Origin of the sequence: Lacrimispora sp. (genome assembly GCF_031982545.1) — a bacterium.
Taxonomy (GTDB): Bacteria; Bacillota; Clostridia; order Lachnospirales; family Lachnospiraceae; genus Lacrimispora.
Window position 1 is genome coordinate 1 of record NZ_DALYXB010000012.1, and the last position, 115,343, is coordinate 115,343.

A 115,343-nucleotide genomic window follows, 5' to 3' on the forward strand; every position below is an offset into this window, starting at 1 on the left:
CAGTAGGTCCAGTATCGCCGGTCGGTCCGATATCGCCAGTAGGTCCAGTATCGCCCGTCGGCCCGGTATCGCCAGTGGATCCGGTCGCGCCAGTAGGTCCAGTTGTGCCAGTAGGTCCAGTATCGCCGGTCGGACCGATATCGCCAGTAGGTCCAGTATCGCCCGTCGGACCGGTATCGCCAGTGGGCCCGGTCGCGCCAGTAGGTCCAGTATCGCCAGTAGGTCCAGTTGTGCCAGTAGGTCCAGTATCGCCGGTCGGTCCAGTGTCGCCAGTAGGCCCGGTTGCACCCGCCGGACCGGTATCGCCAGTCGGTCCGGTATTGCCAGTCGGTCCAGTATCGCCAGTAGGTCCAGTATCGCCGGTCGGACCGATATCGCCAGTAGGTCCAGTATCGCCCGTCGGACCGGTATCGCCAGTGGGCCCGGTCGCGCCAGTAGGTCCAGTATCGCCAGTAGGTCCAGTTGTGCCAGTAGGTCCAGTATCGCCGGTCGGTCCGATATCGCCAGTAGGTCCAGTATCGCCAGTAGGCCCGGTTGCACCCGCCGGACCGGTATCGCCAGTGGGTCCAGTATCACCAGTAGGTCCAGTATCACCAGTCGGTCCGGTATCGCCAGTCGGTCCGGTATTGCCAGTCGGTCCAGTATCGCCAGTAGGTCCCGTCACACCAGTCGGTCCAGTAGCCCCAGTAGGTCCAGTATCACCAGTAGGTCCAATCGCACCCGTTGGTCCTGTTACGCCAATAGGCCCAGTATCGCCAGTAGGTCCGATATTGCCAGTAGGTCCAGTAGCGCCAGTCGGTCCGATATCGCCAGTAGGCCCGGTCGTGCCAGTCGTTCCAGTAGCCCCAGTGGGTCCAGTATCACCAGTCGGTCCAGTAGCGCCAGTAGGTCCGGTATCACCAGTGGATCCAGCTGCGCCGGTCGGCCCAGCATCACCAGTGGGTCCAGTAGCGCCCGTCGGTCCAGTAACCCCTGTCTGCCCAGTGGCGCCAGTAGGTCCAATAGCTCCGGTAGGTCCAGTATCGCCGGTAGGTCCAGTCGCCCCAGTCGGCCCAGTCGCCCCGGTCGGTCCAGTAGCGCCCGTCGGTCCAGTAGCGCCCGTCGGTCCAGTAGCCCCAGTCGGTCCAGTAGCGCCCGTCGGTCCAGTAGCCCCAGTCGGCCCAGTAGCGCCCGTCGGTCCAGTAGCACCGGTCGGTCCAGTAGCACCGGTCGGTCCAATAGCGCCCGTCGGTCCAGTAGCGCCCGCCGGTCCAGTCGGCCCAGTAGCGCCCGTCGGCCCAGTAGCGCCCGTTGGTCCAGCCGCCCCCGTCGGTCCGGTCGCCCCAGTAGGTCCAATAGGTCCAGTAGCTCCCGTGGGCCCTGTAGGCCCGGTCGGTCCTGTAGATCCATCCCCTGTAACATTTTCCTGTACTATAACGATAGAACCTTTTAAAGGAACCTGTGGAGAGAAATACACAATTCCTGTGCTAAGGTTTTCTAACGATAAAGTAACAGGAGCACTAACGACATCAATTATTCCAGCTCCATATACTTCACCAGTTTTTAACGGAGAATTTCCTCTTAGAAAATCACCTTGTGAGGTAACAAGTGCAAATGTAGTTCCATTTGTAGATTGAGAAGATTGTGTTGCCAGCCACCAGTCAATAGAAAATCTCCCTGTTGCCAGGAAAGTGATGACACCTGTGGCAGCATCGTAAACTATATTTCCTGAAGTGAAGACAATGCTGTCAAAAAGAACATTATTTCCAGCCTCTATGCTAACGGAATTATTTAATTCCAATTGGAGAGCAATATCAGCCATAGTTATCCCCCTTGTTTAAATTGAGTTAAATAATGATACTGATTATTCTTAATCAGAAGTATCTATATATAGTATGTTAGCAGACGGATTTTGGGACATACGGCATAAGGATCTGGAAACTGCAAATCATTTTATGAAACCGGATGAAATGAACACAAAAAAAGCTCCTCACAGCGTGAGGAGCTTTTTCTTCCAACAGAATAATATGATCAGTCTTTTTTAGAGTTGTCCTGTTTCAATTTAGATGTATTTGTAATCTTAGAGAGCAGGACTACAATTGCTGTTAAGATTCCAATCACTATAAATATGGAAGCCATACCTTTTCCCATAATCTCCAAAGCGTATATTATATTTTGTGTATTCATAATAGAGCTCCTTTCACCTAAGCCATATTCTTAAGAATCTGACTAACCAGATTGATAACCACGCCTCCTGCAACAACAGAACCAATCTGGCCTGCTACATTTGCGCTGATCGCATGCATCAGGAGATGATTGGTCGGATCTTCCTTAAGTCCCATTTTTTGAATGACCCGGGCTGACATAGGAAAAGCAGATATTCCGGCAGCGCCAACCATCGGATTGATTTTGTTCTTTAAAAACAGATTCAGGAACTTGGCAAATAGGACGCCGCCGATAGAGTCAAAAACAAATGCAACTAATCCAAGCAGCATAATGAGTAATGTATTAACATTTACAAATGCTTCCGCCTGCATACTAAAGGAAATTGTGATGCCAAGAAGCAAAGTGATTAGGTTCGCAAGCGTTGTCTGTGCCGTTTCAGATAAACTTCCCAGGCAGCCGCATTCTCTGATTAAATTTCCAAACATAAGAAAGCCTACCAATGCAACCGACTGGGGTGCGATGAGTCCGGCAACTATGGTAACTATAATTGGAAACAGAATTCGGGTTAATTTCGTTACTGATGCCGGATTATATTCCATCCGGATCATTCGTTCCTTTTTGGTAGTAACCAGTCTGATTGCAAAAGGTTGTACAATTGGTACCAGTGCCATATAAGAGTATGCAGCAACTGCGATTGCTCCCATATAGTTTGAGTGCATGATCTGGGAAACCAGAATAGAGGTTGGACCATCTGCAGCACCGATAATACCAATGGCAGCCGCATCATTTAGATCGAAGTTAAAGATTACTGCCAGCAATATTGTAAAAAAGATACCAAACTGCGCAGCACCGCCGAATAAGAACATTTTTGGATTGGAGAGCAGTGGTCCGAAATCGATCATAGCTCCAATTCCAATAAACAAAAGAATTGGCAAAGCTTCAGAAGATTCAATGGTAGTCTCAAATAACCACTGGATTATTCCGTTTACATTCCCCACTCCTTCAATCGTCTGGTTTAATACTCCTGACAAGGGAAGGTTAACGAGAATAGCTCCGAAACCCATAGGCAGCAGTAGTGAAGGTTCAAATCCTTTGACTATGGCCAGATAGATCAATAACCCACCAATTCCATACATAACCAACTGCTGCCAAGTAATTGCTGTGACACCTGACAATAAAAATTCCATAATGAAAATCCTCCTTAGCTAGGTTTCCTTTTTGTATAAACTGCAACTATATTTAATAAATATAATATAAAATTTATGAAATAACAATAAAAATAAACATTTTCATTTTAAACTATGATCATTATCTGTGTCAATGCGTACTTGAATTTTTATCTGTTAATTATTCGTTAATATTGCAGATAACTTATATAATTCAAACGATTGGTTATATCTAATTATTGTCATAAACTATACTGTTATAAACAGTATTTAATAACAAAAACACAATATAATATACAGAATATACAAATAAATGGCTTGAAAATGGTTTAGAAACCTAAGACCTATGTGCATTATATTCAATTATAAGACAGCATTTATTTGATACTTGAACTTATTACACTATAATGCTAGTATTGGAAGCAAAGCGAATTTTGCTTAATAAATGAAAGGGAGATGAGCTCTTTGGTACTTAATTTACAGTTTTTTCAGATCTTATCTATTATTATTTCAATGCTTGCTTTTGGCGTAGCATTCTGGCTTTACCGATGGGTTGAAGCACAGCCTTCCTCCAATCAAAGGATAGCGGAAATAAGTAAATTGATTCGCAATGGCGCAAACACATTTCTCACAAAAGAATACAAGACGTTATCACGCTTTTGTCTTGTAGCAGCAGTTGTTATTTTAATATTTCTTCCTTCACCCATATGGAAGGGAAATATTATTGGCAACATCATTATGGCAGCTTCGTATTTGTTCGGCACTGTTTTTTCCGCAATTGCGGGTAAAATTGGTATCAGTATTGCAACAATCGCCAATGTGAAAGCGGCGGAGGCTTCCACTAAGGGGATTAAACAGTCATTTATGTCTGGATTTCGAGGCGGAGCGGTTATGGGAATGGCAGTTGTGGGATCCAGTCTTCTGGGCGTGACTCTGGTTTTACTTGTGACAAATAATACCACAGCACTCCTGGGATTCAGCTTCGGTGCAAGCTCCATGGCCCTTTTTGCAAAGGCAGGCGGCGGTATCTTTACAAAGACAGCAGATATCAGTGCGGATCTGGTTGGTAAGGTTGAACTTGGAATTCCTGAGGATGATCCCAGAAATCCTGCGGTTATTGCTGATAATGTAGGGGATAACGTAGGAGATGTGGCTGGAATGGGAGCGGATTTATTTGATTCCAATGTGGCTTCCATGGCAGCTGCGCTGGTTATGGCAGTTTCTCTTGATGGTGCCAGTAAGGCAGCTGGTCAGACTGCCAACAACGCAGCCATGGTTTTTTGTTATGCAGCAGTTGGTCTTCTGGCTTCCATGGTGGGTGTAATGACTGCAAGAATGAAAGAGGGCGGAGATCCTACTTTGGCATTAAATACAAATACATACGTAACAACGGGACTATACGGCGTGCTGACTGCAGCAGCAACCTGGGCTTTCGGTTTTTCCTGGCGGATCTGGGGGGCAAGCGTGATTGGTCTTTTGGTAGGTGTTGTGATTGGTCTTGCCAGTGATTACTTTACGGATGACAAAAGACCTCCGGTTCGTGCAGTTGCAAAGGCCTGTGAGTCCGGCCCTGCATTTACTATCTTATCCGGAATCAGCTATGGTTTAATGAGTACTCTTCCGTCTATGATTGGTATTGGCGTGTCAGCACTTGCTGCCTACAGACTTTGCTATCCAATGGGCGGAGGAAGCGTGGAATATGCCATGTTTGGAATATCCATGGCTGCAGTTGGAATGCTATCAATTGTAGGTATGATTATATCCAACGATGCGTATGGGCCAATCGTTGATAATGCAAGAGGTCTGGTTGAGATGGGAGATCTAGGCGACAAGGCGCTTGAAATAACTGATTCCCTGGACAGCGCAGGAAATACAGTAAAGGCTGTAACAAAAGGATTTGCCATCGGGGCTGCCGGACTTACTGTAATTGCCTTGCTGGGAGCATTTATGAGTGAGGTAAACGTTGCAATTGATGAACTCAATGCTGCTTCGGCAGGTGCTATTATGGATAAGATCACAGGCTTTGATGTGATTAATCCCAATGTCTTTTTTGGATTATTAATCGGTGCAGCAATTCCTGCATTGTTTTCAGCCATGCTGATGCTTGGAGTTGACCGGAATGCACAGCGTATGGTTTCTGAAATTCACCGCCAGTTCAGAGAGATTGCCGGATTAAAGGAGGGAAAAGAAGGCGTTGTTCCGGAATACGACAAGTGTATCGAAATTGCCACTGACGGCGCAATTAAGGAGCTGGTTCCAGCCGGACTTATGACTATCATCGCCACGTTGTTAGTTGGATTTATCGGAGGAGTACAGTCCATCGGCGGTTTCATTACTGGAAATATTGTCAGTGGATTATTATTTGCATTATTCATGTCCAATTCAGGGGGACTGTGGGATAATACAAAGAAATATATTGAGGCAGGGAATAATGGAGGTAAGAATTCGCCGGCTCATAAGGCAGGTGTGGTGGGAGATACAGTAGGAGATCCATTTAAAGATACAGCAGGTCCGTCAATTAACACTCAGATAACGGTTGTATCCCTGGTGGCTTCTCTGACAGCTACTATTTTCCTTACCTTTAATCTGTTTGGATGATAATCAAAAAATCAGGGCAGAAATCCTTTTGTATGGATTTCTGCCCTATTCTCAATTAAGACTATTCTATGGTTAATATTAAATCGTTTAAATCCATTGACACCAGAACCCGGTAAATATCATGTTTCCAGGTTGTTTTTAGACGGTCATCTGTTATGGGCAGGCATTCCTTTTTCATAGAAGAGCTTCCGGCTACAGTTACTGTTCCAAGATCTCCGATTTTTATCTGGTTCCCATCTAATGTTGGTTCCTCATAAAACATAAGGGATAATACCGGTTGTAAATTCTCTCCCTCGTAATGATCTGTTATAACAATCTGTTTGCCCTTTTTCATGACGGCACTTCGCTGATAAGAATGAATCCGGTTGTCCGGGTAAGCACCGGCAATGTCCATTGTAATGCTGCACACAGTAGAACCAAGCTCATAAGAGACATTTTTTGCAGCAAAAGAAGCTCCGTCTTTCTGTATAATTTCAATATCTCCATCCAGGAAAGAGGGGAGATTGTGGTAACGGGACTGCATGGTCCATATATCATACCTTTCCGGAGAAAATGTCTTTTTGGTATAGGTTTCCACGCCTATATCGATCACAAGCGGCTTGCCATCTTTATAAATGGTAAAGCTGCCGGTATCGTTGTGATTGTGGCTGTCATTGTTATCGCCTGCCTTGACGGCTAAGTACCGATGGTCATCCCTTGCAATGAAGATTCCAACACTTTCATACCAGTAATCCTTATGTTTAATAGAAGGAGCTTTGTCGAAGGTAAGCATTTCCGCATATGTGAAAACGGTCTGGAGCCGGTAAAATAAATTGTGCTCACTGACATCCAGTGGATCTTCCCCGTTTTGATAATCTGAAGCAGCAAATGCCATCAGTTCCTGGTTCCCTGTCCGCTTGCCGAATAAGAATTCTCTGGCGCCGCAGCGTCCGGCGACAGGAGAGCAGTCTGCAAAATTAACATAATAGATCCCGTCGATGTGAACATTTAAAATATATGCTGCAATGTTCTTAACTTTTTTATTTGAATATATGGTTTGAAAAGAATTATCTGTGATACCGTTCAGTACTTCCAGACAATTAAACAGACATAATCCTGCATGACGATAATACTGCGCTCCCTCGTCACAGCACCCGTCGTCTCCGTATTCATCAAGAAAGTAATCGATGCTTTGGCATGCTTTCTCGAGAATCTGTCGTTTCCTCACTTCATCAAGATCTCTTGTAAATGCAGAGAGAAGTACATTCTGTGTACACCATACCGTCCAGTTGTTCATGGGACTTTTGCCATCCCCCATCCACCAGAAATGTTCATTCAGATAAGGCCGAAAGATCCGTTCTTCCAGATTTTTATTGATCATTGCCGACAGGAAGGGACTTACTAAAAGAAGCTCCTGCCTCAGAAGATACTCTGCCATAGACAGAACCGCTCCGGTTTCAGCAGCGAATAAATCAATGACAGGCCGGGTTACGTCAGGAAGGATGAATTGGGGTGTATCCCGGATATAAGAATTATGGGCGGGGAGCTGCCACGCATTTTCTTCGCAGATTAAATAAAGGCCGTTGATGATATCGTCCAGAAATCGTCCTTTATATTCTGCACATTCGGCCAGAACCAGAGAATTTAAGACAGTCCTCCTTAAGAACATTTTATCCTGAAAATGACTCCGGTTTCCTGTTCTGGAGAATTCCATAAATTCAGTTGCAGGAAGGGTGGGATATGGAAAGCCAAGATATTGCTCCCCGTCCTGAATCAGACTTGATCGTAAGTCTTCCGGCAGACCTTCCCAGGAATCCCGGTTGGAAGCAGGAAATAACGGATTAAAGCTGGTAATTGGTTTCGTTAAATGCTGAGAAATTTCTGTAATCATGATGTATTCTCCTTATTCTTCTTCCGGATCCTTAGTGTTTTGCTGAATAAAGTCCCTGGGAGAGTATCCGGTGACTTTTTTAAATACCTTGCTGAAATAAAAAGCGCTTTCAAAGCCCAGCTGGTCGGCTACCTCATAAATCTTCATATCCTGTTCCAGGAGAAGAGTCTTTGCTTTATTGATCTTAGCCTGGGCGATGTATTCGGAAAATCCCAGATGGCAGTTCTTTTTAAACAGAATGCTTAAATAATTAGGGCTCAGTCCGAAAACTCCGGCAACCTCATTTAAAGTGAGCTTTTCGGCGACGTGATTGTGAATATACTTTTGTACGTTTGTAATGACATGAGCCTTATAGGTCTTTCGTTTGGATTTTAAAATATCGCACAAACCATCCCGGAGTACGGTCATCCACTCAACAATCTGCTCCACATTGCTAAACCGGTAAATCGAACGGTAACCATCACTGTAAGAAGAGAAAATCTCCGCCATATTTGCCTCTCCATCGGGAAGAAGAGACAATGCCAGATAAAGAATGTTACAGGCACCGTCTGCCGCCTGGGAAAAACGCAGCGGGTGAGCTTCAAACAGTTCTATGATTTCTGTTAAGGTGCGGGAGAGTACATCCGTATCAAATTCATTAAACGCCTTTGTAATTTCCCCTTTAAAGACTGAAATATTAAATGCATTCCGGATGGAATCCGTATCTCCGCTATTAAAAAAGGCGATGGACTGGGACCGGTTCATCCGTCCAAAGGCCTGACGTGCTTCCTGGTAGGATTCGCTGATTTTTAATGGCTGGGAGAAAGGGGAACCCACACCGGTTAACACCGTTACGTTAAAATAATTGTTCACCATTTCCGAAGCATTGAGAAAGGCATTTTTAATGGTATCTTCCTCAAATTCGTCTAAGGAATCAAGGTGAAACACAACTGCAAAATGCTTCATATCCAGAGACACCACATAGGCAGGAAGGTACCTGGTTATAATTTCTCTGTACATCTGAAGGGTACTGCTATATAGATTCATTAATTTACTGTATTCCATGCTGGCGTGGTTGTTTTCCTGTATTTCGCAAAATGCTGCAAAGTAGCAGTGCTCTGTAAAACTCAGCTTTAAATCCTTTGACTGCAGATCAAACTGTTCCTCACTGTCAAATAAATTGTGTAAAAGCCGCATAAAAAATTTTTCATAATAGCTTTGAAGCAGAGGACGGCCTGATTCCTTATACTCGATGGAAACCCGAAGACTTTCTAAACGGGAGAGCGCTTTTTGAACGGATTCCAGTAAGGACTGGGCATTTAACTCCAGCTTGATTAGATAATCCACTGCTTCATATGACATTGCTTCTTTGATCAGCTGAAATTCTTCATAACTTGTGAGAAATATAAACAGAGGGATTTTCCCGTATTTTTCCCGGCACGCCTTTGCAAGATCCAGACCATTCATGATAGGCATGCGAATATCCGTAATGATGATTTCCGGCGAATATTCCTCAATTAAGTCCAGTGCGTTCTGACCATTTACTGCAGTGCCGCAGATTTCAATCCCGTAGTCTGTCCAGTTTAACATGGACTTTATTCCGATCTGAACCAGTGGTTCGTCATCCACGATCAATAATTTTGTCATATTTATTACCTTTCTGCCAATTGTTTTTCTGTAAACAGTACGTAAGGCAGCCGAATGGTCATGGTAGTAAATTCACCTTGCCGGCTGGTGATTGTAATTCCGTATTCTGAACCGAAATCATACTGAATCCTCTTGTTTACATTACTAATGCCTACGTGCCGGAAAAACTCCGTTTTGTTATGAGAATCGGTATCTTCCCGAAGTACTTTCTCGATCATTTCCTCCGACATCCCGATTCCGTTATCGGTCACACGGATCATCAGTCCTTTTTCTCCAGCGATTTCTTCCGCTTCTGCTGAAACAATGATCCTGCCTGCCGCTCCTTTTGGTTCGATTCCATGAAACAGAGCGTTTTCAATAATGGGCTGAAGAGAGAACCGGTGAATCTGGCAGTTATAAAGTTCATCAGACTGAATCTGATATTCAATGGTCACACTGCCGCCGTAACGATACTGCTGTATTAAAAAATAGTCCTTTATAAGGTCCAGTTCTTCTCTCAGTGGAATCATGGAAGCAGTTCCTTTGGATACATTTTTTAAAAGCCGGGCCAGGGCAGTTGTCATGTCTGCGATGCCTCCCGCATTCTGAATGGTGGCCATCCACTTGATGGAATTCAGCGTGTTGTAGAGAAAATGAGGATTGATCTGGCTTTGAAGAATCTGATATTCCAGATCCTTTTTCTGCTTTTCATCGGATACACGTTTTTCCATCAGCGTGATAATATTGCCGGACATGTTATTAATTCCTCTACCGATCTGACCCAGCTCATGATTCCACTCGATGGTATTGTCTCTGGAAAAATCTCCGGTTGAAATACTGTCTATCTTATTGCTCAGTTTATGGATTGGCTCCATAATAAAGCGGTTTAAAAAGAATGCTAGCAGGATGCCCATAGAAACAATAAAAAAACAGATGCCGATAATCAGCAGTGTATATAAATTTTTTTGCTGTTTGAACTGCTGTTCTGACAAAATCTGGGATATACTCCAATCGTTGACACCATCGATGGGACGTTCTATCAGAATTCGTTTTTCTCCACCACTCATGGTTACAGTATGAACCAGGGTGCCTGCTAAGAAAGATTCTTTTCTGGCTGAATTTTCCGAAATTTCATAGGGCTTTTTTGTTTCTACCAGGGTATTGGACTGAAAACGATAGGTCTTATCTCCCATATTAATGAAAAAAAGACTGTCATCTGGAAGGGGATAGGTTGCCAGATAGTCCGTAAACAGTCTGGTTGAAATTTCAACATAAGTCCATCCGATGATTTCCGAATTAAATTTGTCATAAACGGGACGTACAATTGGAATGAATTCTCCCTGACTGATAGAAGATAATGGGTCATGAATCAACCCAATCCATAAAAAATCGTCAGCATGAAACAGAGGTTCAAAAAAATCGCTCTTCCTTATTAATTTGGCAGCATAGGAAGAAGAGGTGCTGACGGAAGAAGTCATATGGAGAAAGTTATTTTCATTATTTGTAGAAACAATTGCACGAATATATTTGTAGGAACGGGTTTTATAATATTCTTCTTTCAGACGGTTATGGGTGGAAAGAGCCATTGACCGTAAATTGCTGGAATCTTTGGAAGCTGTAGGAAGTTTGTTTAAATCTTTAAATGTTTCCAGATAGTCCTGTATAACTCCATTGGAACAGCACCATTTACTGAAATAAATGATATCCTTCATGTCTGTTGCTATGTTATTGCTCACAACCTGCAGGCTGAATTCTGCAGACTGAACCTGGTTTCTTCTGAGAAACAATTGAAAGACAGAGAAACAGACTGTGGTTGTAAGAACTGTGATAAGCAGCGTAACGGCCGCCGTCAAAATCATGATTTTGCCCCGTATAGTTTTTGGAATCAGTGTTTTCCACATGATATCAGACAAGTCCTTTCTATAATAGATGTATTGATACCCAACTCTGCCATTTTTTAAGTTAGCCTATTTCCTGTAAAATGTCAATGAAAAGAGCCGTGTTATTTTTATAAAAAAAGGTCAATATGTATACAAAAGATAAATTTTACTGTTTATCATAAAATAATACATGTTTTAGTAATACAGAATTAATTTGTGAATAAATAGTGAATATTTTCTTAGATAATTTCCATTCTTAAATCCATTGGAAGCGGGTTATAATAGAGCCATAGTAAATCACAAGGGTTTACTGAAAACAATTTCAAATCAGGAGGGTATACAATGAAAAAAAGAGCACTTAGCCTTGCACTTGCCTGTACCATGGCAGTCACTGCACTTGCAGGCTGCGGCAGCAGTTCCAAAGAAACCACAGCTGCATCAACGGAAGCAAGCAAAGCAGAGACAAAGGCAGCAGAGACCACTGCATCAGCAGGCGGACAGACAACACTGAAATGGTCTGTTTGGGATATCAGTTCCACTACCTATTATCAGCCTCTGATCGACGCGTTTGAAAAAGCACATCCGGATGTTAAAATCGAGATGGTGGATCTTGGTTCTACCGATTATCAGACAGTTCTTGCAACAGAATTAACTGGAAGCGGTTCTGATTTTGATGTGGTAACTGTTAAGGATGTTCCAGGTTACATGACACTGGTTAACAAAGGCGTTTTAGAGCCTCTGGACAGCTACATCGAATCTTCCAAAGTGGATTTAACTCAGTATAAAGGCCTTACCGATCAGATTAAGGTAGAAAATAAATTATATGAGCTTCCATTCCGTAACGATTTCTGGGTACTGTTCTATAATAAGGACATCTTTGATAAAGCAGGTGTTGCTTACCCAACCAATGATATGACATTTGAACAGTATGATAAGCTGGCAAGAAGCTTGACAGTAGACACACCAGGACAGGAAGTATACGGATCCCATTATCATACATGGAGATCTGCAGTGCAGTTATTTGGCGTACTTGACGGAAAAAATACCATTGTTGATGGAAAATATGATTTCTTAAAGCCTTACTATGATATGGTAATTAAAGAGCAGGAAGACGGCGTTTGCCAGGATTATGCTACGTTAAAGACCAGCGGACTTCATTACTCCGGCGCATTTGCTCAGGGCAACATCGCTATGATGAACATGGGTACCTGGTTTATCTCCACTTTAATGGATAAGATCCGTACAGGGGAATATACAGACTGCAAAAACTGGGGAATTGTGAAATATCCTCATGCAGAAGGCGTAGAGCCAGGATCTACACTTGCTACCATTACTTCTCTTGCAATTCCTTCCAATGCACCTCATAAAGATCTTGCATGGGAATTCATCAACTTTGTAAGCGGAAAAGACGGAGCAGAGATTCTTGCTTCTACCGGAACCATTCCAGCTGTTATGAACAGCACAGTAGCTGATCTTGTATCCAGTGCAGACGGATTCCCAAAAGCAGACGGAACCAGTGTTGAAGCTTTAAACACTTCCAAGCTGTACTTAGAGATGCCTGTAAATCCAAAGAGCTCTGAGATCGAAACTGTATTAAATGAAGCACATGATGCAATCATGACAGGAAGTATGTCAGTTGATGACGGCATTGCTCAGATGAATGAAAAAATCGGTGCAATTCTTGGCAAATAAAGCAGCGTGGTAACAAAAACAGGCGGGCAGCATATAACGGCCCGCCTTATTTAAAAACTTCTGATTTGATTTTGACGGATAAGAACTGGAAAAGGAGGATAAGCCGTTTTACCGGGCTTTAAGACAGACTATGGCTAAGACAATAACAGAAGCGCAAAAACAGGAAAAAATCGCGGCTTTACATGAGAAACGAGATGCGCTCAGTCTTTTGTTAAAAGACGCAAAACGTACTCATGAGCGTGACAGGCTGATTGCGAAAATCGAAACAATAGATGAGAAAATTAAGAAGGTGAGAACCGGAGAGATCCTTACCAGACAGGAAAAAAGAAATTTAGTAGCTTATTCTTTTATTGCTCCCAACTTTATCGGATTTGCCATATTTACGCTGGGACCGATTATCTTTGCGTTTGTGCTGGCATTTATGAGCTGGGATGGCAACAGTCCCATGAAATTTGCAGGACTTAAAAACTTTATTGACATGTTTGGCAATGCAAGGTTTCATTCTGCCTTTATCAATACCATCGTATACTGTATCGCCACCGTACCTTTGACCTTAGTCAGTGCGCTGGGACTGGCAATCGTTTTAAACCAGAAAATAAAGGGAAGGAATTTTTTCCGTACGGTAGGATTCTTTCCTTATGTAGCCTCTCTGGTTGCAGTTGCAGCCGTGTGGAACATGCTTTTCAGTCCTCAGAAAAGCGGACCGGTCAATATGATTTTATATTATCTGGGAGTTCATGCAAAAAGCCTGCCTAAATGGTCGGCAGATCCTCACTGGGTCATGTTTACAATCGTGCTCTTTAGTGTATGGAAGAACATGGGTTACTACATGGTGATTTATCTTGCAGGACTTCAGGGAATCAATGCAGAGCTCTATGAGGCAGCAGGTCTTGACGGGTGCAATTCCTGGCAGCGGTTCCGTTATATTACCTGGCCCCAGCTTCAGCCTACTACATTCTTCGTTACAATTATTCTGACCATTAACTGCTTTAAGGTTTACGATATTGTATATATGCTTGCAGGAGGTTCCAACGGCGTTGTAAGTTCCCAGGCAATGGTTTTGGTTTACCATATTTATGAAGAAGCATTCCGTAACTGGAATTTAGGTTATTCCAGTGCAGTTGCAATTGTGTTGTTCTTAATGGTTCTTGCCATCACCCTGGTCCAGTTCCGCGGTGAGAAAAAATATGCAAACTAGAAGAAGGAGGATATAACATGAAAGTAAAAAGCACAAATTCTAAAATCAGCAGATCCCTCCTGTACGTGGTTTTGCTCATTCTTACAGCGGCTATGCTGGTTCCCTTTGCATGGATGCTCTCAGCATCATTAAAACTTGATAAAGACGTATTTATCTTTCCCATTCAGTGGATTCCCAAAAATCCGCGGTGGATGAATTATGTTGATATCTGGACAAAAATCCCTCTTATGACCTTTGTGGGAAATACCATAAAGATCACATTGATCGTAACATTTCTCCAGCTTTTAACCAGCAGCTTTGCTGCCTATGCGTTTGCAAAGCTGAAATTTAAATACAAAGACACTCTTTTTATGGCCTATATTGCCACCATCGCTGTTCCGTGGCAGGTTTACATGGTTCCCCAGTTCATGATGATGAGAAATTTCGGACTGAATGATTCCCATCTTGCGATTATTTTCCTCCAGGCGTTTTCCGCCTTCGGAGTATTTATGATGAGACAGTTCTATCAGGGAATTCCGGATGAATTGTGTGAAGCGGCAAGAATTGATGGTATGTCAGAGTATCAGATTTACTCTAAAATCATGCTTCCTTTGTCAAAACCGGCGTTGTCTACGCTTACGATCTTTACTTTTGTTAATACCTGGAATGACTTCTTGGGACCTTTGATTTATTTAAAGACGGAATCCAAGAAGACACTTCAGTTAGGACTTAAAATGTTTATCAGCCAGTACAGCTCAGAATTTGGTCTGATTATGGCAGCATCAGTGCTTTCCTTAATACCCGTATTAATTGTATTTTTATCCCTTCAGAAATATTTTGTAGAAGGAATTGCAGCTACCGGCGTGAAAGGTTAAACAATGGAAATAATAAAAAATTTCGTAGACAATATCCATAACGGAGATTATAAAAGAAACTACAGAATCCCCGTTATACAAGAGGAGACTTTGATTTTCCCAGGAGGAAGAAGAACCCAGTCTTTAAACGGGGAATGGAACTTTTCTGTGGACCAGTACGATAACTGTTTAAGAGCAAAGTGGTTTTTAGAACAGGAGATAAATGACGAAGGGCGCAGCGTCCCTCTTGATTACGCCTTTGACGACTGGGAAAAAATCAAAGTACCGGGAGTATGGAATCTTGCAAAACCGGAATATTTTTATTACGAAGGACCGGCGGTATACAGCCGCCGGTTTTCTTTGGAAGAAGAAAACAAAGGGCGTGTGTTCTTACAGTTTGGTGCAGTTTCCTATGAAGCCAGAATCTTTTTAAATGGAACATTTCTTGGAATCCACAAAGGAGGTTCCACACCGTTTTCCTTAGAAATCACGCCTCATTTAAAGGCTGAAAACAGATTAATTGTGGTGGCGGATAATACGAGAAGAAAAGAGCAGATCCCCAGTGAAAATACGGACTGGTTCTTATATGGCGGTATTTACCGGGATGTTTTCCTTCTTTTTGTACCCAATGTCTACATTAAGAATATGAAAGTGGGTCTTGTTAACAGGAAAACCGGAGCGATTGAAGTTAAGGCTCTTATTGAGAGTGATAAGAAACTGTCAGATCATACATTGACTTTTTCTATTCCGGAACTTAACATAAAAGAAACCTTTCCTGTAAGCGAAGATGGTACCTTTACAAAGATTGTCCATGCACAGAATTTGTCCCTTTGGAGTCCTGAGAATCCCAAACGCTATGACGTGTTTCTGAAATTGAAGGAAAAGGGTGAAGTGAAGGATGAGGTGACTGATGTCATCGGCTTTCGTACCATAGAGACAAGAGACGGAAAGATACTGTTAAATGGCAGACCCTTATTCTTGCGGGGAGCCTGTCTCCATGAGGAAACCCAGGATCATGGGAAAGCGGTAACAAAAGAGGATATCCGGGAAGCCTTTCAAAGAGCGAAAAAGATGAACTGCAATTTCCTGCGCCTGGCCCATTATCCTCATACCCAGTGGGTTTCTGAGATTGCGGATGAGGAAGGAATTTTACTTTGGGAGGAGATTCCGGTTTACTGGTGGATCGACTTTTCAAACCCACAGACGCTCAGTGATGCAAGAAACCAGCTTTCAGAATTAATCTCCCGGGATTTTAACCGGGCCAGTGTTATCATCTGGTCAGTTGGAAATGAAAACCCGGATACAGACGACAGGTATCACTTTATGAAGTATCTGGCAGAGACTGCGAAAGAAAAGGACCCTTCCCGTCTGATTTCAGCTGCGTGTCTGGTAGATTCCGTAAATTTAAGAATTGCTGACCGACTGGAGAGTCATCTGGATGTCATTGGTTTTAATGAGTACTACGGCTGGTATGATCCTGATTATGAGAAGCTGACAGAAATTCTAAATGGATCTAAGCCGGAAAAACCAGTGATAATCAGTGAATTTGGTGCAGATGGATACCATACTGAAAATAAAACCGGGAAGAATGTCCGCGGATCTGAACAGGAACAGGAAGAAATCTATAAAAAACAGGTAGAGATGTTTGGTAAAACAGATTACATTCAGGGTACGGCGCCCTGGATCCTGTATGATTACCGGACACCCAAGCGGCTTGGCGCATATCAGAACGGATACAACATAAAAGGTCTGGTGACTGCGGACAGAAAGAGAGAAAAGCCTGCATTTGCAGTGATGAAGAAGTTTTATGAGGAGGTAAGGGAAAATGAAGGAAACGACGGAGAAATTGTTTGAAAACAGACCGGAGCTGTCGGCAGACCAGTGCCGCAACGCTTTGGACTTTGCTGTCAGACAACTGAAGGATAATTTAGGGGAATTTACCCACTCTTTTAAAAAAGCATATAGCGAAGATGGCTATTATAAGCCAACTCCCAATGTAAACTGGACCACCGGATTCTGGACCGGTCAGCTTTGGCTTGCCTTTGAGTGGAGCAGGGATGATGCTTTTGCCAAGGCTGGCAGCATTCAGGCAGAAAGCTTTTTAAAGAGAATTGAAGATAAGGTGGAAGTGGATCATCACGATATGGGATTTCTGTATTCCCCTTCCTGCGTGGCAGCCTATAAGCTGGTAGGAGATGAGACAGGAAAGAAGGCGGCTATCAAGGCAGCAGATCAGCTCATCAGCCGGTTTCAGCCAGTGGGGCAGTTTATTCAGGCATGGGGACCTATGAACCAGCCGGAGAATTACCGTTTTATCATTGACTGTCTTTTAAATCTGCCTCTTCTTTACTGGGCATCAGAAGAAACCAATGATACTAAGTATAGGGATATTGCTGAAAAGCACATTCATACTGCCATTGCCAATGTGATCAGAGAAGATTATTCCACCTGGCACACCTTCTTTATGAATATGGAGACTGGTGAACCGGATCATGGTGCAACCTGCCAGGGATACCGGGACGGGTCTGCCTGGGCAAGAGGTCAGGCGTGGGGAGTATACGGCTGTGCTTTAGCATACCGTTATACGAAACGAGAAGAGTATGTAGAAGACTTTAAGCATGTGACTGGTTACTTCTTAGACCATCTCCCTGATGATTTAGTACCTTACTGGGATTTGGAATTTACAGATGGATCTGGGGAGCCAAAAGATTCTTCCTCCGCTTCCATTGCCGCCTGCGGTATGCTTGAAATGGCTAATTATCTGCCGGAAGCGGAAGCGGCTTACTATCGATCCATTGCGAAGAAGATCATGGAATCGGTAGTGACTGGTTATGCGGTGAAAGAAGGAACCAAATCCAACGGACTGGTTCTTCACAGCACGTATTCCAAGAAATCTCCATACAATACCTGCACTCCGGAAGGTGTGGATGAATGCAATATCTGGGGAGATTATTTCTATTTAGAGGCGCTGATCCGTCTGTCCATAGACTGGAATCCATATTGGTAACAATCAATGATTGAAAAGAGGCGAATGTTCATGAAGCTTGAAACAAAAGAGGACTACAGGAAGCTGATGTTTCAGCTGTTAGATCCATTAAAACCATTATACAGTAACGGCTGTGCCAGACTGCATTTAGGAGACAGCGGTGTTACTTATCCTACAGTCAGCATGGAGATGGAGGCTTTCTCAAGACCCCTGTGGGCTTTGGTGCCCTTGTGGCTTGGGGGAGGAAAAGGCTTTGAAGATATTTATGTAAATGGTTTAAAAAATGGTACCGATCCACTCCATAGCGAATACTGGGGCGGTTTTAACGATTACGACCAGAGGTTTGTGGAGATGGCTGCCATTGCAAGCGGTCTGATCTTTACTCCGGAAAAACTTTGGGAACCCTTAGAAGATCGGGAAAAAGACAATCTGGCTAAATGGCTTTACGGAATCAATGAGCACATTATACCGGACTGCAACTGGCAGTTTTTTATGATTCTTGTAAATATTGCCCTGCAAAAGCTTGGCTATCCATACAGCAAAGAAAAGCTCCTGTCAGGTCTTGATAAAATTGAAAGCTATTATATCGGTGATGGCTGGTACCGGGATGGCGGCTCCAGTCAGAAGGACTACTACATTTCTTTTGCCATGCATTATTATGGGCTTTTATATTCCGTAGCAATGGAAGAGGAAGATCCCAAGCGATGCGGGGAATTTAAAGAGCGGGCTAAAATATTTGCCAGAGATTTTATTTACTGGTTTGATGAAAATGGTGCAGCATTGCCCTTTGGACGAAGTCTTTCTTATCGTTTCGGAGAAGCCGCATTCTGGTCTGCCTACTTATTTGCAGGGCTTGATGATATATCCGCAGGGGTTGTAAAGGGGATTTTATCCCGTCATTTAAACTGGTGGCTGGATCAGAAAATCTTTGACCGGGACGGTGTTCTGAACATTGGATATGCATATCCAAATCTGATTATGGCAGAGCGTTACAATGCTCCCGGGTCTCCTTATTGGGGAATGAAGACTCTTTTGTGCCTGGGACTGCCAGACAGCCATCCGTTCTGGTCTGCGAAAGCGGAACCATTGCCCAGTCTTGACAGTATAAAGCGGTTAAAGCAGGCGGATATGCTGATGCAGCGGATCGGATCTGATGTAATCGCCTATGCTGCAGGTGTTTGTGAAAAATACGGTCATGGTCACGTACCGGAGAAATACTCCAAATTTGCTTACTCCACCCGTTTTGGCTTCTCAGTCGCCAGGAGTCAGATTATACTTCATGAAAATGCACCGGATTCCTCCCTTGCATTCGTAATTGACGGTGATGACTATGTTTTTGTGAGAAAATACAGTGATCAGTACGAAGTATTAGAAGACCGTGTAATCAGCAGCTGGCATCCATTTCCCGGCATTGCGGTCACTACTACCATTGTGCCGCAGGAGTACGGTCATTTAAGAATCCATGAGATTGTAAGCCAGTACGACTGTACTGCCTACGACTGCGGATTTGCCGTAAAGAAGTTTACGGATGAATATGAACAGAAGGCAGCAGGGACTACTGCTCTTGTGTCAAACCAGGAGCAATGCTGTCAGGTAACAGGGGAAGGTCCTTGTGCAGCTGGTTTTGTCATTGAATCGGATCCTAACACTAATGTGCTATATCCCAATGCAGCGATTCCGTCAGTATCTTACCGGATTAATAAAGGAGAAACCATTCGGATTGAAACCCAGGTGAAAAGCTCCATCCGCTAGCAGAGCCGGTTTTTACCACAGAGATATTAAGGGCAAAGAAGATGTGGATCGATAACAGCTTCTTTGCCCTTATTTTTCATCCGGAAACCAAAAAATACAATGGATTCTTTTACCGTTGTCGATTATAATAAGTGTAATGTTTTTAAAAGAAGGAGGGGTTTTTAATGGAAGAAAAAACCGCAAAACTGGAATGGCTTAATGATCCTCAAGTATTTTCTGTAAACAGAATTTCTGCCCATTCCGATCATCAGTATTACGAGACAAAACAAGATGCAGAGGAAGGTGATATGAGACTGCGCCAGATGCTTAACGGAACCTGGCAGTTCTCTTTTGCAGAGAAACCGGAAGAACGGGTAAGGGAATTTTATGAAAAAGAATTCAATGCAGATAAATTTGATTCTATTATGGTGCCTGGACATATTGAATTACAGGGATTTGGCAGATGCCAGTATATCAATACCATGTATCCGTGGGACGGAATTTCTGATTTAAGACCTCCCTTTACGGATCCGGAAAACAATCCGGTAGGAAGCTATCTTCGGGAGTTTGAATTAGAAACTGAATTAAAGGATAAGCGTCTCTTTCTCTCGTTTCAGGGAGTGGAAACTGCTTTTTACGTATGGCTGAATGGAGTTTTTATCGGTTACTCCGAAGATTCCTTTACTCCTTCAGAATTTGAGATTACTCACGCAGTCTGTGACGGCGTTAACCGTCTTGCAGTGGAGGTTTATAAAAGAAGCAGCGCAAGCTGGATTGAGGATCAGGACTTTTTCCGGTTCTCCGGTATATTCCGTGATGTGTATTTATATGCAGTTCCTTCCTGCCATGTCAGGGACGTATTCGTGCATGCAGATGTTTCTGATGATTACAAGGATGGACTTTTACGTGCAGAGTTAAGTCTTATGGGAGAAATCAAAGGAAGTGTCAGCGCTGTTTTAAGAGACAGAGAGGGTAATGACGTTTTGTCTTTTGATGCTCAGACAGCCAAGTCGGATACCGTGTTTGCCGGTTGTGTACCGGGCGCCCGTTTATGGAATGGAGAGGATCCTTATCTTTATGAATTATGGATTTCCTTATTTGATGAGAACGGACAGTTAAAAGAGGTAATTCCCCAGAAGCTGGGATTTCGCCGCTTTGAAATGGTGAATAACATTATGTGTCTCAACGGGAAACGAATTGTATTCCGGGGAGTCAACCGCCATGAGTTTAACGTCAGAAGAGGCCGTGCCATTACAAAAGAGGATATGCTGTGGGATATCCGTTTCATGAAACAGCATAACATCAATGCTGTCCGTACCTGCCACTATCCGGACCAGAGTCTGTGGTACAGGCTTTGTGACGAATATGGTATTTACTTAATTGATGAGGCGAATTTAGAAAGCCACGGTTCCTGGCAGAAAATGGGAAATTGTGAACCTTCCTGGAATGTCCCCGGAAGCCTGCCTGAGTGGAAAGAATGTGTAGTAGACCGGGCAAAATCCATGCTGGAGAGAGATAAAAACCATCCCAGTATTCTGATCTGGTCCTGCGGGAATGAATCCTACGCAGGGGAGGATATACTCGCCATGTCAGAATTTTTCAAGGAACGAGATCCAGACAGACTGGTTCATTATGAAGGCGTCTGCTGGAACAGGGAGTTTGACCGGACCAGTGACATGGAAAGCCGGATGTACGCAAAACCGGATGAAGTGGAGCGTTATCTCAATGAGGACCCGAAAAAGCCATTTATTTTGTGTGAATATATGCATGCCATGGGTAATTCCCTTGGCGGTATGAATAAATATACGGATCTGGAAGACCGCTATGAGATGTATCAGGGTGGTTTTATCTGGGACTATATTGACCAGTCTCTGATGAAAAAAGATGCTTACGGAGAAGAGCATATGACATACGGCGGTGATTTTGAAGACCGTCCCACAGATTACAGCTTTTGCGGCGATGGAATTGTTTTCGCAGACCGCACGGCATCTCCCAAGGCCCAGGAAGTGAAGTACCTTTATCAGGATCTTCGCCTGGTTCCCGATGAAAAAGGAGTGAAAATTGAAAACCGCAGACTGTTTGAGAATACTTCAGACTGTGAATTCATTTATACCGTATTAAGAAATGGGGAACCTATATTCCAGAAGCAGTTTGATGCTGATGTGGAACCATTAAACAGCGCATATTTCACGGTTGAAATCCCGGAATGGAAAGAAGCGGGAGAATACGTTCATCAGGTGTCGGCGGTTTTAAAGGAGGACACGTTATGGTCAGATGCTGGTTTTGAAACTGCGTTTGGTGAGAGTGTCCGGGAGATTAAGGGCGAGCAGCAGCTTTGCGCTAAAAAGCCATTAAACATTGTTTATGGAGATGTCAATATTGGAGTATCAGGGGAAGGATTCCGCATTCTCTTTTCCAGACAGGAAGGAAGTATTGTTTCCATTGTTTATGATGGAAAAGAGTGGGTGGGGAGACCTCTCATGCCTGTATACTGGAGAGCGACTACCGATAATGATAAGGGAAACCGATTCTCCGTTAAAAGCTCGATGTGGTTCGGTGCAGGCAGATTTCCAGCTTATAAAAATGAAAACTGCAAAGTGGAAGAGGGAGATGGTTACATTACCGTTACCTATACCTATCAGCTTCCAACTGTACCCCAGACGGAAACTCAGGTTATCTATGAGGTAAGTTCAACAGGAGCCATCCATGTGAAAGCCGTATATCATGGGGAAGAGGGAATGCCAGAGCTTCCTGCTTTTGGTATGAGACTCATAACTCCGGCTGCGGCAAAACAGTTTACCTGGTATGGCAGAGGACCAGAGGAGAATTACTGTGACCGTAAGGAAGGCGCCAGACTTGGAATCTATAAAGACACTCCGGAAGGGAATGTATCGCCTTATCTGGTTCCCCAGGAATGCGGTAACAGGACTGGAGTACGATGGCTGAAGGTTTCAGACCGAAAGGGAAATTCCATCGGTTTTAGAGCTGTTAATGCGCCGTTTGAAGCATCCGTTCTCCCCTATACCGCTGAAGAACTGGAAGTTGCCACTCATAATGAAGAACTTCCTGCTCCGCGATATACAGTCATTAACATTTTTGGGGCAATGAGAGGAGTAGGCGGAGATGACAGCTGGGGAGCACCGGTTCATCCAGAATACTGCATTAGTGGGGAAGGGGAACTGGTAACGGAATTTACCATTGAACGAATGAGTATGGAAGAATACGATGAATATCATTTTTCATAAATATGACATACAGCTGTCATGTTATGGGTGATATAATCCTTTAAACAGGTGACAGAGCAATCAACGAAAGGAGTTACTCATGCTTGAAAAGATCCCGGACCGGGAAGAAATGATTAGTTTAATTGGAGAGGAGGCTTTTCTTGCATGGGAAGCTCTCTGCACGAAGATCGAAGAAACATATGACATGGACCGCCTTTGGAATAGCGGCGGTAAGGCATGGAAGTACGAATACAAATACCGCAGAGGGGGGAAGACCCTCTGCGCACTCTATGCAAGAGAAGGCTGCTGTGGTTTTATGGTGATTCTGGGCAAAGGAGAACGGGACAGGTTTGAACTGGAAAGACAAAACTTCTCACCCCGGATACTGGAATTGTATGATACTTCAACCACATACCATGATGGAAAATGGATCATGTTTCCTGCGGACGATCTGTCTTTGTTTGATGATTATATCAATCTTCTGCTGATAAAGAGACGTCCTAACAGAAAATAGAGGATTTTAGGAGGTACTATGAACTATCCGTGGATTGATAGCTTTTTAAAGGAAATGAATGGAGTTACCAGTGATTTTAAAGAGGAATGGAACTGGGACCGGTATATGATTGACGGTAAGATGTTTGCAGCTGTCTGCAGAAATGATCAGGGGAAGGAAAAGCTGATATCCATGAAGCTGGACCCTTTGGAAGGTGATTTTTTAAGGCAGCAGTACAAAGACATCGTACCGGGATATTATATGAATAAGGTTCATTGGAATTCAGTAATGGCAGACGGAGAAGTACCGGAAGATCTGTTAAAGGATATGCTGGAAAAGTCCTATTCTCTTATTTTTGCAAAGCTGCCTAAAAAAAGACAGAAAGAATTGTTGGACGAAAGAAACGTATAACAGATTCCTGTGGGGTGAGACTATGAAATATTTTGGTGAGGGATTAAGTGAAGAGCATAAGGCATTAAATAAGGTGATCCGGAAAAAGCAAAATACCAAAGAAGCCATTAATATTTTTCTGGACATTCATAAACAGCTGCATCCAACGAATATAAAAGATAGAGAAGAAAACGAAACCGACCGCCTGTTTGGAGATTTGGAACCACAGGAATATGCAATCATGCCTGGAAAAGATGATGAGACAATTGCCTGGGTAGTCTGGCATATTGCGAGAATTGAAGATTTGACCATGGGCATTCTGGCTGCAAGAGAAAACCAGCTTTTTGACGAGGACTGGAGCAGGAGAATTAATTCTCCCATAAAGGATACAGGAAATGCATTAACCGATGAGGAGATTATGGCTTTCAGCAAACAGGTGAACTGTAAGGAACTGCTAAATTACCGCAGTGCTGTGGGAGAAAGAACCAGGGAAATCGTAAGTCGGTTTACCTATGAAGATATGATTCGGGATGTGAATCAAGCAGACCTTATGAAAATTAAAGTGGAAGGCGGCGTAACCTCTCAAAAGGATTCTGAGTGGCTGCTGGAGTTCTGGGGAAGCAAGGATGTGGCTGGACTTCTGCTGATGCCGCCAACCCGCCATGTAATGCTTCATCTCAATGACTGCTGTAAATGGAAAGAGAGAATTCGTACCAGAACTAAGTTTTTTCTGGCATAATTGACTGCAATTTCCTATATTTCATAAAAGTTCAAAATTTGCTTGACAGAATAAAGAATTGGCAGTATTCTTATAATTGTATATTAAATACAACAAAATCTAAGAAAAGGAGGCAGGAACTATGATGCGTAATCGTGTAATCAACAGAATCAATCAAATAGTTAGTAATATATTGATGAATTCAGTCTGCCTCATGGAAAACTGTCTTTGCGTCTAAGGATGTGAGGACAAATGCAGCTTCTTGATCGAAGTTTCTTTTTATGAGTTTATCCGCAGTCTGAATGACTGCGGTTATTTTTTTGCTTATTTACCGAAAAAGACCGCATTACGCAGTTTTTTTCGGTTTTTTTACATATATGGGAGAAAAGTCATGAAGTTTTTCAAGAGAATAGGAGGAAATGGTATGAAAAATTTGTGGAAGTATGTAAGGAAATATAAGTTTCTTTACGTTCTTGCCCTTGCAGCGATGATAATCAGCATTTTGCTTGATGCATCAGCCCCCCAGATTACAAAACATATTATTGATGATGTAATTGTGGGTGGTGAAACAAAGATTCTTATGAGGCTGCTTTTAGGGCTTTTGGGAATTGGATTTGGCAGAGCGATATTTCAGTATACAAAGGAATTTATCTTTGACTTTGCGGCTGCAAGGATCGCCTGTGGTTTAAGAAAGGATTTGTTTGATCATATCCAGACATTGTCTGTGGGGTATTTTGACAGTCATAATACGGGAGAACTGATGGCCCGGATTAAGGATGATGCAGAGCGGATCTGGAATGCCTTTGGTTTTGTGGGAATGCTTGTTTTGGAATGCTCCATTCACACCATCATTGTTCTTGTCTGTATGATGCGGTTAAGCCCTGTTCTGACACTGATTCCTCTGGTCATCCTGCCGATTATTGCCTGGTATGCGTTAAAGATGGAAAAGGGGCTGGGTGAGGTTTACGACAAGATCAGCGAACAGACTGCGGAGCTCAATACGGTTGCCCAGGAGAATCTGGCGGGAGTCAGGACCGTTAAGGCATTTGCCAGAGAAGACTATGAAATCAGTAAATTTAAGAAGCACAACAAGCAGTACTATGACTTAAACATGAGTCAGGCAAAGCTGCTGATCCGGTTCCAGCCAAACATCTCATTCCTGTCTAAGTTCCTTATGATGTCAGTCATTGTCATTGGCGGCATTCTTGTAATTAAGGGAAAGATGTCAATTGGTGATTTGGGAGCATTTTCCGAATATGCAAACAATATCGTCTGGCCCATGGAAATGGTGGGTTGGTTAAGCAATGACCTTGCTGCAGCCTTTGCTTCCAATAAGAAGATTAAAAAGATCATGGAAGAGAAGCCGGTTATTGCAGATCCTGACAAACCGGTTCTTCCGGAAGTTGTGAAAGGGGAGCTTACCTTTCAGCATGTAGACTTTGAACTGGATGGAAAGGATATCTTAAATGATATCAATTTCACCCTGGAAAAAGGAAAAACATTGGGTATTATGGGTGTCACCGGTTCTGGAAAGACATCGATTGTCAATTTGATCGAGCGTTTCTATGATGTAACGGCGGGAGAGATTCTGCTTGATGGAATCAACATTAAAGATCTGCCCCTTCCCTTGCTGAGAGGTCAGATTTCAGTGGTTATGCAGGATGTATTTCTCTTTTCGGACAGCATTTCTGAGAATATCAAAACTGGAAATAAGGATGCTACGGAGTGGGAAAGTGTTCAGCAGGCGGCGATTTCCGCAGAGGCACACAGCTTCATTCAGAAGCTGTCAGAACAGTATGATACGGTAATCGGTGAAAGAGGCGTAGGCTTATCCGGAGGTCAGAAGCAGAGAATCAGTATAGCCAGAGCCATTGCAAAGGAAACCCCCATTTTGATTCTTGATGACTCCACCTCTGCTCTTGATATGGAAACCGAAAGGGAGATTGAATCTCATTTGTCAGAACTGAAAAACAGTTCTAAAATTGTCATTGCCCACAGGATTTCAGCTGTGCGCAGAGCCGATGAGATTCTGATTCTGGAAGACGGAAAGATTATCGAGCGTGGAACTCATGAGGAGCTTATGAAGAAACGGGGACAGTATTACAGAACCTATGAGGTTCAGTATGGAGAGGAGGCTGCACTATGTCAGTAAATTCCAGCAGAATCGATGAGGAACAGAAAGAGGTATTGAAAAAAGATACCATAATCCGTCTGTTTCGTTATCTGCTTGCTTATAAAAAGAAAATTGTGCTTGTTCTGTTTATCATGGGCGGCACCATTACCATTAGTATGCTGGCACCCCTTCTAATGGAGTATGCGGTAAATGTCTGCGTGGCACAAAAGGATATCAATGGACTTCTATATGTGGGAATTGGAGCAATTGGATTATTTCTGATGTTTTTAGTAGGGACCAAAGCTCGTATGCGTATCATGGCGGAAGTTTCAAACCGTGTGCTTTTAAACATCAGAGAGGAACTATACCAGCATATCCAGTCTCTGGGGTTTGGCTTCTTTGACAGCCGCCCCACAGGAAAGGTACTTGCAAGAATTATTGGTGATGTAAATTCACTAAAAGATGTATTATCGGATAGTGTCACCCAGCTGATTCCGGATTTCATTACGGTGATCTGTGTTCTCAGCATTATGCTGATTAAGAATTACCGTCTGGCGATGGCAGCTTTGCTGACAATTCCTATTCTGGCGGTCGGTATGTTTTTTATTCAGACCAATGTCCATAAAAGATGGCGGGTATACAGAAAGAAAACTTCTAATTTAAATGGCTATGTTCACGAAGATTTATCAGGAATCAGGATTATTCAAAGCTATGCCGCTGAGAACGAGACGAAAGAGGTGTTTCACGATCTGGTAGACCAGCATTACCGTTCCTTCATTGATGCGGTAGTCGTTGCAGATGCTTTCGGTCCTCTTGTTGAAATAACCTGGGGAATGGGTGGATTTTTGCTTTATTTTATCGGTATTAAAGTGGTTGGTGTGGAACAGATCGGAATTGGTACGTTTCTTGCATTTTCCACATACATCGCCATGTTCTGGAGTCCCATACGTAATCTTGCCAATTTCTATAATAAGCTGACCACTAATATCTCAGCTGCGGAGCGTATCTTTGATATCATAGATACGGAAGTTGAGATTAAGGATGAGGAGAATGCAGTAGAACTAAAGGAATTAAAGGGCGAGGTACGGTTTGAAGAGGTTTCCTTTGCCTATGGAGATGAGCCGGACCGTCTGATCCTGGATCACGTAAGTTTTTCAGTAAAACCAGGTGAGACTATTGCGCTGGTAGGGCCGACAGGCGCGGGGAAAACGACCATTGTAAACCTGATCAGCCGTTTCTATGAAGTGACTGGCGGAGAGATCTATATTGATGATCAGGAGATCAGAAGTGTAACATTAAAAAGTTTAAGAAGCCAGATGGGCATTATGACCCAGGACAATTTCCTCTTTTCCGGAACCATTCGGGATAACATTCGTTACGGCCGGTTAAATGCCACCGATGAAGAGATTGAAGAGGCTGCCAAAGCAGTTAACGCCCATGAGTTTATTATGAAGATGGAAAAGGGATATGATACAGAAATCAGTGAAAGGGGATCCGGCCTTTCCATAGGTCAGAGACAGCTATTGGCTTTTGCAAGAACCATGGTATCAAAGCCCGGCATTCTTATTCTTGATGAGGCGACTTCCAGCATTGATACCCATACGGAACTGCTGGTTCAAAAGGGAATTGAAGTGCTTTTAAAGGAACGAACTTCCTTTATTATCGCCCACAGATTATCCACTATTCGCAAGGCAGACCGGATCTTTGTCATCGATCAGGGTACGATTCGGGAAGCTGGAAATCATGACGAGTTAATGAAATTGGAAGGCGCCTATTATCAATTGTACCAAAGCCAGTTTGCCTGATGGCATCAAAAGGGATTGACCGGACCGGATAAATGAAATAAAATAGTAGGCGAGGTGATTTAAGATGACAGAAGGAGCTTTAGTTCTAGAAGGGGGATCCCTGCGGGGAGTATTTACTGCAGGAGTTTTAGATGTGTTCATGGAACAAGGGATTGAGATGTCCTATGTAAACGGTGTTTCGGCCGGTTCCATGTCAGGTATGAGTTATGTCAGCAAGCAGATAGGCAGAACCATAAAAGTGGATTTGGATTATGTCAATGACAAACGTTTTTTAAGTTTCCGGAATTTAGTAGAAAAACGTTCGATCTTTAACTTTGACTTCCTGTTTGGGGAATTAAGCAATACATTGGTTCCCTTTGATTATGACACATTCTATAAGTCTGAACAGACTTTTGAAGTGATTGCAACCCGCTGTAAGACGGGAAAGCCCGAATATTTTGAAAAAAGCAGATGTAATAATTTCATCGACGCGGTAAAAGCTTCCAGTAGCATTCCCATACTTTCCAGAATGATTACGGTGGAAGGAAAGAAGTATTTAGATGGCGGCTGCTCCATGCCGGTGGCTTATCAAAGAGCGATTGATCTGGGGTATGAAAAGATCGTGCTTGTTCTCACCAGAGAACCGGGTTATCGGAAACCGCCCCTTGATAAATGGACGAAAAAAGGGTATGAGCGTTACTTCGAGCCTCTTCCCAGATTTTTAAAGGCGCTGGAGGATGTTCCGGAAAGATATAACCGGATGCAGGAGGAGATTGACCGTCTGGAAAAAGAGGGAAGAATCTACGTAATTCGTCCGGATCATCATGTGACGGTACAAAGAACGGAGCAGGACAAAAGGAAACTTGAGGCGCTGTATCAGGAGGGAAGACGGCTGGCACTGGAACATATGGATTCCCTGAAAGCCTATTTGAAGCTGAGCTGAAGATATGGGGGAACAAGGTGCCTACGGCATCCCTCTATGCCCTGAAAAGCGGGCAGGAACAAGGTGCCTGCGGCATCCCTCTATGCCCTAAAAAACGGGCAGGAACAAGGAAAGGAAAAAGCGTACAATTTATGAGTATTTATGATACATTAAATTCTATGCAGAAAGAGGCGGTACTTCAAACGGAGGGACCGCTTCTTGTGCTGGCAGGAGCGGGCTCTGGTAAGACCAGAGTTCTTACGCACCGGATTGCCTATTTAATAGAAGAAAAGGGTGTGAATCCCTGGAACATACTTGCTATAACATTTACCAATAAAGCAGCAGGAGAAATGAGAGAACGTGTGGATCGTCTGGTAGGATTTGGAGCAGACAGTATCTGGGTTTCCACATTTCATTCTTCCTGTGTGCGTATCTTAAGAAGGCATATAGAAAGTCTTGGATATACTACTAATTTTACCATATACGATTCAGATGACCAGAAGACTCTGATGCGGCATGTTTTAAAAAAGCTGGATATAGATCCCAAGGTATATAAAGACCGTGCGATGCTGGGGCTGATTTCCACAGCCAAGAATGAGTTGATAAGTGCGGCGGAGTTTGAACTCAACGTTTCCGGCGATTTCCGGCAGAAGAAAGCAGCTTCTGTCTATAAAGAGTACCAAAGTGAGTTAAAGAAGAACAATGCACTGGACTTTGATGATCTGATTATGAAGACTGTGGAGTTGTTTCAGAATAACCCGGAAGTCTTAAACTACTATCAGGAGCGTTTCCGCTACATTATGGTGGACGAGTATCAGGATACCAATACGGCTCAGTTCCGTTTAATCAGCCTGCTTGCGGGAAAATATAAGAACCTTTGTGTTGTGGGTGACGATGATCAGTCCATCTATAAGTTCCGTGGTGCCAATATCGAGAACATATTAAACTTTGAAAAATCTTATTCTGGCGCAAAGGTAATTAAACTGGAACAGAATTATCGCTCCAGCCAGAATATTTTACAGGCTGCCAATGAAGTAATCCGCCATAACAGAGGCCGAAAGGATAAAACCTTATGGACTTCCAATGAAGAAGGTCCCATGGTTCAGTTTAAGCAGTTTGAAAATGCGACGGAAGAGGCGGATGCCATTGTCCGTGACATATTAAACAGTTCATCTGACTACCAGGACTGTGCGGTTTTATATCGTACCAATGCCCAGTCCCGTCTGATCGAGGAAAAATGTCTTCAGCATAACGTCCCATACCGTATGGTCGGCGGCGTTAATTTCTATCAGAGAAAAGAGATCAAAGACATTTTAGCTTATTTAAAAACAATCGCAAACGGAAGAGATGACTTATCTGTCTTAAGAGTAATCAATGTTCCCAAAAGGGGAATCGGGGCAACCAGTATCGGCAAGGTCCAGGCATTTGCTTCCGAACGTGGAATGGGTATCTACGATGCATTCTGCAGGGCAAAAGCTGTTCCGGGGCTTGGGAAAACAGCGGATAAAGTTCTTGGATTTACAGAGAAGATAGAAGATTTCAGGGACCGTTTGACGGAAGAAACCTACAGCATTCACGAGCTGATTGAAGATATTCTTGATGAAACCGGCTACCAGAAGGAACTGGAAGCAGAGGGGGAGATCGAATATCAGACCCGACTGGAGAATATAGAAGAGTTGATCAACAAAGCAGTCAGCTTTGAAGGCGAGCATGACCATCCGGAATTAAGCGAGTTTCTGGAAGAGGTTGCACTTGTTGCAGATATTGACCGGGTGGATGAATCGGAAAACCGTGTCACACTTATGACACTTCACAGCGCCAAGGGACTTGAGTTTCCAAGAGTCTATTTAAGCGGTATGGAAGATGGTTTATTCCCCAGTATGATGTCTATTTCTTCAGATAATAAAGAGGATGTGGAAGAAGAACGGAGACTTTGCTACGTTGGTATTACCAGAGCTCAGAAGTTTCTTATGATGACTGGCGCCAGACAGCGTATGGTAAATGGTGAAACCAGATATTCTAAGATCAGCCGGTTTGTGGAAGAAATTCCAGCCGAATTATTGGACTCCAGCAGACTGGAACAAAGACTTTCTTCCAGAGCCCAGTCCGATTTTGACGACAGCGGTCTTCCATGGGGAAATAGCGGGACAGCAGGACGGACGGCTGGTGTCAGCAGCTTTGGACCAGGCAGCAACGCATATGCCTCGAAGACATCAAAGCCTGTAACGACTCCTGGATTCGGAAAAGCATTTACAATTGAAAAACCGCTTTCTCTTGGTTATAAAGAGGGAGACCGGGTCAGCCACATCAAATTTGGAATCGGTGAGGTAAAGGAAATCAAGGATGGTGGAAGAGATTTCGAAGTAACGGTTCACTTTGACCAGGCAGGTGTGAAAAAAATGTTTGCTTCATTTGCAAAACTGAAGCTTGTGAGAGAATAATTTAAATTACATAAAATTTTAAAAAAAACCAAAAACCATAGTAAAAAAGGCAATATAATGGTATAATAACTGCTACAGGCAAAGAGAGAAATCTATGCCGTAAAGGATATGAATGAAAGCAGGGCTCTCAGAAAGGACGTGGAGACATGAACAGATTTGATGCAATGAGCAAAGAAGCTATGAGCAAACTGGAAGATCTTATGAACTCAAGCAGAGTGAATGAATTGCTTCATAAAAGAGAACAGGAAGAAAAGAAGAAAAACTGTATCCTCTGGATACTCGCGATCATAGGCGCAGTAGCGGCAGTAGCTGGAATTGCTTATACCGTATATCGTTTCTTTACTCCGGATTATCTGGAAGATTTTGAAGACGATTTTGATGATGATTTCGACGATGATTTCTTTGAGGATGAGAAGTCGGAAGCTAGTTCCGAAGAATAAAATCTGGCATTAAAAGGAGAGCGTGCCTCAGAAAGTGAGACACGCTCTTTTACATAACAGAATATATAATTTAACAGAAAATTTAAGCGAGTAAAAGGAGTCAGCATAAGTGAAAAAGGGTGAGATATACGAAGGTACAATCGGACGGTTTGATTTTCCTGATAAAGGTATGATAGAACTTCCGGAAGGAAGAATTGGTGTAAAGCACGCACTTCCCGGACAGAAATTGAAAGTGATGATTAATAAAAAAAGAGGAGGGAAATGCGAAGGCCGGATTCTTGAGGTTTTAGAGAAATCCCCTCTTGAATATGCAAAAGATCCCTGCCCTCATTTTGGAATCTGCGGGGGCTGCACCTATCAGACCATTCCTTACGAAGAACAGTTAAAGATTAAGGAACAGCAGGTGAAATCCCTGTTAGATGGAGTTGTGACAGGTGATTTTATATTTGAAGGAATTAAATCGAGCCCAACCGAAGATAAATATCGTAATAAGATGGAGTTTTCCTTTGGAGATGAATATAAGGATGGTCCTCTTTCCCTGGGAATGCATAAAAGAGGAAGCTTTTATGATGTGGTGACGACGACTGAATGTAAGATTGTGGATACGGATTTTTGTGATATTTTAAAGGCGGCTAAGGATTATTTTGAAGACTTAGGGGTTGGATTTTATAAGAAGATGCAGCATACCGGATATCTGCGTCATCTACTGGTGCGCAGAGCGGTGAAGACAGGAGAAATTCTGGTTGATCTTGTTACTACGACTCAGGAGGAGCTTGATTTAAAGCCTTTTGCTGATGCGCTGCTTAACTTGAAACTAAATGGAAAAATTGTTGGAATTCTTCATACATTGAATGACAGTCTGGCAGATGTGGTAAAGAGTGACCGGACGGATATTTTATATGGACAGGATTATTTTTATGAGGAATTACTGGGACTGAAGTTTAAGATTTCACCGTTTTCCTTCTTTCAGACTAATTCGCTGGGGGCAGAAGTACTGTATGAAACCACAAGAGGGTATGTAGGAGAGACAAAAGATAAGGTTGTTTTTGATTTATATAGCGGTACTGGAACCATTGCTCAGATTATTGCACCTGTTGCGAAAAAAGTGGTGGGTGTGGAAATTGTAGAAGAGGCAGTGGAAGCGGCAAGAGAAAATGCTGCGAAAAATGGCCTGGATAACTGCGAGTTTATCGCGGGGGATGTTTTAAAGGTGATTGATGAACTGGAAGATAAGCCGGATCTTATTATTCTGGATCCGCCAAGGGATGGGATTCATCCCAAGGCGTTGGGAAAGATAATTGACTTTGGGGTGGACAGGCTGGTTTATGTGTCTTGTAAGCCGACGAGTCTGGTGAGAGATTTGGAGGTGCTGCAGATGAGGGGGTATGAGGTGGTTAAGGTGTGTTGTGTGGACATGTTTCCTTCAACTGCAAATTGTGAAGTGTGTGTCGAATTAAGTCGAAAATAGATTGTGAATATTTAAGGCGTGAATAGTTATGTTCACGCCTTTATTTTTATCTGTCAGTGTATAATTGCGAATAAATGTTATGGAAAATAGATATAGAAATAGTATATATAATCCTGTGAAATGACAAAAACCATTATTTTCCAGATGAATATTATGATATAATGTGATTAGTGCTATTAACTACGACAGGAGGAAATAAGCTATTCAATTTTTCGTTTCACACTTATATACTAACACCAGAACGAAGGAGAGCTGCCAGTGAAAATTCTAAGAAAATAGGGTTTAAAGTTCATATTGTTTAACACAAAAAAAATAACATGAATTTCAAGACACAATTATAGTATTTTATTGAATTTTTCAACATTTTGAGTTATTATATAATTATGCCTGAAGACACCTTTTATTATAAAAAAGATGTACTTCTGAAAGTATTTTTTACAGTAAATAATAGTGAATAGGGGAGCTATATATTTTGTGTGAAATCAAAAGTAAATACATTAAAGCATAATGATTCGAAAAATTATTCAAGTACAATGATAATCGTACAGTACTCTAAGAAAAATAGTGATGGAAAAAAGTTGTATAATATTAGACTATTAAATGATAACAAAATGAAAATAGTCATTCAAGATATTATAAATTGAATTTACAGAAGGGCGGAAGATGTTTATGAATGAAGAAGAAAACATGAAAATGGAACAGCAAAATCAAGAGGAAGAAAATGTAGTACAAAAAGATTATTGTGCTCAATGTGGGACAGAACTTGCTCCAGATCAAATATTTTGTTCTAAATGCGGTCATAAAAAAGGAGAAAGTATTTCACCAAAAAAAAGCGAGAAGAAGGTAAATAGCAAGGTAATAATTATTGGTGTAATAGCGGCAGTTGCAATTATAGCTGTACTTTTCTTTGTGATTAGAGGTAAGCAGGCTAAAGAGGTTGTTCTTAACAAAGAAAATGTTACCATTAAAATTGGAGAAACAGAAAATCTTACATTTACAATAAATCCTGATGATACTAAAAACAAAGAAGTTACATGGACGTCTTCTAACGATACAATATCTAGTGTAAATAATGGAACTATTAAAGGAGTCAATGAAGGAACATGTACTATAACTGTAAAAACTGCAAATGGAAAAACAGATACATGCTCAATAACTGTTGAAGCAGCTGGACCAGATCTTGTTGAAATATATAATAAGTGTTGTGATTCTGAATGGGCTTCTGTTGCTTCAGATGGTTCGTATTTAAGTATTGATACTAACCCTAATGATAGTTCAAACAATAATTCAGAATCAGTGGCAATATCTGGAATTTTTGCAGTAAATGAAGCGCTGGGATTACCGGATTCAGTTATCAATAAAATGGGACAGACAAGATCGATAGATGGAATGCAGACTGCAAAAGGAGATGGAGTGGAAATCTCATGGACATATCATCCAGATAATGGTTTAGAGGTAATGTATTCCCTTACAGATTAAATGATACATGAAATCCCTTAGTTTACTAAGTGCGTACTTCTATACCAGTCTAAAGACTGGTAGTGCGTCCAGCAGAGTTTCCTTTCCCAACTGCCGAAGTTCTCTCCAATATTGAAAGGTTACGGAACTAAAGTTCTGACCAAGAAGGCTACACCCTCTAGTGGTGCTTTGCACCTATCTCCTGTGGACGACGGTCATCCGAATTACGGCAACAGGGAACGTGGAAACTGTATGCTTGCTATCACACATAAAATAAGGATTTTCGAGATTTGATATACTGCAAATTGCGGGCGATGACAACCATTTGACAACCAAATTTCTGTAGGTTTTCAAATGGAAGCCGCCTTTTCAAAGATATCAACGCTACGCGATGAATATAAAAGGAGCCCATGCAAGAGCTCCTTTAGGTCACGGACGTCTCAAGTTTCAGTGATACAACCACTAAATATAATTATTAAAATTAGTTTTTCAGGAACAGTTATTTTTCCAGTTGCATAATTAAATAACCAGGGAGATTTTCAATTGAAATTGTTTCTTGTTCCATGGTATCGCGATGACGAACAGTTACTAGATTATTGTCGATTGTATTATCATCTATTGTAATTGCAAAGGGGATTCCAATAGCATCTCCGCGTCTGTATCGTTTGCCTATGCTACCGGATTCATCATAACTTACCATCATCATCTTTTGTAATATATGATAGATTTCATTAGCTTGATTTGAATGTTTCTTTTTTATTAAAGGCAATATATTGGCTTTAATAGGAGCTAGTTTAGGCGCAATATTTAATACAATTCTTGTGTCGTTTTCAGCAATTTCTTCTTCGTGTAAGTTTTCGAATAATAAAGCCAAAAATATACGATCCAGCCCATAGGTTGATTCAATAATATATGGAATGTATTTTTCGCCTGTTATCTCATCATAATTGTCCATTGGTTTTCCAGAATATTGCTGATGCCTTGTTAAATCAAAATCAGTTCGATTATGCGTCCCATTAATTTCGCCCCATCCGAATGGAAATAAGTATTCAATGTCGCAAGCTTCTTTAGCATAATGAGCAAGCTTTTCATGGTTATGAAATCTTAGATTTTCTCGGGAGAGACCTAAATATTCAAAGAAACGAATACCATAATTTTTATAAAACTCATAAGTTTCGCTATCTGTTCCATGCTTACAAAAAGTCTGGAATTCCATTTGCTCAAACTCAATTGTTCGGAAAGTAAAATTACCAGGAGTTATTTCATTACGAAATGCTTTACCAATCTGTCCGATGGAAAAAGGTAATTTTGCACGCATTGTTCTAAGGACATTTAAATAATTGACATATTCACCTTGGGCATTTTCTGGTCTTAAATAAATTGTATTTGAACTGTCTTGTGTAACTCCCCTCTGAGTTGCAAACATTAAATTGAATTGTCTAATGTCTGTAAAATCGGATTTTCCGCACTTTGGGCAAGGAACTTTGTGTTCGCGAATATAAATCATCATTTCTTCTTGTGACATGGAATCAGCATTCATAGTGGAGTTATACTCATTTATTAAGTTATCTGCTCTATGCCTCGTATTACATCCTTTGCAATCCAATAATGGATCTGTAAATCCAGCCAAGTGACCACTAGCCTCCCAGACTGTCGGATTCATTAAAATATCTGAATCAAGTTCATAACTATTTTCTCTCGATTGAATAAAATAATATCTCCAGGCATCTTTAATATTATTTTTTAACCGTGTACCAAGCGGACCATAATCCCATGTGTTAGCCAATCCACCATATAGTTCACTACCTTGAAATATAAAACCATACTGATTGCAATATCTTACTATTTCATCCATTTCAAACTTTCTTTTCATTGAAAATAACCTCCTTTATTTTTTATTAAAAATGCAATAAAAAAGCCCCAAACATATAAAAATATGCTTAGGGCGATTATCTCCGCGGTTCCACCTAAATTCAGATATAGTATCTGCACTTTATCGATACGGATTAACTGGTAATCTTATATCGAATTCTTTTTAACGGTAGAATAATCCGGCGGTAGCTACTAAATTCACTCCGCTGCTCCAAGACGCCTTCCATGCTATTATCATAGGAATTCACACCTGCCATTCCCTCTCTGAAATCAAAATCACATGTACTATTTCTTTTCATTGCATTTAAATATTTGTTTTATCCTAACACCAAACAAATAAATTATCAAGGTTTTTTTGCAAAATTATAACTGAATACTTGTAGAGTGTTGATCAACAAGTACTTATTTATTTTTTCTCCTCACTGAATCAATTAAATCATTTGCCTTATCAGCAATTGATTCTTTGATATTCTCACTGATTTGTACGGATTTCCCCATAGTCTCTTCAACCTTCCCTCTGGTTTCGCCTGCAAGATTTTGCAATTTACCACTCAGTTCCATCTGCTCAGAATCCATAGCTTTTCCAATATTTTCTTTGATAGTTCCTACAACTTTATCCGTTTTACTTTTAATTGAATCATTCATAAATTACGCCTCCACTCTTTATTTTATTTGTTGATTTTATTAAATATCCACAAAACAATTAATGAGCCTATAAAGGCAACCAAAAGACTCCAAAGATTAAAGCCGGAAATGCCCGTCCCGCCTAGTAAACTCATAATGAATCCTCCGATAAGGCCACCAATAATGCCCACTACAATATTTCCGATTGCACCCATCTTTTTATCGTTCCCAGTAACCATGCTTGCGAGCCAACCAGCAATAGCACCAATGATAATCCAACCAATAATTCCCATAATAATCTCCTAACATAATTTATTTTCTAAATATAAAACAAACAACCTATTTAAAGGCTGCCTGGATTTCTTATATGAACAAATATATTAAAAAAACCGGTAAGCGGATTGGAGCCACCCCATTAAGACCGCAGAGCAATTTTATGAGTTACTGCCATAGTAATGCCTCCTTTTTTTATTATTGTTCTATAAAAAAAGGAAATTATGCATTATAATTTTTTTTTGGCAATATATTGAAAATTATTAAGAGTTACGATTTTCGTTCATATTTATTTAATATCGTTCCCTGTGAAATAAGTATGTTGCATTCTTCATAAATAGCTATGTAAATAAGCCTGTAAAATGAAATGGATATATGGAAGAATCTACTGAATTGTTTTAAGAATCGTGATATAATTATTTTATGAGTACACAAAATGTGATACGATTTGCAGTATTTACAGATTTACATTATGATCACATAAATGAAGTGTGCCTAAAATGTCAATTTTAGGCACACTTCATTTTACAGTATACTATATTTTTAAATACAAGTCTATACATTTTTTGAAATTATAGTAAAATTATTATGCTGGCAAACGATGATATGCATATTAAATTAAGGATTGGAGGGAATCAAATGAGTGATAAAAATGAAAAAGCGGAATTATGGGATATATATACAAAAGAACGATTAAAGACTGGAAAATTGCAGAAAAGAGGTGAAAAACTGTCTGACGATGAATACCATCTTGTGGTTCATGTATGTATTATTAATAATAAAAATCAGTTGTTAATTCAACAGCGACAGCTATTTAAAAGTGGATGGCCAAATATGTGGGATTTATCGGTAGGAGGTTCTGCAATTGCTGGAGAGAGCAGTAGTCAAGCAGCTGAGAGAGAGTTAGCAGAAGAATTGGGATTGAAAATGGATCTGTCAGATGTGCTTCCACAGTTCACGACAACATTTCAAAATGGGTTTGATGATTATTATATAGTAAAAAATGATGTTAATCTTTCGCATATTAAATTACAGAAGGAAGAGGTACATGCTGTTAGATGGGCTGATAAAGAGGAAGTACTAAAAATGCAGCAAGAAGGAACTTTTATACCATATTGGTTCTTAGATAAACTTTTTGAATTGGATAGTTGGTACCATACTTTTCGTAATGAAGATTCAGCAATTAAGATTACATATGCGAACGATGAAAATCTTTCATCATGGATGAGTATGGTTGAAACTGTAAAATGGAATTTCCCTGGATTAGAAACAGAGGAAAAAGTGATTGAATATAAGAATACTGTAAAGAAAAATATAGATAGGGGAACAGCCATATGTGCGTTGTTTGGGAATATGGTTGTAGGTATTCTTCTATTTTCAATAAAGCATAACATGCTTTGTTGTATGGCGGTACATCCAGAGTTTCGAAGAAAACATATTGCTTCGAAGATGGTTAAGGTTATGCTTGACAGAATGGACAAAAACAGACCGATTGTTGTGGAAACATTTCGAGAAGAAGATGAAAAGGGAACTGCTCCACGAGCTTTTTATAAGAAAGCAGGGTTTGAGGAGGGAGAATTATGCTTTTTCGAAAATGAATATCCAGAACAAAGATTTTATTTAAGGAGGTGGTAGATTATGAATACTAATTTATATATGGATATTCCGGATTACAAATCATGGAAAGAAATTGTGTTAATTGAAAAGGGATATTCGACGGATAAAAAGTATCTTGTAACAACGGATTTAGGAAAGCATTTATTATTACGAATCTCAAATGTAAGTGAATTTGATATAAAGAAAAAAGAGTACGACATAATTCGTAAATTTACAACATCGGGATTCACAATGTCGGAACCACTTTCCTTTGGAATCTGTAATAATGGAAATAGTGTTTACATGGTTTTATCTTGGGTGGAAGGAAGAGATTTAGAGGACGAGTTGGGAAAATTGTCAGAGCAACAGCAATATCTTTTGGGAAGACAGGCGGGGAAAATTCTTAAAGAAATTCATAGCATACATGTTGATAAAGAAGATTTACCTAAAAAAACAAAAGTAGAAAAGAAATTATTACAGCTTGAGAAATATGAGAATTCCAAGGTAAGAGTTCCAAATGATGAAGATGCAATACGGTTTGTGAAACAAAATATTAATAAAATGTGGAGAAAACCACCCGTATATTTACATGGAGATTATCATCCGGGAAATCTGATTTATGTTCAAAATGAAAATATAGGAGTTATTGATTTTAATCGTTGGGAAGTCGGAGATCCGTATGAAGAGTTTTATAAGTTAGAAAGCTTTGGGATAGAAGAGAGTATTCCATATTGCGTTGGCCAGATTGATGAGTATTTTCATGATACGATTCCAATTGACTTTTGGGAAACTCTTGCTGTTTATGTTGCACATGCATCGCTGTATTCTGTCAAGTGGGCCGAAAAATATGGTAGTGCGGAAATAGAGGGTATGAAGAAACGGTGTGAAATTGCTTTTGAAAATTATAATAATTTTAAGGAGGTTGTACCAGTCTGGTACGATCAAACGTTACGATTAAAGTATGCAGAAAACATAAAATAGCCAGTACTTAAGTTTTTTAAGATGATAGGTTAACTTTTTATATATTTCTATTGACTTTATAGTTTGTATAGGGTTTACAATCACCTCATAAAAGGAGGTATATCTATGAATATTAAAGAAGCGGAGAAAAGGACAGGAGTATCGGCACAAAATATCAGATTTTATGAAAAAGCAGAGTTGTTTTCAACAAAACGTAATCCTGATAATGGATATCGAGAATATTCAGAGAATGACGTCAGAATACTAAAAGTAATTAAGATGCTCCGCATGCTTGATATGCCATTAGAACAAATTAAACTAGTTTTGCGTGAGAAGGAGAACTTGTCCAATTCCTTAGACAAACAACAGCATATATTAGAAAAAAGAATAAGTGATGATAAAAATGCGATTGAGTTTTGCAAGGCATTAAAGAAAAAGCAGATTACTATAGATGAATTAAATGTAGAAGAATATCTACAAAGTATGGTAAAAGAGCATTTTTTCACTTCATGGATTAAGGATTACATGGAAGTTATTGATTATGAACATGAGAGAGTCATTACTTTTACTCCAGATGATGCGATAATAAATAGCTATGATTTTGAAAATGTACTTTACAAATATGCAATGGAGCGAGATATGGAGATTGAAATCACAAAGAAGGGGATGTATCCAGAATTCACGCTCGATGGGATAGAGTATAGTGCTGAAAGAAATTACGCAAGAGGAGGAGGGCTTCCGGTAGCAATCGTTAGATGTACAAGAAAAGATTTGGCAGAAACGAAAGAAGAATACAAACATGGTAGAAAAAAATGGTTACGGATTCTTCATATTTACTTGCCGGGAATTCTTGTTGCGTTATTTATTATCGTTATAAATGGAAAAAATAGTGTAAGACAGTTATTTTCTTCAATAGAAGGCTTGATTTTACTGGGAGTAATTATCATTGTGTGTTTAGCCGATGCTTTTCGTAACTATTATTTTTATTGGAATCGTGACAATAAATATGAGGATAAAGAAAAATAGGCGATGAAGACATATCGATTTGACAAATAAGTATTATGCCAGCCGGGAAGAAAATCCGCCACTGGGAAGCGGATTTCTTACCTGGTTTTTTCGTTGCATGAAAGGTGAAAAACCAATATTTATCACTTAATCCACTAATGCGGCATTCATGAAGCAGATCCAGCCAATCCTGATCGGTACGTTGTGGTTGTGTACCTTGGAATATTATTAACAGTCATTCACAATTTATAATTATAAAGTATTGACTTAATGTTAGCTTAAAGGTTTATAATAAATTATATTTGACATGGGTAAATAAGGATACTAGTGAATTTAGACAGGATTAATGAGGAGGTAAACTATCATGAGATATATAAAATTGGGTAAATCTGATTTACAGGTGCCAACTATTGCAGTTGGCTGTATGCGTATTAATGAGCTGAGTACAACCGATGCAGAACGTCTTGTTCAGACTGCTCTGGAGGGCGGAGTGAATTTCTTCGATCACGCAGATATTTATGGCAGCGGAACATGTGAAGAAATATTTGCAGATGCCATACACATGAACAGTACTGTCAGAGAAAAGATAATCCTGCAATCCAAATGTGGCATACGAAAAGGGATGTTTGATTTTTCAAAGGAACATATCTTAGAGGCGGTAGACGGCAGTCTGAAACGGCTGAAAACCGATTATCTGGATGTACTTCTTTTGCATCGCCCCGATGCTTTGGTTGAGCCAGAGGAGGTTGCTGAGGCATTTGATAATCTTTACAGCAGTGGAAAAGTACGTAATTTTGGCGTATCAAATCAGAATCCTATGCAGATACAGCTGCTTGAAAAATTTTTAAACCAACCGATTATAGCAAACCAATTACAGCTTAGTATCACCAATGCCACTATGATATCCGCAGGGCTACATGTCAACATGGCAGATGACACCGCTATTAGCCGTGATGGAAGTGTACTTGATTTTTGCCGTTTCCATGATATTACGGTACAGCCATGGTCTCCATTTCAATATGGATTTTTTGAAGGAGTTTTTCTAAATAATGATAAATTCACAAAACTGAATGCAGCGATTGATAAAATAGCAGCAAATTATGAAGTGTCAAATACCACAATTGCATTAGCATGGATACTTCGGCATCCGGCACATATGCAGCCTGTGACAGGAACGATGAATGCTGACAGGCTAAAAGATTGTATGAAGGCAGCGGATATTTATCTTACCCGTGAGGAATGGTATGAAATCTATTGTGCAGCCGGTAATGTTTTACCATAGTCCTGCGGAAGGTCCTATGCGGGAAACATCTGTTTCTGTTTATTATATTGCAGACACGAAAATTGAATATACGAAATAGTTTTATTAACTAATTGGGTAAGGGGAAGCCTTGAGGGTTTAGTCTCTCAAGGCTCTTTATTATCCTCTTTCCAAAAGAATTTAGAAGAGTACCTTCTAAATTAAGATAAGGAATATAGATAACAAATGGATCAAAAAAGTGATTTTCTGAGAAAACCGATACAAAAAGAGAAAGTATATTCTATACCGGGAATCTTCTTGGTATGCTTTGCGACCATACATAGCATATCACTTATTTTAGCAGCAGTCAGTACGCTTGCTGCAATACTGGCTACTCTGACCCTGCTTACATCTATTATAATTGTTCCCGTTCTGCTTATAATGATTATCGTGCAGGTGATTATAAACCGGTTGCGAAAACCATATTTAATAAACGGTCTGGGATCTGTTTTCTTATCATTCCTGCTCGTCGCGGGCAGCTGGCTGATAGATCCATACATATCACCTTCGCTGGCAAGTTATAAAACAGATTTGCAGATTGGCAGGTATCAAAAAGTAGTTGATAAAATCCACAGAGGAGATAATAAGGACGATATTGCTTATTCTGCAGGCGGAAAAAAAGGACATGAGGATGTGGCTTTTCTTCAATATGCAATCCGTTTCGGTGCATCTGAATTTATCGTTTATTCAGAGAACGAAAATATTGAAACCAATTTATTGCTGGAATATGATTATGATAAAAGAACCGATGTAAAAATCAAAGAAAACTGGTATCGAATAAGGATTGAAGATTAAAAAATAGTTTTTGGAGGAGGATAAAATGAACAACATAGAGAACTATACCATTAGAAATGAACAGGCAAAGGATTATTGGAATGTAGAGGATTTAACCAGAAAGGCCTTTTGGAATTTAAATGTTCCGGGCTGCAGTGAACATTATATGGTACATGTCATGAGAAATCATCCAGATTTCATACCTGAACTGGATCTTGTCCTTGAAAAAGACAATCGCATTATCGGAAATATCATGTATACCAAGGCAAAGCTGATAGATGAAGAAAACCGTGAAAAGCAGATACTGACCTTCGGCCCCTTAAGTATTCATCCTGAGTTCCAAAGAAATGGATATGGAAAAGTCCTGCTTGAATACTCATTTGCAAAGGCAAAAGAAATGTCCTACGATGTGATCGTAATTTTTGGAAATCCGGATAACTACGTATCCCGTGGATTTAAAAGCTGTAAAAAATTTGATATTTGCGTTAGAGAAGGTATTTATCCGGCAGCCATGATGGTAAAGGAGTTAACGGAGGGGTGTCTGGACAAGAGAAAGTGGCGCTATGTCGAAAGCGAAGCCTATGAGGTAGATAAAATAGCGGCGGAGCAGTTTGATACGAATTTTGAAAAAATGGAAAAGAAATTCCAACCATGTCAGGAGGAGTTTTATATTCACAGTCATTCAAGAATTATTTAATGACATGGAATTATAATGAACATAATGGAAGTATAAAAACAAATGCATCTTGAGAAAGCTTTTAAAAGCCCATTCAAGATGCATTTGTTTTATACTGAGATATATTTCAGCTAAAGAGGAATTATGGCACCTGTTTTTGATTTCTCGTTGATGATCGAACAATCAGATTAGGAAGAGTTACAAAGGATTGAACTTGAAGCCCCGGATTCTTAATCTTCCTCAATAAGATAGAGGCCGCCTGTTTCCCCATTTCATGGACATCTATATCAATCACAGTCAGAGGAGGATCAATGAGCTGTGAGAGAGGATAATCGTCAAATGTAATAAGTCCCATATCCTTTGGTATGGATAATTGATGTTTTTCTATTGCCCCAACGGCCCCCATTGCAATCTGATTATTTTCGCAGATAACGGCATCGGGGAGAGTGGGCTGACTTAGGAGTTCTTCCATCATTAAAAATCCACTTTCTTTTGTATAGGTACCGTATTTTATAAAATCATCTTGTATGGTCAGTCCATTAATATTCATATACGATACAAAACCTTGCAGGCGGTGCCTGGATATTTCATCGCTTTTAGGTCCTCCGATAAAAGCGATCTGAGAATAACCGCATTTCTCCAAATATTCCATTGCCATTTGTCCAGAAACACGATTGTTGGTATCGATCCAGGAAGAGGGACTGGCAAATGGGGGCCTCCCGATAATAATGTGTGGAAAGTTGTTTTTAGATAAAAAGTCAACCAATGCCCTTGAAGTGGCAGAACCATGGACCAAAATACCATCAGCCGTGTTACAACCAACGATTTTATTTGCTGAATCAAAAGCATCTTGTTTGTCAGATACGCCCAGGAAAGACAGATTATAGTTTTTGTGTCGGATTACATTTTGCGCACCGCATAGAATTTCAAACATGTGAGGATTATGAAAGGCAGTATGTATTTCCGTAACAGCAAGAAAGATAATGTTGCCAGTACGTTTGCATTTGAAATTACTGGCTTGTGCATTGGGATGATAATTGAGACGTTTCATTACTTCCATGACACGCTGAGTCGTACTCTCTGAAATATAAGGCTTGTTGTTCAGTATTTTAGATACTGTAGCCGTGGATACTCCGGCTTCCCTGGCAACATCTTTTATTGTTACAGCCATTGGACACCCCCTTCTTAAACTCCATTAGAATAGTATATCGTTTACCTAAAAAAATCAAGCAATATGTATAAAAAAACTTTGTTATTAGGAGTGGTATTGTTATAATTTGCTTATAAATACCGGTATTTTATAAATAGTAAACAACATATCAAGAATGGAGAAGGAAGGGGAAAGGGTAGTGGAAAAGTTGTTAAAACGTATTGTAAGCTTTGTACTTTGTTTCATTATGACAATGCCACTGTTACCTCCAATGGAGGTAAATGCAGCTGAAAGTCTTCGGGGAGAGTCTATTTATCAGATTATGGTTGATCGTTTTTATGATGGGGATAATACCAATAATGCTACTGGAGAAGCTTTTCGATATGCAGAGAACACAGAAGAAGATTATCGTTATATGCACGGCGGTGACTGGCAGGGAATCATAGATAAGATTTCTTACATTAAGGAAATGGGATATACCGCAATCTGGATTTCACCGGTGTCTGACCCACAGCTATGGGGAATACCGGATTCCAGTGGCAAACAGTGGCCAACTGCCTATCATGGCTATAATGTATTTGATCCCAATCGAGCCAATCGCTATTTCGGTTCAAGAGATCCTCAGGCCAGCAAGGATAAGCTAAAGGAATTGGTAGATGTTTGTCATGAAAATGGAATTAAGGTCATTTTTGATGTAGTTCCCAATCATATGGGAGATTATCTGCAAGGAATCGGAAGCAATGCTCATTATACCAATGGTACAGGATTAAAAGAGGGCACTCAGTTGCAGCCTGCGGCGCCATTTAATAATGTCTCATGGTATCACAATAAAGGAGATATCAACTTTAACATAGAGCATCCTCATACATCAACAAGCACACAGATGCTTGAAGATCATGATCTGGGTGGTCTGGATGATATTGACTTTGATAATAAAGATGCCAAGGGTGCAATGTTCGACTCTATAAAAAACTGGTTTACCTATACAGGGGCAGATGGGGCCAGAGTGGATGCGGCAAAATGTATGAAACCATCTGATATTCATGAATTGCAGAAATATTTGGGAGTTGCAACCTTTGGCGAGAACTTTGATATGCATGTGGAATTTATAAAGGATTGGGTCGGAGATAACGCTGAAACAGGTATGCTTGATTTTCCCCTGTTTCAGGCTATTGTAAATGATTTTGCATATGGTAAGAATTTTAACAACACATCGGAAATATCTCTTCAATCCATTTTGGCACAGGATTATCTTTATGGCACTCATCTGAATGATATGGTTACATTTATTGACAATCACGACAGAAATCGTTTTCTGACAGAAGCTGGGGGCGATGTTGATAAACTCCATAATGCGCTAACATTTATATTTACAGCAAGGGGAACCCCGGTGGTTTTCCAGGGAACAGAGCAAAACAGAGGAAATGCCAATGGTCAGGGGATCAATGGGATTGCAGATACCTGGAATCGTTGGTCCATGGTAACGAAGGATCAAAACGGAAATGTAATAAAAGATTATTTTAATACATCCACTAATACCTATAAGCTTATCCGGACTTTAAATGATCTTCGGGAAAAATATGAAGCTTTAAGCTTTGGAACACAACGTGAGATGTGGACTTCCATGCATACCTATGCGTTTTCAAGAAGAATGGACAGCGGAAAAAATGCGGGACAGGAATTAATTTGTGCATTTCATAATTCCAAAGGGACGGACACTGAAACGATGTCAATACGTGCCGAAAGTTCCATAAAGGCAGGGACTACGTTAGTAAATGTAATGAATCCCAGTGATAAAATAACCGTATCCCAAGATAAGAAAGTGACAATAACCCTTACCGGAGATACTTCTAAAATATATGTGGTTGATGAAAATACAGGTGATGCCATTCCGGTGACCATTCACATTCGCAGTGCGTCTACGGACTGGGGACAGAGTGTTTATATTTCAGGGAACTGTGCTGAACTCGGTAACTGGGATCCAGGCAAAGCAGCAGGGCCTGCGGCCTGTCCCAACTATCCGGAGTGGAATTTGACCGTATATATTCCGGCAGGCCAGAAAATTGAGTTTAAAGCAATTAAGAAGAATGCGGCAGGCAATGTCATTTGGCAAAGTGGAGATAATCGCGGCTATACGGTGCCAGCATCGGGGGCAGGGACAGTGAATATAGACTGGTAAGTCATTTGTAACATAGTTTCTAAATTTTGAATGGAGGACATGAGAAGTGAAGAAGATGGCATTGGTTTTGTGTATTGCAATGACTGCTGCAATGTTTACAGGATGCAGTAAAAATACGGACAGCGTTGCAACAAAGCAGGGGAATAAGGAAGCATTGAGTACCATCCGTATCTGGCATGATGGAGATAAGGCAATGATACAGTTGATGGAAGATCATCTAAATGAGGCTTTAAGTGGTGATGGAATCACTGTAAAATTCGAGCAAAAGAGCGGATTAACAGATCAGATAAAGCTATATGGAAGCGATGAGGTGAATGGACCGGATCTTTATATGTATGCCCATGATTCTCTTGGAATGTTTGTGGAAATGGGAGCTTTGGCACCAATCACGGATGTGATTGATAAAAACATTTATGCGGATATGCTTCCCATGACGCTGAAAGCAGGGAATTATAAGGATGCTCAATACCTGATGCCTGTCTACTTTGAAACACTGCTTTTCATTTATAATAAGGATTTGTGGGAGGGAGAAGTGCCTTCCACCACGGAAGAACTTTATTCCTACATGAAAAATCATACAGATGCCACTGCAGGAACTTATGCTTTAGTGAACCAGCATTCAACTGCTTATAATGTAGCTCCCTTGATAAACGGATTTGGCGGATTCATTATCAATGAACAGGCGAAGCCAGGACTAAATGATGAAAAGACCATGGAGGCAATTGAGTATAATAAAAAATTTGCCAAATTAGAAGCGGACGGGGACTATAATACGGTGAATGCCCTGTTTAAAGACGGAAAAGCCGCCGCAATTATTGGTGGACCATGGCTGATATCAGGTGTGAAAGAAGCTAAAATCAATTATGGAATAATATCCTTATGTGATTTCAAACTGCCAAACGGTAATGCACTGGTGCCATATTCAGGTGTGCAGGGAATTGGTGTTATGAAGCATGCAGCGGAAACGAAAAAAGATGCGCTGGAAAAAGTGCTGAAAGAAATTGCTGATCCCCAGCTTGGAATTGATCTGGCAGAAAACTCCAGATGCGCTCCTGCCAATCAAAAAGCCTATGAAAATCCAACGGTGTCAAAGGATGAAATGATAGCTGCTATGAGAAAGACTGCTGATATTGCCCAGCCAATGCCAAACATTCCCCAAATGAGCGTAATGTGGGGACCTACAGAATCACTTCTTGCGGCAGTCAATAAATCAGGCAAAGATTTAAACAACGTTGCGGATGAATATCAAAAACAGGCAGAGACTGCAATCGCAGATATGCAATAAAAGTGTATGTACAGACACCTTACCTGTCCTATTATAGGAGAGATTGCTGCAGATTGGGGATATAGGAGTAGGTAATTTATGAACAAGAAAAACAAAATTCTTCCATGGGAATATAGTTTTCCCTCAATTATATTAATCGGATTAATTGTAGTATTTCCGATTATATATACCATATATATTTCGTTTACAAATATGAATCTGTATCATTGGACGGACTATGAATTTATAGCCTTAGATAATTATAGACGTGCATTAACCAAACTGAATTCAGGTTTTATGTCTGCATTATTAACTACAATCATTTGGACCGTTTTAAATATGGTCATACAGATTTTGGCTGCTTATTTGATTGCGCTGGGATTAAATGCAAAAGGGCTAAAACTGGCGAGACTATACAAGACACTCCTGATGTTTCCTTGGGCGATGCCGGCTTACATATCTATTTTATTATGGAGAGTAGGTATTTTTAATCCGCAGTACGGTTTGTTAAATAAAATACGTTCTGCGCTGGGGTTTTCCAGCATGGACTTTTTATCTGAAAACATACCGGCTTTTATCTCCTGTATGGTATTAAACTTGTGGATGGCACTGCCATTTCTCATTATGATGATGGATGGGGCGTTGCAGAGTGTGGATATCAGCTATTATGAAAGTGCAAGATTAGATGGAGGCGGGTGGTGGGCTCAAAATTTATATATAACAATACCATCCATTAAGCCCATATTAGCTCCTTCCATTATTATGACGACATTTACCACCTTTAAGCAGTTTGATATTATCTATTTATTAACAATGCAAAAGGGCTCTCTTACAGGAGCAACTCTTCAGACTGTTATTACATATGCGCACCAAAATGCCTTTGTATCAAATAATTATGGGCTTTCTTCCGCTGTATCCATTGTGATATTTGGATTTATTATTCTTTTTTCTTTATTTGTCAATCGAGGCATTCGGGAGGAACACGTATGAGAATAAAAACAGCAAGACGCATGGCCCGTTTAAGTATCTTAAATGTATTTTTTGTATTGTTATGTTTTATTACTTTAATTCCTATTTTATATGCATTTTTGCTTTCCGTAAGCAGTGATAGTTCTGCATTTGGAAACGGATTCTTATTTCCCAAGAGTCCTACCTTGAAAAATTATAAAGCCATCCTGTTGGAGGAGCCATTTCTTATATGGCTTAAGAATTCAGTTGTTCTTAGTCTTGGGACCATGATACTTGCAATGGGGACTTCGGTGACAGCGTCGTATGCATTTTCCCGCTTCCGGTTTCGGGGGAGAAATGAGATGTTAAAGCTATTGCTAATTTTGAATGCGTTTCCACAAATCTTATCGATGTTTGCTATATTTAGATTGTTTAAAAACATGAACCTATTAAATAATTACATCGGTTTAATCCTGATTTATGCAGGAAGCATGTGTATATTCAGTATCTGGAATATGAAAGGTTACTTCGATACCATTCCCATCGAAATAGAAGAATCTGCAAGAATTGATGGCGGAAGTTCGGGACAGATCATATGGAAGATCATATTACCTCTTGCCAGACCTTCCATTATTGTGACTGCTGTCATGGTATTGATTTTTGTATGGAATGAGTATCTGTTTGCAACTACATTTTTAATGAAAGAGGAGAACTATAACCTTGCAGGCGGGCTTTATCAGCTTCAGGCCAATGATTACAGCAGAAGCTGGTCCTTATTTTCAGCAGCCGCAATTTTAGTTTCAGTACCTATTTTGATCCTGTTTTTTTCCATACAAAAATATATGGTATCAGGACTGACTACAGGAGGAGTGAAAGGATAATGAAAAACAACATGAAAATAAATCGTGAGGCTGTTTTGCATATTCCATTATCAAATTATGCATTTGCCGATTCGGAACATAGATTGACCATAAGAATACGAACACAAAAGGACAATGTTTCAGCGTGTACCTTATACTATGGTGATCGGGCTTGTCCTGCTACGCCCGTTGTTTTTGAAGAAATTCAGATGGAAATAAAAGCAAGGGATGAACTTTTTGACTATTATGAAGCAACGTTTGAAACACCATATACCCGTGTATGCTATTATTTTAAGCTGCAAAATGAAGGAGAGTGGACCTATTATTACTCAGAACGCTTTTCAAATGAACTTGCAATTCTTTATTTTGAACGTAACATTATGGAAGAAAGAAGCGAGTATTATCAGTACCCCTACATATTAAGAAATGAAATACCAGATGTACCAGCATGGTTTAAGAAGGCAGTCGTTTATAATATATTTCCCGATAGCTTTGTCGGTGAGGAATCTGGTTCGCTCACACAGCCAAAGGAAGTGGTATTAGAAAATGGAAAGGTCTGCAGATCAAGATTAGGAGGAACACTGAAAGAAGTTATAAAAAATCTGAATTATATTCAGGCACTTGGCGTTAACTGCATTTATTTCAATCCCATATTTGCAGCAGGAGAATACCACAAGTATGATACCATTGATTATTATCACATTGATCCGTGTTTTGGAACCAATGAGGAATTTAAACACTTAGTGGAAGAAATTCACAAACGAGAGATGAAGATCATTATAGATGGCGTATTTAATCATTGCAGCTGGGAATTTTTTGCATTTGAAGATGTAATGGAAAAGGGAGAAACGTCAAAATATATTGATTGGTTTTATGACTTAAAGTTCCCGGTTCGCCGGCCGCAGCCGGAAAAAGAAAAACCTGGTTATGCCTGCTTTGCTTATGAGCCTAAGATGCCCAAACTAAACACTTCAAATGAAGAGGTGCAAAAGTATTTTGCCAATGTAGGTACTTTTTGGATTCGTGAGTATCAAATAGATGGCTGGCGGCTAGATGTAGCAAATGAGATAGACCGGAATTTTTGGAGGAAATTCAGAGAGGCAGTAAAAAAAGAAAATAAGGAAGCAATCCTCATTGGTGAAGTGTGGGAGAATGCAGAAAGCTGGCTTCGGGGAGATATCTTTGAGTCAACCATGAATTACGAATTCAGACGAATTTGCCGTGATTACATCATCGGTGATAATAAAAATGCGTTAACAGCCGCCAAACAGCTGGAACAGATGAGGCTCCGTTACCCTACCAATCTTGTAAACGGGCAGCTGAATCTTCTGGATAGCCATGATGTACCCAGATTTTTATCTCTTTGCAGGGGCGAACTGCGAAAATGGAAATTAGCTTGTATCCTTCTTATGCTGTTCCCGGGAGTCCCCAGTTTATTTTATGGCGATGAACAGGCAATTTGCGGAATGAAGGAAAATGAATACAGGAATCCCATGGTATGGAGCCAAAATCCACAACTATATGAATTTGTGCAGAAGATCATAGAGATAAGAAAAGAATATATAGAGGAAGACACTTCCTATGAAGTATTATGGAAAGAAACCGATGAACGAGTGTTGACTTTTGTGAGAGATGGAAGAAAGGGAAGATTATTGGTAAGTCTGAATGTTTCAGAGATGGATCAGGAATGGAATAGAGAGGCGAAAAATATGATTCTTGCCTCCACGGGAAATGAAGAGCTTCTGGAAGCAATGGGCTATAAACTATATTTATAGATTTAATGGAAAGCGGTATTTTGCCATTTGTTCGAATTATCAATGGCAGGGTATCGTTTTTTTGATTGGTCAACAAGATACCAGGGGAATTGCATGGTACACTTTCTCTGTTGTAAATGATATTTTATTATGATAATATAGCAGTATTCTTGCTGCATTTCATAGTAATTGCAGCTTTAATTTTTTTAGTGACACTGGTACACCGCATAAAATAGGGGCTTTTCGTTGATGATAATGCTGTGTTTGCTTCGTCATAATAAGTTATATCAAATTATACTTTACTACAATCAGCAATAAGGAGATAAAACTATGAATCCAATCATTCAGGTTAAAAACTTCACAAAAAAATACGGTGACTTTGTCGCAGTAAACGATATATCTTTTGATGTGGAAGAAGGCAGTGTATTTGCATTTCTGGGACCAAACGGCGCTGGAAAAAGCACTACCATTAATACGTTATGTACCATTTTTGAAAAAACTTCCGGTACGTTATTGATCGATGGAAAAGATGTGAGCAGGCAAAAAAGCGAGGTACGGTCTTCCATTGGAGTTGTATTTCAGGATTCCACTCTTGATGGGAAAATGACCATTGAAGAGAATTTAAAAATGCACTGTGTATTTTATAACATTCCAAACAAGGAAGTAGAAGAACGAATTAAGTTTGTTTTAAACCTGGTGGATTTAACAAATGAAAGAAAGAAAATGGTTTCCGCTTTATCAGGAGGAATGAAACGGCGTGTTGAGATTGCCAGAGGCCTGGTGCATTATCCAAAGGTTTTATTCCTTGATGAGCCAACAACAGGGCTGGATCCCCAGACCAGGGCACATATATGGGAATATATTATGAAGCTTCAAAAAGAAAGGAATATTACAATCTTTCTAACCACCCACTACATGGAAGAAGCCGAGATCTGCAGTAAGATAGCGATAATGGATGGCGGGGTAATTGTAGCACATGATACCCCTTACGCATTGAAGAAAAAGTATACGAAGGATAAAGCTTATATCAATACAAATGATGAAGAAGGGTTTGAACGCCTGCTAACGGAGCATCAGTTAAACTATTCAAAAAAAGATGGTTATTATAAGGTGGAAGCAGAGTATCTGGACCGCCTGCTGGAGGTGTTAAGCGTTCATAGGGAGCACATTACCAATATTGAAATTAAAAAAGGAACCTTTAATGATGTGTTTTTAGAAATAACAGGAAAAAAGATCAGGGAGGAGGGATAATATGAATACAGTATTCGCCTTATGGAAAAGAGGGCTAAAAGCATTTGTACGAAATAAAACCGGGCTCGTATTTTCGCTCATATTTCCTTTTTTCTTTGTATATGTATTTGGTGCAATATTTAAAAATGATTTCATTGAAAATCCCATCGCTTACATGCTTTCAGGTGTTATTATCACCACTGTGTTTGAAAGTGCGCTAAACCTTGCGTCTTCAACGGTTGATGATATGGTCAGTGGTTTTATGAAAGAAGTTTTGGTGTCCCCGGCAAAGAGAGTTTATGTTGCAATGGGACAATTACTGTCCGCAGCAACGGTAGCCACCTTGCAGGGTATCCTGATCCTGGTAATTGGTTTATTTATCGGTATAAAGTTTACCAGCTGGAAAACTCCTCTGCTGGTGCTCGTATCCATGGTTTTTATCGGCATCGTATTCTCTGGCGTTGGGTTATTTTTAGCCACGAAGGTACGCAACGGTCAGACATTCCAGATCGTAAAAACAGCAGTAACGATGCCCCTCACGTTTCTGTCCGGTGCCTATGTTCCATTGTCCATGCTGCCAGGCTCTTTAAAGTTTGTAGCTTACCTTAATCCAATGACTTATGCCACAGCATTTTTTAGAATGATCGTCTTGGAAAAAGGGAATCTTCCTGTTTCCGAACTGATTAAAGAAGGATTGGTGGTTGAAATAAATGGGTTTGCAATTACTCCGATTATGACGTTTGGAGTTATTCTGGTCATTGGGTTGGTGTTCCTGCTTCTTTCAACCATATCCTTTGTTAAGACAGATTTTTCCCGTCTGAACCGAAGTGCTACCGATGCCAATGCGCTTTGGGGATAACAAGTCAAGCCCCTTAACGTTTTAGCGAAGCTGGTTATAACAAGCCTTGGGAGTATATTTTAGAAAGATGCTGGAAAATTCACGTTCTCATCACCTGGGAAATATTCAATGGTTTGAGGGTCTGTTAAAGGATATGGAGCTTTAGGGGCAGTATTTAGAAGGGGGTATCTAACTATATGGAGAAGGTTAATATTAATCCGGATTGGGTGTTTAGTCCACAGCCAATGTATATCATTGGAACAAAAAACGAAAATGGCACTCCAAATTTTTGTATTATCACATGGATAGGATTTTCATTTGATAAGACACCACATTTAATGATGACCATAGGCGGAAGCAAGCTTACCAAGTCAAACATACTTCGGGATAAAAAGTTCTCTGCTAATATGATTACTGAGGATAATCTTTGGCTTGCAGATTACTTTGGTAATACGCAAGGTGAGGAAGAGGTGAAAAATAAAGTATCTTACAGCTATGAATGGGGTAAATGCCTGGAAGTTCCTATGGTAGAGGAGTGTCACTGGGCATATGAATGTGAAGTATCCAAAATAATTGAGCTTGATGGTGCCCATCTATTTCTGGCTGAAATAAAAAATATTCAAATTGATAAAAAATATGAAACCATGGATCTGAAAAAAATTGATTTAACCGAATTGAAACCTGCAATCTATGCACCTTATAATTATTTTTCAATCGGAAAGAAATTAGGTGAAATGGGTGATTGGGAACAATACTTTGAGTAAATTTATATGTAAACAGGATATAAGAAGCCTGGGTGTACGCTTATATCCTGCATTCCATTGCTAATTTATCATCTCTGATACCTTTAAATACTGGCTGGCGGAAGCTTTCTTTTTCGGTTGGCATAGACTCAACAATACATACCAGCTCTGGCGCCAGCCAGACAGCATCTTCATTACCTTTAGGCACATATCCAAAAGGAGAATAGTCAATAATCTGATACTTGTGCTCATTTAATATCCTGAGACTTACTCCCAGAGTAACATGTCCCTTGTATACGAGTAAATCATCGTCGTATTGCCCCAGTATAAGGCTGGTCATGTTATTTTCCTTTGGTATATAACCGCAGATAACACAATCATCAGAAGCCATTATTTTACACTTAATCCAATCTTTCGATCGATTCCCCTGCCAGTACAGGCTGTCTTTTCTTTTTGCAACAATTCCTTCTAACCCTTTTTCTTTTACAAGGTTAAATAGCATAATTCCGTTATTCTCGACGTATCGGGATACAGAGATCAGATTATTCTCAATAATCACATCATCTAAATATTTCTTGCGTTCCATAAGTGGGAGCATGGTGATGTCTTTATCTTTGTAATATAAGATATCATAGGCGATAATACTGGCAGGATATTTACTGGCAGCTAATTTGATCTTAAACTGATTACTCATTAAAGCCCTTTTCTGGACTTCGTAGAAATCGGGTATTCCGTTTCTAAGGACTAGTAATTCATGGTCCAGGATGCACTTGACTTTTACCTGTTTATATAAATCTTCCAATTCCGGAAAGAGAGGTATCATTAATTTATTTCTTTTATTTCGCATATCAGTTTTATCGCTTAAAAATGACAAGCATCGGATACCGTCCCATTTTATCTCGTAGATATGATCTGGTGAGTCAAATGGGTCTTTCATCTCAGATATCAGCATGGGACTTACATTCTTACTGTCAAATAGATCCATCAGGCTAACCCTTTTGTACCTTTTGCCATTTCAACTGTTCTCTTCATGGCTTCCATCAGGTCAATGATATTATTCTGACTTTCCGTATCTGCGTTTACAATCTCTTTGCCTGCTATTTTTGTTTCAATCGCCTGGCGCAGTCTTTCCTGGTATTCGTCATGATAAAGACCTGGATCGAATGTTGAAGTCATGGAATCAATTAAAGTTTTCGCCATATCTATTTCTGCCTTATTAACTTCCGCCTTGGCTGTTGCAACTGGCACAGCCTGAATTTCTGCCTGATAGAAAAGAGTTTTTGCAATGATTCCATCTTTGGTCGGGTACAAAACCATTAAATTCTCAGTCGATCCGATTACTGTTTTTGCAATACCAACTTTTTTTTGTGAAAGCATTGCCTGACGCAATAATTCGCAGGCTTTTTCAGCTCCCGGCTCAGGAACAACATAATAATTCTTCTCATAATAAATTTGATCCACGTCAGTTAATTTTGCAAAATGCTCAATATGGATTGTTTTATCTTTCTTGGTCTTGATTTTCTCCAGTTCATCCTCGGTAAATGTAACATATTTACCCTTTTCATATTCATAACCTTTAATGATTCCGTCAGGCTCCACTTCCTTATTACAGGAGGGGCAGATCTTTTTGTATTTTACCCGCTCATGAGTATCTTTACAAAGCTGATTAAAACTAACAGAAATATCTTTTGTGGTTTTATATAATCCAACGGGGATATAGAGCATTCCTACACTAATTGCACTTTTATGAGCTACGGCCATTGTAACGCCTCCTTTTATTTTTATTATTGTTTGATAAAAGAATGAAAATATTCATTACGGAGTGGTTTTGAGCCATATTTTACGGATAAAGCAGTTCTTATAAAGTCACTGCAGGTGCCCTATTAACTGGATTGACAGACATTTTCATGATATTATAATGGCAGTGAGAATAAATATTTTTAATTTTTCTGTAACGAAACTCTATTTTTCAGGATATAAGGGTAAGAACAAAAGACTGGAGGCAGCAGCCTTGAATGATATTGAGAGAGCCTACACGCAACATGCAAAAGATGTATACAGATATCTGCTTAGTCTGACGCATAATGAAGATCTGGCAGAAGAACTGACGCAAGAGACATTTTTTCGTGCTATGCGGACAATGAGCAAATACGATGGAAGCTGTAAGGTGTCGGTGTGGCTCTGTCAAATAGCTAAGCACATTTGGTATCAATGGTTGGAGAAGCGCTCCCGTTTCAAGCAGATTGAACTTACCGACGATATGCCGGGGTATGAATCACCGGAAAGAACCACATTACTTCGGATGGAGAAAACAACCTTATATAAGGCGATTCATTCATTGCCGGAGCCAATGCGGGAGTTGGTACATATGCGTTTAACTGGCGAATTTACTTTTGCTGAGATCGGTGAAATTTTAGGTAAAAATGAAAACTGGGCGCGTACCATGTACTATCGAGCTAAGCAAAAAATAATGAAGGAAATGGAGAGACTTACATGAAATGTTCCATTGTTAAAGATCTGTTATCTAATTATATTGACGGCTTGACAAGTGAAGAAACAGATGCAGAGATAAGAAAACACCTTGATAATTGCAGGGAATGCCGTACTCTTTATGAAGAAATGTCCGTAGTTATATTCAAGGAAATACCGACAGAAGATAAAGATATTGATTTTCTTAAAAAGTTAAAAGCAAAAATATTACATAAGAATATTATGGTTGCTCTTTTGACTTGCACAATTTTATTATGTGGCTTAATTATTTTTGCAAAGTACTATGAATTGCCACTTCCTTTTGATTCTAACCGTATGTTTGTAGAATTATGTCCTTCCGTGGTAGTAACCAATAAAGATGGCAGAACTATGTGGAAAAAATTAAAACCTTCCGATGCTGGAGCCACCGGGCAAAAAGATTCCGGAGATGTGATTAATGTGGTTGAGAGAGTATATCGAGGGATTTCCCAAATTACTGAAAATTCATCAGGCAGAGATGTTAATCGGAACGGGGAGAAAGTGAGGGTTGTTTATTACTGTTATGCGAAAACGCTGTGGACCAGCCTGTTCTTTGACTACGACCTTGCAGCTTATAGTGAAAGCGGCAGTAGCACCGGCTCAGATATATATGGTGACGGTTACGAAAGTACAGATTACAAACCGCAGATGATAGAGATTTATTATTTGCCGGTTAGAAATCTGCATAAGCTTGATGATTTAACGGATGAAGAATTCGATGGTCTGAAAGAAAAGGGTACATTGGTATGGAGTGGGGTTAATTAATGTGATTTTATCCTTTCCGTATCTAGGCACCTGTCTGCAATAACAGGTTATTTTATTTCGTTATTTACCGATATAATAAAATAGAAGGCAGTGTTAATAATGTATATATAAACTGCTTTTTCGTACAAAGTTTTTTTATATCAGGGGGAAAAGGATGAGAAAGGGAAAAATGATATTAATTGCTTTACTAGTTATTTTTGCGACAGCCTTCGGGCATCAGACCATAACGCAGGCATCACAGACAAGTACAACGGTATCTGTTACAGATTCGATCCAGAGGTATGAAAATGAGTTTAAAAAATTGGAAAGATTCAATATTGACGAGACTCAGAAGCTGGCAATGATTTTAGCAGCGGAATATATGGATATTCAGCAGCGAATTGACTTGGATGCGCTCTGTGAACTAAGCCCTCAGATCGCAACAGACATATCAAATAACAGACAGGCTATCTTTGAATATTTCTTGTTAACGGATAATTTTGAACTGTATGAAGTAGATGGAGCCAGACTTGATGGCAATGCTCTGAACTTTAATGCGGTCTATACATTTACCGTTGCAGATATTTATGGAACCAGCCGATCACTGCTTTACACGAAGTTTGTTTATCAGTATGCAGATGGTCAATGGCACTTAATTGCAAGTGGGGAAGATGCGGATCCATCAATGTCTGGCAAGCCCAACCGAGTGGCAATTTTATATGGTAAGCAGGATAAAACGAAAGAACAGTTTGGAGTAGATAATATTATGAATCTGTTTGAATTCAACAAAGTGAATTACCGTGAAAAGTATCTGAATCAGTAAAGAAAAAATCCAACTCAAAAGAGGTGATACAAAATGAGTAAATACAATGCATTATGGGAATACGTCCAGAAAAATGGCAGTCCGTCCTTCAAACTGACGTTTGATGAGATCGGCGAGATCGCAGGAATACCTTTAGACCACTCTTTTTTAACATATAAGAAAGAACTGGCTGAATATGGATATCAGGTAGGAAAGATATCCATGAAAGAAAAAACGGTTATTTTCAATATTTTATAAGTAAGGGGGAATCTTCCGTGGGGGAAAAAGCAAAAATTAAGGGAAAATTTACGGATGGTAATCTTTACTGGATCAGAGAACTGAAAACCTGTGAGATTTCAGATGACAGAATTGAAATGATAACGGAGCCTGGAACTGATTTATGGCAGCGCACGTATTATGGATTTCAGAATGACAATGCTCCGGTTCTTCAGCTGAAGACGAAAGAAACGTATTTTTCCTTTGTTGTAAAAACAGAGTTTGCAAGCGGCCACCGCTTTGATCAGTGTGGCGTAGTCATGTATCTGGACAGTGAGAACTGGCTGAAGGCATCTGTTGAATATGAAAATGAAGAATTTCAGCGGCTTGGAAGTGTTGTCACAAACCATGGATACTCAGATTGGGCAACGACAGATATTGATGCTTCTATAAAAGAATTGTGGTATCGGTTAAGCAGGCGGGAGTCAGATTATTGCATCGAATGCAGTCTGGACGGAGTCAACTTTAAGCAGATGCGAATCTGCCATATGTGGGAAGGTGCAGGAGAGATATCTTTTGGCATCTATGCATGCAGCCCGGAAGACTCCTCCTTTAAAGCAGTGTTTACACAGATGAATATCACGGAATGTATGTGGAAGGAACACAAATAAGCTGATTTTGAGAAAACCTTGAGTGAAAAGACTCGGGGTTTTTCTGTTTTCAGAAGTAACAGATAATAAAATGGGGCAGAAAAATATCCCCTCCCCTGGCTTGTAGGTAATTTCACAATAAAGTATAATTGCAATTATGTGAAAATGGTATATTTGTGTAGTTTTACAGGAAAGAAAAATGTACAGACAGAACTGGGGGCAGAATCAATGAACAGAGATGAACGACAGAAACCATGGGGAGATGGGGAGGAATATAACCGTTACATAGTTTCAGAACTGGCATCCTTTCGAAAAGATGCATGGAAAAGACAGATTGGAAAACATCTGAATGGAAGAAAAGGATTAAAAATATTGGATGCCGGCACAGGACCCGGCTTTTTTGCGTGTATTCTTTCAGAGGAAGGACAACATGTGACAGGGATTGACTATTCGGACGGAATGATTGCTTGCGCCAAAGATAATGCAAAAAAACTGGGAGTGTCAGCAGATTTTAAGAAAATGGATCTCAATCAGCTGGAGTTTAAGGACGAAGAATTTGATGTGATTGTTACAAGAAATGTGACTTGGACATTGGAATATCCCAAACAAGTCTACAATGAATGGAAGCGGATCTTAAAGAGGAACGGAAGGCTCTTAATTTATGACGCCAACTGGCATCTTCATTTCTTTGATGAAGAAAAACTTAAGCGTGTCAGAGAAAGAGAAGAACGTTACTTACACAAATATGGGCAGAAAGAGGTTGTAGCGATTGAAAATATGGAATTCTTTGCAGCCTCTCCACTGACAAGTACACTGCGTCCGGTATGGGATAAACAGGCACTTGAGAATATGGGCATGAGTGTACAGATACAGGATAATATTGGGGAAAACGTGTATGAAGAATGGGAAAAGGATCTCTACGGTGAGTCTCCCTTATTTGAGATTTGTGCCACAAAATGTTGATGAAGGGATTGTATTAAGGTGACAAAGAAAACCATAGCCAGTCGTATCTTGCAGATTATCATCGTATTGTTTGGAATTGGGTTCTTGACATTCGGCCTTACTTATCTTGCGCCCGGTGATCCTGTAAAGGCAATGTATGCCGCAAACGGAAGTGTTCCCAGTGAAGAAGTGATGGAGGCTATGCGGGAGAAAATGGGTTTAAACAACCCTTTCCCGGTACGGTATTTCAACTGGTTATTCAGTAGTCTGCACGGAGATCTGGGTACTTCCTATTCACTGAATAAACCGGTTGTGTCTGTACTGTTGCAAAGACTGTGGCCCACATTAAAACTTACACTGTTTTCAATGATTCTCATGCTTGCAGTATCCGTTCCATTTGGTGTTCTTTCAGCAGTAAAACACAATAAGGCAGCTGACTATATCATACGAGTCTTCTCATTTGTGGGAGTTTCATTGCCAAGCTTCTGGCTTGGCGTGATGCTGATTTACATTGTTGCACTGAAGTTTAAGCTTCTTCCTGTTATATCCTCTGACACTGGGTTTAAGAAAATGATTTTACCAGCTGTCACTCTCGCTTTTCCCATGACAGCAAAATATACCAGGCAGATACGTGCTGCTGTATTGGAAGAATTACATCAGGATTATGTTGTAGGTGCACGGACCAGAGGGTTAAAGGAGAGTACGGTTCTCTTTGGGCATGTCCTTCCTAATGTACTACTTCCGTTAGTCACATTGCTGGGCTTATCCTTTGGATCGCTTCTTGGAGGAACCGCGGTTGTGGAAGTCATCTTTTCTTACCCGGGGTTAGGCAATCTGGCTGTATCTGCAGTAGCTGCCAGAGATTATCCGCTGATTCAGGGATATGTTCTATGGGTTGCCCTGATCTATATGGTGATCAATCTGATTGTTGATATTGCCTATGAGAAACTGGACCCCAGGACGAAAGTGAGGTGAGAGACATACAGAAGATACTTGCATTTTGCAAAAATCATAAACAGTTTACAGTCTTTTGTATCTTAGCTCTTGTTGTTATTGGGACAGCTGTTTTTGCTCCTTTTATAGCTACCCATAATCCGTATGAAGCGGTGATAGCAAACGCAGAACAACCGCCGGATGCAAAGCACTGGTTCGGAACAGATAAATTGGGACGAGACCTGTTTTCCCGAGTTATATATGGAACACGAACGTCTCTGACTTCGGCACTGCTCTTAGTGGTGATTACATTGTTTGCTGGCTCGGTACTTGGCATTTTTGCAGGCTATTTCGGCGGAGTCACCGATTCCGTTATTATGAGAATATCTGATATGATGATTTCATTTCCCGGACTTGTACTGGCAATCGCAATAGCTGGAATTCTCGGCCCCAGTCTTTTGAATGCCATCATTGCAATTGTAGCTGTCAGCTGGACAAAGTATGCGCGTCTCGCCCGGAGCCTTGTACTTAGAATAAAGCATAAGGATTATATGTCAGCAGCTGTACTGACTGGATCCAAGACTGGTTATATCCTTAGAAACTATATATGTAAAATGACTATGCCTATTTTGATTGTTACGGCTGCTACAGATATGGGCACGATGATGCTTGAAATAGCTGCACTTTCCTTTCTTGGATTTGGAGCACAGCCACCCATTCCTGAATGGGGAATGATGCTGAGTGAGGGACGCGCTTATTTACAGACCGCCCCCTGGATGATGTTTTTTCCAGGTCTGGCTGTATTTATTGTTGTTGCTGTATTTAATTTGCTGGGGGATAGTCTGAGAGATATCCTGGATCCGTTGAGTGATTGATGAAAGACCGGCAGCAGGAGGAAATTATGCTGGAAATACAAAATATATCGGTTAATTATAATAAAAGCGGCAAACCAGCAGTTGAAAATTTCTCCCTGGCTGTAAAACAGGGAGAAATCTGTTGTCTGGTGGGAGAAAGCGGAAGCGGGAAAACTTCTGTTATCCGTGCAGTTATGGGGAATCTGCCGGGACGGGGAAGGGTAGCACAGGGAGATATCTTCTTTGAGGGAGAATCTCTTTTATCAAATACAGCAAGTGACTGGAGAAAGATTTATGGCACAGAAATTTCCGTGATTTTTCAGAATTCAGGAGCCATGTTGAATCCAATCCGTACAATCGGTTCCCAGTTTGTTGAATATATCCGCGCCCATGGAGATTATAGCAGAAAAGAAGCATGGGAAAAAGGTGTAGAAATGCTGGAGCGCGCGTGTCTGCCTGATGGGGAGCACATCATGAAATCCTATCCGTTCCAACTTTCAGGCGGTATGAAACAGCGTGTTGGAATTGCGTTTGCCATGGTTTTTAAGCCGAAGCTGCTGCTTGCCGATGAGCCTACCAGCGCACTGGATATCACAATGCAGGCGCAGATGATCCGCCAGATGATGAAATTGAGAGAGGAGTATGGCACCAGTATTATTATGATAACCCATAACCTGGCTCTTGCAGCATATATGTCGGATCATATTGTGGTGATGAAAGACGGAAAAATAGCAGACAGCGGTGACAGAGATCACATTTTGCATAATTCCCAGGCTGAATATACAAAGAAACTCTTATCTGCAGTGCCGTCACTGGGAGGTTATTATTATGTTTGAACGGGATGATCTGATTATTGAGGCCAGGCATCTTACAAAAACATATCAACTATCCAGGCATAGAATTCTGACCGCCTGTGATGATGTCAGCCTTAATTTCTACAAGAACCGGACCCTTGGTATCGTTGGAGAGAGTGGTTGCGGAAAAAGTACTTTTATGCAAATGGCAGTGGGGCTGGAAAAACCAACTTCTGGGGAAATATTGTTTCATGGAAAAAATATCACAGAGCGAAAAGGCGAAGAACTTCGTCTAAGCCGCAGAAACATTCAGATGATTTTTCAGGATCCTGGGGAAGCATTTCACCCCCGGATGAAAGTGAAAGAAATAATTTGTGAACCGCTTTTTAATTTTAATCTGATTAAGAAAAATGAAATGGATTCAAGAGCCAGAGAACTTCTTGAAATGGTAGAACTTCCGGGCAGCTTTGCAGAGCGTTATCCCCATGACATGAGCGGTGGTCAGCGGCAGCGTATCGGTATTGCCAGAGCATTGGCACTGGAACCGGAAGTGATTATTTGTGATGAAATAACATCGGCACTTGATGTTTCTGTGCAGCAGACAATTGTGGAACTGCTTTTAGATCTGCAAAAGAGGAAACAGATATCCATAGGCTTTATCAGCCATGATCTGGCATTGGTACAGCAATTTGCACACCAGATCGCAGTTATGTATCTGGGCAATGTTGTTGAGATTTTAAGCGGAAAAGAAGTCAGCACAAAAGCCAGACACCCGTATACACAGGCGTTACTGGATTCTATTTTTGATCTTCACATGGATTTTTCAAAGGAAATAGTCAGCATGGAAAGTGAAATACCAAGCCCATTGAATATACAAGATGGATGCCCTTTCCAAAACCGCTGTATTCATTGTATGGATGTATGCAGAGCAGAAAAACCAGGATTATGGGAGATAGAACCCAATCATCTGGTAGCATGCCATCAAATTAATCGTTTTAAATATCAGGAGGATAAATGAAGAAAGCAGAATTAAAAAAAATAATTGCGGTTTTTTTATCAACAGCTATGTGGGGCAGCTTGTTGTCTGGATGCGGGGCTGCGGCAGGCACTGGGAAGACATCAACTGGCGCAGAAGAAGGTAAAAAGACACTGGTAATCGGAAGCGGTCAGTCAGCGGGTACTTTGGACCCGATTAAGGCTTATAATGGCTGGTATCCGGTACGTTATGGCATTTGCCAGACTTTAACAAAAATGAATGATGATTATTCCATATCCGGCTGGCTTACAGAGGATGATTATTCCTCCAATGAGGACAATACGGTATGGACTTTTACCATAAAAGACAAGGTGACATTTTCCAACGGAAACAAGCTGGATGCGGAGGCCGTTAAAAAATCTCTGGAGAATGTTTTTGAGAATGGAGAAAGAGGTGTGGAGTATTTCGCCCCTGTTTCCATAGAAGCTGAAGGCCAGAAACTGGTGATTACCACCCAAAAGCCGGAGCCCATTTTGCCGAATAAGCTGGCTGATCCATTATTCTGTATCATAGACACATCGGTTGATAACAGCAAAATCGGGGATAACGGTCCAATTGGAACTGGTCCGTATGTATGTGAATCCTTTGATACTGCCACAAAGAAATGTGTGGTAGTTAAAAACGAGAATTACTGGAATGGGGAAATAAAGACGGATCGGATTGAATTCATTTATTCTGAGGACCAGTCCACAATCAGTATGGGACTTCAGTCAGGTGACTTCGATGCGGTCTATAATGTCAGCATGAATGATATTGGTACATTTGAAAAAAACAGCGATTATAAAATTAAAACAAACCCCAGTGGGCGTACCACCATTGGTTTTATGAATCAGAAAGGAGCACTGGGCGACAAAGTACTTCGTGAGGCAGTCCTTCAAATGCAGGACAAAGATTCTTACTGCAAAATTTTGCTGAAAAATCAGTATGTTCCAGGAAAAACACTGATAACATCTGCCTCCGATTATGGATACGATACGCTGACGGATCCCAATGCTTACAATCCTGAGAATGCAAAAAAACTGTTGGATGAAGCAGGCTATACCGATGTTGACGGAGATGGCTTCCGTGAAACTCCGGCTGGAGAGCCATTAAATCTTCGTTTCGTCTATTATACCGGACGCCCGGAACAGCAGATTGTTGTGGAGGCAGCTCAGGCAGCGATGGCCAAGGTGGGAATCAAAGTCACCCCGGAAGTCCATGATACCCAGACCGTTATGGATATGCAAAAGACGGGTGATTATGATTTGCTTTGTATGAGCATTAACATCATGAACTGCGGAGATCCTGAGAATCAGATCAATACCTATTTTAAAGCGGGCGGTACCTATAATGCAACAGGATATAACAGCGAAGAGTTTAATTCTCTTATGGACCAGGTGCATGTAAGTGCAGATCCGAAACAGAGAAAAGATCTGATCAAACAGGCAGAGCAGGTTCTTTTAAATGACGGGGCAGCAATTTATTTTTGTTATCCCATAATGAACTTTGTTATGAAAAAACATGTTGACGGAATTAATTCTACCCCTGCAGATTTCTACTGGGTTGATGAAAATACAACGGTCAATCATTAGCAGGCATTGGAGGAGCAGTTACTTATGAGTGAAGTAAATGACATAAACTTAAACAAGAAAATTAAAGAAGAGGTGACGGACTACTGGTCCTCACGGGCAGAGATATTTAATGAACTAAAAATACAAGAGCTGAATTCTGATATGCGCGGGCGATGGCTGAAGGAACTTCAAACCTATCTACCTGCTAAAAAAGGTCTTAAAATACTGGATATTGGTACAGGAACAGGTTTTTTCTGCTTTTTACTTGGGGCGGAAGGCCACGACCTGACGGGGATTGATCTCACTGAGAAAATGATCCGGGAAGCAAGAAAATCATCGTCCATTTTGGGAATACCTGCTGAATTTTATGTAATGGATGCAGAGATGCCGGATTTTCCAGATGACAGCTTCGATGCGATTGTCACCCGCAATGTGGCATGGACATTGCCGGATCTTAAAAAAGCTTATGAGAAATGGCATAATCTTTTGAAAGAGGATGGAGTCCTCATTAATTTTGACGGAGATTACAGCAGAGAGAATGAACAGCAAAAACTGCCGGAAAATCATGCACATTCAAAGATTACGCAGGAACAGTGGAGTGCATATGAACATTTAAAAACGGAACTGCGTCCCATCTCAAATCCAAGACCTGCATGGGATGTTCAGCTTCTGAAATCTGCAGGATTTAAGGAGATCAGGTTGGATGAGCAGGTGGGAGACAGAATTTACAGTGAAATAAACCAATTCTATAATCCTACCCCTATTTTCACAATAGCAGCAAGAAAATAATAACAGATTGAGTTACTCCGGATGTTTCTCCTGCATACATGCTTGACCTGCCGATGGTGTTGAATTAATATGGTATTAATTGTATAATATGACTAAGCATGTCAGCAAGCAGGAGGATAAGATGTTCAGCCCAATTAAAAACACGAAGGTTTATGAACAGGTAATGGATCAGATCAGGGAAATGATTGACAACGGAGTTTTGAAAAAAGGAGACAAGCTTCCTTCTGAGAGAGATTTAGTTGAAGAATTACAGGTGAGCAGAGCGTCAATCCGGGAAGCTCTCCGGGCGTTGGAAGTCATTGGATTAATCGAGTGCAGGCAGGGAGAAGGAAATTTTATTAAATCAAGCTTCCAGGATAATTTGTTTGAACCTTTATCTATCATGTATACGCTGGAAGGAACCAATCCGGAAGACATACTGGAATTAAGAAAGATTATGGAAGTAGAGGCTTCCGGTCTGGCTGCAAAGAGAATAACCGATGAACAATTAGGCGAATTAAAAGAAATCATGGAACGGTTTGAAAACTGTACAGATGAAAAAATGAATGCAATGATTGATAAAGAGCTGCATTATAAGATTGCAGAGTACTCAGGAAATGTGTTGATTTTTAATATTCTAAGAACTGTTTCCCATCTGGTAGATGATTTTATTAAAGATACCAGGAAATTAATCATAGCGGACCAGGAAAAGAAAAAAATACTTTTGTTACAACATAAGGAAATCTATCTGGCCATTGAGATGCACAGTTCTGTTGCAGCACGTAAAGCGATGCGTCAGCATCTTGATTACACCAACAAGTATATTAAAATGATCTGATGATAAGGAGAAAAAATATGTTGGAACTATACAAAGCCATTGCAGACTGCGATCCCAATAAAAGAAATATGGTTGCGACAGTGATCGACGGAGACGCATTGGGACAGAAGGCATTGTTTTCTGATGAGATGCTTATCTGTGAGACAAAAGAGTCCGGTTATTTTTCTGGGCATGCTGAAACGATATGGAACGTGGCAAGTAACAAAGATCAATGCAAGAAAGGGTTGATTACTCTTGATGGCAGGCGGATTTACTGTGACTGGCTGGGTCAGGAGATTCATCTGGTGATATGTGGTGCAGGTCATGTCTCAATTCCGGTGATACAGATTGGTCTCATGATGGGGTGTAAAGTCACCGTGCTTGAAGACCGCCCCCAGTTTGCAGACAATGCAAGGCGGGCAGGAGCGACAACGGTTATTTGTGAACCATTTGAACAGGGACTGAGCCAAGTGGAGGGCAGCAGTAATACGTATTTTGTTATTGTAACTAGAGGCCACCGCTATGATCAGACGTGTCTGGAACTGATCGCCAGGAAAAAACAGGCCTATATTGGAATGATTGGAAGCCGGGCACGGGTGGCAAAGGTAAAAGAGACCGCATTGTTAAACGGCTGCGATAAGACAGTTCTTGATCAGTTATACAGTCCCATAGGCCTGAGTATCAATGCGGAAACTCCGGTTGAAATCGGAGTTGCTATTATGGCAGAAATCATTGAAGTGAAGAACAAGAAGATGCGTTCCAGCGGATATTCCAAAGATATATTGCACGCCATTTTGAAGCCGGAAGAAAAAACAGGACGAAACGTTCTGGTTACCATTGTGGCAAGAAAGGGGTCTGCTCCCCGGGATGTTGGTACTAAGATGCTGGTAACGCCGGAAGGAAGGTGTATTGGAACCATTGGCGGCGGTTGTATGGAGTCAGAGGTTCTGCAGATCGCATTCCAGATGCTTCACAGTGAAAGGGAGAAGTCCCAGCTTTTCCATGTGGATATGACCGGAGCAGATGCGGAAGAGGAAGGCATGGTGTGCGGCGGGGTTATTGATGTATTGCTAGAAGTGATCTGAATCTGATGGTACAAGGTCAGAACGGCTTAAAATCAAATTGATCAGCCGCTCTGACCTTTTTATTTTTATATTTTTACTATAATTTTTGAAAATGTATAGATGTTTTTTTAATATTGTGATATTATGGCAATAAGTGGTCAGACCATTATACCAATAAAGCAATACAAATTCATGTTACGTTTGTATGATTTGCCACACTATATTTAATACATAGAAAGAGAGGGATACGTATGGATATTTTAGTCTGTATCAAGCAGGTTCCGGATACATCAAAAGTTGAAGTGGATCCGGTAACTGGTGTTTTAAAAAGAGATGGTGTAGATTCAAAAATGAACCCTTATGACTTGTATGCTTTGGAAACCGCACTGAAAATGAAGGAGCAGCAGGGTGGATTGGTAAAGGTGATCAGCATGGGACCGCCTCAGGCGAAAGAGGTAATTAAAGAAGCTTATATGATGGGAGCAGACGACGGAGCATTAATAACGGACAGAAAGTTTGCAGGAGCAGATGTACTTGCAACCTCTTACACTATTTCCCAGGGCGTGAGAAAAATGGGGGATTTTGATCTTATATTATGCGGAAAGCAGACAACAGATGGTGATACCGCTCAGGTAGGACCAGAGATGGGGGAATATCTTGGAATCCCGCATATTACCAACGTCTTAAAAATTGTAGAAATTAAAGAAAAATCAATCATAGTAGAAATGGATATGCCGGACACCATTGAAGTCGCCGAAATTCAGTTTCCATGTTTAATTACCGTGGAGAAAGATATTTTTCAGCCAAGACTGCCATCTTACAAGAAAAAGTTAGAGGCAAAAGACAAGGAAATCAAAATACTGACCATCAATGATTTTGAAGATAAAGATGAGATGAAATATGGGTTAAATGGTTCCCCCACACAGGTAGAGAGAATATTCCCTCCATCCATCAACAAGGACAGAGAAATATGGACTGGAACCGGCGATAAACTCAGCTTACAGATGGCATCAAAACTGAAAGAGTTAAAATTTATATAAAGAAGGGTGGGGATTTTATGGGCAAGTTAATATGTAACCAGGAGAATGTGAATAAGTCAAATATCGAAGAATTATTAAAAGTCTGTCCTTTTGGAGCAATTGAATACACGGACGGAAAAGTACAGGTGAATGCAGGCTGTAAGATGTGTAAGATATGTGTGAAAAAGGGTCCTGCAGGCGTGATGGAATTTGTTGAAACTGAGACAAAAAAGGTTGATAAGAGCTTGTGGAGAGGAATAGCCGTCTATGTTGATCATGTAGAAGGAACCATTCACCCGGTGACAATGGAGCTGATCGGAAAAGCCAGAGAGCTTGCTTCAGTTGTTGATTTCCCGGTGTATTGCATTTTTATTGGCCACAATATAAAAAAGAAAGCAGAAGAGCTGCTGCATTACGGTGTGGATGAAGTCTTTGTATACGATAACAAAGAATTAAAGGATTTCAGAATCGAAACTTATACGGCAGCCATGGAAGACTTTATAAATAAAGTTAAACCGTCTTCCATTCTGGTGGGTGCCACGACCACAGGAAGATCTCTTGCTCCCAGAGTAGCTACCAGGTTCAGAACCGGATTAACTGCTGACTGCACCATACTTGAAATGAAGGAAAACACAGATCTTGTACAGATCAGACCGGCCTTTGGCGGCAATATTATGGCTCAGATTATATGCCCCAATACAAGACCCCAGATGGCAACGGTAAGATATAAGATTATGAATGCACCAGAAAGACAGTGGGATCCCAAAGGAACGATAACGGTATGTGAACTGGAACCGGAAAAAATGAAATCCCAGATAGAGGTTTTAAAGATTACAAAGAAAAAAGCAGAGGAAAATATATCTGATGCGGAGGTGATCGTTGCAGTAGGCAGAGCCATAAAATCTGAAAAAGATATGGCTATGGTGCAGGATCTGGCAGATCTGCTCCATGCCCAGATTGCTGGAACAAGGCCTCTTGTGGAGGCAGGGCTGATTCCGGCAAAGAAGCAGATTGGTCTTTCCGGGAGAACGGTGAAGCCAAAACTGATCATTGCCCTGGGAATATCCGGTGCCGTTCAGTTTGTGGCAGGAATGAATCACTCAGATCGTATTTTTGCTATCAATAAAGACGAAAACGCCTCGATCTTTCATACAGCACATTATGGAATCGTAGGAGATATTTATGAAATCGTGCCCCAGCTTGTGAAAGACTTAAAGTGTACAGGAGCGTAGTTAACAATTTATACATAGAATGCGGGCCGATATATTGATACAAAATTACGAATCAAGGAGGGAATAATTGTGATGGATTATAAGAAAATTGATACCGGAGACGTGGAATATCTGGTGACTCTGCTAGGCAGGGACAGAGTATTTACCGATGATGAAATTAATGATGATTTCAGTCATGATGAAATGGGCGGAATAAGCCGGAGGCCAGATGTACTGGTGGATGTTCTTACAACAGAAGAAGTATCAAAGATCATGAAATATGCCTATGACCATAGAATTCCTGTTGTAGCCAGAGGATCAGGTACTGGTTTAGTGGGAGCCTCCGTTCCGGTTTACGGAGGAATTATGATCAATATGTCTAAGATGAACCGGATACTGGAAATAGACGAAGAAAATCTGACTCTGACTCTGGAACCGGGGGTCTTATTAATGGAAATCAGTGAATTTGTCGAAGAACATGATTTGTTCTATCCCCCAGATCCAGGTGAAAAATCAGCGACGATTGCCGGTAACATCAATACCAATGCAGGAGGCATGAGAGCGGTTAAGTATGGAGTTACCAGAGATTACGTAAGAGGGCTGGAGGTTGTTCTTCCAAACGGGGAAATCCTTGAAATCGGTGGTAAGGTGGTAAAAAACTCCTCCGGCTATAGTATAAAAGACTTAATATGCGGGTCAGAAGGAACCCTTGGAATTGTAACAAAGGCCATTTTAAAACTGCTTCCCTTGCCTAAAAAGGCGATATCACTGTTAATTCCATTTCCCAGCCTGGATATGGCGATCAGTACGGTTCCAGAAATCGTGAAATCAAAAGCTGCTCCCACTGCCATAGAATTTATGCAGAGAGAAGTAATTCTGGCAGCCGAGGAATACTTAGGGAAAAAATTTCCTGACAATTCTTCCGATGCATATCTCTTACTGACATTTGACGGAAATACCAGGGAGGAAATCGAAGGGGCATATGAAAAAGTAGCGGATATCTGCCTGAAGGAAGGTGCCTGCGATGTATTTATTGTTGATACAGATGAGAGAAAGGACTCTGTCTGGTCTGCAAGAGGAGCATTTCTGGAAGCTGTGAAAGCATCAACCACAGATATGGATGAATGTGACGTAGTAGTTCCCAGAAATAAAGTTGCCGAGTTTATTAAATATACCCACGAACTTCAAGACAGATTTCAAGTAAGAATCAGAAGCTTTGGTCATGCAGGAGACGGGAATCTTCATGTATATGTATTAAAGGATGAGCTTTCAGAGGAAGCCTGGAAAAAGAAACTTTCAGAAGTATTTGAAGCCATGTACAGCAAATCAAGGGAGCTAAGCGGCCTGGTATCCGGAGAACATGGAATTGGTTTTGCCAAGAAAGCATATATGCTGGAACAATACAGTCATGAATATGTAGAACTGATGAAGAATATAAAACTGGCTTTTGATTCCAGAAACATTTTAAACCCGGGGAAGATTTTTCAGTAAATCAATGGGATAAAAAGATCGTGAGGGAATCTTATGGCCAAAATAAAAATACCGTATTCAAATAGACTTTTAGAGGTTGAAATTCCAGATCATAATCTGGTTGGAATATTAGAATCAAAAGCTCATACTTATCACGCCAGTGGCAGTCAGGAGGAGATTGTAAACAGGGCTTTGGATCACCCAATCGGAAGTCCATCCCTAGAAGAGCTGGTTCGGGGAAAGAAAAACATGGTGATTATAACAAGTGATCATACCAGACCTGTTCCAAGCAAAGTGACAATGCCAATCCTTCTTAAACGGATCAGGGCGGTAAACCCCGATATTGATATTAAAATATTAATTGCTACCGGCTTTCACAGACCCGATACAACGGAAGAACTGATCCATAAGTTTGGACAGGAAATAGCAGACCATGAAGTGATCATCAATCACTTATCAGAAGATGAAAACAGCGTAGTGAGAGTGGGAACGCTACCTTCCGGCGGAGAACTCTGGCTTAATAAGCTGGCTATGGAAACGGAGTTATTGATTTCCGAAGGATTTATAGAGCCTCATTTTTTCGCGGGATTTTCCGGAGGAAGAAAGAGTGTACTTCCAGGCGTGGCATCAGCGAAAACAGTAATGGCAAACCATTGCTCCGAATTTATAGCAAGCGAGTACGCCAGGACGGGAGTCATTCATGACAACCCCATTCATAACGATATGCTTTATGCAGCCAGACAGGCAAAGCTTGCATTTATACTGAATGTTGTCATTGACAGTGAAAAAAATATTATTAATGCTTTTGCAGGAGACAGCGAACAGGCACACACAGAAGGATGTGAATTTGTTATGGATCTGGCTTCGGTCAAGGCTGTAAAAGCTGATATTGCCGTTACCTCCAATGGAGGATATCCTCTTGACCAGAATGTATATCAGTCTGTGAAAGGAATGACGGCAGCTGAAGCTGTGTGCAAAGAGGACGGGGTTATAATTATGGTCTCAGCCTGTAATGACGGGCATGGAGGTAAATCCTTTTATGAAAACATGGCAAATGCAAAGAGTCCGGAAGAAGTACTTAACCGTGTCATGAAAACCGGGAGAAATGAAACGATACCCGATCAATGGGAGTTCCAGATACTTGCGCGGATACTTAAAAAGCATACAGTCATACTTGTTTCGGATCTATGTGATCCGGAAATGATTAAAAAAATGCATATGCAGCATGCAGATACATTTGAGGAAGCACTTAAGAGGGCTTTGGAAATAAAAGGGTCAGATGCGGACATAACAGTCATACCCGATGGGGTGGGGGTAGTAGTGAAATGAATCAGGAAAAGGAGTTCTCCAAAGAGAACTCCTTTTCTATTTGGCGTTCATGATCATTATGTATTTACCGTTCCTGCTGGATTGACGAAACCGGGATATTACAGTACTTCTCCATCACAGCTGCGTACCTGCCCCAATCAAAATCATTGTAAAAATGTTTATTATCTACGATTTTGAAATTGCTGTACCCGTAAGTAGTCGTCCATGAAAGCTCGTCAGGCGGCGGATTGCTGAGTGCCAACTCGCTGAATATTTCCTCTCCGGTTAATAAATCCACAATGCGTATTTTTAAGCTCATAAGATACACAGCAAAATTTCTGCTGCCAGTGTAAGTGGAATAATACTTTCCATCCGTGTATTCTTCATAAACTGCAAAACGTGCATCTGCCGGATTGATTACAGGAACCAAAGCATCGGACTCTCTTGCATATGCATAAGCGCCATACACAGAGTCATTGATATCATACTTATGAATCAAATCCCCGTGGGTTGGATCATTCACGATACGAATATATCCTCCATCCCACGTGCCTGCAGGTGGAAACTCACGCATCAGTTGTTCTGATTCCTCCAATGAAAAAACGTGAACCGGACTATCTGTGTAATATATATTTCTGAATTTTCCAGGGTCGATGGCTTGCATAAATCGATTCTGAATGTCATCGTCTGCGTTTTGAAAGGCGGTTTTAATGTCATTTGAGAGATAAGTCAGAAAATCCGGATTTATTTTTTCTAATAAACCGGGGCTTGTTTTTTCATAATAAAACCAGATGCCCTCCGTTGTCGCTGGTTCGTACAAGTCTTCCCCCAGAATATTTTTCCCGCATTCAGCCAGAACCTCCTTAAGCCCTGTGTGCTCCTCTGGAATATCAGAGTCTGGCAAAAGCAACATAAGCCACAGTACTTCTTCATCGCTGAACCACACCGTTTCTGATTTGGTATTATACTGGCTGTCACGCGGCCAATCGTGATAATATGGATTGTCGTCCGCAGCTTTGGATCGAAGCCCTTCTGCAATAAAGTCAAAGTTTCCAAGCTTAATTAACAGTTCCACGTTCTTACGGGTATCTCTGTAAGAAAAATCATGGTCTGACAGATAGTACTTCCAAAGATTTCTTAAATTCTGTTCCATAGAATTTTTCTCTTTCAGCAACTTAAATTCTTGATCATAGCCGACTTCATGAAGAGAATTAACCAATTGTGAATAATCATCCCTACGCTTTTGCAGTTCCACTTCGCTAAGTGACGGTGCACAACTTGATAATAGTATGGAAATAGTAATTGCAAATAATAAAAATATCATCCTTCGTTTCATCTCATATCCCCTGTATTATGTAAAATATTCACGCCTGTCATTAAAAATATATTCTGGCGCTTAAAGTTCTATTGTATCATAATGATTGCTATTATCAAATAATTAATAAAAAGTTTATTTGCATTGAGAACGGATGTTCTATATACTGGAAGCATATAAAATCATTGGTATCTGATTTTATATTTTAGGTATATTATAGACAGATGGTCATTATAAAGAAATGAGAGGAGAGAATCATATGGCTGGATTATGCAATGAGAATCTTATATATAACAATTTAATCAATGGGCAGTGGACAGAATCTGCATCAGGAGATGTCATAACCATAACATCACCTGCGGACGGTTCTTTCGTGGGTAAGATACAGGCGATCAGTAAGGAAGAAGTAGATGATATTGTCCGGTATTCCAAAGCCGGTCAATCCCAGTGGGCTACTGTACCCATATACGAAAAAGCAGCGATCCTTTATAAGGCTGCAGCGCTCCTGGAAGAACGGACAGAAGAAATATCTGATATCCTCATGATGGAGATCGCAAAAGATAAGAAATCTTCCGTATCAGAAGTCAAACGAACTGTGGACTTTTTACGTTTTACTGCAGATGCAGGGAAAAGTCTGGAAGGAATCGCAGTGAGCGGTGAGAATTTCCCAGGGGGCTCACGCAATAAGATGTCCTATATAAAGAGAATTCCTCTTGGTACCGTATTAGCGATATCCCCCTTTAACTACCCAATTAATTTATCGGCCTCCAAGATAGCACCAGCATTAATGGGGGGCAATGCAGTTATATTGAAACCTGCAACACAAGGCGCCATCAGTGCACTTCACCTTGTAAAAGCATTGCAGGATGCAGGACTTCCGGCAGGGGTGATGCAGACAGTAACTGGAAAAGGAAGTGAGATCGGCGATTACATTGTAACCCACCAGGGAATTGATTTTATTAATTTCACAGGCAGCACGGAGGTGGGCAGGCACATATCCCAGATTTCCTGTATGACGCCCCTGCTTCTGGAACTTGGCGGCAAGGATGCGGCTCTTGTACTGGAAGATGCAGATTTGGAGTATGCGGCAGATAATATCGTGGAAGGTGCATTTTCCTATTCCGGACAGCGCTGTACAGCGGTAAAACGAATTATTACCACAGATAAAGTAGCGGACCAGTTAGTCACCATGCTGAAATCAAGAATTGAAAAATTGTCTGTCGGAGATCCCAGAAAATCTGCGGTTGTTACCCCCTTAATTGATCAGAAGGCAGCGGATTTTGCGGTATTTTTAACTCAGGATGCCCTTGACAAAGGGGCTGAACTGATTGTGGGTAATAAACGAGAAGGGAACCTGATTTATCCCACCTTGTTAGATAAGGTGACAGTGGATATGGAGATCGCGTGGAAAGAACCATTTTCGCCGATTCTGCCGATTATCCGGGTAAAGAATATGGATGAAGCAGTGGAAATTGCCAACCGTTCCGAGTATGGTTTACAATCTTCCGTATTTACAAAAGACATTAATAAAGCGTTTCTCATTGCTGAGAAATTAGAAGTGGGAACGGTTCAGATTAATAATAAGACGGAACGGGGACCAGATCATTTTCCGTTCCTGGGAGTAAAGGCTTCCGGTATGGGGACTCAGGGGGTAAGATATTCCATAGAAGCCATGACAAGACCAAAAGCTGTTACCATTAATGTCACACATTAAAACACAATACTGCAGCCTGCCCGGTTCATACGGGCAGGCTGCAATTTTATGTCTCATAAGAACCCGATCAGCTTTCATCGTTGGAAATGCTGTCGGCCTTGGTTGGATGTACGGTGCCCCATTCGTAGTGAGGAGGAGCATAGACAGAAGTCATTCTAAGGGGCTGGTTTCCAATATTAACAATATTATGCCAGATGCCTGCAGGAACAAATATGCTGTAATTGTCAAATACCAAATATTGGGAATCCATGGAAAGCTTTGAAGTTCCAAGCTGAACCAGACCCAGGCCTTCCTCCACTCTCAAAAACTGGTCAAGATCTGAATGGACTTCCAGACCCACGGTTCCTTTCACTGGTATGTTCATCAGTGTGACTTGAAGATGGTCTCCGGTCCACAATGTAGTGCGAAAATTGTCATTTTGTCTGGCTGCTTTTTGCATGTCAATAATAAATGGATTTGGACCGAAATCCGAAGGAAATTCCGGCAGATTCGTCATTTCAGAATCGAATTCGGTTTTGTCGTTTTCAAACATAGCATCATTCACCGATATAATCGTTTCTATTATTATATGAGCTGTAAAATATGAGTGATACCGTTTTCGGTGATATTTGGAAAAAATATGACTTAATAAACGAACCTTTGTAATCAGACAAGTAAACCTTTTGACAAAATACGCCATTATATGATATTGTTGTATAATAAAAAAGGTAATAATCATTATTAATTACAGGAGGCTTTATTCTATGGCGGGTACAAAAGTTGTTATAGTTGATGATTCTCCCTTCTCTATCGCGTTTATCAAAGGAATTCTTGTTAGAAACGGTCTTGAAGTAGTTGGAGAAGCGGGGACACTGGAAGAAGTAAAACAGGTGATACAGGAAACAAAGCCTCAGCTTGTGACGATGGATATGACACTGCCTGGAACCGATGGATTGGAGTGCACCCGTGCAATTCATGAAATTGACAGAAACATTAAAGTTATTGTTATCAGTTCCATGATGGATGATGAAATTGTGAAAGAAGCAAAAGAAAACAAGGTTTCAGCCTATGTCCAGAAACCAATTGATGAAGACGAGCTGATGACTGCGGTAAACCGTGTTATGTCATCGGAAGAACTGTTTCGTTTTTTATCAAGTGAGTATATTAAGATTTTTAAAGAAGCACTTCTTGACGGAACAAACAAACTTACAAAGTCGTTGATCCAGTATAAGGATGAACATGTCTGCAGCAAGGAATTCCAATCAGAAGGTCTGGCAGTTATCGTAGGTATCATCGGTAAGTTTTCCGGAAGAATGCTGATTGATGTAAAGATGGAAACAGCTTATAAGCTGACTGCTTCCATTATGAAAAGAGAGGCTTCAGGCATTGATGAGGTGCTTGCAGTACTTGGAGAGTTTACCAACATTGTATCCGGGAATGCCTGCTCTATCATAAACAGAATGAATAAGGCTTATGGACTCCGGGTGGCACCACCCACAATCATGCATGGGGAAAGTATTCATATTACTGCTCCTGGATATACAACAACAAACATACTGGCGGATTCCGATTTTGGAGAAATTTTGTTAAATATAGGTTTTCAAAGGGGTGATGATCAGTGGATGTAAAATACATAAATCCTTTTATTGAAGCATTTCTTTCTGTTATGCCCCAGCTGGGATTTGAAAAAGTTGAAAAGACCAATTTAAGCCTGAAAGATTGCAATCTGACTTATACAGGTGTCATTATGACAGTTGGTATTGTAGGAGAGATAAAAGGAAATGTTGTCTATTATCTGGATCTGGAAAGCGCAAAAAAAGTAGCATCTACGATGATGATGGGGATGCCAGTGGATGATTTTAATGAAATGGCGCAGAGTGCAATTTCAGAACTGGCCAATATGCTTACAGCCAATGCTGCTACATTTTTTTCCAACATTGGTATTACGGTAGATATCTCAACTCCTACGCTGCTTTATGGTGATCAGGTTTCTGTGAAGATGAATTCCAATCAGATTCTTTGTATTGAGTTGCTGGCAGACGATATTCCAATTGATATTAATATTGCATTTTCATAAAGTAATTGATAAGACCTGTGAATGAGGAACCATCCGGATTCACAGGTCTTTTTCTATTAGGTAAAAGTAGAGATCTGTTCAAAAAAATGAAGCATATCTATTCTGCCATATCCCCATATGTTATTTGGATAGAAGTAAGCGTTATCACGTTTTGCGCAGCGTATTATCATGCGGTTTGCCTTTACCCCGGTGATCGGAGTATGGTTGCCTCTGACAAATCCCCATTCCATTATCATTGCAGCAGCACCGGCAGCATGCGCGGCAGCGGCGCCGGTGCCAGTAAGCGTACCGTACCGGTTTCCCGGCAGAGCGCAGGGGATTTTAAAACCAGGAGCAGAAACATCTGGAACAATCTCACCAAACCGGGAGAATCCTCTGCCGGATTCTTCCAGAAAACAGTTGTCAAGTTGATTATAAGCCGCTACTGTCAGGGGAACACGTGCATCTCCCGGGGAGGTAATGGTTGTATTTGGATCTGATTGATAAAAGCGGGTATCAGCAGTGATAAGGTTTCCCGAGGGGAGCCAGCAGTGAAAGGAAAAGGGCTCATTTCCTTCGCTTTTAACCCTGCAGTGCCAGATGCCGGGTAAGGGATTGTCGAAACGGACCAGTATCATCTGATCTCCGGTAGAACCTTCCAGAATAATATTATTGATGAAGACAGAACTCTGTCCCTGTGACAGACTGAACGTCTGACAGGTATTAATGGAAGTATAGTGACTGCTTACTATTTCACAATCCGGAGAGTAGAGTTCAAGGGTGATCCTCCCGGCTGGAAATGGCCAGATCTCCATGGAGAACATTCGATCCTCTGTCCCTACTTTTAGATCAAAGCCGCTGTAAAAGGGCGGTGTATGAGAATAACAATAATAATGCCGCTTAAGGGCTGCTTCGTTGCCTGCTGCAATGACAGTACCAATACGTGGCTGTCTGGTCAGCTGATCTAAATAAGAACAAAGGGGTCCACGCCCATCATGTCCCCCCTGGCTGCTGCCCATGCAGATACAAAGAATCAGAGGCCGGTTTAACTGTTCCGCCACACCCAGAAGATATCGGATACCAAGCATAATATCAGACTCCTGATAACACAGGGAATAGTTCGGAATAAAATAAATCTGTTTTAAATTTTCTTTTGCTTCTTTTAATTTTACAACAGCCAGCTTACTCTGTGGAACAATTCCCATAAAAGAGTTTTCCTCATTATGGCTTCCTGATATGATACTGGAAACGGCAGTTCCGTGTCCGATTGTATCGACTTCAGGGACAATATTTAGTGGAAGAGGAGATTTTAAAGCAGTATTAATATGATTCTTTGTATATTCAGAGCCAAACGCAAAACCGGATGGAGGCTTGCCGGACTGGTCAGTCTGGTCCCAGATTGAAAGTATTCGGGTTGTTCCATCGTGATTTTGAAAAGCAGGGTGGGAATAATCAATGCCTGTGTCGATGATTCCAATTACAATTCCAAGCCCCATATAATTGGAAAGAAGCTGGTCAGCAAGGGCGGCACTGTCGGGAGGATCCGTGGATATGGTAGAAGTCAGTGTAAAAATGGAAGGAAAATTTTCGTATGGATGTAAGCCCAGATCGCAGGCCTGCCTATTTTTTTTGCCAGATGAAGCAGAGAATAATCACTGTTTAATTTTGTGACATTTTCTGAAAAGTCATTAGAAGGGATCAGGGTGTTGCTGATGATAAAGTCATAATAATCATTATCCAGTATATTGTTCATGACAAGCCTGCCTTTCTATAAAGTATATAACCATTTTATGCCAATGGAGGAACCAAATACCAAACAAATGGCAGAATACAGGAAAAAACAAAAAATACATAAAAAAACAGCATTAAGAAGACAAAATCGCATTGACAATTAGTCAGTACTGAGTATAATGAAAAATATAGATAGTCAGTACTGACTATAAAAAGGAGCAAATTCTTATGATACCATTGTATATACTTGGAATATTACTGCGCTTTGGACCGCAGCACGGCTACCAGATTAAAAAAATTATGGAAGAGCAGCTGGAGGATTTTACCAAGATCAAATTGCCGAATGTGTATTACCATCTTGAGAAAATGGAAGCTTCCGGTATTTTAACAGCCATAAGAGATAAGCAAAGTGCCAGACCTGAAAAAACTGTTTACTTTGTGGGACAGAGTGGGGCAGAAAAATTTAAGGAGTTGCTAAAGCAGACTCTGGATATGAGTTACCGTCCGGTTTTTGATGCTGACGCTGCATTCTATTTTTCTGAATATCTGACTGATTCTGATTTTTTACAGAGCCTGGCCCTTCATATCAGCAAGTTGAAAAAGCTAATGATGGGAATTGAAGATCACAGAACGGAGATGGAAAAAGTAATACCGGAAGAAATGAAGACTTATGCTGATATTATATTTAATCACCATCTGATGCATTACAAGGCTGAGCTAAGCTGGGCCGAAGAATCCATAGATGCGATCGGGAAGAAAGGAACAGGTTATGACAGCAGCAAGAGTAATTGAAACCAATGAGGGGATCCAGAGTGAAGTGACGGCAGAGATATTCGATGAGTTTGCAAAGGGTATGAGGGATAAGGGCTGGAATGGAGTGGCTGAGATGATAGCTTCCGGGATAAATGGGGGAGATATACTGGAAATAGGCCCCGGCCCTGGTTACGTTGGCCTGGAGCTGGCAAAACAGGTAAATCCAAAAACACTTACTGGCTGTGAGATCAGCCCTGCCATGATCCGTATTGCGGAAAAAAATGCCAGGGAGTATGGAATTCCAGCTCGTTATGTACAGGGCAATGGAATGAATATGCCTTTTGAGGATGCAGCATTTGATAGAGTAGTATCCAATGGATCCCTCCATGAGTGGGAAAATCCGGTTCAGGTTTTTAACGAGATTTACCGGGTTCTGCGCACAGGAGGAAGATATTGTATTACAGATATGAGACGGGATATCGGTTATTTAAAAAAATATATGATATATTTCAGTACAAAGCCCAAAGAATTAAGACCTGGATTTCTTTCCTCCCTGTATGCCTCTTATACTCTGGAAGAGATGGAGAAACTTCTTAACAGCAGCAGGCTTAAAGGTGGAGTAGTAATCAAGGATTTTATGGGGTTACGTATAACCGGTGAAAAGCTCTAGCCGGTTCCGTTTGGATTATATAATTATTTTTACAATAAAAATGTTGACAAGAGATAAAAAAAAGATTATATTGAGTACACACTCAATGAGTTGGTGGTCATTAATATGAAATCAAAAAGACAGATACAAAAAGAAAGTACCAGGCAGAAAATTATTGATACTGCATACCGGATCTATGCAACGGAAGGTTTCTCCGCTTCAACAGCCAGAATTGCCAGGGAGGCTGGGGTCTCACATGGAACTGTTTTTGCCCATTTCCAGTCCCTGAATGATTTGCTGGAGTGCATTATTGGTGAGTTTCAGATCAGCCTTGCCGCTGAATTTCACGATATGGGAGAATCCAGTGCCGGTGCCAGTGTCAGCGACTTTCTGGATGCACATTTAAAGGTTCTCATTGATCATGAGGAGTTTTATCTGCGCCTGATTACGGAGAGAAGCCTTTTGCCAGAAGAGGTACAGTATGTGTATGCGGATAATCAGTCCACAATTGCCCATCATTTCAATCTCCTGTTGTCAAGGGAGATAAAGAATGGAATTGTAAAAGAGGTTCCTGTTCATATGCTTTTTAATACCTGGCTTGGCATGGTTCATTATTATTTATGGAACAAGGATTTCTTTTCCCCGGACGAACCGGTTTTAGCCCGCTATGCAGGAGAATTGAAACACACATTTATAAGTCTGATTACGAAGTAGAAAAGGAGAGCGATATGAAGATATGCATCGCCTGCGGTATGCCTATGGAAAAGAAATCGGATTTTCCACAGGGCGACGAGCAGAAAGAATACTGTGTTTATTGTGCCAGACCCGACGGAACCATGCGGTCTTTTGAAGAGGCAAAAGCCGGTATGACAAAGTTTATTATGGAAACACAGGGGTTTGATGAATCAGCAGCAGAAAAAATTGCAGTGAGCAGTATGAAAAAGCTGCCCGCCTGGAAGGATCAGTTTTCTAAAGAATAAACAGAGTTACACAGAAAGAGAGGAGTAAAAGTATGCAGGTTAGCAATGCATTTTCAGTATTTGCACAGGAGGTACCGGAGGTTCAGACCCCATGGATGGAGATGATCCACAAGCTGGATTCAGTAAGCAGCCTTGATAAAAAGACAGAGGAACTTGCATATATAGCCGTTATGGCTGTTATGAGGCTGGAGAGCGGTTTGCCTTTCCATGTTCAGATGGCAAAAGCCCATGGAGCCACAAGAGCGGAAATAATCAGCAGCGTTCTTGTGGGACTGCCTGCAGCGGGAAATGTAGTAATACAGGCGCTGCCCGTTGCACTGGAAGCGTATGATAAAGAATAGAGGATAGAAAAGAGAAGGGAGAAAGCCATGATTTCGGCTTTCTCCCTTTTGCTTATTCCAGTGTAAGATCTACACGATATTCTGTTTTTCCAGCCTGGAATGGGATCTCATTCCCCTCAATGGCAGAACCATCCACCAGGAAGGAAGAAATCTTATTGCCTGTTTTCCCATTTCTTGCTACATGAATGTGATAGGTGGCACCCCTGAATTTACGGATTGCAGAAAATTCTCCCATTGAATCAGGAAGACAAGGGTTAACAATCAGCCCATGGAAGCCGGGACGTATTCCCAGAATGTGCTGGGAGATACAGACAAAGGTCCAGGCAGCTGTACCAGTCAGCCAGCTGTTTTTTGCTTCACCGAAATTAGCAGCATCCTTACCGGCAATCATCTGGGAATAGCAGTAAGGCTCTGTTTTATGGATCTCACTGATTTCCTCAGTATAGGCAGGCGCTGTTTTCCGGTATACTTCAAATGCACGGTTTCCTCTGCCAATCATGGTTTCTGCAATGGAAATCCATGGGTTATTGTGGCAGAATATGCCGGCATTTTCTTTGTATCCTGGCGGATAGGAAGAAATTTCACCCAGCTCCTTATGGTAAGTCTGATATGCCGGCTGATGCAGAACGATTCCGTAGGTGGTATCAAGTCTTTCCTGTACACTGTCAAGAGCTTTCTTAGCCAGTCCTTCTTCAATTCCGATGCCGCCCATTACGCAGAATCCCTGAGGTTCAATAAAGATCTGTCCCTCTCTGCACTCTTTTGAGCCGACTTTATTGCCTGCAGCATCATAGGCGCGCAGAAACCATTCTCCATCCCAACCGGATTTAAGGACTGCGTCATAAACCGCTTTTACAGAAGTCTCTGCTTCAATGGCTTCTTCTTCCAATCCCGTCAAACGGCAGATTTCTGCGTATTCTTTTCCGTACTTTACATACATTCCTGCAATCATCAGAGATTCCGCAACAGGTCCTTCGGATGGTCCGGTGGTTTGAAATGATTCCCCTGGCTCTGTCGAGAAGCAGTTTAAATTCAGACAGTCATTCCAGTCGGCACGGCCGATTAGGGGAAGTCCATGAGGCCCTAAATTGGATTTTGTAAATCCAAAGGAACGTCTTAAATGTTCCATTAAAGTCTGGCTTCTGTCAGCATCATTATCGAAAGGAACATTTTCTTTCAGAATATCCCAGTCGCCGGTTTCCCGTATGTATGCGCTGACACCTGCAATAAGCCAGAGAGGATCGTCATTAAAACCGCTTCCAATGTCCATGTTTCCTCTTTTCGTAAGAGGCTGATACTGGTGATAAGCACTTCCGTCTTCAAACTGGGTAGAGGCAATATCAATGATCCGCTCTCTGGCCCGTTCCGGTATCATGTGTACGAAACCAAGCAAATCCTGGCAGGAATCCCGAAATCCCATACCTCTACCTGTTCCTGATTCGTAATAGGAGGCAGAACGGGACATGTTAAAGGTAACCATACATTGATACTGGTTCCAGATGTTAACCATGCGAGCTGTTTTTTCCTCTTTCAGCGATACACTGTAGGTGGATAAAAGATCTGTCCAATACTGTTTCAGCTTTTCCAGTGCAGCCTCAATATCAGCAGCAGTGCGGTATTTTTTCAGCACAGCATCAGATGGTGCTTTGTTAATAACATCTGGTGCACTCCATTTTAAATCTGGTTCATTCTCGGCATAACCAAGAACAAAAACAAAGGTTTTTTCCTCTCCGGGCTCTAAATGGAGTGTGATCCGGTGAGAACCGATGGGAGACCAGCCGCTTGCCATGGAATTACCGGAAGTATTTTTTTCCACCATAGCAGGGTTCTGGTTGGAACCATATACGCCTACAAAGGTATTCCGGTCAGTATCAAATCCCTGGATCTGTGAATTGACGGAATAATAGGCATAATGATTTCGTCTTTCTCTGTATTCTGTTTTATGGTAAATAACAGAACCTTCCACCTCAACTTCACCGGTACTGAAATTCCGTTGAAAATTGGTCATATCATCCATGGCATTCCACAGACAGAATTCCACATAAGAATATAGGGTAAAATCTTTGGACTCGGTGCTTTCGTTCTTACATGTTACCTGGTTGATCTCGCAGGAGTCTCCCAGAGGTACAAAGGATGTTACATTGGCTTTTAAACCATTCTTCTTTCCAGTGAAACGGGTCACTCCAAGTCCATGGCGGCATTCATAAAAATCCAACGGAGTCTTTGAAGGCTGCCAGCCCGGATTCCAAATAGTGCCATTTTCATTAATGTAGTAGTAGTGTCCGTTGCTGTCCAGAGGAACATTATTGTAACGGTACCTTGTGAGCCGGAGCATCTTGGCATCTTTATAGAAGCTGTATCCCCCTCCGGTATTGGAAACCAGCGAAAAGAAATTCTCGCTTCCCAGATAGTTGATCCACGGCAGAGGAGTATCTGGGGCAGTAATCACATATTCTTTGTCCTGGTCATTAAAATATCCATATTTCATAGTTGAATAACTCCTTCCTGTTGGATGACCCAAATCCCTAAAAACGACATTTTTCGAAAACGATTAAGAAAGCTAATAGGGAGTTATACGGTCATAATAGCGCGGGTTGAGAAAAAAAACAAGAGGAATCTTTGAAATTATAGTAGAAAAAATATATTAGTATTTTGTATGATGTAAATATGCACAAAAACAATGAATAAAAACTATTTAAACTAGACAAAAAAGAAAAAACATATTGATTTTTGATAAAGAAAGGGGTATAGTGAAAATACGAAAACGATTAAGTTAAAAGGATGAGACATATGATTTCTATGAAAGAACTGGCACAGCACTGCGGGGTTTCCGTTGCCACAGTGAGCAAGGCGCTTAATGATCAGAGTGACATCGGGGAGAGTACTAAAATAAGAGTTAAGCAGGCAGCGGAAAAGCTGGGGTATTTTCCCAATGCTGCAGCAAGGTCCTTAAAAACAAACAGAAGCTATAACATAGGGGTTCTGTTCGTTGATGAGGCTAACAGCGGTCTGACCCATGAATATTTTGCCGCGGTTCTTGAAGGGTTTAAGGTAGAGGCGGAAAAGCAGGGTTATGATATCACGTTTATTAATGGGCAGATAGGAAAAAAGAAAGTTTCCTATTATGAACACTGCAAATACAGAAATGTAGACGGAGTGGTGATTGCCTGTGTTAAATTTGACAACCCTGAAGTGGTTGAACTGTTAAACGGGGACATCCCAGTTGTAACAATCGATCACATCAATGAAAACTGTTCTTCTGTATTGTCCGATAACGTAAAGGGCATTGAGAGCCTGATGGAATATGTTTATGAAAAAGGACATAGAAAGATTGCTTACATACACGGACAGGCGAGCACTACCGTTACAAAAGCCAGACTCACCAGCTTCTATCGATTTCTTGAAAGCCGGGAACTTTCAGTACCAGATGATTATGTACTGGAAGCAGATTATCTGGATGTCAGCCAGGCTATGGCATGTACCAGTGAGTTGTTAGACAGAAAAGATCCACCAACCTGTATTCTATATCCGGATGATACCGCACTGATCGGCGGACTCAATGAAATCCGGAGGAGAGATTTAAGGGTTCCAGATGATATCTCAATTGCCGGATATGACGGCAGCAGATTATCACAGATATTAAACCCTAGGCTAACTACCATTCGTCAGGATACATCAGCGATTGGTATGCAGGCCGCTAAAAAACTGATAAGCACGATCGATAAACCTAAGACGACTTTCACGGAGCAGATTATTGTGGAAGGCGAACTTATTACAGGGGAATCGGTTGGTAATGCTAATATTTCATGATAGTAATATCAGAAAAGGAGAGGGAAATATGAAGAAGAAAGTTGTAAGCGGATTATTATGCGCGGTGATGGCAGCTTCACTGGTTGCCGGATGCTCCTCAAAGAGCGCACCGAGCGAAAGCGGAAGCACAGCTGCAGACACGACGACTGCCAAGGAAACTGAGGCAAAGACGGAGACGCAGAAAGAAGCTGGTGGTGAAGGAGGAAAAGTGATTAATATTTATGTCTGGAACGATGAATTCAAAGCCAGATATGAAGATTATTATGCTTCCAAGCTTCCGGCAGGTTATAAGGTTAACTTTGTGACAACTCCCAGTGAGAACAACGCCTATCAGAATGCTCTTGATGAAGCACTGTTAAATCAGAATGACGCAAAGCCTGATGATAAAGTGGATATGTTCCTGGTTGAAGCAGATTACATTCTCAAGTATGTAAATTCCGACGCCACCATGGATTTAAAGGATGTTGGTGTTACAGAACAGGATATGGCAAAGCAGTATGACTATACCAAAGTAATCGCTAAGGATTCCAAGGGAGCACAAAAAGGTATTTCATGGCAGGGCTGCCCAGGACTTTATATCTATCGCCGCTCCATTGCCAAGGCAGTGCTTGGAACCGATGATCCTGCAGAAGTTCAAAAAGCAATTAATGACTGGGACTCTTTTGACAAAACAGCTGCCAAGATGAAAGACAAAGGATATTTTATGCTTTCCGGCTTTGATGATTCTTACCGTACTTTCTCTAACAATGTAGCTGCTCCATGGGTAAATGGAAAGAAGATAGCAATTGATCCAAGCATTGAAAAATGGGTTGATCAGACAAAGAAGTATACAGACGGCGGTTACAATCAGAAAACCACACTCTGGGCAGCTGAATGGGCTTCCGGACAGGGTCCTGATGGAAAAGTATTTGGTTATTTCATGCCTGCATGGGGCGTAGACTTCGTTCTTGCTAAAAACTCTCTTGCAAAAGCAGAAGCAGACGGAGGAAAGCAGGAAGTAGGAAATGGCGTTTACGGTGACTGGGCTGCAACCATTGGACCAGAATCCTATAACTGGGGCGGAACCTGGCTGTGTGCAGCAACTGGTACGGATAACGCTGATATCGTAGCAGATATCATGAAGACAATCTGCTGTGATGATGCAACCATGAAGAAAATTGTAGAAGAGAAGAATGACTTTGTTAATAACAAGACAGTTATGGAAGCTCTTGCAAAGGGCGATTACAAGTCAGCTTTCCTTGGCGGACAGAATCCACTTCAGATGTACTGTGACGCTGCAGAGAAGATCGATATGAGCAAGATTTCTCCTTATGATCAGGGTCTGAATGAAAGCTTCCAGAATGCTATGCATGATTATTTTAACGGTACTGTTGACAAAGATACAGCACTTAAGAATTTCTACACATCAGCACAAGAGAAGTATCCCGAATTAGAAGTAAAGTAGCAGCAAAATACAGGGCGGGATTTTCCCGCCCTGTATGAAAACAGGAGGCTCCATCATGGTAAGAGAAAAAAAGGCAAAAGCCAGAAAGAAAGTCAGCTATTCAAAATGGGGATATATTTTTTTAATACCTTTCTTTGCTACATATTTAGTATTTTCCTTTATCCCCCTGGTAACTACGTTTTATAACAGCATGTTTGAAAATTACCGTTCAGGGTTAACCCAGATCGGACCTAATTTTGTGGGATTTGAAAATTATATTTCTATTTTCCAGAGTGATCTCCTTAAATACATGGGCAATACGGTGATTCTCTGGATTATCGGTTTTATTCCTCAGATTTTCTTTTCCCTGATTCTGGCGGTTTGGTTTGCTGATTTCAGAATGAAGCTAAGAGGAAGTACTTTTTTCAAGACAATTATTTACCTTCCTAATGTAATTATGGCAGCGTCTTTTGCCATGCTGTTTTTTGCCCTGTTTTCAGATGACGGTCCAATGAATAATCTTATGATAAAAATGGGGCTGATCGACAGTCCGATCCGTTATCTCACCACAGTATGGGGAACCAGGGGACTGGTCGGTTTTATGAATTTTATGATGTGGTTTGGAAATACGACCATCCTTTTGATGGCGGCTATTTTAGGAGTAGATTCTGCTTTGTTTGAAGCTGCAGCCATTGATGGGGCGAAATCTCTTCAGATATTTACCAAAATTACCATGCCTACGATTAAACCCATATTTATTTATGTACTGATTACTTCACTCATCGGCGGTCTGCAGATGTTTGATGTACCCCAGGTACTTACCAATGGTAAAGGTACACCTGACCGGACCAGCATGACGTTAATTATGTTTCTGAACAATCATTTATACAGCAAAAACTACGGTATGGCAGGGGCTTTATCCGTAATACTCTTCATTATAACAGCTGCACTCAGTCTCGTAGTGTTTTTCATACTTACCGGTGCCGGTAAAGAGAAAGGAGGATCAAAATAATGGGAAAAGTAAAGAATTTAAAAAAGGCAGCTGCCTATATCGTATTGACACTCTTATCTTTTCTGTGCCTTTTTTTCTTTTATTGCCTGATCATCAATGCGACCAGATCCCATCCGGAAATCGCTAAGGGATTCTCATTTTTACCGGGAAAATCATTTGGTCCTAACTTATATAACGTACTGCACAACAAGAATCTGCCAGTAGTAAGCGGAATCGTAAACAGTTTATTTATAGCCAGTGCTTCTGCAGCTCTTTCGGTATACGTATCAGCACTGACTGCGTATGCAATTCACGCCTATGATTTTAAATTCAGAAATGCTGTTTATCTTTTTATCATTCTGATTATGATGATTCCGACGCAGGTAACCACCCTTGGATTTTTAAGCCTGATTGGTAAAATGGGGCTTATGGACAGTTTTGTTCCTCTGATTCTTCCATCTATGGCTGCACCAGTCGTATTTTATTTTATGGTTTCTTATTTCCAGAGTAATTTACCCTTAGAAATCGTGGAATCAGCCAGAATCGACGGATCCAATGAATTTTTCACCTTTAATTATATTGTAATTCCCATTGTAAAGCCTGCTTTGGCAGTACAGGGAATCTTTGCATTCGTGGCTTCCTGGAATAATTATTTTGTTCCCTCTCTTGTACTTAAATCCAATACGAAAAAAACACTTCCAATTCTGATTGCCCAGCTGCGAAGTGCAGATTTCTTAAAATTTGACATGGGGCAGGTTTATATGCTGATTACCATTGCCATTGTTCCGGTTGCAATCATCTATCTGTGCCTGTCCAAATTCATTATTGGTGGTGTAACAGCAGGAAGTGTGAAAGGATAGATACGATGGACTGGAAAAAAGACTTTATATGGGGAACCGCAACTTCATCCTATCAGATTGAGGGGGCAGCTTTTGAGGATGGAAAAGGGCTGTCTGTATGGGATGTCTTTGTAAGAGAGAAAGGCAGAATTTTTGAAGGACATACAGGAGACGTGGCATGTGATCATTACCATCGGATGAAAGAGGATGTAGCCCTGCTTGCAGAACTTGGGGTAGGGGCTTACCGCTTTTCTGTTTCCTGGCCAAGAATTATGCCTCATGGTATTGGAAGCGTCAATGAAAAAGGTCTTAAATTCTATTCAGATCTGATTGATGAACTGTTAAAGCACCATATTACTCCATATGTGACCTTGTTTCATTGGGATTATCCCAATGAACTGGAGATGCAGGGCGGATGGTTAAATCCCAGCAGCCCTGATTGGTTTGCCGAATATACAGCAGTTGTAGCAAAAGCATTTGGAAACCGGGTAAAGCATTACATTACATTTAACGAGCCGCAGATATTTACCTGGCTTGGATATGACAGATGCACCCATGCTCCTGGAATCAAATATCCGGTCGGCAGAATCCTTGCCATGTGCCGGAATATTGCTTTGGCACATGGGAAATCTGTGCAGAAATTACGGGAACTGGTACCGGATTGCCGGGTAGGATATGCACCCACCTGCGGCAATGCCTACTGGCCTGTGGAAGAAACTGATTTGCTGGTTGGAAAAGCAAAGGAGCTGCAGGATTCCATAGGAGCGGAAGACTGGATTCATTCTTCCGCATTCTGGAATGAACTGATTATAAAAGGAAGGTTTCACCGGCAATGTCCTCAATTATTTGGGGAAGACTTACCAGAATTGTCCGAAGGGGACCGGTTGCTGATCAGCCAGCCTCTTGATTTTTGTGGGATGAATCTCTATCAGGGAACCTCTGTTTGTTTATCCGACGCAGGTGAGTTAATTCTGGGTAAACTTCCTGCCGGGCATGGGAAGACCGGAATGGGCTGGCCCATTACTCCAAAAGCCATGTACTGGGCAGTAAAGAACTTTTACGATACTTACCAATTGCCTTTGTTTATTACAGAGAATGGTATGTCTGCCCTGGATGTAATATCCTTAGATGGAAGTGTTCACGATCCATGCAGAATTGATTACCTGGAGCGCCATCTGTCTGAACTGAAGCGCGCAGTATCAGACGGAGCGAAGGTAGAAGGGTACTTTGTGTGGAGTTTTCTGGACAATTTTGAATGGGAAAAGGGTTATGACGACCGGTTTGGAATTGTTTATGTAGACTATGAAACCCAGAGAAGAGTACCAAAGGACAGCTTTTACTGGTACCAGAATATAATCAGATCATAATTTTATTGAAAAAGGGCCATTGCTCCATATGTGTAAATCACTTATGGAGCAATGGTCCTTTTTTATCATCCCAGTGGGGTGGCCTGTCCGGTTATCTCGTCATATTGAAAGCCTACGCTGTTGTCATTGCAATCACATAAATAGGTGGCAACATAGGTTAACGTACTGTCGGGAAGCCGTTTGTAAGTCCGTACTGTGTAATAGTTCTTTCCCTCAATTTTAGTTATTCCAGGAGAAGCTATAAACTGATAGGAATCTGCACTTTCTGTAAGCTTTAATTTTTCCTGCCCCTGAGAACGAACTGTGTTCTCTGCCTTTTCAATGGAAGTTTCTGACTTGGGCTGCTTTTGTATATCGGTTATTACTTTTTTCTGCTCATTCCACTGGTTTTTAAAAAAATCGTTCCAGGATTCGCTGCCTTTGCCTGCTGTTACAGTCACACTGTCGCCTGCAGTTTCCAGCGTGATGGAGAGGTAGGTCTTAGAGTCAGAAGAAGGACCGGCCAGCTGATAACATTCCGCATTCTCGCTTTTTGTTTCACTTTCCGTGCTTTCTGCCGTTGTGCTTTCCTTGGTCACATCGATAAAACTTTTCTGAGTTTCCAGGTAATCCTTATAGGTTTTTAAATCTGCTGAGGCATTCTCCAAATGTACATATTTGTAGGTGTCTTTTGCTTCATCTGAAGCAGCTGTATCACTGTCGGAAGCTGCCTTACCTTCTGCCTCTGTACCAGATTTTGCGACATCGTCGGACTCTTTCTTTTCAGTCCCTGATTTTTTGGTCTCCTCTGAGCTTTCAGGAACAGATGCTGGTTCTTCATAGGTACGTTCCCCTACAATTGTAGTGAAAGAGGAGATGTCCTCATCTTTTGAAAAATAATAATCCGGTGCTTTGGCCACCTTTTCTTTTACCGTATTCTTATTTTTCAAGGATAATAAAATTATGGCTTGCGCGGCGCCGATAATAACAATGAACAGGGCTGCTACCAATAGGATAACGACTCGCTTGTTTTTCGGCAATAAAGACTTTTTACCAGTTTTTGCAGGCTTTTCTTTCTTTACTCTTGCAGCTTTTGGTTTTTTTAGTTTTGTTTTAGGTACTTTTTCTTTCGTTTTCTTTGTAGGCATAATGATCGTCCTTATGTAATATTTAATGCAAAAGATTAGATGCAGTTACAAAATCTAACTAACCATATATCGGTCAGTACTTATTGAAACATAAGGATTGTCTTATATTTATCACACAATTATGTGGTTAAAAGATTTTTTGCAGTTCCCATTATAACCTTATCCACGAATTCTGCAACTTCTTCTTTCGGCTGCTGCATATCGGTATTGAGCCACTGTTTAAAAACTCCGGTAAGTCCGTAGGTTATGAATTCCAAAAAATAGTTTAAGGTTACATCCTTTGCGTTGGGGTATTGCTCTTTAATGATGGCAGTTCCGTTTTTTAAGATAAGAGTATGGAAGCGATTTACAAAATCATTGGATGAACTGTTCTCAAAAAGGATTTTACATATCTTTTTGTTTTCTTCAATATATTGAATGATGGGAATTGTTACTGGCATGAGAGAAGCCTTTTTAAAAGCGTCCCGATAGCCGTTTACCATGTTTTGAAAGTCTCTTAATACTTCCGTTTCCATTTCCTGTAGCAGACTGTAAGTATCTGCGTAATGGAGATAAAAGGTTCCGCGGTTTAAATCTGCCAGCTCGGTAATATCCTTTACGGATATATTTTTAAAATCCTTTTTTTCCATAAGTTCAAGTAGACTTTCTTTTAATAATCTTTGAGTTTTTCGTATGCGTCGATCCTGCTTTTGCATGTCCATACAATTCCTCCCCCTCGCGCTTTGACGCGCCTTCTGATTTTAATTAACGATTATCTAAATGGTGTTGAGTATTATGCTGGAAAATATTCAGTGATTATTAATAGATGTATCAAAATAGATTGATTATTGAATGTTATGTACACTAGTATTATAATATACACGTGTTCAAAAGTCAATAAAGTATCCATTAGTAGATCAACGATTATAAATGGAGGGGGATATGGAAAAGAATAGAAGTTTTTTTGACAAATTTGTACATTTCGTTGTATTTAAAGGAAAATTGATTGAGAGTGTTTTTCTGGTAGGGACCATTATCTGCGCAGTTTGCTTTCCTTTTGTGAAAGTCAACTACGATTTAAGTAAGTATCTGCCGCAGTTTGCCCAGACGAAACAGGCTTTGGACGTGATGGAGGATGAGTTCGGATATCCTGGCATGGCCCGGATTATGGTGAAGAACGTAAGCCTTCAGGAAGCGAAACGGATCAGGAGTAAAATCTCAGATCTGGAGGGCGTGGATGTGGTAATAGGACCTGATCTTACAACGGATGTATATATGGGCGCTTCCTTTGCAAATGAGGGACTGACGGATATGACTTCACTTGATTCGTTCTCTATGAATAATTATTACCGTGATGGAAATGCACTGATGGATGTGATATTTAAAAAAGGAGATGACAATCCGCTTACCCGTTCCGGTATAAAGGAAATATACCGTATTGTTGGAAAGGATCGGGGGTGTTTTGCCGGAAGTGCAATATCAAGTAAAGAGAGGGAGGAATCGATTACACATGAGATAACCATAGCCATTGGTATGGCACTGGTTATTATCTGGCTGATCCTGGCGCTTACGACCACGTCCTGGATGGAACCGTTTTTATTTATTTTAATTATGATAATTGCAATTATACTGAATATGGGATCTAATCTGATGTTTGGTACAATTTCATTTTTTACATTTTCAACAGCGGCTATTTTGCAGCTGGCGGTTTCTATGGATTATTCAATCTTTCTCTTACATACGTTTACTGCCATAAAAAAAACGGGAGTAGAAATACATAAAGCCATGGAAATGGCGGTGAAGGAATCCTGCAGTTCTATTCTGGCCAGCGGAGCAACTACGATTGTTGGATTTATAGTCATCGCGTTTATGCGTTTTACCATCGGCAGGGATGTAGGATTTGTTTTGACAAAGGGAATTCTCTGCAGCCTTGCAACCGTACTTTTCCTGATGCCGACCCTGATCCTGCATTTCGATAATATGATAGAAAAAACGGCTCATAAGCCCTTCGTACCTCCCTTTGACCGGTTTGCAAAGCTGATGAACCGGTTAAGAAAACCTGTGTTTGTTATTGCAATGATCCTGGCTGTTCCCTGTTACTTTGGTCAAAACATGAATGCCTTTTACTATGGGGATGATGCCATAGGTGCAGGCCCGGGAACAAGAGTCTATGAGGATACCAGAAAAATCAATGAGGAGTTTGGAAAATCCAATATGATAATCGGGATTGTGCCAAATGGTTCGGTCGTAACGGAAAGACAACTGACAGATGCGCTGGAGGATCTGGATTTTGTCAATTACGCCATTTCCATGTCGGGTACAATACCCAGGGGAATTCCGGAAAGTTTTCTTCCGGATAAGGTGAGCAAGCAGTTAAGAAGCAGCCGGTATGCCAGATTTTTAATTTCCATGAATACGGTTCAGGAAAGCCAGTATGCCTTTGACTGCAGTCAGAAGCTTGAGAATGTAATACGTGAATTTTACCCTGATGATGCTTATGTGATTGGTATGACACCCACAACCATTGATATCCGTGATATCCTCACAGATGATTATAATAAGGTATCTTTACTTTCACTTGCGGGGGTTGCCCTTGTGGTATTAGTGACCTTTCAGGCGATTCTGGTGCCGATTCTTGTTATTATCCCCATTGAGGTGGCAATCTACTTAAATATGACGTTGCCTTACGTTATGGGAGATAGCATTGTCTATATCGGCTACATTATCGTCAGCTGCCTTCAGCTGGGTGCCACCATTGACTATTCCATATTGATGACCAACAATTATCTGGGGTTTAGAAAAACCATGAATAATACAGATTCGGCAATGGCGGCTATTTCTAAGAGCACCTTATCCATTATCACATCAGGAGGTATTCTGACAGTGGTGGGATATCTTCTGTTTTTCACTTCCTCCATTCAGGCAATCTCCCAGGTAGGAAGGCTTGTGGGCAGAGGAGCTTTACTTAGTATGGTATTAGTATTATCTCTGTTACCGGCACTTCTTAGTTTGTTTGATAACCAGATACAAAAACAGCAGGAACGCTCCATAAAACGAAAAGAAAGGCGCCGCTTAAAATATACAAAAGTAAGAGGAACGTTAAAAGGAGGGGATGTAAATGAATAAGCATAAAAAAATATTATCCATAGGGCTGGCTGCTGTTTTTTCCATGCAGTCTGTACTGATGCCGCTGGCATCGCAGGTTCAGCCTCCATACGATGAAACTCTTTATGTAACAATGGATCCCTATGGTGAAATAAAAGAAAGCAGTATTGTAAAGATTTATAAAACAGATGGAAATGAGTCACTGGTGGATTATGGGAATTATGAAAAAGTAATTAATCTGACTGATCATTCTCAGCCGGTAATCGGAGAAGACGGGTCGGTAACGTTTACTCCAGAATCAGGAGAAAAGAGGTTTTATTTTGAGGGGCAGACAAAGACAGAAAAAAAAGAACTTCCCTGGGATATTACAGTCAGTTACAGGCTTAACGGAGTTGAGAAAAACGCAGAGGAACTGGCGGGTGAAAAAGGTCTGGTAGAAGTAAATGTGGATCTTAAGCCCAATGAAGGACTTTCCGATTTTTACAAAAATAATATGACATTGATGGGCAGTGCTGTCGTGGATATGGATAAAAACTTAAGTCTGGAAGCAGAAGGCGCCCAGGTACAAACGGTTGGTAATATAAGCACGGTTGTTTTCTTTGCGCTTCCAGGCGAAGACGGACATTATTCCATCCGCATCGGAACTGATGATTTTAAATTTTCCGGCGTTGTTTTTGCCATGGTTCCGCTGACAGTGAGTCAGCTTGACAAAGTTAAAGATTTGCGGGAAGCAAAGAAAACCATGGAAGATTCCGCCGATGCAATCAGTGACAGCCTGGATGTGGTGCTAAATACCATGGATCAGATGAAGAACAGCCTTGACAATACTTCGGATGGTATCAGAGGGCTTGATAAAACCAGACAGATTGTCGCGGATTCCAAAGGAACGGTTTATCAAAACGCCGATGATGCCCTTACTGCACTGGATGGACTGTCTCAGACACTGCGGCCGTTTTACAATCACACGGAGAATGCCAAGACAGCGTTAAATGATTTAAGAGGCCAGACGAATCACCTGACTGAAATCCTTAGTGATCTTACTCCGGATTTAAACGATCTTCAGGAAGGAGTAAGAGATTTAAGAGATGAACTGAAGGAATTGCAGAAACTGGTTAATTCTCCGGAAACAGGAATGAAGACCCAGATGGTTTTAAAGCAGCTTGATAAAACACAAGACCATTTAAACACACTGACAAACCAACAGCAGACACTGGCTAAGGAGCTGGAACAGCTGGCAAAGATACTTCCCCAGATGGTGTCTTTAAGCGGATCACTAAGCGCTTCGGCACAGGCACTTGGAGATGACGAACTGGAAGACTTACTTGAGGATATCAAGGCGGAAGATCTGGCAGACAGTGACGAGATTTCCTCTTATTTGTTTAATGAGAAAGGATATTCTGTTACAGAAATCAATACATTAACCAATTACTTATCCTCTGCACTGGGAGCCGGGGATATTGCGTCCCCCAGTTCTGCAACTAATGCTGCAACAAAGGCTGCCATGCAGGCAGCAGCGCCACTGGCACAGCTTTTGCCCCAGCTGGCAGGAAGCGGAGCAGGACTGTCTGACGATATGTCAAAGTTTCTTGGATTGACAAAAGTACTACTTGGTGACCTTTATGCAGAAGGAAACCATATTAACGGGGCAACAGACGGAGTGATAAAAACCACGGATGCCGTTGGGAAACTTTGCGATACTGCAGATGATCTGATTGGAAGTGCAGAGGAGCTCAATGGAATTTTAAACCGTCATCATGATGAGATGCTTAATACGCTGACGGATATGGGGAAAATGACAGACAGTGCATCAAGGACCATTGATTCCATGAATGTATTCTTCCGATCTTTGGAGAGCCAGTTAAAGACGGTGGGAAACTCGTTAAACGGCAGTACACAAAAGACGTTAAACGGGCTGGCTGATACCCTGGATATTGCAGGAAACGGACTCGATCAGACGGAAGTCTTAAGAAATGCAAAGGATACAATTAAAAATATGATTGATGATAAGTGGGATGAATATACCACTGAGGATACAACCCTGTTAAATATTGATTTAGAAGCAAAACCGGTTTCCATGACGTCGGTAAAGAACCCATCACCAAAGAGCATTCAGATCATACTGAGAACAGGAGAAATTAAAATAGACGAAGAAGACAAGGAAAGTAAAGTAGATGAAGATTTTCATCCCGATGGTAATGTACTTCACCGCATAGGAAATATTTTTAAAAACATTTTCGGATTTTTTACTTCTATATTTAAATAGAAGAAATCAGATAAAAATCATAGGTTTTTAAGAAATTCTACATTGTTATTTTTTGATTTCCTGCTTATAATAGTTTCAGGACATTTAAAAGGAGGAAGTTAACATGGCGATATTAGTAACCGGTGGTGCTGGATACATAGGAAGTCATACCTGCGTAGAACTGCTGAATGCCGGCTTAGAGGTAGTGGTAGTTGACAATCTGTGCAATTCCAACAGGGAATCCATGAATCGTGTTATGGCAATAACAGGAAAAAAACTGAATTTTTATGAGGCAGATTTATTGGACCAGGAAGCGCTGGAACAGATTTTTAATAAAGAGACAATTGATGGCGTCATTCATTTTGCAGGGCTGAAAGCGGTAGGGGAATCAGTTTTTAAGCCACTTGAATATTATCATAATAACATTACAGGAACGTTAGTGCTCTGTGATGTTATGAGAAAGCACGGAGTGAAGAATATTGTGTTTAGTTCTTCTGCTACAGTTTATGGAGATCCTGAATTCGTGCCCATTACAGAAGAATGTCCCAAGGGAGAAATCACCAATCCTTATGGGAGAACCAAGGGAATGTTAGAACAGATCCTGACGGATTTAAATACCGCAGATCCAGAGTGGAATGTAATGTTATTACGTTACTTCAACCCCATCGGCGCTCATGAATCCGGCCGGATCGGAGAAGATCCAAAAGGTATTCCTAACAATCTTCTTCCTTATATTACTCAGGTAGCGGTAGGAAAGCTGGAACGTCTTGGAGTGTTTGGAAAGGATTACGATACTCCGGATGGAACCTGTGTCCGTGACTACATTCATGTTGTTGACCTGGCATTAGGCCATGTGAAGGCATTAAAAGCCATGTCGAAGCAGTCAGGCGGCGTGCAGATATATAATTTAGGAACAGGAATCGGATACAGCGTTCTTGACGTGATCGGCGCATTTGAAAAAGCAAATGATTTAAAGATTCCGTATACGATTATGGATCGCAGGGCAGGAGATATTCCCACGTGCTATGCTGACCCTTCCAAAGCAGAGAAGGAACTTGACTGGAAAGCAGAACGGGGAATTATAGAGATGTGCCGTGATTCCTGGAACTGGCAGAAGAATAATCCGCGTGGATTTGAATAATAAGTTTAAATAACAGCACTTAATCAGCAGATGGAGACGGGGGATTTCGCCGTCTTTTTCTGTTGCCTGTTTTCTACATGAAATAAAGAATAGCAATTACCAGGAAAAGAGAACATATATTCGGGAAGTACTTGAAATTATTTAAAATATATGATAATATTCATAGTAAGAACAAATGTTCGAGGTGAAGAGATGCTAATACAGGAATCATTAAGTGTTCAGGAAAAATTAGAGATATTGTCGGATGCAGCCAAGTATGATGTGGCATGTACTTCCAGCGGAGTAGACCGTAAGGGGAAGGCGGGCACCATCGGCAATGCCAGTAAAGCAGGTATCTGCCATAGCTTTTCAGCAGATGGCAGATGTATCTCTTTGCTTAAGATATTATTTACAAATCAGTGTATTTACGATTGCAAATACTGCATCAACAGATCTTCCAATGACGTGGTACGCACTGCGTTTACTCCGGAAGAGGTTTGCCAGCTTACCATACAGTTTTATAGACGCAATTATATTGAGGGATTATTTTTAAGCTCTGGTGTACTGACCAGTGCAGATTATACCATGGATCTTATCTATCAGACGTTAAAAAAGCTGAGGGAGGAGTACCACTTTCATGGATATATTCATGTAAAAGCCATTCCCGGCGCAGATCCCCTGTTAATTGAAAAGACAGGATTTCTTGCAGACCGTATGAGCATTAATCTAGAACTTCCCACTGCAGAAGGGTTAAAGAAACTGGCTCCAGGTAAAAATCGTGACAAGATATTAAAACCCATGAAGCAGATACAGAACGGGATTGTAACCAACCGCTTTGAGTTAATGGAATATAAAAAGGCTCCTGCCTTCGTTCCGGCAGGTCAAAGTACCCAGATGATTGTAGGTGCCACACCGGAGAATGACTACCAGATGATGATGGTGGCAGAGGCATTGTACAAAAACTATGATTTAAAGAGGGTATTTTATTCTGCATTTGTTCCAGTTAATCAGGACAGCAGCCTGCCTGCACTTCCGGGAGGTCCGCCGCTTTTAAGAGAACACAGGCTTTATCAGGCAGACTGGCTGATGCGGTTTTACGGATTTCAGGCCGAAGAACTGCTATCAGAAGACCGCCCTAATTTTAATGTTCTTCTGGATCCCAAGTGCGATTGGGCACTGCGGCATCTGGAACAGTTTCCGGTGGAGGTGAACCGGGCTGATTATTTTACCCTTTTAAGGGTTCCAGGTATGGGAGTGAAGTCTGTGAAGCGGATTATTGCGGCCAGACGAAGTGGGATTTTAGATTTTGAGGCACTAAAGAAGATGGGTGTTGTACTGAAGAGAGCACACTATTTTATTACCTGCTCCGGGAGGATGATGTACCCTGTAAAGATTGAAGAGGATTATATATCCAGACACCTGGTGGGGGAAGAAAGAAGAAGTGTCTGGGATATCAGCGCTACCAATACGTACCGGCAGCTGTCTCTGTTTGACGATACCAGTCTGTCGACACAGGTAAATTCCGGAGGTATTGTGGTATGAAGACGATATATCTTTGCGACAGCAGTATAGAAGGGATTTTAAGCGGTGTTTATATTGCGTGGGCCAGCAGGAAGGGGCATGACAATGTGAAACTCCGGCTGAAAGATGACGGTGCAACCATGGAGTTGTTCTGCCAGTATGAAGAAGTACCCGTTGATTCTCAAAAAGCGGATAAGGTGATTACGGCAGTCCGGAATAAGATATCTGAAGAAGCTTATGAAGTTGTCTATAAAGCGGCTCTGAGCAATGATATGGAGCGGGCAGATAAGATTTATCGATTTCTGATCTATGGCTTTCGTGTGGGAGCCGGCGTTGTCAGTATGCTTCAGAACCAGGCTGTTTATGACATATTTCAAATGTGCCGTTTTGTGGATAATGAGACTCACCTTTTGACTGGATTTGTTCGCTTTACCGAGATGGAGAGGGATTTACTGGTAGGAAGAATTGGCCCTAAGAATGATGTAATTGTTCTTCTTGCCCCCCATTTTGCAGATCGTTTGTCTGGTGAAAACTGGGTGCTATATGATGTTAATAGAAAAAAAGCAGTCCTTCACCCGGCATACCGTCATTGGTATCTGACTGATTTTTTACCATCTGATTGGGAAGATAAGATTGTAAAAACATCGGTGGAAGATGAATATGAAGACCTTTTTAAACGTTTTAGAAAGAGTATTTCTATCAAGGAACGTACCAATCCCATTTGCCAGCTGAATCATATGCCACTTCGTTACAGACCGTATATGCCAGAATTCTCTCAGGGACTAAGGGACGTCTGACGACATCTGACAGATATTTATTTTTTATTTAAAAAAGCAGAAAAAGCAAGAAAACAGTTGTTTTTTTCTGCTTTTTAAGCTATCATAAATCTAATCCGATTCCGGATATTCCAAGTGCATTTCTGCATAAATTTCCATTTTTATTTCCTTTATATTTTGAAAGGAGCATTCAATTGTATAGTAAAGTTCATAGTATCGGTATTATCGGTGTAGAGGGCGTCCCCATACTTGTGGAAGCAGATGTGAGTGATGGGCTGCCGGGTTTTTCCATGGTTGGATATCTTTCTTCTCAGGTGAAAGAAGCTCAGGATCGTGTCAGAACTGCCCTCAAAAACTCTGGTTTTCGTATTCCTGCAAAAAAAATAACCATTAATTTATCCCCTGCAGATATCAGGAAAGAGGGGGCGGCTTTTGATCTTCCTATTGCAATTGCCATTTTAGCTGCTTCTGGTATGATCCAATCTGCAGGTTTGCCCCACTGTGTGTTTTCAGGAGAACTGGGGCTGGATGGTACGGTAAAACCCGTTCCAGGAGCTCTTTCCATTGTTATTGCAGCAAAAAGGGAAGGAAAGACAATCTGCTACCTGCCAAGAGAGAACAGAAAAGAGGGGATTTTCACAAACGGAATACAGGTTATGGGGGTACATACATTAAAAGACCTGACAGATCACCTAAATGGAGGAAAGAAACTTTCCCAACTTCCAGATGATCCTGTAGAACTAAAAACAGAGAAAGATATATATAATGTGGATTTTTCAGACGTGGGTGGCCAGCCGTTTTTAAGACGGGCTACAGAAGTTGCTGTAGCAGGTATGCATAATATCATGTATATTGGTCCCGCAGGAACAGGGAAAACCATGTTTGCCAAAAGAATTCCTACCATTATGCCGTCACTTTCTTTTGGGGAAATCATGGAAATTTCAAAAATATACAGCGTTTGTGGTTTGCTTTCCGGGGAAACTCCAATTATGAATTCCCGGCCGTTTCGAAGTCCCCATCATACCATAAGCCCTCAGGCATTTGCAGGAGGAGGGCGAATCCCAAGACCGGGAGAGATTACTCTCGCCTCTGGAGGCGTTTTATTTCTGGATGAATTGTCGGAATTTCAAAAATCCACCATTGAAATTTTAAGGCAGCCTCTGGAAGAGGGGGAAATTACCATATCAAGAAGTCATGGAGCTTATCTGTTTCCAGCTAAATTCCTATTGGCAGCCGCCATGAATCCGTGCCCCTGTGGCTTTTATCCGGACAGGACAAAGTGCAGATGCTCGGAAAGCCAGGTAAATAAATATTTAGGAAGAATTTCAAAACCAATATTGGACAGAATTGATATCTGTGCAGAATCCAGTCCGGTAAGTTATAAGGAACTGAGGCAAGGAAAGAAAGGAGAATCCTCTGCCGCCATCAGGAATCGTATTGAACGGGCAAGGGTAATGCAGATGGAACGCTTCAGGGGGACGAATATACTTTTTAACAGTTTTATGAAAAAACCGGATTTGGAAAAATACTGCGGTCTTCATCAGACAGAAGAAACATATTTAAAACAAATCTTCGATTCCATGGGACTTAGTGCAAGAGGATACGAAAAGATTCTTAAAATAGCAAGAACCATTGCAGATCTGGAGGGTTGTGAAAATATTTCGAAAAGTCATCTGGCAGAAGCTGCCGGTCTGAGAAGCCGGGAAGGAAAGTTTTGGGGAGGTATCTATGGATAATCTGGAAGAACGGGAATACTTATACTGGCTTTCCCACATTCCATTTCTTGGAGCTGTGAAAATAAAAAAACTGTATGACTACATGGGAAGTTATAAGAAGATATATAATATAGAAAGAAAAGAACTGGAAAGCTGTGGGCTTTTAAAAGAAAGTGAGATTTTATTTTTTGAAGAACGAAAGCCCTACCTGGATTCTGTTCGCAGGCAGCTGGAGCAAATAGAAAAAAAGGGTATTCGCTTTATTGCACATTTTGAGCCTGATTATCCCAGGCGGCTTCTGTCTATTTACGGATACCCCATGGGCCTTTTTGTAAATGGACAGCTTCCTGGAGAGGAGAAACCTGCAGCTGCCATAATAGGGGCCAGAAACTGCACCAATTATGGACGTCAGATGGCTCAGAGCCTGGCAAGAGAGTTATCTGCTGCAGGTATATCAATTATCAGCGGTCTGGCATATGGCATAGACGGAGCGGGACATGAAGGAGCGCTGGAGGCAGGCCAGGAAACTTATGGAGTACTGGGGTGCGGAATCAATGTTTGTTATCCCAGAGAAAATTATGGTTTATTCAGCCAGATGAAAAAACGCGGAGGTATTATAACTGAATTTATGCCCGATGAAGCTCCGAAGCCTCAGAATTTTCCCATGAGAAACCGGATTATAAGCGGAATTTCTGATGCAATTCTTGTAATTGAGGCAAGAGAAAAAAGCGGTTCTCTGATCACGGCGAATCTTGGACTGGAGCAGGGGAAAGAGATTTTTGCCCTTCCAGGAAGAGTAACTGATCCCTTAAGTGCGGGTTGTAACCGCCTTATTTCTGAAGGCGCAGAGGTTTTACTCTCTCCGGAGACAGTGTTGGAATATTTTAAGTTACAGAGCGGTAAAATATTAAGAGTTCATGAAAAAAATAAGAACGGGCTTGCCAAAAAAGAAAAAATGGTGTATAGTTGCCTAGATTTGCAACCGAAGAATCTGGAAGAGATTGTGAGCTGCAGTGGATTGTCTGTCAGCGAGTGCATGAGTGTCCTCCTGGAACTGGAATTAAAGGGCAGCATTATACAGACATCCCATCAATATTATGGTAAGAAACAATAGGCGAGGAGTTTGGTATGGCGAACTGTTTAGTAATTGTGGAGTCACCCGCAAAAGTAAAAACTATAAAAAAGTTCCTTGGAGCAAACTATGAAGTAGATGCTTCCAATGGACATGTAAGGGATCTTCCTAAGAGTCAGATGGGAATCGATGTGGAACATGATTTTGATCCAAAATATATAACGATCAGGGGAAAAGGGGATATTCTTGCAAAACTGAGAAAAGAAGTGAAGAAAGCGGATAAGATTTATCTGGCAACTGACCCTGACCGTGAAGGAGAAGCGATTTCCTGGCATCTGATGAAAGCATTAAAATTAGATGAACTGAAAGAAAAACAGGTATACCGCATCAGCTTCAATGAGATTACCAAGAATGCAGTAAAATCTTCATTAAAAACCCCAAGAGATATTGATATGGATCTTGTGGATGCCCAGCAGGCAAGAAGAGTTCTTGACCGAATGGTTGGATATATGATCAGTCCTCTTTTATGGGCAAAGGTCAAAAGGGGGTTAAGTGCCGGTCGTGTACAATCGGTTGCTCTGCGCCTTATCAGTGACCGGGAAGAAGACATCAATGCTTTTATTCCGGAAGAGTACTGGAATCTGGATGCGGTCTTAAAGCAGGAAGGAAGCAAGAAGTCTTTAACAGCCAAATTCCACGGAGACAAGAATGGCAGAATAGCCATTCATAATAAGGAAGAGTTAGATGGCATCCTGAAAGGTCTCCAGAAGAAAGAGTACCAGGTTGAAGAAGTTAAAGCTGGGGAACGGGTAAAAAAAGCTCCCATTCCATTTACTACCAGTACACTTCAGCAGGAAGCATCCAAGGTTCTTAATTTCTCAACTCAGAAAACCATGCGCTTAGCTCAGCAGTTATATGAAGGAGTGGAAGTCGCAGGCCACGGAACAGTCGGTCTGATCACCTATTTGCGTACTGATTCTACCAGAATCGCAGAAGAGGCTGATGTTGCTGCAAGAGAGTTCATTGAGAAGCAGTATGGCAGCCGTTATCTGGCAAATGGAGAGCAGAACAAAAAGAGTAATGTTAAGATACAGGATGCGCACGAGGCGATCCGTCCTACCGATATCGCGCTGACACCAGTAATTGTAAAGGAATCACTTCAGAGAGATTTATTCCGTCTTTATCAGCTCATCTGGAAAAGATTTGCAGCCAGCAGAATGCAGCCGGCTGTATATGAAACAACTTCAGTGAAGGTGAAAGCGGGAAATTATTTCTTCACCCTTTCTGCTTCAAAACTTCAGTTTGACGGCTTTATGTCAGTCTATGTACAGGAAGAAGAGAAGGAAGATAATAATGTTCTTCTTGGTAATCTGGAAAAAGGCAGTATACTTAAGTTGGAGAAGCTGGAAAACAGTCAGCATTTTACCCAGCCCCCGGCTCATTTTACGGAGGCATCTCTGGTAAAGGCAATGGAAGAACAGGGAATTGGTCGTCCAAGTACTTATGCTCCTACGATTACAACGATTATAGCCAGACGGTATGTGGCTAAAGAAAATAAAAACCTTTACGTGACAGAACTGGGAGAAGTAGTCAACAGTATGATGAAACAAAGCTTCCCCAGCATTGTAGACGTCACATTTACTGCAAATCTGGAGTATCTTCTAGATAAAGTTGGAGATGGAACGGTACAATGGAAAACAGTTGTAAAAAACTTCTATCCTGACTTAAAGGAAGCGGTTGATAAGGCACTGGTAGAACTGGAATCTGTTACCATAGCAGATGAAGTAACAGAAGAGATTTGTGAACTGTGTGGCCGTAATATGGTTATTAAATACGGACCTCACGGTAAATTCCTTGCATGCCCTGGTTTTCCGGAATGTAAGAATACGAAACCTTATCTGGAAAAAACAGGAGTTCCCTGTCCAAAGTGCGGTAAGGATGTAGTGATTAAAAAGACAAAAAAGGGCAGAATTTATTATGGATGCGAGGCAAATCCTGAATGTGATTTTATGTCCTGGCAAAAGCCTTCCACCCAGAAATGTCCAAAATGCGGTTCATATATGGTTGAAAAGGGCAACAAGTTACTGTGCTCTAATGAGCAGTGCGGATACAGTGCAGATAAGTAGGGAAAAAGAATAATTATTAAGAAAATCGAAAATCTTCAAAAAACTATTGTTATTTGAAAATAATAGTGATAATATTTAATTATTAAAAGCGTTTTTCGAAATTTAACATCAATTATAAAGGAGGTTTTCGGCAATGAGCGTACAGTTGTTGGACAAAACTAGAAAAATTAACAAATTATTGCATAACAATAATTCGCATAAGGTCGTATTTAACGATATCTGTGAAGTGCTTACCGAGATCCTGAATTCCAATATTCTTGTTATAAGCAAGAAGGGCAAGGTGCTTGGCGTGGGTCTTACGCCAGACATCGATGAAATTCAGGAACTGATTGCAGATCAGGTAGGTGGTTATGTTGATACTATGCTGAATGAACGACTGCTCAGTATTCTTTCCACAAAAGAAAATGTAAACTTGGAAACGCTTGGTTTTACCGGTGATGACATCAGAAAATATCAGGCCATTATTACACCGATTGACATAGCTGGGGAGAGACTTGGTACTCTGTTCATTTACAAATCGGATTCACAATATGACATTGACGATATTATTTTAAGCGAGTATGGAACCACCGTTGTGGGACTTGAAATGATGCGGTCAGTAAACGAAGAGAATGCAGAAGAAACAAGAAAGGTTCAGATTGTAAAATCAGCGATCAGCACCTTATCATTCTCTGAATTGGAAGCAATCACACATATCTTCGAAGAACTGGATGGCAATGAAGGCATTCTTGTAGCAAGTAAAATTGCAGACCGTGTTGGAATCACCCGCTCAGTGATTGTCAATGCACTGCGTAAGTTTGAAAGTGCCGGCGTTATCGAATCAAGATCCTCCGGTATGAAAGGAACCTATATAAAGGTTCTAAATGATGTGGTATTTGATGAGCTGAAATTAATAAAGGCAGGCAATTCAAAAATCATTGCAGATCGTCGTGAATTAAAGGATTTATAGTGCATAGATACGATTAAAAAAGGTAATCATTCTCGATTACCTTTTTTTGCGGATACAAGACAGAAATCTTCTGATTTGGACATAAAATATAAAAAATTACTTGCATCACTAAAAATATTGTGCTATACTAGCAAGGCTTACAAAAAACACGTCTGCGGATTCCAGAGGAAGGTGCCATATTATGGTCTCCCCGGAAGCAAGAGAAACGGACGGAAGTAAAACCAATGGAGGTAATAACATGAGCGTTATTTCAATGAAGCAGCTTTTAGAGGCTGGCGTGCACTTCGGTCATCAGACCAGAAGATGGAACCCTAAGATGGCTCCTTATATTTACACAGAGAGAAACGGTATCTACATCATCGACTTACAGAAATCAGTCGTTAAAGTAGATGAAGCTTACAAGGCAGTATCTGATATTGCAGCTGAAGGCGGAAAGATTCTTTTTGTTGGAACAAAAAAACAGGCTCAGGATGCGATTAAGTCTGAAGCAGAGCGTTGCGGAATGTATTTCGTAAACGAGAGATGGCTTGGCGGTATGCTGACTAACTTCAAGACAATTCAGTCCAGAGTTGCAAGATTAAAACAGATCGAGACCATGTCCCAGGACGGTACATTCGAAGTACTTCCTAAGAAAGAAGTAATTGCTCTTAAGAAGGAATGGGAGAAATTAGAGAAGAACTTAGGCGGAATTAAAGATATGAAGAAAGTTCCGGATGCGATTTTTGTCGTAGATCCTAAGAAAGAAAGAATCTGCGTTCAGGAAGCACACACACTTGGCATTCCGTTAATCGGCATTGCTGATACAAACTGTGATCCTGAAGAACTTGATTTCGTAATCCCAGGTAATGATGATGCGATTAGAGCTGTCAAGTTAATTGTATCCAAGATGGCAGACGCAGTAATCGAAGCAAACCAGGGCGAGGCAGTAGCTGAGGAAGCAGAAGCAGCTCAGGAGTTAGAAGAGACTGTAGAAGCTTAAGATTCAGACGGATGTATGCTTCGGTCTGCTGTATGGCGGGTCGAAGCATATTTTTATGAACAGACCTTTTTACAATATCAATTACGTTTAATCGATGATGGAGGGAAAACGAATGGCAGCAGTTACAGCTGGAATGGTAAAAGAATTAAGAGAGTTAACCGGTGCAGGTATGATGGACTGCAAGAAAGCACTTGCAGAGACTGATGGTGATATGGACAAGGCAGTTGAGTTCTTAAGAGAAAAAGGACTTGCAGCTGCATCTAAAAAGGCAGGAAGAATTGCTGCAGAGGGTGTTGTTACAACTGTAGTAAGTGAAGATGGAAAATCCGGAGCAATCGTTGAAGTTAACAGTGAAACAGACTTTGTTGCTAAGAATGCTCAGTTCCAGGGATATGTTGCTGATGTAGTATCTCAGGTGCTTGCTTCTGAAGCAAAAGATATGGATGCATTCATGGCTGAGTCCTGGATCAGTGACAGCTCTTTAACAGTAACACAGGCATTATCCGCTCAGATTTCTGTTATTGGCGAGAACATGAATATCAGAAGATTCGAAAGAATCACAACTGATGGTGTCGTTGTTGATTATATTCATGGCGGCGGAAGAATCGGTGTTTTAATTGAAGCCGGTGCAGAAGTAGTTAACGATGCTGTTAAGGAAGCTTTAAAGAACGTAGCAATGCAGATTGCTGCTTTAAATCCAAAGTATGTTAAGAGGGATGAAATCTCCCAGGAATTTATCGATCACGAGACTGAGATTTTAAAGGTTCAGGCTAAGAACGAAAATCCTGACAAGCCTGATTCAATTCTTGATAAGATGATTGTAGGCCGTTTGAATAAGGAATTAAAAGAATTCTGTCTGGTAGACCAGGCTTATGTAAAAGACGGTGACTTAACTGTTGGCAAGTATTTAGAGCAGGTTTCTAAAGAAGTTGGCGGAAAAGTTGAAGTTAGAAAGTTTGTTCGTTTCGAGACAGGCGAAGGCCTTGAGAAAAAAGAAGAGAACTTTGCAGAAGAAGTTGCAAAACAGATGCAGTAATCTTGTAACAGGATTCTGGGGGGAATCCCATGGGTATCCATGGGATTTTTCTATTCAAACAGTGTCCGTTTCCGATTGACATATGTTTCCAGTCGGACGGACATCAACACAAAAGGAGTTGATGAGAATGGCGAAATATATTATAAAACGTATTGCTATGGCGATTATTACGATTTTTGCTGTTGCTACCGTAACATTCTTTGTCATGAACATGGTTCCAGGTGGACCATTTATGGCAGAAAAGGCAATCAGCCCACAAGCCCAGGCGGCATTAAATGAAAAATATGGACTGGATAAGCCATTAAGTGAACAGTATACAACATATATGAAGGATATTCTGCATGGAAATTTAGGGTTAAGTGTGAAACAGCGTGGGCGTACCGTTAATATGATTATTGGTACTAAATTCCCGGTTTCAGCCAGAATTGGCGGAATGGCAATTTTAGCTGCAGTTATGATTGGTGTTCCCCTTGGAAGTATTGCAGCATTTAAGAGAGGTACTCTGGTCGATAATATTATTATTGTTTTCAGTACCTGCGGAATTGCGGTTCCAAGCTTTGTGGTCTGTACCATACTCATGTATATTCTCAGTTTGAAGCTGGGACTATTGCCTACGTATGGACTTGGATCCTGGAAGAATTATATCATGCCAGTTATGGCACTGGCTCTTTATCCATCATCCTATATTTCAAGATTAATGCGTTCATCCATGCTGGATGTTATGGGACAGGATTATATGAGAACAGCCCGTGCAAAAGGTCTTTCCCAGTTGGTAAGTATTTTCAAGCATGCACTTCGTAATGCCATTCTTCCGGTGGTTACATATTTAGGACCGCTGCTGGCTTACACTGTAACAGGAAGCTTCATTGTTGAAAAGATATTTACAATTCCGGGGCTTGGATCTGAATTTATTGGTTCCATTACAGGACGTGATTACCCTCTTATCATGGGGACAACGATTTTCCTTGCGACTTTAATGGTTATCATGAATGTACTGGTGGATGTTGCTTATAAATTTATTGATCCGCGAATTAATCTGAAGTAAAGGAAGGAGAAAGAAGATGCCAAAGAATAAATTATCAGTGCAGCTTAATGTGGAAGACTTTCTCCCGGCTAGTGATGCAGAAAGAGAAAGCCTGACAGTCATGCGTAAAAGCGTTGGATTCTGGAAAGATGGAATCAGACGCCTTAAAAAGAATAAGATTTCAATGATTAGCATTGTCGTAATCTTGCTAGTATTTATTTTATCATTTATTGTACCTCAGCTTTATCCATATAGCTATGAGCAGCAGATTAGGGGAAGTGAAAATCTTGCTCCCATGCAGTATTCCCAGAAAGAAATCACTGCTATGGACTCAGGGGAGAGTGTATTCCCACATATTCTGGGAACCGATAACCTGGGGCGAGATTACGCAATCCGTGTTATGATGGGAAGCCGTGTTTCTCTGACGGTTGGTCTGGTAGCTTCTGCTATTATTTTGCTCATTGGTTCTCTTTATGGATCGATTGCAGGTTTCTTCGGAGGCTGGGTAGATATGATAATGATGAGAATTGTGGATATGATTTATACGGTTCCGGATATTCTGATCATTGTACTTTTATCTGTAGCATTTGATCAACCTCTAAAAGCGCTGGCTCAAAGGCCTGGATTCCAATGGATTCAGCTTATTGGTGTTAACTTAATCAGTATTTTCGTTGTATTCGCGCTGCTTTACTGGGTTGGTATGGCCCGTATTGTGCGAAGCCAGATATTGATTTTAAAAGAGCAGGAATATGTAACTGCTGCAAGAGCTTTGGGAGCTTCCAGCGGACATATCATTAAAAAACATCTGCTTACCAACTGTATTGGTACATTAATTGTAACAACAACGCTTCAGATTCCTTCTTCTATCTTCACCGAGAGCTTTTTAAGCTTCCTTGGATTAGGTGTTGCTGCACCCATGCCTTCACTGGGAAGCCTTGCAAGTGCTGCGTTAAATGGTCTGCAAAGCTATCCTCACCGTTTATTTGCACCGGCACTGATGATTTCAGTTATTATTTTAAGCTTCAATCTGTTGGGTGATGGTCTTCGGGATGCATTTGATCCGAAGCTGAAAGATTAAAGGAGGAGAGATTCCATGAGTGAATATTTAGTTAATATTGAGAATGAACGTCTTTCTTTCTTTACTCCGGCTGGAGAAGTCAAGGCGCTTAATGATGTTTCACTTCATCTTCGTGAAGGTGAGGTTTTGGGAATTGTAGGAGAGTCTGGTTCCGGTAAGTCTGTAACTGCTTACAGTCTTATGGGTCTTACAGCGTATCCGGGACGTCTGATCGGCGGTTCCCTTCAGTTTAACGGACATCAGATTGAAAAGATGACGGAAAAGGAAATGAGAAAGATAAGGGGAAATGAAATTTCAATTATTTTTCAGGACCCAATGACCAGCTTAAATCCGGTTTATACCATTGGAAACCAGATCACAGAAGTGGTTATGCTCCATACAAATAAGAATAAACAGCAGGCAACCGAGCGGGCAAGAGAACTTCTTACCCTGGTAGGCATCAATGAGCCCCAGAAACGTTTGACCCAGTATCCTCATGAGCTGTCCGGCGGTATGCGTCAGCGTGTTATGATCGCCATTGCGCTGGCATGTGAGCCAAAACTCCTGATTGCGGATGAACCAACTACTGCCTTAGACGTTACAATTCAGGCTCAGATTCTGGAACTGATGATGGAATTAAAAGAAAAACTTGGTATGGCAATTATTATGATTACCCATGACCTTGGTGTTGTTGCCAATATGTGTGACCGTATTGCTGTTATGTATGCTGGTAAAGTGGTAGAGTATGGTAATACAGATGATATATTCTATAACCCAAGCCATGAATATACCAAGGGCCTTATCCGCAGTATTCCAAAGCTTACGGAGAAAGAGCATAATAAGCTGATTCCTATTGAAGGAAGCCCGGTGGATATGCTGAATCCGCCTGCAGGATGTCCGTTTGCACCAAGATGCAGGGCCTGCATGAAGATTTGTCTGCGTGAAATGCCAGAATATACGGATATAACCGATATACATTACAGCGCCTGCTGGCTGCTTCAGAAAGAAGAGTTTGAGAAACAGCAGAGTCAGAAGGGAGATGCATGATGGATAACAAATATCTTGTAGAGGTACAGAATTTACAGCAGTATTTCCCTGTTGCCGGTGGTAAATTATTTGAAAAAAAAGTTGTAAAAGCAGTCGATAACGTTTCCTTTGGAATCAAAAGAGGTGAAACCCTTGGACTGGTTGGAGAATCCGGTTGTGGAAAGACGACTACTGGCCGTACTCTGCTCAGACTGTATGAGCCCACTTCTGGAAAGATCTTTTTTGACGGAAAAGATATTACAAAGGTAAATATGCTTCCTTATCGTCAAAAAATGCAGATCGTATTTCAGGATCCCTATGCCAGCCTTGATCCTCGTATGACGGTTGGGGATATTATTGGTGAGGCAATTGATATCCATCATTTGGCTACGAATAAAAAAGACCGTCAGGATCAGATTATCTCTGTTTTATCTACGGTAGGACTTAACTCAGAGCATGCAAACCGCTATCCTCATGAATTTTCCGGCGGACAGCGTCAGCGTGTGGGCATTGCCCGGGCACTTGCAGTGAACCCTCAGTTTATTGTCTGTGACGAGCCGGTATCTGCTTTGGATGTTTCCATTCAGGCACAGGTCGTTAATATGTTTGAAAAGCTGCAGGAAGAAATGGGTCTGACTTACCTATTTATTGCTCATGATCTTTCCATTGTTAAACATATTTCCAACCGGATTGGTGTTATGTATCTGGGTAAGATGGTAGAACTGGCGGACAGCTACGAACTGACATTCCATAGCGTGCATCCGTATACGAAGAGTCTAATCTCAGCCATTCCCATTGCTGATCCGAAAATCAGCCGTGAATCCAAGAGAATTGTTCTTGAAGGGGATGTGCCAAGTCCTGTAAATCCACCATCAGGCTGTCGCTTTAGAACCAGATGTCCTTATGCGGATGAACTTTGTGCCGCGCAGGAGCCTGAGTGGAAAGAAGTGTCAACTGGACATTATGCTGCTTGCCATCATTTGGATAAAGTTAATTAAAATCAGATTGAACTTTTAACGCATTTATGTTATGCTAAGAAAATGAATTGGCGCAGTAGCCGAATAAAGTGCTACTGCGTTAATTAAAATAATTTTATAGGAGGAATCGTTATGAAAAAAATGTCACTTATGCTGGCTGTTCTTGCAGCCTCTGGCATGATTCTTACCGCTTGTGGCGGCAATAAGACCGCAGAGACTAAAGCAAGTGCTGACACAACTGCTGCGGCTGGAGAAACAACAGCAGCTGCTGTAAAAGAAAATTCCGCAGGGCTTGACCTTGCAGTTCAACTTGGACCGAATCCGGAGACAATTGATCCGGCTTTAAATTCCTCGGTTGATGGCGCAAACATGATTATGCATGCCTTTGAAACCTTATTGATTGTAGATAAGGAGAACAAAATTGTTCCTGGACAGGCAGAATCTTATGATATATCTGCAGATGGGCTTACTTACACCTTCAAGCTTCGTGATGGTTTGAAATGGAGTGATGGTACACCTTTAACTGCCAATGACTTTGTTTATGCATGGAAGAGACTGGCAGATCCAAACGTAGCAGCTCCTTATGGCGCTGATATGTTAGGAGCAGTAAAAGGATATGAAGAAGCAGCAGCAGGCAATTTGGATGCACTGGGTGTTTCAGCTCCTGATGACAAAACCTTTGTAGTAGAGTTATCTTCTCCTTGTGTATATTTTATCAAACTTGCAACTCATGCTTCCATGGTCCCGGTACAGAAAGCAGCTGTAGAAGCAGCTGGTGATCAGTGGAGCTTAAAACCTGAGAGTTATGTTTCCAACGGTCCTTTAAAGATGATTGAATGGGTTCCTGGTTCTCACATTACGTTTGCAAAAAATGAAAATTACTGGAATGCTGACAAGGTTACTTTAAACACCTTGAAATTCGTTCTTATGGAAGATTCCAACGCAGCTTACAGTGCATATCAGGCAGGGGAATTACAGATGATTAAGAATGTTCCTACGGAAGAGATTCCTGCACTGAAGGGAACAGAAGCTTTTCATATTGACCCTAGCATGAGCGTTAGCTATTTGAATTTCCAGACTCAGAAAGAACCATTTAACAACGCAGATGTCCGCAAAGCTTTAAGCCTTGCCATTGACCGTAAGTATGTGGCAGAAACTGTTATGCAGGGTACCAGCGCACCAGCAACGAACTTTGTTCCAGATGGCGTATCTGATGCAGAGGGCGGAACTTTCTTTAATGATGTAACTGCAAAAGAGGGAAAAACTTTCTTTAATATTGATGATCATGCATCAGATGTTGCTAAGGCAAAAGAACTTCTTGCAAAAGCCGGATATCCTGATGGACAGGGATTCCCTGCATTCGAGTATATGACTAATGACGCTGGATTCAATAAGCCGGTAGCAGAATATTTACAGAGCTGCTGGAAAGAGACCCTTAACATCAATATGGATATTAAAATTGTTGAGTGGGCAACCTTTACTCCTACCCGTCGTGCAGGCGATTACCAGGTAGCACGTGGAGGCTGGGGATTTGACTTTGATGATCCTTCCAACCTGCTGAATGTAAACCTTTCTAACAGTGGTAACAATGATGCAAAGTACAACAGTCCGGAATTTGATAAATTGCTTAACGAAGCTAATTCTACGGCTGATGTAAAAGAGCATTATGAAAAGCTT

The 115,343-nt window shown here is 41.1% G+C and carries 98 protein-coding genes and 1 other annotated feature (1 of these 99 running past the window's edge); of the genes, 79 read left to right on the forward strand and 19 right to left on the reverse strand.

All coding sequences use genetic code 11. The annotated features are described in order from the left end of the window. From ABS301_RS19215 to ABS301_RS19225, 3 genes are all read right to left on the reverse strand, one after another. Nucleotides 1–1,801 (reverse strand): collagen-like domain-containing protein (locus tag ABS301_RS19215; protein ID WP_349673747.1); only part of this gene is annotated, 1,801 nt, incomplete at its 3' end. A 209-nt stretch (nucleotides 1,802–2,010) separates the two neighbouring features. Next, nucleotides 2,011–2,166, reverse strand: a complete 156-nt coding sequence (locus ABS301_RS19220; RefSeq protein WP_170820255.1) for an OadG-related small transporter subunit — start codon at nucleotides 2,164–2,166, stop codon at nucleotides 2,011–2,013. A gap of 17 nt (nucleotides 2,167–2,183) precedes the next feature. Further along, nucleotides 2,184–3,332, reverse strand: a complete 1,149-nt coding sequence (locus ABS301_RS19225) for a sodium ion-translocating decarboxylase subunit beta (RefSeq protein WP_349673748.1) — start codon at nucleotides 3,330–3,332, stop codon at nucleotides 2,184–2,186. Between the two features lie 444 nt (nucleotides 3,333–3,776). Between ABS301_RS19225 and ABS301_RS19230 the strand changes: the two genes are divergently transcribed. Continuing rightward, a complete protein-coding gene (locus ABS301_RS19230; protein ID WP_349673749.1) occupies nucleotides 3,777–5,909 on the forward strand; it encodes a sodium-translocating pyrophosphatase in 2,133 nt (710 codons plus the stop codon). A 61-nt stretch (nucleotides 5,910–5,970) separates the two neighbouring features. Here ABS301_RS19230 and ABS301_RS19235 read toward each other — a convergent pair whose 3' ends face one another. From ABS301_RS19235 to ABS301_RS19245, 3 genes are read right to left on the reverse strand one after another with little or no spacing between them, the layout of a single operon-like run. After that, nucleotides 5,971–7,779, reverse strand: coding sequence for a heparinase II/III domain-containing protein (locus tag ABS301_RS19235; protein ID WP_349673750.1), 1,809 nt, complete (start codon nucleotides 7,777–7,779; stop codon nucleotides 5,971–5,973). Nucleotides 7,780–7,791: 12 nt separating this feature from the next. Continuing rightward, nucleotides 7,792–9,405, reverse strand: coding sequence for a response regulator (locus ABS301_RS19240; RefSeq protein ID WP_349673751.1), 1,614 nt, complete (start codon nucleotides 9,403–9,405; stop codon nucleotides 7,792–7,794). 5 nt (nucleotides 9,406–9,410) lie between these two features. Then, nucleotides 9,411–11,243, reverse strand: coding sequence for a sensor histidine kinase (locus tag ABS301_RS19245; RefSeq protein ID WP_349673752.1), 1,833 nt, complete (start codon nucleotides 11,241–11,243; stop codon nucleotides 9,411–9,413). A 363-nt stretch (nucleotides 11,244–11,606) separates the two neighbouring features. Between ABS301_RS19245 and ABS301_RS19250 the strand changes: the two genes are divergently transcribed. The 17 genes from ABS301_RS19250 to ABS301_RS19330 all read left to right on the forward strand — a co-directional run bounded on the left by ABS301_RS19250 (nucleotide 11,607) and on the right by ABS301_RS19330 (nucleotide 35,176). Then, nucleotides 11,607–12,956 (forward strand): ABC transporter substrate-binding protein, encoded by a 1,350-nt coding sequence (locus ABS301_RS19250; protein WP_349673753.1) that lies wholly within the window; start codon nucleotides 11,607–11,609, stop codon nucleotides 12,954–12,956. Nucleotides 12,957–13,086: 130 nt separating this feature from the next. Then, nucleotides 13,087–14,154: a carbohydrate ABC transporter permease gene (locus tag ABS301_RS19255; protein WP_349673754.1), complete on the forward strand. Its 1,068-nt coding sequence runs from the start codon at nucleotides 13,087–13,089 to the stop codon at nucleotides 14,152–14,154. A 17-nt stretch (nucleotides 14,155–14,171) separates the two neighbouring features. Continuing rightward, a complete protein-coding gene (locus ABS301_RS19260; RefSeq protein ID WP_349673755.1) occupies nucleotides 14,172–15,008 on the forward strand; it encodes a carbohydrate ABC transporter permease in 837 nt (278 codons plus the stop codon). 3 nt (nucleotides 15,009–15,011) lie between these two features. Then, on the forward strand, nucleotides 15,012–16,841 hold the full coding sequence (locus tag ABS301_RS19265; RefSeq protein ID WP_349673756.1) for a glycoside hydrolase family 2 protein: 1,830 nt from the start codon (nucleotides 15,012–15,014) through the stop codon (nucleotides 16,839–16,841). Continuing rightward, on the forward strand, nucleotides 16,813–17,994 hold the full coding sequence (locus ABS301_RS19270; protein ID WP_349673757.1) for a glycoside hydrolase family 88 protein: 1,182 nt from the start codon (nucleotides 16,813–16,815) through the stop codon (nucleotides 17,992–17,994). Before ABS301_RS19265 ends, ABS301_RS19270 begins: the two co-directional genes overlap by 29 nt. A gap of 30 nt (nucleotides 17,995–18,024) precedes the next feature. Then, complete coding sequence (locus tag ABS301_RS19275; RefSeq protein ID WP_349673758.1) at nucleotides 18,025–19,725, forward strand: DUF2264 domain-containing protein; 1,701 nt, start codon at nucleotides 18,025–18,027, stop codon at nucleotides 19,723–19,725. A 164-nt stretch (nucleotides 19,726–19,889) separates the two neighbouring features. Further along, nucleotides 19,890–22,949 carry a beta-galactosidase, LacZ type gene (gene lacZ, locus ABS301_RS19280; RefSeq protein WP_349673759.1) on the forward strand — a complete coding sequence of 1,020 codons (3,060 nt, stop codon included), beginning with the start codon at nucleotides 19,890–19,892 and terminating at the stop codon, nucleotides 22,947–22,949. Between the two features lie 79 nt (nucleotides 22,950–23,028). Continuing rightward, complete coding sequence (locus tag ABS301_RS19285) at nucleotides 23,029–23,442, forward strand: DUF3788 domain-containing protein (RefSeq protein WP_349673760.1); 414 nt, start codon at nucleotides 23,029–23,031, stop codon at nucleotides 23,440–23,442. An 18-nt stretch (nucleotides 23,443–23,460) separates the two neighbouring features. Beyond that, nucleotides 23,461–23,832, forward strand: coding sequence for an MmcQ/YjbR family DNA-binding protein (locus tag ABS301_RS19290; RefSeq protein ID WP_349673761.1), 372 nt, complete (start codon nucleotides 23,461–23,463; stop codon nucleotides 23,830–23,832). Between the two features lie 22 nt (nucleotides 23,833–23,854). Next, nucleotides 23,855–24,550, forward strand: a complete 696-nt coding sequence (locus tag ABS301_RS19295; RefSeq protein ID WP_349673762.1) for a DinB family protein — start codon at nucleotides 23,855–23,857, stop codon at nucleotides 24,548–24,550. 403 nt (nucleotides 24,551–24,953) lie between these two features. Beyond that, nucleotides 24,954–26,681 (forward strand): ABC transporter ATP-binding protein, encoded by a 1,728-nt coding sequence (locus ABS301_RS19300; protein WP_349673763.1) that lies wholly within the window; start codon nucleotides 24,954–24,956, stop codon nucleotides 26,679–26,681. Further along, on the forward strand, nucleotides 26,672–28,447 hold the full coding sequence (locus tag ABS301_RS19305; protein WP_349673764.1) for an ABC transporter ATP-binding protein: 1,776 nt from the start codon (nucleotides 26,672–26,674) through the stop codon (nucleotides 28,445–28,447). The genes ABS301_RS19300 and ABS301_RS19305 overlap by 10 nt, the downstream gene beginning before the upstream one ends. A gap of 64 nt (nucleotides 28,448–28,511) precedes the next feature. Continuing rightward, nucleotides 28,512–29,369: a patatin-like phospholipase family protein gene (locus ABS301_RS19310; RefSeq protein ID WP_349673765.1), complete on the forward strand. Its 858-nt coding sequence runs from the start codon at nucleotides 28,512–28,514 to the stop codon at nucleotides 29,367–29,369. A 131-nt stretch (nucleotides 29,370–29,500) separates the two neighbouring features. Continuing rightward, nucleotides 29,501–31,789, forward strand: coding sequence for a DNA helicase PcrA (gene pcrA, locus ABS301_RS19315; protein ID WP_349673854.1), 2,289 nt, complete (start codon nucleotides 29,501–29,503; stop codon nucleotides 31,787–31,789). Nucleotides 31,790–31,935: 146 nt separating this feature from the next. Continuing rightward, entirely contained in the window at nucleotides 31,936–32,229 is a 294-nt protein-coding gene (locus tag ABS301_RS19320) for a DUF4366 domain-containing protein (RefSeq protein WP_104435983.1), read from the forward strand. A 109-nt stretch (nucleotides 32,230–32,338) separates the two neighbouring features. Further along, nucleotides 32,339–33,697 (forward strand): 23S rRNA (uracil(1939)-C(5))-methyltransferase RlmD, encoded by a 1,359-nt coding sequence (rlmD, locus tag ABS301_RS19325; RefSeq protein WP_349673766.1) that lies wholly within the window; start codon nucleotides 32,339–32,341, stop codon nucleotides 33,695–33,697. A gap of 669 nt (nucleotides 33,698–34,366) precedes the next feature. Further along, complete coding sequence (locus tag ABS301_RS19330) at nucleotides 34,367–35,176, forward strand: Ig-like domain-containing protein (protein ID WP_349673767.1); 810 nt, start codon at nucleotides 34,367–34,369, stop codon at nucleotides 35,174–35,176. 478 nt (nucleotides 35,177–35,654) lie between these two features. Here the strand turns inward: ABS301_RS19330 and ABS301_RS19335 are convergent, their stop codons facing one another. From ABS301_RS19335 to ABS301_RS19345, 3 genes are all read right to left on the reverse strand, one after another. Next, nucleotides 35,655–37,028, reverse strand: coding sequence for a glycine--tRNA ligase (locus ABS301_RS19335; protein ID WP_502877986.1), 1,374 nt, complete (start codon nucleotides 37,026–37,028; stop codon nucleotides 35,655–35,657). A gap of 65 nt (nucleotides 37,029–37,093) precedes the next feature. Further along, nucleotides 37,094–37,335 (reverse strand) — a binding site (T-box leader). Nucleotides 37,336–37,429: 94 nt separating this feature from the next. Continuing rightward, complete coding sequence (locus ABS301_RS19340; protein WP_349673768.1) at nucleotides 37,430–37,672, reverse strand: CsbD family protein; 243 nt, start codon at nucleotides 37,670–37,672, stop codon at nucleotides 37,430–37,432. 23 nt (nucleotides 37,673–37,695) lie between these two features. Next, nucleotides 37,696–37,944 (reverse strand): GlsB/YeaQ/YmgE family stress response membrane protein, encoded by a 249-nt coding sequence (locus tag ABS301_RS19345; protein ID WP_349673769.1) that lies wholly within the window; start codon nucleotides 37,942–37,944, stop codon nucleotides 37,696–37,698. Nucleotides 37,945–38,563: 619 nt separating this feature from the next. Between ABS301_RS19345 and ABS301_RS19350 the strand changes: the two genes are divergently transcribed. The 6 genes from ABS301_RS19350 to ABS301_RS19375 all read left to right on the forward strand — a co-directional run bounded on the left by ABS301_RS19350 (nucleotide 38,564) and on the right by ABS301_RS19375 (nucleotide 44,256). Continuing rightward, nucleotides 38,564–39,559, forward strand: a complete 996-nt coding sequence (locus ABS301_RS19350) for a GNAT family N-acetyltransferase (protein ID WP_349673770.1) — start codon at nucleotides 38,564–38,566, stop codon at nucleotides 39,557–39,559. A 3-nt stretch (nucleotides 39,560–39,562) separates the two neighbouring features. Beyond that, nucleotides 39,563–40,501 carry an aminoglycoside phosphotransferase family protein gene (locus ABS301_RS19355; protein WP_349673771.1) on the forward strand — a complete coding sequence of 313 codons (939 nt, stop codon included), beginning with the start codon at nucleotides 39,563–39,565 and terminating at the stop codon, nucleotides 40,499–40,501. A 105-nt stretch (nucleotides 40,502–40,606) separates the two neighbouring features. Further along, nucleotides 40,607–41,506 (forward strand): MerR family transcriptional regulator, encoded by a 900-nt coding sequence (locus ABS301_RS19360; protein ID WP_349673772.1) that lies wholly within the window; start codon nucleotides 40,607–40,609, stop codon nucleotides 41,504–41,506. Between the two features lie 343 nt (nucleotides 41,507–41,849). Further along, nucleotides 41,850–42,767, forward strand: coding sequence for an aldo/keto reductase (locus tag ABS301_RS19365; protein WP_349673773.1), 918 nt, complete (start codon nucleotides 41,850–41,852; stop codon nucleotides 42,765–42,767). Nucleotides 42,768–42,971: 204 nt separating this feature from the next. Beyond that, nucleotides 42,972–43,580 carry a hypothetical protein gene (locus tag ABS301_RS19370; RefSeq protein WP_349673774.1) on the forward strand — a complete coding sequence of 203 codons (609 nt, stop codon included), beginning with the start codon at nucleotides 42,972–42,974 and terminating at the stop codon, nucleotides 43,578–43,580. A gap of 25 nt (nucleotides 43,581–43,605) precedes the next feature. After that, the gene (locus tag ABS301_RS19375) at nucleotides 43,606–44,256 is read left to right on the forward strand and encodes a GNAT family N-acetyltransferase (protein ID WP_349673775.1); all 651 of its coding nucleotides are present in this window, start codon (nucleotides 43,606–43,608) and stop codon (nucleotides 44,254–44,256) included. A 121-nt stretch (nucleotides 44,257–44,377) separates the two neighbouring features. Here the strand turns inward: ABS301_RS19375 and ABS301_RS19380 are convergent, their stop codons facing one another. After that, nucleotides 44,378–45,406, reverse strand: coding sequence for a LacI family DNA-binding transcriptional regulator (locus ABS301_RS19380; RefSeq protein ID WP_349673776.1), 1,029 nt, complete (start codon nucleotides 45,404–45,406; stop codon nucleotides 44,378–44,380). Between the two features lie 178 nt (nucleotides 45,407–45,584). Between ABS301_RS19380 and ABS301_RS19385 the strand changes: the two genes are divergently transcribed. From ABS301_RS19385 to ABS301_RS19420, 8 genes are all read left to right on the forward strand, one after another. Continuing rightward, nucleotides 45,585–47,564: an alpha-amylase family glycosyl hydrolase gene (locus tag ABS301_RS19385; RefSeq protein ID WP_349673777.1), complete on the forward strand. Its 1,980-nt coding sequence runs from the start codon at nucleotides 45,585–45,587 to the stop codon at nucleotides 47,562–47,564. 55 nt (nucleotides 47,565–47,619) lie between these two features. Next, the gene (locus ABS301_RS19390; protein ID WP_349673856.1) at nucleotides 47,620–48,849 is read left to right on the forward strand and encodes an extracellular solute-binding protein; all 1,230 of its coding nucleotides are present in this window, start codon (nucleotides 47,620–47,622) and stop codon (nucleotides 48,847–48,849) included. Between the two features lie 78 nt (nucleotides 48,850–48,927). Beyond that, the gene (locus tag ABS301_RS19395) at nucleotides 48,928–49,818 is read left to right on the forward strand and encodes a carbohydrate ABC transporter permease (RefSeq protein ID WP_349673778.1); all 891 of its coding nucleotides are present in this window, start codon (nucleotides 48,928–48,930) and stop codon (nucleotides 49,816–49,818) included. After that, entirely contained in the window at nucleotides 49,815–50,657 is an 843-nt protein-coding gene (locus tag ABS301_RS19400; protein ID WP_349673779.1) for a sugar ABC transporter permease, read from the forward strand. The genes ABS301_RS19395 and ABS301_RS19400 overlap by 4 nt, the downstream gene beginning before the upstream one ends. Continuing rightward, nucleotides 50,657–52,411 (forward strand): glycoside hydrolase family 13 protein, encoded by a 1,755-nt coding sequence (locus ABS301_RS19405; RefSeq protein WP_349673780.1) that lies wholly within the window; start codon nucleotides 50,657–50,659, stop codon nucleotides 52,409–52,411. Before ABS301_RS19400 ends, ABS301_RS19405 begins: the two co-directional genes overlap by 1 nt. Before the next feature lie 309 nt (nucleotides 52,412–52,720). Further along, the gene (locus ABS301_RS19410; protein ID WP_349673781.1) at nucleotides 52,721–53,641 is read left to right on the forward strand and encodes an ABC transporter ATP-binding protein; all 921 of its coding nucleotides are present in this window, start codon (nucleotides 52,721–52,723) and stop codon (nucleotides 53,639–53,641) included. A gap of 1 nt (nucleotide 53,642) precedes the next feature. Further along, a complete protein-coding gene (locus ABS301_RS19415) occupies nucleotides 53,643–54,479 on the forward strand; it encodes an ABC transporter permease (RefSeq protein WP_349673782.1) in 837 nt (278 codons plus the stop codon). Between the two features lie 176 nt (nucleotides 54,480–54,655). Next, complete coding sequence (locus ABS301_RS19420) at nucleotides 54,656–55,222, forward strand: flavin reductase family protein (protein ID WP_349673783.1); 567 nt, start codon at nucleotides 54,656–54,658, stop codon at nucleotides 55,220–55,222. 40 nt (nucleotides 55,223–55,262) lie between these two features. Here the strand turns inward: ABS301_RS19420 and ABS301_RS19425 are convergent, their stop codons facing one another. After that, nucleotides 55,263–56,186, reverse strand: coding sequence for an ATP-dependent DNA ligase (locus tag ABS301_RS19425; RefSeq protein WP_349673784.1), 924 nt, complete (start codon nucleotides 56,184–56,186; stop codon nucleotides 55,263–55,265). Next, a complete protein-coding gene (gene ku / locus ABS301_RS19430) occupies nucleotides 56,186–56,962 on the reverse strand; it encodes a non-homologous end joining protein Ku (protein WP_104436027.1) in 777 nt (258 codons plus the stop codon). Before ku ends, ABS301_RS19425 begins: the two co-directional genes overlap by 1 nt. Nucleotides 56,963–57,119: 157 nt before the next feature. On the opposite strand from ku, the gene ABS301_RS19435 reads away from it, so the two are divergent. The 18 genes from ABS301_RS19435 (at nucleotide 57,120) to larA (ending at nucleotide 73,908) form a co-directional block, all read left to right on the forward strand. After that, nucleotides 57,120–57,698, forward strand: coding sequence for an RNA polymerase sigma factor (locus tag ABS301_RS19435; RefSeq protein ID WP_349673785.1), 579 nt, complete (start codon nucleotides 57,120–57,122; stop codon nucleotides 57,696–57,698). Next, nucleotides 57,695–58,474, forward strand: coding sequence for a zf-HC2 domain-containing protein (locus tag ABS301_RS19440; protein WP_349673786.1), 780 nt, complete (start codon nucleotides 57,695–57,697; stop codon nucleotides 58,472–58,474). Before ABS301_RS19435 ends, ABS301_RS19440 begins: the two co-directional genes overlap by 4 nt. 154 nt (nucleotides 58,475–58,628) lie before the next feature. Further along, complete coding sequence (locus tag ABS301_RS19445; protein ID WP_349673787.1) at nucleotides 58,629–59,276, forward strand: hypothetical protein; 648 nt, start codon at nucleotides 58,629–58,631, stop codon at nucleotides 59,274–59,276. Nucleotides 59,277–59,309: 33 nt separating this feature from the next. Beyond that, nucleotides 59,310–59,513, forward strand: a complete 204-nt coding sequence (locus ABS301_RS19450) for a hypothetical protein (protein ID WP_104436035.1) — start codon at nucleotides 59,310–59,312, stop codon at nucleotides 59,511–59,513. 71 nt (nucleotides 59,514–59,584) lie between these two features. Beyond that, nucleotides 59,585–60,142: a DUF1349 domain-containing protein gene (locus ABS301_RS19455; protein WP_502877987.1), complete on the forward strand. Its 558-nt coding sequence runs from the start codon at nucleotides 59,585–59,587 to the stop codon at nucleotides 60,140–60,142. A gap of 207 nt (nucleotides 60,143–60,349) precedes the next feature. After that, complete coding sequence (locus tag ABS301_RS19460; protein ID WP_349673788.1) at nucleotides 60,350–61,084, forward strand: class I SAM-dependent methyltransferase; 735 nt, start codon at nucleotides 60,350–60,352, stop codon at nucleotides 61,082–61,084. Nucleotides 61,085–61,102: 18 nt separating this feature from the next. Continuing rightward, complete coding sequence (gene nikB, locus ABS301_RS19465; protein WP_349673789.1) at nucleotides 61,103–62,038, forward strand: nickel ABC transporter permease; 936 nt, start codon at nucleotides 61,103–61,105, stop codon at nucleotides 62,036–62,038. Next, a complete protein-coding gene (nikC, locus tag ABS301_RS19470) occupies nucleotides 62,035–62,871 on the forward strand; it encodes a nickel transporter permease (protein WP_349673790.1) in 837 nt (278 codons plus the stop codon). Before nikB ends, nikC begins: the two co-directional genes overlap by 4 nt. Nucleotides 62,872–62,897: 26 nt before the next feature. Then, complete coding sequence (locus ABS301_RS19475) at nucleotides 62,898–63,686, forward strand: ABC transporter ATP-binding protein (RefSeq protein ID WP_349673791.1); 789 nt, start codon at nucleotides 62,898–62,900, stop codon at nucleotides 63,684–63,686. Then, nucleotides 63,679–64,662 carry an oligopeptide/dipeptide ABC transporter ATP-binding protein gene (locus ABS301_RS19480; RefSeq protein ID WP_349673792.1) on the forward strand — a complete coding sequence of 328 codons (984 nt, stop codon included), beginning with the start codon at nucleotides 63,679–63,681 and terminating at the stop codon, nucleotides 64,660–64,662. The genes ABS301_RS19475 and ABS301_RS19480 overlap by 8 nt, the downstream gene beginning before the upstream one ends. Then, nucleotides 64,659–66,251, forward strand: coding sequence for an ABC transporter substrate-binding protein (locus tag ABS301_RS19485; protein WP_349673793.1), 1,593 nt, complete (start codon nucleotides 64,659–64,661; stop codon nucleotides 66,249–66,251). The genes ABS301_RS19480 and ABS301_RS19485 overlap by 4 nt, the downstream gene beginning before the upstream one ends. A gap of 24 nt (nucleotides 66,252–66,275) precedes the next feature. Continuing rightward, entirely contained in the window at nucleotides 66,276–67,019 is a 744-nt protein-coding gene (locus ABS301_RS19490) for a class I SAM-dependent methyltransferase (protein ID WP_349673794.1), read from the forward strand. Nucleotides 67,020–67,140: 121 nt separating this feature from the next. Then, entirely contained in the window at nucleotides 67,141–67,836 is a 696-nt protein-coding gene (locus tag ABS301_RS19495) for a FadR/GntR family transcriptional regulator (protein ID WP_349673795.1), read from the forward strand. Between the two features lie 17 nt (nucleotides 67,837–67,853). Beyond that, nucleotides 67,854–68,900 carry an XdhC family protein gene (locus tag ABS301_RS19500; RefSeq protein WP_349673796.1) on the forward strand — a complete coding sequence of 349 codons (1,047 nt, stop codon included), beginning with the start codon at nucleotides 67,854–67,856 and terminating at the stop codon, nucleotides 68,898–68,900. Between the two features lie 230 nt (nucleotides 68,901–69,130). After that, nucleotides 69,131–69,919: an electron transfer flavoprotein subunit beta/FixA family protein gene (locus tag ABS301_RS19505; RefSeq protein ID WP_349673797.1), complete on the forward strand. Its 789-nt coding sequence runs from the start codon at nucleotides 69,131–69,133 to the stop codon at nucleotides 69,917–69,919. A gap of 17 nt (nucleotides 69,920–69,936) precedes the next feature. Next, nucleotides 69,937–71,130 carry an electron transfer flavoprotein subunit alpha gene (locus ABS301_RS19510; RefSeq protein WP_349673798.1) on the forward strand — a complete coding sequence of 398 codons (1,194 nt, stop codon included), beginning with the start codon at nucleotides 69,937–69,939 and terminating at the stop codon, nucleotides 71,128–71,130. A 72-nt stretch (nucleotides 71,131–71,202) separates the two neighbouring features. Then, nucleotides 71,203–72,600 (forward strand): FAD-binding oxidoreductase, encoded by a 1,398-nt coding sequence (locus ABS301_RS19515; RefSeq protein WP_349673799.1) that lies wholly within the window; start codon nucleotides 71,203–71,205, stop codon nucleotides 72,598–72,600. Nucleotides 72,601–72,633: 33 nt separating this feature from the next. Then, nucleotides 72,634–73,908, forward strand: coding sequence for a nickel-dependent lactate racemase (larA, locus tag ABS301_RS19520; protein WP_349673800.1), 1,275 nt, complete (start codon nucleotides 72,634–72,636; stop codon nucleotides 73,906–73,908). A 64-nt stretch (nucleotides 73,909–73,972) separates the two neighbouring features. On the opposite strand, the gene ABS301_RS19525 is transcribed toward larA, so the two are convergent. Beyond that, nucleotides 73,973–75,223, reverse strand: coding sequence for a hypothetical protein (locus ABS301_RS19525; RefSeq protein WP_349673801.1), 1,251 nt, complete (start codon nucleotides 75,221–75,223; stop codon nucleotides 73,973–73,975). Nucleotides 75,224–75,461: 238 nt separating this feature from the next. Between ABS301_RS19525 and ABS301_RS19530 the strand changes: the two genes are divergently transcribed. Next, nucleotides 75,462–76,916, forward strand: coding sequence for an NADP-dependent glyceraldehyde-3-phosphate dehydrogenase (locus tag ABS301_RS19530; RefSeq protein WP_349673802.1), 1,455 nt, complete (start codon nucleotides 75,462–75,464; stop codon nucleotides 76,914–76,916). A 67-nt stretch (nucleotides 76,917–76,983) separates the two neighbouring features. Here the strand turns inward: ABS301_RS19530 and ABS301_RS19535 are convergent, their stop codons facing one another. Next, nucleotides 76,984–77,448: a cupin domain-containing protein gene (locus ABS301_RS19535; protein WP_349673803.1), complete on the reverse strand. Its 465-nt coding sequence runs from the start codon at nucleotides 77,446–77,448 to the stop codon at nucleotides 76,984–76,986. 211 nt (nucleotides 77,449–77,659) lie between these two features. Between ABS301_RS19535 and ABS301_RS19540 the strand changes: the two genes are divergently transcribed. Beyond that, nucleotides 77,660–78,523, forward strand: coding sequence for a response regulator (locus tag ABS301_RS19540; protein ID WP_349673804.1), 864 nt, complete (start codon nucleotides 77,660–77,662; stop codon nucleotides 78,521–78,523). Further along, nucleotides 78,514–78,972, forward strand: coding sequence for a chemotaxis protein CheX (locus tag ABS301_RS19545; RefSeq protein ID WP_349673805.1), 459 nt, complete (start codon nucleotides 78,514–78,516; stop codon nucleotides 78,970–78,972). The genes ABS301_RS19540 and ABS301_RS19545 overlap by 10 nt, the downstream gene beginning before the upstream one ends. Nucleotides 78,973–79,028: 56 nt before the next feature. On the opposite strand, the gene ABS301_RS19550 is transcribed toward ABS301_RS19545, so the two are convergent. Beyond that, nucleotides 79,029–80,447 (reverse strand): S8 family peptidase, encoded by a 1,419-nt coding sequence (locus tag ABS301_RS19550; protein ID WP_349673806.1) that lies wholly within the window; start codon nucleotides 80,445–80,447, stop codon nucleotides 79,029–79,031. A gap of 65 nt (nucleotides 80,448–80,512) precedes the next feature. After that, the gene (locus ABS301_RS19555) at nucleotides 80,513–80,704 is read right to left on the reverse strand and encodes a hypothetical protein (protein ID WP_349673807.1); all 192 of its coding nucleotides are present in this window, start codon (nucleotides 80,702–80,704) and stop codon (nucleotides 80,513–80,515) included. Nucleotides 80,705–80,910: 206 nt separating this feature from the next. On the opposite strand from ABS301_RS19555, the gene ABS301_RS19560 reads away from it, so the two are divergent. The 5 genes from ABS301_RS19560 to ABS301_RS19580 all read left to right on the forward strand — a co-directional run bounded on the left by ABS301_RS19560 (nucleotide 80,911) and on the right by ABS301_RS19580 (nucleotide 83,405). Further along, nucleotides 80,911–81,474 (forward strand): PadR family transcriptional regulator, encoded by a 564-nt coding sequence (locus ABS301_RS19560; RefSeq protein ID WP_349673808.1) that lies wholly within the window; start codon nucleotides 80,911–80,913, stop codon nucleotides 81,472–81,474. Next, nucleotides 81,452–82,105, forward strand: a complete 654-nt coding sequence (locus ABS301_RS19565; RefSeq protein ID WP_349673809.1) for a class I SAM-dependent methyltransferase — start codon at nucleotides 81,452–81,454, stop codon at nucleotides 82,103–82,105. Before ABS301_RS19560 ends, ABS301_RS19565 begins: the two co-directional genes overlap by 23 nt. A 105-nt stretch (nucleotides 82,106–82,210) precedes the next feature. After that, nucleotides 82,211–82,798 carry a TetR/AcrR family transcriptional regulator gene (locus ABS301_RS19570; protein ID WP_349673810.1) on the forward strand — a complete coding sequence of 196 codons (588 nt, stop codon included), beginning with the start codon at nucleotides 82,211–82,213 and terminating at the stop codon, nucleotides 82,796–82,798. A gap of 14 nt (nucleotides 82,799–82,812) precedes the next feature. Next, nucleotides 82,813–83,064 carry a zinc ribbon domain-containing protein gene (locus tag ABS301_RS19575; protein WP_349673811.1) on the forward strand — a complete coding sequence of 84 codons (252 nt, stop codon included), beginning with the start codon at nucleotides 82,813–82,815 and terminating at the stop codon, nucleotides 83,062–83,064. Between the two features lie 32 nt (nucleotides 83,065–83,096). After that, nucleotides 83,097–83,405 (forward strand): carboxymuconolactone decarboxylase family protein, encoded by a 309-nt coding sequence (locus ABS301_RS19580; RefSeq protein ID WP_349673812.1) that lies wholly within the window; start codon nucleotides 83,097–83,099, stop codon nucleotides 83,403–83,405. A 52-nt stretch (nucleotides 83,406–83,457) separates the two neighbouring features. On the opposite strand, the gene ABS301_RS19585 is transcribed toward ABS301_RS19580, so the two are convergent. Further along, nucleotides 83,458–85,893: a glycoside hydrolase family 94 protein gene (locus ABS301_RS19585; RefSeq protein ID WP_349673813.1), complete on the reverse strand. Its 2,436-nt coding sequence runs from the start codon at nucleotides 85,891–85,893 to the stop codon at nucleotides 83,458–83,460. 302 nt (nucleotides 85,894–86,195) lie between these two features. Here ABS301_RS19585 and ABS301_RS19590 point away from each other — a divergent pair, with 302 nt between their 5' ends. From ABS301_RS19590 to ABS301_RS19610, 5 genes are read left to right on the forward strand one after another with little or no spacing between them, the layout of a single operon-like run. After that, nucleotides 86,196–87,215, forward strand: coding sequence for a LacI family DNA-binding transcriptional regulator (locus tag ABS301_RS19590; protein WP_104436057.1), 1,020 nt, complete (start codon nucleotides 86,196–86,198; stop codon nucleotides 87,213–87,215). A 28-nt stretch (nucleotides 87,216–87,243) separates the two neighbouring features. Next, on the forward strand, nucleotides 87,244–88,659 hold the full coding sequence (locus ABS301_RS19595; protein WP_349673814.1) for a carbohydrate ABC transporter substrate-binding protein: 1,416 nt from the start codon (nucleotides 87,244–87,246) through the stop codon (nucleotides 88,657–88,659). Nucleotides 88,660–88,714: 55 nt separating this feature from the next. Continuing rightward, a complete protein-coding gene (locus ABS301_RS19600; RefSeq protein ID WP_349673815.1) occupies nucleotides 88,715–89,650 on the forward strand; it encodes a carbohydrate ABC transporter permease in 936 nt (311 codons plus the stop codon). Then, nucleotides 89,650–90,489, forward strand: a complete 840-nt coding sequence (locus tag ABS301_RS19605; RefSeq protein ID WP_349673816.1) for a carbohydrate ABC transporter permease — start codon at nucleotides 89,650–89,652, stop codon at nucleotides 90,487–90,489. Before ABS301_RS19600 ends, ABS301_RS19605 begins: the two co-directional genes overlap by 1 nt. A 5-nt stretch (nucleotides 90,490–90,494) precedes the next feature. After that, nucleotides 90,495–91,835 carry a GH1 family beta-glucosidase gene (locus tag ABS301_RS19610; protein ID WP_349673817.1) on the forward strand — a complete coding sequence of 447 codons (1,341 nt, stop codon included), beginning with the start codon at nucleotides 90,495–90,497 and terminating at the stop codon, nucleotides 91,833–91,835. 65 nt (nucleotides 91,836–91,900) lie between these two features. Here the strand turns inward: ABS301_RS19610 and ABS301_RS19615 are convergent, their stop codons facing one another. Together ABS301_RS19615 and ABS301_RS19620 are read right to left on the reverse strand one after the other, a co-directional pair. Continuing rightward, nucleotides 91,901–92,962, reverse strand: coding sequence for a hypothetical protein (locus tag ABS301_RS19615; protein ID WP_349673818.1), 1,062 nt, complete (start codon nucleotides 92,960–92,962; stop codon nucleotides 91,901–91,903). A 119-nt stretch (nucleotides 92,963–93,081) separates the two neighbouring features. Continuing rightward, nucleotides 93,082–93,663 (reverse strand): TetR/AcrR family transcriptional regulator, encoded by a 582-nt coding sequence (locus ABS301_RS19620; RefSeq protein ID WP_349673819.1) that lies wholly within the window; start codon nucleotides 93,661–93,663, stop codon nucleotides 93,082–93,084. A gap of 220 nt (nucleotides 93,664–93,883) precedes the next feature. On the opposite strand from ABS301_RS19620, the gene ABS301_RS19625 reads away from it, so the two are divergent. The 16 genes from ABS301_RS19625 to ABS301_RS19700 form a co-directional block, all read left to right on the forward strand. After that, entirely contained in the window at nucleotides 93,884–96,067 is a 2,184-nt protein-coding gene (locus tag ABS301_RS19625; protein ID WP_349673820.1) for an efflux RND transporter permease subunit, read from the forward strand. After that, nucleotides 96,060–98,309 carry a hypothetical protein gene (locus ABS301_RS19630; RefSeq protein ID WP_349673821.1) on the forward strand — a complete coding sequence of 750 codons (2,250 nt, stop codon included), beginning with the start codon at nucleotides 96,060–96,062 and terminating at the stop codon, nucleotides 98,307–98,309. Before ABS301_RS19625 ends, ABS301_RS19630 begins: the two co-directional genes overlap by 8 nt. Before the next feature lie 103 nt (nucleotides 98,310–98,412). Next, entirely contained in the window at nucleotides 98,413–99,429 is a 1,017-nt protein-coding gene (galE, locus tag ABS301_RS19635; protein ID WP_349673822.1) for a UDP-glucose 4-epimerase GalE, read from the forward strand. Nucleotides 99,430–99,621: 192 nt separating this feature from the next. Further along, nucleotides 99,622–100,950 carry a putative DNA modification/repair radical SAM protein gene (locus tag ABS301_RS19640; RefSeq protein ID WP_349673823.1) on the forward strand — a complete coding sequence of 443 codons (1,329 nt, stop codon included), beginning with the start codon at nucleotides 99,622–99,624 and terminating at the stop codon, nucleotides 100,948–100,950. Next, a complete protein-coding gene (locus ABS301_RS19645; RefSeq protein ID WP_349673824.1) occupies nucleotides 100,947–101,726 on the forward strand; it encodes a TIGR03915 family putative DNA repair protein in 780 nt (259 codons plus the stop codon). Before ABS301_RS19640 ends, ABS301_RS19645 begins: the two co-directional genes overlap by 4 nt. Before the next feature lie 173 nt (nucleotides 101,727–101,899). After that, nucleotides 101,900–103,441, forward strand: coding sequence for a YifB family Mg chelatase-like AAA ATPase (locus ABS301_RS19650; RefSeq protein WP_349673825.1), 1,542 nt, complete (start codon nucleotides 101,900–101,902; stop codon nucleotides 103,439–103,441). Continuing rightward, nucleotides 103,434–104,534, forward strand: coding sequence for a DNA-processing protein DprA (gene dprA / locus ABS301_RS19655; RefSeq protein ID WP_349673826.1), 1,101 nt, complete (start codon nucleotides 103,434–103,436; stop codon nucleotides 104,532–104,534). Before ABS301_RS19650 ends, dprA begins: the two co-directional genes overlap by 8 nt. Before the next feature lie 14 nt (nucleotides 104,535–104,548). Further along, the gene (gene topA / locus ABS301_RS19660) at nucleotides 104,549–106,618 is read left to right on the forward strand and encodes a type I DNA topoisomerase (protein ID WP_349673827.1); all 2,070 of its coding nucleotides are present in this window, start codon (nucleotides 104,549–104,551) and stop codon (nucleotides 106,616–106,618) included. Between the two features lie 133 nt (nucleotides 106,619–106,751). Then, nucleotides 106,752–107,567, forward strand: coding sequence for a GTP-sensing pleiotropic transcriptional regulator CodY (gene codY / locus ABS301_RS19665; RefSeq protein WP_349673828.1), 816 nt, complete (start codon nucleotides 106,752–106,754; stop codon nucleotides 107,565–107,567). Between the two features lie 238 nt (nucleotides 107,568–107,805). Continuing rightward, a complete protein-coding gene (gene rpsB / locus ABS301_RS19670) occupies nucleotides 107,806–108,546 on the forward strand; it encodes a 30S ribosomal protein S2 (protein ID WP_097006003.1) in 741 nt (246 codons plus the stop codon). Nucleotides 108,547–108,658: 112 nt separating this feature from the next. Continuing rightward, complete coding sequence (tsf, locus tag ABS301_RS19675; protein ID WP_349673829.1) at nucleotides 108,659–109,582, forward strand: translation elongation factor Ts; 924 nt, start codon at nucleotides 108,659–108,661, stop codon at nucleotides 109,580–109,582. Between the two features lie 127 nt (nucleotides 109,583–109,709). Continuing rightward, nucleotides 109,710–110,627 (forward strand): ABC transporter permease, encoded by a 918-nt coding sequence (locus tag ABS301_RS19680; RefSeq protein WP_349673830.1) that lies wholly within the window; start codon nucleotides 109,710–109,712, stop codon nucleotides 110,625–110,627. A gap of 16 nt (nucleotides 110,628–110,643) precedes the next feature. Continuing rightward, the gene (locus ABS301_RS19685) at nucleotides 110,644–111,684 is read left to right on the forward strand and encodes an ABC transporter permease (RefSeq protein WP_349673831.1); all 1,041 of its coding nucleotides are present in this window, start codon (nucleotides 110,644–110,646) and stop codon (nucleotides 111,682–111,684) included. Nucleotides 111,685–111,699: 15 nt separating this feature from the next. Continuing rightward, complete coding sequence (locus ABS301_RS19690) at nucleotides 111,700–112,710, forward strand: ABC transporter ATP-binding protein (RefSeq protein ID WP_349673832.1); 1,011 nt, start codon at nucleotides 111,700–111,702, stop codon at nucleotides 112,708–112,710. Continuing rightward, the gene (locus ABS301_RS19695) at nucleotides 112,710–113,687 is read left to right on the forward strand and encodes an ABC transporter ATP-binding protein (RefSeq protein WP_349673858.1); all 978 of its coding nucleotides are present in this window, start codon (nucleotides 112,710–112,712) and stop codon (nucleotides 113,685–113,687) included. Before ABS301_RS19690 ends, ABS301_RS19695 begins: the two co-directional genes overlap by 1 nt. Nucleotides 113,688–113,798: 111 nt before the next feature. After that, nucleotides 113,799–115,343, forward strand: partial view of a peptide ABC transporter substrate-binding protein gene (locus ABS301_RS19700; RefSeq protein WP_349673833.1) — the 5' portion only. It continues 147 nt past the right edge of the window; the window shows 1,545 of its 1,692 coding nt (coding positions 1–1,545); the start codon lies at nucleotides 113,799–113,801; its stop codon lies off the right edge, out of view.

Excerpts from the sequence above, each read along its gene's own strand:
- ABS301_RS19220 (WP_170820255.1), bottom strand. The coding sequence starts at position 2,166 with ATGAATACACAAAATATAATATACGCTTTGGAGATTATGGGAAAAGGT.
- ABS301_RS19225 (WP_349673748.1), bottom strand. The coding sequence starts at position 3,332 with ATGGAATTTTTATTGTCAGGTGTCACAGCAATTACTTGGCAGCAGTTG.
- ABS301_RS19235 (WP_349673750.1), bottom strand. The coding sequence starts at position 7,779 with ATGATTACAGAAATTTCTCAGCATTTAACGAAACCAATTACCAGCTTT.
- ABS301_RS19240 (WP_349673751.1), bottom strand. The coding sequence starts at position 9,405 with ATGACAAAATTATTGATCGTGGATGACGAACCACTGGTTCAGATCGGA.
- ABS301_RS19245 (WP_349673752.1), bottom strand. The coding sequence starts at position 11,243 with ATGATTTTGACGGCGGCCGTTACGCTGCTTATCACAGTTCTTACAACC.
- ABS301_RS19250 (WP_349673753.1), top strand. The coding sequence starts at position 11,607 with ATGAAAAAAAGAGCACTTAGCCTTGCACTTGCCTGTACCATGGCAGTC.
- ABS301_RS19255 (WP_349673754.1), top strand. The coding sequence starts at position 13,087 with ATGGCTAAGACAATAACAGAAGCGCAAAAACAGGAAAAAATCGCGGCT.
- ABS301_RS19260 (WP_349673755.1), top strand. The coding sequence starts at position 14,172 with ATGAAAGTAAAAAGCACAAATTCTAAAATCAGCAGATCCCTCCTGTAC.
- ABS301_RS19265 (WP_349673756.1), top strand. The coding sequence starts at position 15,012 with ATGGAAATAATAAAAAATTTCGTAGACAATATCCATAACGGAGATTAT.
- ABS301_RS19270 (WP_349673757.1), top strand. The coding sequence starts at position 16,813 with ATGAAGGAAACGACGGAGAAATTGTTTGAAAACAGACCGGAGCTGTCG.
- ABS301_RS19275 (WP_349673758.1), top strand. The coding sequence starts at position 18,025 with ATGAAGCTTGAAACAAAAGAGGACTACAGGAAGCTGATGTTTCAGCTG.
- lacZ (WP_349673759.1), top strand. The coding sequence starts at position 19,890 with ATGGAAGAAAAAACCGCAAAACTGGAATGGCTTAATGATCCTCAAGTA.
- ABS301_RS19285 (WP_349673760.1), top strand. The coding sequence starts at position 23,029 with ATGCTTGAAAAGATCCCGGACCGGGAAGAAATGATTAGTTTAATTGGA.
- ABS301_RS19290 (WP_349673761.1), top strand. The coding sequence starts at position 23,461 with ATGAACTATCCGTGGATTGATAGCTTTTTAAAGGAAATGAATGGAGTT.
- ABS301_RS19295 (WP_349673762.1), top strand. The coding sequence starts at position 23,855 with ATGAAATATTTTGGTGAGGGATTAAGTGAAGAGCATAAGGCATTAAAT.
- ABS301_RS19300 (WP_349673763.1), top strand. The coding sequence starts at position 24,954 with ATGAAAAATTTGTGGAAGTATGTAAGGAAATATAAGTTTCTTTACGTT.
- ABS301_RS19305 (WP_349673764.1), top strand. The coding sequence starts at position 26,672 with ATGTCAGTAAATTCCAGCAGAATCGATGAGGAACAGAAAGAGGTATTG.
- ABS301_RS19310 (WP_349673765.1), top strand. The coding sequence starts at position 28,512 with ATGACAGAAGGAGCTTTAGTTCTAGAAGGGGGATCCCTGCGGGGAGTA.
- pcrA (WP_349673854.1), top strand. The coding sequence starts at position 29,501 with ATGAGTATTTATGATACATTAAATTCTATGCAGAAAGAGGCGGTACTT.
- ABS301_RS19320 (WP_104435983.1), top strand. The coding sequence starts at position 31,936 with ATGAACAGATTTGATGCAATGAGCAAAGAAGCTATGAGCAAACTGGAA.
- ABS301_RS19330 (WP_349673767.1), top strand. The coding sequence starts at position 34,367 with ATGAATGAAGAAGAAAACATGAAAATGGAACAGCAAAATCAAGAGGAA.
- ABS301_RS19335 (WP_502877986.1), bottom strand. The coding sequence starts at position 37,028 with ATGAAAAGAAAGTTTGAAATGGATGAAATAGTAAGATATTGCAATCAG.
- ABS301_RS19340 (WP_349673768.1), bottom strand. The coding sequence starts at position 37,672 with ATGAATGATTCAATTAAAAGTAAAACGGATAAAGTTGTAGGAACTATC.
- ABS301_RS19345 (WP_349673769.1), bottom strand. The coding sequence starts at position 37,944 with ATGGGAATTATTGGTTGGATTATCATTGGTGCTATTGCTGGTTGGCTC.
- ABS301_RS19350 (WP_349673770.1), top strand. The coding sequence starts at position 38,564 with ATGAGTGATAAAAATGAAAAAGCGGAATTATGGGATATATATACAAAA.
- ABS301_RS19355 (WP_349673771.1), top strand. The coding sequence starts at position 39,563 with ATGAATACTAATTTATATATGGATATTCCGGATTACAAATCATGGAAA.
- ABS301_RS19360 (WP_349673772.1), top strand. The coding sequence starts at position 40,607 with ATGAATATTAAAGAAGCGGAGAAAAGGACAGGAGTATCGGCACAAAAT.
- ABS301_RS19365 (WP_349673773.1), top strand. The coding sequence starts at position 41,850 with ATGAGATATATAAAATTGGGTAAATCTGATTTACAGGTGCCAACTATT.
- ABS301_RS19370 (WP_349673774.1), top strand. The coding sequence starts at position 42,972 with ATGGATCAAAAAAGTGATTTTCTGAGAAAACCGATACAAAAAGAGAAA.
- ABS301_RS19375 (WP_349673775.1), top strand. The coding sequence starts at position 43,606 with ATGAACAACATAGAGAACTATACCATTAGAAATGAACAGGCAAAGGAT.
- ABS301_RS19380 (WP_349673776.1), bottom strand. The coding sequence starts at position 45,406 with ATGGCTGTAACAATAAAAGATGTTGCCAGGGAAGCCGGAGTATCCACG.
- ABS301_RS19390 (WP_349673856.1), top strand. The coding sequence starts at position 47,620 with ATGGCATTGGTTTTGTGTATTGCAATGACTGCTGCAATGTTTACAGGA.
- ABS301_RS19395 (WP_349673778.1), top strand. The coding sequence starts at position 48,928 with ATGAACAAGAAAAACAAAATTCTTCCATGGGAATATAGTTTTCCCTCA.
- ABS301_RS19400 (WP_349673779.1), top strand. The coding sequence starts at position 49,815 with ATGAGAATAAAAACAGCAAGACGCATGGCCCGTTTAAGTATCTTAAAT.
- ABS301_RS19405 (WP_349673780.1), top strand. The coding sequence starts at position 50,657 with ATGAAAAACAACATGAAAATAAATCGTGAGGCTGTTTTGCATATTCCA.
- ABS301_RS19410 (WP_349673781.1), top strand. The coding sequence starts at position 52,721 with ATGAATCCAATCATTCAGGTTAAAAACTTCACAAAAAAATACGGTGAC.
- ABS301_RS19415 (WP_349673782.1), top strand. The coding sequence starts at position 53,643 with ATGAATACAGTATTCGCCTTATGGAAAAGAGGGCTAAAAGCATTTGTA.
- ABS301_RS19420 (WP_349673783.1), top strand. The coding sequence starts at position 54,656 with ATGGAGAAGGTTAATATTAATCCGGATTGGGTGTTTAGTCCACAGCCA.
- ABS301_RS19425 (WP_349673784.1), bottom strand. The coding sequence starts at position 56,186 with ATGGATCTATTTGACAGTAAGAATGTAAGTCCCATGCTGATATCTGAG.
- ku (WP_104436027.1), bottom strand. The coding sequence starts at position 56,962 with ATGGCCGTAGCTCATAAAAGTGCAATTAGTGTAGGAATGCTCTATATC.
- ABS301_RS19435 (WP_349673785.1), top strand. The coding sequence starts at position 57,120 with ATGGCAGTGAGAATAAATATTTTTAATTTTTCTGTAACGAAACTCTAT.
- ABS301_RS19440 (WP_349673786.1), top strand. The coding sequence starts at position 57,695 with ATGAAATGTTCCATTGTTAAAGATCTGTTATCTAATTATATTGACGGC.
- ABS301_RS19445 (WP_349673787.1), top strand. The coding sequence starts at position 58,629 with ATGAGAAAGGGAAAAATGATATTAATTGCTTTACTAGTTATTTTTGCG.
- ABS301_RS19450 (WP_104436035.1), top strand. The coding sequence starts at position 59,310 with ATGAGTAAATACAATGCATTATGGGAATACGTCCAGAAAAATGGCAGT.
- ABS301_RS19460 (WP_349673788.1), top strand. The coding sequence starts at position 60,350 with ATGAACAGAGATGAACGACAGAAACCATGGGGAGATGGGGAGGAATAT.
- ABS301_RS19475 (WP_349673791.1), top strand. The coding sequence starts at position 62,898 with ATGCTGGAAATACAAAATATATCGGTTAATTATAATAAAAGCGGCAAA.
- ABS301_RS19480 (WP_349673792.1), top strand. The coding sequence starts at position 63,679 with ATGTTTGAACGGGATGATCTGATTATTGAGGCCAGGCATCTTACAAAA.
- ABS301_RS19485 (WP_349673793.1), top strand. The coding sequence starts at position 64,659 with ATGAAGAAAGCAGAATTAAAAAAAATAATTGCGGTTTTTTTATCAACA.
- ABS301_RS19490 (WP_349673794.1), top strand. The coding sequence starts at position 66,276 with ATGAGTGAAGTAAATGACATAAACTTAAACAAGAAAATTAAAGAAGAG.
- ABS301_RS19495 (WP_349673795.1), top strand. The coding sequence starts at position 67,141 with ATGTTCAGCCCAATTAAAAACACGAAGGTTTATGAACAGGTAATGGAT.
- ABS301_RS19500 (WP_349673796.1), top strand. The coding sequence starts at position 67,854 with ATGTTGGAACTATACAAAGCCATTGCAGACTGCGATCCCAATAAAAGA.
- ABS301_RS19505 (WP_349673797.1), top strand. The coding sequence starts at position 69,131 with ATGGATATTTTAGTCTGTATCAAGCAGGTTCCGGATACATCAAAAGTT.
- ABS301_RS19510 (WP_349673798.1), top strand. The coding sequence starts at position 69,937 with ATGGGCAAGTTAATATGTAACCAGGAGAATGTGAATAAGTCAAATATC.
- ABS301_RS19515 (WP_349673799.1), top strand. The coding sequence starts at position 71,203 with ATGGATTATAAGAAAATTGATACCGGAGACGTGGAATATCTGGTGACT.
- larA (WP_349673800.1), top strand. The coding sequence starts at position 72,634 with ATGGCCAAAATAAAAATACCGTATTCAAATAGACTTTTAGAGGTTGAA.
- ABS301_RS19525 (WP_349673801.1), bottom strand. The coding sequence starts at position 75,223 with ATGAAACGAAGGATGATATTTTTATTATTTGCAATTACTATTTCCATA.
- ABS301_RS19530 (WP_349673802.1), top strand. The coding sequence starts at position 75,462 with ATGGCTGGATTATGCAATGAGAATCTTATATATAACAATTTAATCAAT.
- ABS301_RS19535 (WP_349673803.1), bottom strand. The coding sequence starts at position 77,448 with ATGTTTGAAAACGACAAAACCGAATTCGATTCTGAAATGACGAATCTG.
- ABS301_RS19540 (WP_349673804.1), top strand. The coding sequence starts at position 77,660 with ATGGCGGGTACAAAAGTTGTTATAGTTGATGATTCTCCCTTCTCTATC.
- ABS301_RS19550 (WP_349673806.1), bottom strand. The coding sequence starts at position 80,447 with ATGGGGCTTGGAATTGTAATTGGAATCATCGACACAGGCATTGATTAT.
- ABS301_RS19555 (WP_349673807.1), bottom strand. The coding sequence starts at position 80,704 with ATGAACAATATACTGGATAATGATTATTATGACTTTATCATCAGCAAC.
- ABS301_RS19560 (WP_349673808.1), top strand. The coding sequence starts at position 80,911 with ATGATACCATTGTATATACTTGGAATATTACTGCGCTTTGGACCGCAG.
- ABS301_RS19565 (WP_349673809.1), top strand. The coding sequence starts at position 81,452 with ATGACAGCAGCAAGAGTAATTGAAACCAATGAGGGGATCCAGAGTGAA.
- ABS301_RS19570 (WP_349673810.1), top strand. The coding sequence starts at position 82,211 with ATGAAATCAAAAAGACAGATACAAAAAGAAAGTACCAGGCAGAAAATT.
- ABS301_RS19575 (WP_349673811.1), top strand. The coding sequence starts at position 82,813 with ATGAAGATATGCATCGCCTGCGGTATGCCTATGGAAAAGAAATCGGAT.
- ABS301_RS19580 (WP_349673812.1), top strand. The coding sequence starts at position 83,097 with ATGCAGGTTAGCAATGCATTTTCAGTATTTGCACAGGAGGTACCGGAG.
- ABS301_RS19585 (WP_349673813.1), bottom strand. The coding sequence starts at position 85,893 with ATGAAATATGGATATTTTAATGACCAGGACAAAGAATATGTGATTACT.
- ABS301_RS19590 (WP_104436057.1), top strand. The coding sequence starts at position 86,196 with ATGATTTCTATGAAAGAACTGGCACAGCACTGCGGGGTTTCCGTTGCC.
- ABS301_RS19595 (WP_349673814.1), top strand. The coding sequence starts at position 87,244 with ATGAAGAAGAAAGTTGTAAGCGGATTATTATGCGCGGTGATGGCAGCT.
- ABS301_RS19600 (WP_349673815.1), top strand. The coding sequence starts at position 88,715 with ATGGTAAGAGAAAAAAAGGCAAAAGCCAGAAAGAAAGTCAGCTATTCA.
- ABS301_RS19605 (WP_349673816.1), top strand. The coding sequence starts at position 89,650 with ATGGGAAAAGTAAAGAATTTAAAAAAGGCAGCTGCCTATATCGTATTG.
- ABS301_RS19610 (WP_349673817.1), top strand. The coding sequence starts at position 90,495 with ATGGACTGGAAAAAAGACTTTATATGGGGAACCGCAACTTCATCCTAT.
- ABS301_RS19615 (WP_349673818.1), bottom strand. The coding sequence starts at position 92,962 with ATGCCTACAAAGAAAACGAAAGAAAAAGTACCTAAAACAAAACTAAAA.
- ABS301_RS19620 (WP_349673819.1), bottom strand. The coding sequence starts at position 93,663 with ATGGACATGCAAAAGCAGGATCGACGCATACGAAAAACTCAAAGATTA.
- ABS301_RS19625 (WP_349673820.1), top strand. The coding sequence starts at position 93,884 with ATGGAAAAGAATAGAAGTTTTTTTGACAAATTTGTACATTTCGTTGTA.
- ABS301_RS19630 (WP_349673821.1), top strand. The coding sequence starts at position 96,060 with ATGAATAAGCATAAAAAAATATTATCCATAGGGCTGGCTGCTGTTTTT.
- galE (WP_349673822.1), top strand. The coding sequence starts at position 98,413 with ATGGCGATATTAGTAACCGGTGGTGCTGGATACATAGGAAGTCATACC.
- ABS301_RS19640 (WP_349673823.1), top strand. The coding sequence starts at position 99,622 with ATGCTAATACAGGAATCATTAAGTGTTCAGGAAAAATTAGAGATATTG.
- ABS301_RS19645 (WP_349673824.1), top strand. The coding sequence starts at position 100,947 with ATGAAGACGATATATCTTTGCGACAGCAGTATAGAAGGGATTTTAAGC.
- dprA (WP_349673826.1), top strand. The coding sequence starts at position 103,434 with ATGGATAATCTGGAAGAACGGGAATACTTATACTGGCTTTCCCACATT.
- topA (WP_349673827.1), top strand. The coding sequence starts at position 104,549 with ATGGCGAACTGTTTAGTAATTGTGGAGTCACCCGCAAAAGTAAAAACT.
- codY (WP_349673828.1), top strand. The coding sequence starts at position 106,752 with ATGAGCGTACAGTTGTTGGACAAAACTAGAAAAATTAACAAATTATTG.
- rpsB (WP_097006003.1), top strand. The coding sequence starts at position 107,806 with ATGAGCGTTATTTCAATGAAGCAGCTTTTAGAGGCTGGCGTGCACTTC.
- tsf (WP_349673829.1), top strand. The coding sequence starts at position 108,659 with ATGGCAGCAGTTACAGCTGGAATGGTAAAAGAATTAAGAGAGTTAACC.
- ABS301_RS19680 (WP_349673830.1), top strand. The coding sequence starts at position 109,710 with ATGGCGAAATATATTATAAAACGTATTGCTATGGCGATTATTACGATT.
- ABS301_RS19685 (WP_349673831.1), top strand. The coding sequence starts at position 110,644 with ATGCCAAAGAATAAATTATCAGTGCAGCTTAATGTGGAAGACTTTCTC.
- ABS301_RS19690 (WP_349673832.1), top strand. The coding sequence starts at position 111,700 with ATGAGTGAATATTTAGTTAATATTGAGAATGAACGTCTTTCTTTCTTT.
- ABS301_RS19695 (WP_349673858.1), top strand. The coding sequence starts at position 112,710 with ATGGATAACAAATATCTTGTAGAGGTACAGAATTTACAGCAGTATTTC.